The organism is Synechococcus sp. CBW1002 (genome assembly GCF_015840915.1).
Classification (GTDB): domain Bacteria; phylum Cyanobacteriota; class Cyanobacteriia; order PCC-6307; family Cyanobiaceae; genus CBW1002.
This window is the reverse complement of sequence record NZ_CP060398.1, coordinates 2,192,458-2,302,585: the sequence shown is the minus strand read 5'-3', so window position 1 is coordinate 2,302,585 and position 110,128 is coordinate 2,192,458. Positions and strand designations below refer to the sequence as shown.

Annotated in this window: 111 protein-coding genes, 3 tRNA genes and 5 pseudogenes (2 of these 119 running past the window's edge); 72 read left to right on the top strand and 47 right to left on the bottom strand. The window is 66.0% G+C overall.

Going from position 1 to position 110,128, the window contains the following annotated elements; translation table 11 throughout:
* Nucleotides 1-938, bottom strand: the 5' portion of a protein-coding gene (locus tag H8F24_RS11230) for a 2-isopropylmalate synthase (RefSeq protein ID WP_197169700.1). It extends 688 nt beyond the left edge of the window; only the first 938 of its 1,626 coding nucleotides appear in the window; its start codon is at nt 936-938; the stop codon falls past the left edge of the window.
* A gap of 37 nt (nt 939-975) precedes the next feature.
* Nucleotides 976-1,530: an NYN domain-containing protein gene (locus H8F24_RS11225; protein WP_197153946.1), complete on the bottom strand. Its 555-nt coding sequence runs from the start codon at nt 1,528-1,530 to the stop codon at nt 976-978.
* 65 nt (nt 1,531-1,595) lie between these two features.
* Here H8F24_RS11225 and H8F24_RS11220 point away from each other — a divergent pair, with 65 nt between their 5' ends.
* Nucleotides 1,596-3,161, top strand: a complete 1,566-nt coding sequence (locus H8F24_RS11220) for a glycoside hydrolase family 57 protein (RefSeq protein ID WP_197153945.1) — start codon at nt 1,596-1,598, stop codon at nt 3,159-3,161.
* 22 nt (nt 3,162-3,183) lie between these two features.
* Here the strand turns inward: H8F24_RS11220 and crtL are convergent, their stop codons facing one another.
* Nucleotides 3,184-4,413: a lycopene beta cyclase gene (crtL, locus tag H8F24_RS11215; protein ID WP_197169699.1), complete on the bottom strand. Its 1,230-nt coding sequence runs from the start codon at nt 4,411-4,413 to the stop codon at nt 3,184-3,186.
* Nucleotides 4,414-4,421: 8 nt separating this feature from the next.
* The gene (gyrA, locus tag H8F24_RS11210; protein ID WP_197169698.1) at nt 4,422-7,034 is read right to left on the bottom strand and encodes a DNA gyrase subunit A; all 2,613 of its coding nucleotides are present in this window, start codon (nt 7,032-7,034) and stop codon (nt 4,422-4,424) included.
* 40 nt (nt 7,035-7,074) lie between these two features.
* Here gyrA and H8F24_RS11205 point away from each other — a divergent pair, with 40 nt between their 5' ends.
* The 7 genes and pseudogenes from H8F24_RS11205 to H8F24_RS11175 form a co-directional block, all read left to right on the top strand.
* Nucleotides 7,075-8,205 carry a homocysteine biosynthesis protein gene (locus H8F24_RS11205; protein WP_197153942.1) on the top strand — a complete coding sequence of 377 codons (1,131 nt, stop codon included), beginning with the start codon at nt 7,075-7,077 and terminating at the stop codon, nt 8,203-8,205.
* Nucleotides 8,206-8,387: 182 nt separating this feature from the next.
* Entirely contained in the window at nt 8,388-8,876 is a 489-nt protein-coding gene (locus tag H8F24_RS11200) for a CAAD domain-containing protein (protein WP_197169697.1), read from the top strand.
* 57 nt (nt 8,877-8,933) lie between these two features.
* Nucleotides 8,934-10,097, top strand: coding sequence for a GuaB3 family IMP dehydrogenase-related protein (locus H8F24_RS11195; protein WP_197159145.1), 1,164 nt, complete (start codon nt 8,934-8,936; stop codon nt 10,095-10,097).
* 237 nt (nt 10,098-10,334) lie between these two features.
* The gene (gene trxA, locus H8F24_RS11190; RefSeq protein WP_197153940.1) at nt 10,335-10,658 is read left to right on the top strand and encodes a thioredoxin; all 324 of its coding nucleotides are present in this window, start codon (nt 10,335-10,337) and stop codon (nt 10,656-10,658) included.
* A gap of 47 nt (nt 10,659-10,705) precedes the next feature.
* A complete protein-coding gene (locus H8F24_RS11185; protein ID WP_231597763.1) occupies nt 10,706-11,731 on the top strand; it encodes a TIGR00730 family Rossman fold protein in 1,026 nt (341 codons plus the stop codon).
* Nucleotides 11,732-11,757: 26 nt separating this feature from the next.
* Nucleotides 11,758-12,357, top strand: coding sequence for an imidazole glycerol phosphate synthase subunit HisH (gene hisH, locus H8F24_RS11180; protein ID WP_370594704.1), 600 nt, complete (start codon nt 11,758-11,760; stop codon nt 12,355-12,357).
* Between the two features lie 10 nt (nt 12,358-12,367).
* Nucleotides 12,368-12,922 (top strand): annotated as a pseudogene (locus tag H8F24_RS11175) (RsmD family RNA methyltransferase); the annotation flags it as partial.
* A gap of 81 nt (nt 12,923-13,003) precedes the next feature.
* On the opposite strand, the gene petG reads toward H8F24_RS11175, so the two are convergent.
* Nucleotides 13,004-13,117: a cytochrome b6-f complex subunit V gene (gene petG / locus H8F24_RS11170; RefSeq protein ID WP_015110794.1), complete on the bottom strand. Its 114-nt coding sequence runs from the start codon at nt 13,115-13,117 to the stop codon at nt 13,004-13,006.
* A gap of 75 nt (nt 13,118-13,192) precedes the next feature.
* Here petG and H8F24_RS11165 point away from each other — a divergent pair, with 75 nt between their 5' ends.
* The 13 genes from H8F24_RS11165 to H8F24_RS11105 all read left to right on the top strand — a co-directional run bounded on the left by H8F24_RS11165 (nt 13,193) and on the right by H8F24_RS11105 (nt 25,333).
* Nucleotides 13,193-13,630: a cytochrome c gene (locus H8F24_RS11165; protein WP_231597762.1), complete on the top strand. Its 438-nt coding sequence runs from the start codon at nt 13,193-13,195 to the stop codon at nt 13,628-13,630.
* Nucleotides 13,631-13,634: 4 nt separating this feature from the next.
* Nucleotides 13,635-14,438 carry an RNA methyltransferase gene (locus H8F24_RS11160; RefSeq protein ID WP_231597761.1) on the top strand — a complete coding sequence of 268 codons (804 nt, stop codon included), beginning with the start codon at nt 13,635-13,637 and terminating at the stop codon, nt 14,436-14,438.
* 26 nt (nt 14,439-14,464) lie between these two features.
* Nucleotides 14,465-15,526 carry a serine hydrolase gene (locus H8F24_RS11155; protein ID WP_231597760.1) on the top strand — a complete coding sequence of 354 codons (1,062 nt, stop codon included), beginning with the start codon at nt 14,465-14,467 and terminating at the stop codon, nt 15,524-15,526.
* A gap of 200 nt (nt 15,527-15,726) precedes the next feature.
* The gene (locus tag H8F24_RS11150; protein ID WP_370594746.1) at nt 15,727-17,115 is read left to right on the top strand and encodes a DUF3370 domain-containing protein; all 1,389 of its coding nucleotides are present in this window, start codon (nt 15,727-15,729) and stop codon (nt 17,113-17,115) included.
* Between the two features lie 58 nt (nt 17,116-17,173).
* Nucleotides 17,174-18,262 (top strand): magnesium chelatase ATPase subunit I, encoded by a 1,089-nt coding sequence (gene bchI, locus H8F24_RS11145; RefSeq protein ID WP_197169694.1) that lies wholly within the window; start codon nt 17,174-17,176, stop codon nt 18,260-18,262.
* Nucleotides 18,263-18,274: 12 nt separating this feature from the next.
* A complete protein-coding gene (ruvC, locus tag H8F24_RS11140) occupies nt 18,275-18,739 on the top strand; it encodes a crossover junction endodeoxyribonuclease RuvC (protein WP_197153935.1) in 465 nt (154 codons plus the stop codon).
* 1 nt (nt 18,740) lies between these two features.
* On the top strand, nt 18,741-19,340 hold the full coding sequence (locus H8F24_RS11135; RefSeq protein WP_197153934.1) for a 5-formyltetrahydrofolate cyclo-ligase: 600 nt from the start codon (nt 18,741-18,743) through the stop codon (nt 19,338-19,340).
* A gap of 316 nt (nt 19,341-19,656) precedes the next feature.
* Nucleotides 19,657-20,175, top strand: coding sequence for a hypothetical protein (locus H8F24_RS11130; RefSeq protein WP_197153932.1), 519 nt, complete (start codon nt 19,657-19,659; stop codon nt 20,173-20,175).
* 4 nt (nt 20,176-20,179) lie between these two features.
* Nucleotides 20,180-20,671 (top strand): SufE family protein, encoded by a 492-nt coding sequence (locus H8F24_RS11125; RefSeq protein WP_197153931.1) that lies wholly within the window; start codon nt 20,180-20,182, stop codon nt 20,669-20,671.
* A gap of 47 nt (nt 20,672-20,718) precedes the next feature.
* Complete coding sequence (locus H8F24_RS11120; RefSeq protein ID WP_197169693.1) at nt 20,719-22,023, top strand: homoserine dehydrogenase; 1,305 nt, start codon at nt 20,719-20,721, stop codon at nt 22,021-22,023.
* A gap of 237 nt (nt 22,024-22,260) precedes the next feature.
* The gene (locus H8F24_RS11115) at nt 22,261-22,494 is read left to right on the top strand and encodes a hypothetical protein (protein WP_197153929.1); all 234 of its coding nucleotides are present in this window, start codon (nt 22,261-22,263) and stop codon (nt 22,492-22,494) included.
* A gap of 116 nt (nt 22,495-22,610) precedes the next feature.
* Nucleotides 22,611-24,317 (top strand): ABC transporter substrate-binding protein, encoded by a 1,707-nt coding sequence (locus H8F24_RS11110; RefSeq protein ID WP_370594745.1) that lies wholly within the window; start codon nt 22,611-22,613, stop codon nt 24,315-24,317.
* The gene (locus H8F24_RS11105) at nt 24,314-25,333 is read left to right on the top strand and encodes an ABC transporter permease (protein WP_197153928.1); all 1,020 of its coding nucleotides are present in this window, start codon (nt 24,314-24,316) and stop codon (nt 25,331-25,333) included. The genes H8F24_RS11110 and H8F24_RS11105 overlap by 4 nt, the downstream gene beginning before the upstream one ends.
* 7 nt (nt 25,334-25,340) lie before the next feature.
* Here H8F24_RS11105 and H8F24_RS11100 read toward each other — a convergent pair whose 3' ends face one another.
* The gene (locus tag H8F24_RS11100; RefSeq protein WP_231597759.1) at nt 25,341-26,855 is read right to left on the bottom strand and encodes an alpha/beta fold hydrolase; all 1,515 of its coding nucleotides are present in this window, start codon (nt 26,853-26,855) and stop codon (nt 25,341-25,343) included.
* Between the two features lie 137 nt (nt 26,856-26,992).
* Between H8F24_RS11100 and H8F24_RS11095 the strand changes: the two genes are divergently transcribed.
* Nucleotides 26,993-28,204: an MFS transporter gene (locus H8F24_RS11095; protein WP_231597758.1), complete on the top strand. Its 1,212-nt coding sequence runs from the start codon at nt 26,993-26,995 to the stop codon at nt 28,202-28,204.
* Here the strand turns inward: H8F24_RS11095 and H8F24_RS11090 are convergent.
* Nucleotides 28,172-28,420 (bottom strand): hypothetical protein, encoded by a 249-nt coding sequence (locus H8F24_RS11090; RefSeq protein WP_231597757.1) that lies wholly within the window; start codon nt 28,418-28,420, stop codon nt 28,172-28,174. The genes H8F24_RS11095 and H8F24_RS11090 overlap by 33 nt on opposite strands.
* A 362-nt stretch (nt 28,421-28,782) precedes the next feature.
* Between H8F24_RS11090 and H8F24_RS11085 the strand changes: the two genes are divergently transcribed.
* Nucleotides 28,783-30,036 carry an EAL domain-containing protein gene (locus tag H8F24_RS11085; RefSeq protein ID WP_197169692.1) on the top strand — a complete coding sequence of 418 codons (1,254 nt, stop codon included), beginning with the start codon at nt 28,783-28,785 and terminating at the stop codon, nt 30,034-30,036.
* A 343-nt stretch (nt 30,037-30,379) separates the two neighbouring features.
* A complete protein-coding gene (locus H8F24_RS11080) occupies nt 30,380-31,441 on the top strand; it encodes an EAL domain-containing protein (protein WP_231597756.1) in 1,062 nt (353 codons plus the stop codon).
* Here the strand turns inward: H8F24_RS11080 and H8F24_RS11075 are convergent.
* Together H8F24_RS11075 and ychF are read right to left on the bottom strand one after the other, a co-directional pair.
* Nucleotides 31,362-32,453 (bottom strand): IS630 family transposase, encoded by a 1,092-nt coding sequence (locus tag H8F24_RS11075; RefSeq protein ID WP_197169690.1) that lies wholly within the window; start codon nt 32,451-32,453, stop codon nt 31,362-31,364. The two genes, H8F24_RS11080 and H8F24_RS11075, sit on opposite strands and share 80 nt — an antisense overlap.
* A gap of 297 nt (nt 32,454-32,750) precedes the next feature.
* Nucleotides 32,751-33,842, bottom strand: a complete 1,092-nt coding sequence (ychF, locus tag H8F24_RS11070; RefSeq protein WP_197153922.1) for a redox-regulated ATPase YchF — start codon at nt 33,840-33,842, stop codon at nt 32,751-32,753.
* A gap of 193 nt (nt 33,843-34,035) precedes the next feature.
* On the opposite strand from ychF, the gene H8F24_RS11065 reads away from it, so the two are divergent.
* Complete coding sequence (locus H8F24_RS11065; protein WP_197172233.1) at nt 34,036-35,175, top strand: efflux RND transporter periplasmic adaptor subunit; 1,140 nt, start codon at nt 34,036-34,038, stop codon at nt 35,173-35,175.
* A 30-nt stretch (nt 35,176-35,205) separates the two neighbouring features.
* On the opposite strand, the gene wecB is transcribed toward H8F24_RS11065, so the two are convergent.
* On the bottom strand, nt 35,206-36,333 hold the full coding sequence (wecB, locus tag H8F24_RS11060; protein WP_197153921.1) for a non-hydrolyzing UDP-N-acetylglucosamine 2-epimerase: 1,128 nt from the start codon (nt 36,331-36,333) through the stop codon (nt 35,206-35,208).
* Nucleotides 36,334-36,428: 95 nt separating this feature from the next.
* Between wecB and H8F24_RS11055 the strand changes: the two genes are divergently transcribed.
* Nucleotides 36,429-37,697, top strand: coding sequence for a type IV pilus twitching motility protein PilT (locus H8F24_RS11055; RefSeq protein ID WP_231597755.1), 1,269 nt, complete (start codon nt 36,429-36,431; stop codon nt 37,695-37,697).
* 96 nt (nt 37,698-37,793) lie between these two features.
* On the opposite strand, the gene H8F24_RS11050 is transcribed toward H8F24_RS11055, so the two are convergent.
* Together H8F24_RS11050 and tsaD are read right to left on the bottom strand one after the other, a co-directional pair.
* Nucleotides 37,794-37,982, bottom strand: coding sequence for a chlorophyll a/b-binding protein (locus tag H8F24_RS11050; RefSeq protein WP_197159136.1), 189 nt, complete (start codon nt 37,980-37,982; stop codon nt 37,794-37,796).
* A 150-nt stretch (nt 37,983-38,132) separates the two neighbouring features.
* Nucleotides 38,133-39,188, bottom strand: a complete 1,056-nt coding sequence (gene tsaD / locus H8F24_RS11045) for a tRNA (adenosine(37)-N6)-threonylcarbamoyltransferase complex transferase subunit TsaD (protein WP_197153920.1) — start codon at nt 39,186-39,188, stop codon at nt 38,133-38,135.
* 61 nt (nt 39,189-39,249) lie between these two features.
* Here tsaD and H8F24_RS11040 point away from each other — a divergent pair, with 61 nt between their 5' ends.
* Together H8F24_RS11040 and psaJ are read left to right on the top strand one after the other, a co-directional pair.
* On the top strand, nt 39,250-39,729 hold the full coding sequence (locus H8F24_RS11040; protein WP_197169689.1) for a Photosystem I reaction center subunit III: 480 nt from the start codon (nt 39,250-39,252) through the stop codon (nt 39,727-39,729).
* Nucleotides 39,730-39,812: 83 nt separating this feature from the next.
* A complete protein-coding gene (gene psaJ / locus H8F24_RS11035; RefSeq protein ID WP_185465876.1) occupies nt 39,813-39,929 on the top strand; it encodes a photosystem I reaction center subunit IX in 117 nt (38 codons plus the stop codon).
* A gap of 387 nt (nt 39,930-40,316) precedes the next feature.
* Here psaJ and gmk read toward each other — a convergent pair whose 3' ends face one another.
* Entirely contained in the window at nt 40,317-40,895 is a 579-nt protein-coding gene (gene gmk, locus H8F24_RS11030) for a guanylate kinase (RefSeq protein ID WP_197169688.1), read from the bottom strand.
* A 61-nt stretch (nt 40,896-40,956) separates the two neighbouring features.
* Here gmk and H8F24_RS11025 point away from each other — a divergent pair, with 61 nt between their 5' ends.
* Together H8F24_RS11025 and tatC are read left to right on the top strand one after the other, a co-directional pair.
* Nucleotides 40,957-42,825 (top strand): NFACT family protein, encoded by a 1,869-nt coding sequence (locus tag H8F24_RS11025; RefSeq protein ID WP_197153917.1) that lies wholly within the window; start codon nt 40,957-40,959, stop codon nt 42,823-42,825.
* 116 nt (nt 42,826-42,941) lie between these two features.
* The gene (gene tatC, locus H8F24_RS11020; protein WP_231598273.1) at nt 42,942-43,724 is read left to right on the top strand and encodes a twin-arginine translocase subunit TatC; all 783 of its coding nucleotides are present in this window, start codon (nt 42,942-42,944) and stop codon (nt 43,722-43,724) included.
* Nucleotides 43,725-43,802: 78 nt separating this feature from the next.
* On the opposite strand, the gene H8F24_RS11015 is transcribed toward tatC, so the two are convergent.
* Nucleotides 43,803-44,150: a DUF3067 family protein gene (locus H8F24_RS11015; RefSeq protein ID WP_231597754.1), complete on the bottom strand. Its 348-nt coding sequence runs from the start codon at nt 44,148-44,150 to the stop codon at nt 43,803-43,805.
* Nucleotides 44,151-44,283: 133 nt separating this feature from the next.
* Here H8F24_RS11015 and petC point away from each other — a divergent pair, with 133 nt between their 5' ends.
* The 4 genes from petC to cobM are packed head-to-tail and all read left to right on the top strand — an operon-like array spanning nt 44,284 to nt 47,418.
* The gene (gene petC / locus H8F24_RS11010; protein WP_197153915.1) at nt 44,284-44,820 is read left to right on the top strand and encodes a cytochrome b6-f complex iron-sulfur subunit; all 537 of its coding nucleotides are present in this window, start codon (nt 44,284-44,286) and stop codon (nt 44,818-44,820) included.
* Nucleotides 44,821-44,864: 44 nt separating this feature from the next.
* Nucleotides 44,865-45,797 carry a cytochrome f gene (gene petA / locus H8F24_RS11005; protein ID WP_197153914.1) on the top strand — a complete coding sequence of 311 codons (933 nt, stop codon included), beginning with the start codon at nt 44,865-44,867 and terminating at the stop codon, nt 45,795-45,797.
* Nucleotides 45,798-45,808: 11 nt separating this feature from the next.
* Nucleotides 45,809-46,657 (top strand): prolipoprotein diacylglyceryl transferase, encoded by an 849-nt coding sequence (gene lgt, locus H8F24_RS11000; RefSeq protein WP_197159134.1) that lies wholly within the window; start codon nt 45,809-45,811, stop codon nt 46,655-46,657.
* On the top strand, nt 46,654-47,418 hold the full coding sequence (cobM, locus tag H8F24_RS10995) for a precorrin-4 C(11)-methyltransferase (RefSeq protein WP_197153913.1): 765 nt from the start codon (nt 46,654-46,656) through the stop codon (nt 47,416-47,418). Before lgt ends, cobM begins: the two co-directional genes overlap by 4 nt.
* Nucleotides 47,419-47,422: 4 nt before the next feature.
* On the opposite strand, the gene H8F24_RS10990 is transcribed toward cobM, so the two are convergent.
* A complete protein-coding gene (locus H8F24_RS10990; protein ID WP_231597753.1) occupies nt 47,423-48,949 on the bottom strand; it encodes an FAD-dependent oxidoreductase in 1,527 nt (508 codons plus the stop codon).
* A gap of 165 nt (nt 48,950-49,114) precedes the next feature.
* On the opposite strand from H8F24_RS10990, the gene H8F24_RS10985 reads away from it, so the two are divergent.
* Nucleotides 49,115-49,186, top strand: a tRNA-Val gene (locus tag H8F24_RS10985).
* A gap of 118 nt (nt 49,187-49,304) precedes the next feature.
* Here the strand turns inward: H8F24_RS10985 and hypE are convergent.
* The 8 genes from hypE to H8F24_RS10945 form a co-directional block, all read right to left on the bottom strand.
* A complete protein-coding gene (gene hypE / locus H8F24_RS10980) occupies nt 49,305-50,306 on the bottom strand; it encodes a hydrogenase expression/formation protein HypE (protein WP_197169687.1) in 1,002 nt (333 codons plus the stop codon).
* A gap of 5 nt (nt 50,307-50,311) precedes the next feature.
* Nucleotides 50,312-51,409: a hydrogenase formation protein HypD gene (hypD, locus tag H8F24_RS10975; protein WP_370594825.1), complete on the bottom strand. Its 1,098-nt coding sequence runs from the start codon at nt 51,407-51,409 to the stop codon at nt 50,312-50,314.
* 77 nt (nt 51,410-51,486) lie between these two features.
* Nucleotides 51,487-52,518 carry a dihydroorotate dehydrogenase-like protein gene (locus tag H8F24_RS10970; RefSeq protein ID WP_197169685.1) on the bottom strand — a complete coding sequence of 344 codons (1,032 nt, stop codon included), beginning with the start codon at nt 52,516-52,518 and terminating at the stop codon, nt 51,487-51,489.
* Entirely contained in the window at nt 52,515-56,315 is a 3,801-nt protein-coding gene (gene nifJ, locus H8F24_RS10965; protein WP_197169684.1) for a pyruvate:ferredoxin (flavodoxin) oxidoreductase, read from the bottom strand. Before nifJ ends, H8F24_RS10970 begins: the two co-directional genes overlap by 4 nt.
* On the bottom strand, nt 56,312-56,497 hold the full coding sequence (locus H8F24_RS10960; RefSeq protein ID WP_370594744.1) for a HypC/HybG/HupF family hydrogenase formation chaperone: 186 nt from the start codon (nt 56,495-56,497) through the stop codon (nt 56,312-56,314). The genes nifJ and H8F24_RS10960 overlap by 4 nt, the downstream gene beginning before the upstream one ends.
* The gene (locus H8F24_RS10955) at nt 56,475-59,189 is read right to left on the bottom strand and encodes a carbamoyltransferase HypF (protein ID WP_197169682.1); all 2,715 of its coding nucleotides are present in this window, start codon (nt 59,187-59,189) and stop codon (nt 56,475-56,477) included. The genes H8F24_RS10960 and H8F24_RS10955 overlap by 23 nt, the downstream gene beginning before the upstream one ends.
* Nucleotides 59,173-59,943 (bottom strand): hydrogenase nickel incorporation protein HypB, encoded by a 771-nt coding sequence (gene hypB / locus H8F24_RS10950; RefSeq protein ID WP_197153907.1) that lies wholly within the window; start codon nt 59,941-59,943, stop codon nt 59,173-59,175. The genes H8F24_RS10955 and hypB overlap by 17 nt, the downstream gene beginning before the upstream one ends.
* 136 nt (nt 59,944-60,079) lie before the next feature.
* Nucleotides 60,080-60,724: an alpha/beta hydrolase gene (locus tag H8F24_RS10945; protein WP_231597752.1), complete on the bottom strand. Its 645-nt coding sequence runs from the start codon at nt 60,722-60,724 to the stop codon at nt 60,080-60,082.
* 441 nt (nt 60,725-61,165) lie between these two features.
* Here H8F24_RS10945 and H8F24_RS10940 point away from each other — a divergent pair, with 441 nt between their 5' ends.
* Nucleotides 61,166-61,606 carry a 23S rRNA (pseudouridine(1915)-N(3))-methyltransferase RlmH gene (locus H8F24_RS10940; protein WP_197153906.1) on the top strand — a complete coding sequence of 147 codons (441 nt, stop codon included), beginning with the start codon at nt 61,166-61,168 and terminating at the stop codon, nt 61,604-61,606.
* A gap of 210 nt (nt 61,607-61,816) precedes the next feature.
* Nucleotides 61,817-62,878 carry a transglycosylase SLT domain-containing protein gene (locus tag H8F24_RS10935; protein ID WP_370594743.1) on the top strand — a complete coding sequence of 354 codons (1,062 nt, stop codon included), beginning with the start codon at nt 61,817-61,819 and terminating at the stop codon, nt 62,876-62,878.
* 18 nt (nt 62,879-62,896) lie between these two features.
* Here the strand turns inward: H8F24_RS10935 and H8F24_RS10930 are convergent, their stop codons facing one another.
* On the bottom strand, nt 62,897-63,787 hold the full coding sequence (locus H8F24_RS10930) for a GNAT family N-acetyltransferase (protein ID WP_197169681.1): 891 nt from the start codon (nt 63,785-63,787) through the stop codon (nt 62,897-62,899).
* A 109-nt stretch (nt 63,788-63,896) separates the two neighbouring features.
* Here H8F24_RS10930 and H8F24_RS10925 point away from each other — a divergent pair, with 109 nt between their 5' ends.
* The 4 genes from H8F24_RS10925 to H8F24_RS10910 all read left to right on the top strand — a co-directional run bounded on the left by H8F24_RS10925 (nt 63,897) and on the right by H8F24_RS10910 (nt 66,194).
* On the top strand, nt 63,897-64,415 hold the full coding sequence (locus H8F24_RS10925) for a DUF4334 domain-containing protein (RefSeq protein ID WP_197169680.1): 519 nt from the start codon (nt 63,897-63,899) through the stop codon (nt 64,413-64,415).
* 92 nt (nt 64,416-64,507) lie between these two features.
* A complete protein-coding gene (locus H8F24_RS10920) occupies nt 64,508-65,050 on the top strand; it encodes a response regulator (protein ID WP_197169679.1) in 543 nt (180 codons plus the stop codon).
* Nucleotides 64,938-65,501, top strand: a complete 564-nt coding sequence (locus H8F24_RS10915; protein ID WP_197169678.1) for a diguanylate cyclase — start codon at nt 64,938-64,940, stop codon at nt 65,499-65,501. Before H8F24_RS10920 ends, H8F24_RS10915 begins: the two co-directional genes overlap by 113 nt.
* 111 nt (nt 65,502-65,612) lie before the next feature.
* Nucleotides 65,613-66,194, top strand: a complete 582-nt coding sequence (locus H8F24_RS10910) for a hypothetical protein (protein ID WP_197153902.1) — start codon at nt 65,613-65,615, stop codon at nt 66,192-66,194.
* A gap of 67 nt (nt 66,195-66,261) precedes the next feature.
* On the opposite strand, the gene H8F24_RS10905 is transcribed toward H8F24_RS10910, so the two are convergent.
* Genes H8F24_RS10905 through H8F24_RS10895 form a run of 3 tightly spaced genes read right to left on the bottom strand, consistent with a single transcriptional unit; the run spans nt 66,262 to nt 69,142 of the window.
* Nucleotides 66,262-66,972 (bottom strand): DUF2993 domain-containing protein, encoded by a 711-nt coding sequence (locus H8F24_RS10905; RefSeq protein ID WP_197153901.1) that lies wholly within the window; start codon nt 66,970-66,972, stop codon nt 66,262-66,264.
* A complete protein-coding gene (locus H8F24_RS10900) occupies nt 66,972-67,964 on the bottom strand; it encodes an alpha/beta fold hydrolase (protein WP_370594613.1) in 993 nt (330 codons plus the stop codon). The genes H8F24_RS10905 and H8F24_RS10900 overlap by 1 nt, the downstream gene beginning before the upstream one ends.
* Nucleotides 67,961-69,142, bottom strand: a complete 1,182-nt coding sequence (locus tag H8F24_RS10895; RefSeq protein WP_197153900.1) for an iron-containing alcohol dehydrogenase family protein — start codon at nt 69,140-69,142, stop codon at nt 67,961-67,963. The genes H8F24_RS10900 and H8F24_RS10895 overlap by 4 nt, the downstream gene beginning before the upstream one ends.
* Before the next feature lie 168 nt (nt 69,143-69,310).
* On the opposite strand from H8F24_RS10895, the gene H8F24_RS10890 reads away from it, so the two are divergent.
* From H8F24_RS10890 to H8F24_RS10870, 5 genes are all read left to right on the top strand, one after another.
* Nucleotides 69,311-70,390 (top strand): calcium/sodium antiporter, encoded by a 1,080-nt coding sequence (locus H8F24_RS10890; RefSeq protein ID WP_197159128.1) that lies wholly within the window; start codon nt 69,311-69,313, stop codon nt 70,388-70,390.
* Nucleotides 70,391-70,441: 51 nt separating this feature from the next.
* Nucleotides 70,442-71,566: an amino acid ABC transporter substrate-binding protein gene (locus tag H8F24_RS10885; protein WP_197169677.1), complete on the top strand. Its 1,125-nt coding sequence runs from the start codon at nt 70,442-70,444 to the stop codon at nt 71,564-71,566.
* Nucleotides 71,566-72,573 carry an ABC transporter permease subunit gene (locus tag H8F24_RS10880; RefSeq protein ID WP_197153898.1) on the top strand — a complete coding sequence of 336 codons (1,008 nt, stop codon included), beginning with the start codon at nt 71,566-71,568 and terminating at the stop codon, nt 72,571-72,573. Before H8F24_RS10885 ends, H8F24_RS10880 begins: the two co-directional genes overlap by 1 nt.
* Nucleotides 72,573-73,829: an amino acid ABC transporter permease gene (locus tag H8F24_RS10875; protein WP_197153897.1), complete on the top strand. Its 1,257-nt coding sequence runs from the start codon at nt 72,573-72,575 to the stop codon at nt 73,827-73,829. Before H8F24_RS10880 ends, H8F24_RS10875 begins: the two co-directional genes overlap by 1 nt.
* A 154-nt stretch (nt 73,830-73,983) precedes the next feature.
* The gene (locus H8F24_RS10870; protein WP_304623193.1) at nt 73,984-74,718 is read left to right on the top strand and encodes an amino acid ABC transporter ATP-binding protein; all 735 of its coding nucleotides are present in this window, start codon (nt 73,984-73,986) and stop codon (nt 74,716-74,718) included.
* Nucleotides 74,719-74,758: 40 nt separating this feature from the next.
* Here the strand turns inward: H8F24_RS10870 and H8F24_RS10865 are convergent, their stop codons facing one another.
* Genes H8F24_RS10865 through H8F24_RS10855 form a run of 3 tightly spaced genes read right to left on the bottom strand, consistent with a single transcriptional unit; the run spans nt 74,759 to nt 76,551 of the window.
* Nucleotides 74,759-75,406, bottom strand: a complete 648-nt coding sequence (locus H8F24_RS10865) for a response regulator transcription factor (protein WP_197153896.1) — start codon at nt 75,404-75,406, stop codon at nt 74,759-74,761.
* Nucleotides 75,387-75,605 (bottom strand): sensor histidine kinase KdpD, encoded by a 219-nt coding sequence (locus tag H8F24_RS10860; protein ID WP_231597751.1) that lies wholly within the window; start codon nt 75,603-75,605, stop codon nt 75,387-75,389. The genes H8F24_RS10865 and H8F24_RS10860 overlap by 20 nt, the downstream gene beginning before the upstream one ends.
* Nucleotides 75,589-76,551 carry a sensor histidine kinase KdpD gene (locus tag H8F24_RS10855; RefSeq protein ID WP_197169674.1) on the bottom strand — a complete coding sequence of 321 codons (963 nt, stop codon included), beginning with the start codon at nt 76,549-76,551 and terminating at the stop codon, nt 75,589-75,591. The genes H8F24_RS10860 and H8F24_RS10855 overlap by 17 nt, the downstream gene beginning before the upstream one ends.
* Before the next feature lie 72 nt (nt 76,552-76,623).
* On the opposite strand from H8F24_RS10855, the gene H8F24_RS10850 reads away from it, so the two are divergent.
* The 10 genes and pseudogenes from H8F24_RS10850 to H8F24_RS10805 all read left to right on the top strand — a co-directional run bounded on the left by H8F24_RS10850 (nt 76,624) and on the right by H8F24_RS10805 (nt 86,311).
* Nucleotides 76,624-77,331 (top strand): DedA family protein, encoded by a 708-nt coding sequence (locus tag H8F24_RS10850; RefSeq protein WP_231597750.1) that lies wholly within the window; start codon nt 76,624-76,626, stop codon nt 77,329-77,331.
* Nucleotides 77,332-78,012: 681 nt separating this feature from the next.
* Nucleotides 78,013-79,918 (top strand): annotated as a pseudogene (locus H8F24_RS10845) (NAD(P)H-quinone oxidoreductase subunit F).
* Nucleotides 79,918-81,471 carry an NADH-quinone oxidoreductase subunit M gene (locus H8F24_RS10840; protein ID WP_197153892.1) on the top strand — a complete coding sequence of 518 codons (1,554 nt, stop codon included), beginning with the start codon at nt 79,918-79,920 and terminating at the stop codon, nt 81,469-81,471. Before H8F24_RS10845 ends, H8F24_RS10840 begins: the two are co-directional and overlap by 1 nt.
* Nucleotides 81,468-81,944: pseudogene (locus tag H8F24_RS10835) on the top strand (CO2 hydration protein); the annotation flags it as partial. The gene H8F24_RS10840 and the pseudogene H8F24_RS10835, both read left to right, overlap by 4 nt.
* 81 nt (nt 81,945-82,025) lie before the next feature.
* Nucleotides 82,026-82,655, top strand: coding sequence for an ISAs1 family transposase (locus tag H8F24_RS10830; RefSeq protein ID WP_197158706.1), 630 nt, complete (start codon nt 82,026-82,028; stop codon nt 82,653-82,655).
* Complete coding sequence (locus tag H8F24_RS10825) at nt 82,646-83,188, top strand: ISAs1 family transposase (RefSeq protein WP_197158713.1); 543 nt, start codon at nt 82,646-82,648, stop codon at nt 83,186-83,188. Before H8F24_RS10830 ends, H8F24_RS10825 begins: the two co-directional genes overlap by 10 nt.
* Nucleotides 83,189-83,208: 20 nt before the next feature.
* Nucleotides 83,209-84,054: pseudogene (locus H8F24_RS10820) on the top strand (CO2 hydration protein); the annotation flags it as partial.
* A 23-nt stretch (nt 84,055-84,077) separates the two neighbouring features.
* Complete coding sequence (locus H8F24_RS10815; protein WP_197153890.1) at nt 84,078-84,479, top strand: fasciclin domain-containing protein; 402 nt, start codon at nt 84,078-84,080, stop codon at nt 84,477-84,479.
* A 464-nt stretch (nt 84,480-84,943) separates the two neighbouring features.
* Nucleotides 84,944-85,942, top strand: a complete 999-nt coding sequence (locus H8F24_RS10810; RefSeq protein WP_197153889.1) for a sodium-dependent bicarbonate transport family permease — start codon at nt 84,944-84,946, stop codon at nt 85,940-85,942.
* 54 nt (nt 85,943-85,996) lie between these two features.
* On the top strand, nt 85,997-86,311 hold the full coding sequence (locus H8F24_RS10805; protein WP_197169673.1) for a hypothetical protein: 315 nt from the start codon (nt 85,997-85,999) through the stop codon (nt 86,309-86,311).
* A 66-nt stretch (nt 86,312-86,377) separates the two neighbouring features.
* On the opposite strand, the gene H8F24_RS10800 is transcribed toward H8F24_RS10805, so the two are convergent.
* Together H8F24_RS10800 and H8F24_RS10795 are read right to left on the bottom strand one after the other, a co-directional pair.
* Entirely contained in the window at nt 86,378-86,572 is a 195-nt protein-coding gene (locus tag H8F24_RS10800) for a hypothetical protein (RefSeq protein ID WP_197169672.1), read from the bottom strand.
* A gap of 5 nt (nt 86,573-86,577) precedes the next feature.
* The gene (locus H8F24_RS10795) at nt 86,578-86,865 is read right to left on the bottom strand and encodes a hypothetical protein (protein ID WP_197159362.1); all 288 of its coding nucleotides are present in this window, start codon (nt 86,863-86,865) and stop codon (nt 86,578-86,580) included.
* Between H8F24_RS10795 and H8F24_RS10790 the strand changes: the two are divergent.
* A pseudogene (locus H8F24_RS10790) lies at nt 86,807-87,384 on the top strand (ATP-binding cassette domain-containing protein); the annotation flags it as partial. The gene H8F24_RS10795 and the pseudogene H8F24_RS10790 overlap by 59 nt on opposite strands.
* Before the next feature lie 6 nt (nt 87,385-87,390).
* Here H8F24_RS10790 and H8F24_RS10785 read toward each other — a convergent pair.
* From H8F24_RS10785 to lepA, 5 genes are all read right to left on the bottom strand, one after another.
* The gene (locus H8F24_RS10785) at nt 87,391-87,966 is read right to left on the bottom strand and encodes a prepilin-type cleavage/methylation domain-containing protein (RefSeq protein ID WP_197153886.1); all 576 of its coding nucleotides are present in this window, start codon (nt 87,964-87,966) and stop codon (nt 87,391-87,393) included.
* A 5-nt stretch (nt 87,967-87,971) separates the two neighbouring features.
* On the bottom strand, nt 87,972-88,526 hold the full coding sequence (locus tag H8F24_RS10780) for a GspH/FimT family protein (protein WP_197169671.1): 555 nt from the start codon (nt 88,524-88,526) through the stop codon (nt 87,972-87,974).
* Nucleotides 88,513-89,178, bottom strand: coding sequence for a hypothetical protein (locus tag H8F24_RS10775; RefSeq protein WP_197169670.1), 666 nt, complete (start codon nt 89,176-89,178; stop codon nt 88,513-88,515). The genes H8F24_RS10780 and H8F24_RS10775 overlap by 14 nt, the downstream gene beginning before the upstream one ends.
* Complete coding sequence (locus tag H8F24_RS10770) at nt 89,175-89,771, bottom strand: hypothetical protein (protein WP_197169669.1); 597 nt, start codon at nt 89,769-89,771, stop codon at nt 89,175-89,177. Before H8F24_RS10770 ends, H8F24_RS10775 begins: the two co-directional genes overlap by 4 nt.
* A gap of 86 nt (nt 89,772-89,857) precedes the next feature.
* Nucleotides 89,858-91,666 carry a translation elongation factor 4 gene (gene lepA / locus H8F24_RS10765; protein ID WP_197169668.1) on the bottom strand — a complete coding sequence of 603 codons (1,809 nt, stop codon included), beginning with the start codon at nt 91,664-91,666 and terminating at the stop codon, nt 89,858-89,860.
* Between the two features lie 264 nt (nt 91,667-91,930).
* Between lepA and H8F24_RS10760 the strand changes: the two genes are divergently transcribed.
* The 8 genes from H8F24_RS10760 (at nt 91,931) to H8F24_RS10725 (ending at nt 99,523) form a co-directional block, all read left to right on the top strand.
* Nucleotides 91,931-92,521, top strand: a complete 591-nt coding sequence (locus H8F24_RS10760) for a hypothetical protein (RefSeq protein WP_197169667.1) — start codon at nt 91,931-91,933, stop codon at nt 92,519-92,521.
* Nucleotides 92,522-92,594: 73 nt separating this feature from the next.
* Entirely contained in the window at nt 92,595-92,876 is a 282-nt protein-coding gene (locus H8F24_RS10755; protein ID WP_370594612.1) for a NifU family protein, read from the top strand.
* Between the two features lie 73 nt (nt 92,877-92,949).
* Nucleotides 92,950-94,245, top strand: a complete 1,296-nt coding sequence (serS, locus tag H8F24_RS10750) for a serine--tRNA ligase (RefSeq protein WP_197153880.1) — start codon at nt 92,950-92,952, stop codon at nt 94,243-94,245.
* Nucleotides 94,246-94,265: 20 nt separating this feature from the next.
* Complete coding sequence (rseP, locus tag H8F24_RS10745; RefSeq protein WP_197153879.1) at nt 94,266-95,354, top strand: RIP metalloprotease RseP; 1,089 nt, start codon at nt 94,266-94,268, stop codon at nt 95,352-95,354.
* A gap of 82 nt (nt 95,355-95,436) precedes the next feature.
* On the top strand, nt 95,437-96,243 hold the full coding sequence (nth, locus tag H8F24_RS10740) for an endonuclease III (RefSeq protein ID WP_197153878.1): 807 nt from the start codon (nt 95,437-95,439) through the stop codon (nt 96,241-96,243).
* A 90-nt stretch (nt 96,244-96,333) separates the two neighbouring features.
* Entirely contained in the window at nt 96,334-96,636 is a 303-nt protein-coding gene (gene rpsN, locus H8F24_RS10735; protein ID WP_197153877.1) for a 30S ribosomal protein S14, read from the top strand.
* A 165-nt stretch (nt 96,637-96,801) separates the two neighbouring features.
* The gene (locus tag H8F24_RS10730) at nt 96,802-98,931 is read left to right on the top strand and encodes a polyribonucleotide nucleotidyltransferase (RefSeq protein ID WP_197153876.1); all 2,130 of its coding nucleotides are present in this window, start codon (nt 96,802-96,804) and stop codon (nt 98,929-98,931) included.
* Nucleotides 98,932-99,142: 211 nt separating this feature from the next.
* On the top strand, nt 99,143-99,523 hold the full coding sequence (locus H8F24_RS10725; protein WP_197169666.1) for a transposase: 381 nt from the start codon (nt 99,143-99,145) through the stop codon (nt 99,521-99,523).
* Here the strand turns inward: H8F24_RS10725 and H8F24_RS19940 are convergent.
* The gene (locus tag H8F24_RS19940; RefSeq protein ID WP_197158713.1) at nt 99,471-100,013 is read right to left on the bottom strand and encodes an ISAs1 family transposase; all 543 of its coding nucleotides are present in this window, start codon (nt 100,011-100,013) and stop codon (nt 99,471-99,473) included. The genes H8F24_RS10725 and H8F24_RS19940 overlap by 53 nt on opposite strands.
* A complete protein-coding gene (locus tag H8F24_RS19935; RefSeq protein WP_197158706.1) occupies nt 100,004-100,633 on the bottom strand; it encodes an ISAs1 family transposase in 630 nt (209 codons plus the stop codon). The genes H8F24_RS19940 and H8F24_RS19935 overlap by 10 nt, the downstream gene beginning before the upstream one ends.
* 112 nt (nt 100,634-100,745) lie before the next feature.
* Here H8F24_RS19935 and H8F24_RS10710 point away from each other — a divergent pair, with 112 nt between their 5' ends.
* Nucleotides 100,746-101,969, top strand: coding sequence for a transposase (locus H8F24_RS10710; RefSeq protein WP_231597749.1), 1,224 nt, complete (start codon nt 100,746-100,748; stop codon nt 101,967-101,969).
* 132 nt (nt 101,970-102,101) lie between these two features.
* Here H8F24_RS10710 and H8F24_RS10705 read toward each other — a convergent pair whose 3' ends face one another.
* Complete coding sequence (locus tag H8F24_RS10705) at nt 102,102-103,031, bottom strand: 3'(2'),5'-bisphosphate nucleotidase CysQ (protein ID WP_197153875.1); 930 nt, start codon at nt 103,029-103,031, stop codon at nt 102,102-102,104.
* Nucleotides 103,032-103,082: 51 nt separating this feature from the next.
* On the opposite strand from H8F24_RS10705, the gene rsmI reads away from it, so the two are divergent.
* The 3 genes from rsmI to H8F24_RS10690 all read left to right on the top strand — a co-directional run bounded on the left by rsmI (nt 103,083) and on the right by H8F24_RS10690 (nt 104,739).
* On the top strand, nt 103,083-103,985 hold the full coding sequence (gene rsmI / locus H8F24_RS10700; protein ID WP_197153874.1) for a 16S rRNA (cytidine(1402)-2'-O)-methyltransferase: 903 nt from the start codon (nt 103,083-103,085) through the stop codon (nt 103,983-103,985).
* 5 nt (nt 103,986-103,990) lie between these two features.
* The gene (locus tag H8F24_RS10695) at nt 103,991-104,215 is read left to right on the top strand and encodes a hypothetical protein (protein ID WP_197153873.1); all 225 of its coding nucleotides are present in this window, start codon (nt 103,991-103,993) and stop codon (nt 104,213-104,215) included.
* Between the two features lie 131 nt (nt 104,216-104,346).
* Entirely contained in the window at nt 104,347-104,739 is a 393-nt protein-coding gene (locus H8F24_RS10690) for a hypothetical protein (protein WP_197169664.1), read from the top strand.
* A 343-nt stretch (nt 104,740-105,082) separates the two neighbouring features.
* Here H8F24_RS10690 and H8F24_RS10685 read toward each other — a convergent pair whose 3' ends face one another.
* Nucleotides 105,083-105,931 (bottom strand): hypothetical protein, encoded by an 849-nt coding sequence (locus tag H8F24_RS10685; RefSeq protein ID WP_197153871.1) that lies wholly within the window; start codon nt 105,929-105,931, stop codon nt 105,083-105,085.
* A gap of 93 nt (nt 105,932-106,024) precedes the next feature.
* Here H8F24_RS10685 and H8F24_RS10680 point away from each other — a divergent pair.
* Nucleotides 106,025-106,098, top strand: a tRNA-Arg gene (locus H8F24_RS10680).
* 83 nt (nt 106,099-106,181) lie between these two features.
* On the opposite strand, the gene H8F24_RS10675 is transcribed toward H8F24_RS10680, so the two are convergent.
* Nucleotides 106,182-106,625, bottom strand: coding sequence for a DUF1499 domain-containing protein (locus tag H8F24_RS10675; protein ID WP_197153870.1), 444 nt, complete (start codon nt 106,623-106,625; stop codon nt 106,182-106,184).
* Between the two features lie 63 nt (nt 106,626-106,688).
* Between H8F24_RS10675 and H8F24_RS10670 the strand changes: the two genes are divergently transcribed.
* Nucleotides 106,689-107,042 (top strand): 4a-hydroxytetrahydrobiopterin dehydratase, encoded by a 354-nt coding sequence (locus H8F24_RS10670; RefSeq protein ID WP_197153869.1) that lies wholly within the window; start codon nt 106,689-106,691, stop codon nt 107,040-107,042.
* Nucleotides 107,043-107,204: 162 nt separating this feature from the next.
* Here the strand turns inward: H8F24_RS10670 and H8F24_RS10665 are convergent, their stop codons facing one another.
* From H8F24_RS10665 to H8F24_RS10655, 3 genes are all read right to left on the bottom strand, one after another.
* Nucleotides 107,205-107,504, bottom strand: a complete 300-nt coding sequence (locus H8F24_RS10665) for a hypothetical protein (RefSeq protein WP_197153868.1) — start codon at nt 107,502-107,504, stop codon at nt 107,205-107,207.
* A gap of 435 nt (nt 107,505-107,939) precedes the next feature.
* On the bottom strand, nt 107,940-108,164 hold the full coding sequence (locus H8F24_RS10660) for a hypothetical protein (RefSeq protein WP_197153867.1): 225 nt from the start codon (nt 108,162-108,164) through the stop codon (nt 107,940-107,942).
* A gap of 108 nt (nt 108,165-108,272) precedes the next feature.
* A complete protein-coding gene (locus tag H8F24_RS10655; protein ID WP_231597748.1) occupies nt 108,273-108,821 on the bottom strand; it encodes a L,D-transpeptidase in 549 nt (182 codons plus the stop codon).
* A 200-nt stretch (nt 108,822-109,021) separates the two neighbouring features.
* Between H8F24_RS10655 and H8F24_RS10650 the strand changes: the two genes are divergently transcribed.
* Complete coding sequence (locus tag H8F24_RS10650) at nt 109,022-109,399, top strand: YccF domain-containing protein (protein WP_231598271.1); 378 nt, start codon at nt 109,022-109,024, stop codon at nt 109,397-109,399.
* A gap of 180 nt (nt 109,400-109,579) precedes the next feature.
* On the opposite strand, the gene H8F24_RS10645 is transcribed toward H8F24_RS10650, so the two are convergent.
* Nucleotides 109,580-109,652: transfer RNA gene (locus tag H8F24_RS10645), tRNA-Ala, on the bottom strand.
* 126 nt (nt 109,653-109,778) lie between these two features.
* A protein-coding gene (gene lexA / locus H8F24_RS10640) for a transcriptional repressor LexA (RefSeq protein WP_197153865.1) crosses the window boundary here: on the bottom strand, nt 109,779-110,128 show its 3' portion. It continues 286 nt past the right edge of the window; only the last 350 of its 636 coding nucleotides appear in the window; its start codon lies off the right edge, out of view; it ends in the stop codon at nt 109,779-109,781.

Sequence of the window (110,128 nt, the reverse complement as noted above, 5' to 3'; positions counted from 1 at the left end):
TCGTGGGCGAAGGCATTGGCCCCCACAATCGCCTTGTTGGGTTGTACCGCCATACCGGTGAGATTGCTCACCAAGCGCGAGGTCTTGGTGATCTCCTCCGTGCGGACGCCCGTGAGCGGTTCAGTGCTGTCTGCCGGACGGCCCAGGAAGGGGTTGAAGTAGCTGCGCCGCACGTGCAGGGCCATCACCAGCTCCTCAAGGGAGGCATTGCCGGCCCGCTCGCCGATGCCATTGATCGTGCATTCCAGCTGGCGGGCGCCGTGCTTGACGGCCTCGAGGAAGTTGGCCACGGCCAGGCCGAGGTCGTTGTGGCCGTGCACCGAGATCACGGCCTGGTCGATGTTGGGCACGTGGGCATTGATGCCCGCGATCAGCTGACCGAATTCCGACGGCGTGGCATAACCCACCGTGTCGGGGTTGTTGATCGTGGTGGCCCCGGCCCGGATCGCCACCTCGATCACCTGGTACATGAAGTCCGGATCGGAGCGGCCGGCGTCCTCGCAGGAGAACTCGACGTCGTCGACCAGCGAGCGGGCGTACGCGACCATCTCAGCGGTGATCGCCAGCACCTCGGTGCGGGATTTGCGCAGCTTGTGCTCCAGGTGGATGTCGCTGGTGGCGATGAAGGTGTGGATGCGGCGGCGGGCCGCCGGGGCCACGGCGTCGGCACAGGCCTTGATATCGCCCTGGGCCGCGCGGGCAAGGCCGCAGATCACGGGTCCCTCGGGGGTGCCGACGCTGGCAGCGATGCGCTGCACGGCGTTGAAGTCGCCGCTGCTGGCGAAGGGAAAGCCGGCCTCAATGATGTCCACACCGAGCCGGGCCAGCTGCTGGGCGATGGCCAGCTTCTCCTCGAGGTTGAGGCTGGCACCGGGCGACTGCTCGCCGTCGCGCAGGGTGGTGTCGAAGATCAGCACCCGGCCAGGATCGCGGGCCATGGCAGTTAAGTCGGAATGAGTATGAGTTGAGTGGAGTCTAGGGGGTCGCCTGGGCCGCTCCCTGGCGCTGGAACACGGGCGCCTGCAGGGCCTCAGCCTTTTCGAGGCGCTCCCGCAGGCTGGCCAGGTCCACGAAGCGATCGGCGGCGTTGCGCAGTTCCCGGGCCACCATCCCCTCGGTGCTCATCACCACGATGCGCAGGCCCCGGGCCCGCAGCACCTCCACCAGCCGCTCCAGGTCACGACTGCCGCTCAGCAGCCAGACCTCGTCGGTGCGGCCGGCCACCGCCATCAGATCGATGGCGATCTCCACCTCGAGATTGGCCCGTCCGTAGTGACGGGTCTCGGCGTCGCCTCCGCCGAACTCCCGCAGGGGCCTGGTGCGCACGGTGAATCCCAGGCTGGTGAGGGCGTCCCGGAAGGGGCGCTGATCGGTGTGATCCTTGAGACCCGCGTACCAGAAGGCGCTGGCTGGTTCCCCACCCGCCTGCTCGCGGGCCAGCTCCAGCAGGCGGCGGGGATCGAAGAACCAACCCAGCTTCTGCTGGGCATAAAACATGCCGTGACCGTCAACCGCCAGGACCAGCTGCATGGGGTGGAGGGCGACAACGTTCAGCCTAGGGGCGAGGCCTACACTGCCCGCATCGCCGCAAGCCCATGGCCGCAGGGAATCTGGCCCTGGTGCTCCACGCCCATCTCCCCTACGTGCGCTCGGGGGATCCGGGATCCCTGGAGGAAGACTGGTACTTTCAGGCGCTGCAGGAGTGTTACCTGCCGCTGCTGGCCATGCTGGAGGCGGCCGCGGCTGACCCGCAGCAGCAGCCGCGCCTCACCCTGGGGCTCTCCCCCACCCTGCTGTCGCTGCTCTGCGACGCCGATCTGAACGCCCGCTTCCCGGCCTGGCTGGAGCAACGTCAGCAGCTCCTGGCTCTGGCGCCATCCACGCACCGGGACGCGGTTCTGGATCTGGACATGCGCCTCCAGGCCGCAGCCGACCAGTTCCGGGCCAGCGGCGGCACCCTGTTGCCCCGTTTTCGGGCCCTGCAGCAACGGGGGGTGCTGGATCTGATCACCTGCGCCGCCACCCACGGCTATCTGCCGCTGCTGCGCCACACCCCTGAGGCGGTCCGGGCCCAGCTGCTCACCGCCATCCGCGAGCACCAGCGCCTGCTGGGGGAGCGTCCCCTCGGCATCTGGCTGCCGGAATGCGCTTACTACGAAGGTCTCGATCAGGTGATGGTCAGCGCCGGCCTGCGCTACTCCCTGCTCGACGGCCACGGTCTGCTGCATGCGCTGCCCAGACCCCGGTACGGCGTCTATGCGCCGATCTGCTCGCCGGCGGGTGTGGCTTTCTTCGCACGCGACAGTGCCTCCACCCTGCCGGTTTGGAGTGCGAGCGAGGGGTATCCCGGTGATCCGGTGTACCGCGAATTCCACCGCGATCTCGGCTGGGATCTGAGCGATGAGGTGCTGGACGAGGCCGGCATCACCAGTCGCCGGCCGCTCGGTCTGAAGCTGCACTGTGTGAGTGGCCGCGACTGTCCTCTCGATCGCAAGCGTCCCTATGACCCCGCCGCGGCCCAGACTCGCCTGGCGGAGCATGCCGCCGCCTATCTGGCCGGCCGCACGGATCAGCTGCAGGCCCTGGGCTCGGCCATGGACCGGCCGCCATTGCTGGTGGCACCGTTTGACGCGGAACTGTTCGGCCACTGGTGGTTCGAGGGGCCGGGGTTCCTGGCGGAGCTGTTCCGGCAGGCGCCTGGCAGCGGTGTGCGCTTCTGCCACCTGCGCGAGGTGCTGACCGGTGGGGATCAACTGCAGGTCTGCCGCCCCTCTCCCTCCAGCTGGGGCCAGGGGGGGTATCACGACTACTGGCTGAACGACACCAACGCCTGGGTGGTTCCCCAGTGGCATCGCGCCTCCCAGGCGATGGTGCGGCGGGTGAACCGCGGCGTGGGCAGCGAACATCAGCGCGATCTGCTCACCCAGGCCGGCCGGGAGCTGCTGCTGGCCCAGAGCTCCGACTGGAGCTTCATCCTGCGGGCCGGCACCACCACCGATCTGGCCCGTGAGCGCATCCACCGCCACCTCGATCGCTTCTGGCGGTTGATGGAGGCGATCGATCAGGGCAACGAGCTGAGTGGCAGCTGGCTGGCGGCGGTGGAACGGGAAGATGGCCTTTTCCCTCTGCTCAATGCCGCCGACTGGTCCAGCATCCCCTGATCGGTTGCAGGAACCGTGAGGCTCAGAGCGTAAGCACCCGGGTGAGCAGATCCGCCTCGCGTCCGCGGGGCTCCATCAGGCCCCAGCGCACGTCCCAGGGGGCAGATCCGTACAGCTTCAGCATGGCCCCCACCAGCTCCGGCAGCGGCAGGGTGTTGGTGAGGAAGCCATACCACTGCCGATTCGGCAGGTGGAAGAAGGTCTCGAAGAAGTGGCAGATCTGCTCCTCGGGAAACCGCATCAGCTTCTCGAGGCCGAACTGATACAGGGCATGCTTGCGGCGCAGCTCCTGCGGCCAGAGGGCTCGCCAGGAGCGCCGGGCCAGCTCCGCCGTGGGGCACTGCGCATCCGCCAGAGCTTCGGCCATCGCCTCGGCCAGCACCGGCGCCCGGCGCAACAGCGCGCCCACCATGTAGCCCGAGGCGGGATGGACCATGCTGGCGGCCCCGCCAAAGCCCACCACGGGTTGATCCAGGTCAGGCAGCGGCAGATTCATCGGGAACAGGCAGAACTCCTCGTGATGGATCTCCTGCACCGCCACGCCGCGATGGCTGAGGCGGCGTTGCAGGCGCTGTTTCAGCACGGCAAAGGGAACGGCCGGAGCCAGCGCGAGGGAGGTCTCCTCCACGAAGAACACGCCATCGCCCAGATCCATCGCGTAGAGAAAGGTGGGCGGTTGCTGCCGCTCCTCCGGCGCGAGGTGGTCGGCGCGGAAATCCATCAGCACGAACTGGCTCGGATCCACCGGTGGCGCCGAAAACCGCCCCACGATTCCGTAGGCGGCCTGGCCGGCCACGGGCCCCCGATCGGGCCGCCGGACGAACACCGGCTGATGGCCGCTGGCATCCAGCACCAGTCGAGCCCGCAGCTGGCTGCCATCGGCCAGGCTCACCGTGGATTGGTGGGAGCCGTGCTCGATCCGGGTCGCCTGGCCGCACTGCCACACCACGCCGGTGGCGCGACCCTGCTCCAGCCAGTGCTGCTGCAGCCTGTGGCGATCGAACAGGCCATAGTCCCGCTCGTGGCTGAGGGGTTCGGGCCCGAACCAGCTCACCGTGTTGCTCCAGCGGTGGGCCAGCAGATGGCTCATCCCCAGGCTGTCCACCTCCTCGCCCCAGACCCCGTAGGTGTTCTCCCAGGGGGTCTCAGGGGGCTGAGGCGCCAGGGCGATCACGTTGACGCCGCACCTGCCGAGGGCGGCCGTGATCGCCAGCGCCGCCGGTCCGCTGCCGATCACCAGGACATCGACCATGACGGACCTCAGACCTCGGGATCGGGAACGGGCGGGAGTTCCTCCTCCTCCTCCTCAGGCGCCGGCGGTACCAGCACCACCTCGCTGAGGCGGTCGCCGGAATCCAGCTTCTGAAGTCGCACCCCTGTGGCGGCGCGCGATTGCTGCGGCACCGCATCGGCCTGCATCCGCACGATCACGCCGCGCTCGCTCACCAGCAGCAATTCCTCGCCGCTGCCCACGACCTTGAGGCCCACCAGCACGTCGCCATCGCGGCGGAACTTCATGGTGCGCAGGCCCATGCCGGCCCGTTTCTGGAGTCGGAACTGATCGACCGGCACCCGCTTGCCCAGCCCACTGGCTGACGCGACCAGCACCCAGGGCCCTTCGGACGGGGCGAGTTCTTGGCCATCGGCTTCGCTATCACCATCGTCCTCGCTGATGGCACTGCGGGCGACCCGATCGGCCAGCTCCACGGGCAGCACATCCATGCTCACCAACCGATCACCGGCGCGCAGATTCATGGCCCGCACACCCCTGGCCGTGCGTCCCAGCGGCCGCAGTTCCTCATCGAGGAGACGGAAGTGGATGGTCATGCCCTGGCGTGAGCCGATCAGCACACTGTCGCCGGGCAGGGCGAGCCGCACCCAGGTGAGGGCATCGCCATCTTCCAGGGAGATGGCGATCAGACCATTGGAGCGGATATTGGCGAAGGCCGACAGATTGGTGCGCTTGATGTAGCCGCCGCTGGTCAACATCAGCAGCTGCATGCTGTCGTCGAAGTCGCTCACGGCCAGCAGGGAGGTGAGGGCCTCCTCACGCGGAATCGGCAGCAACTGCACCACCGGTGTTCCCTTGGCGGCACGGCTGCAGAGCGGCACGCGGTAGGCGGGGATGGAATACACCACACCGCGATCGCTGAACAGCAGCAAGGCATCGTGATCGTTGCAGCTGATGAACAGCTTCACCGCCTCTTCGCCCTGGCTCTTGGTGCCCGCCTTGCCGCGGGTGCCGCGGCTGGTGGCCTCGAACTCACTCACCGGCATCCGCTTGAGGTAGCCGTTCTCGGTGAGCAACACCACGGAGCGCTCGTTGGCGATCAGGTCGATGTCTTCGAGGCCACCTTCGAGATCGAGGATCTCGGTGCGGCGGGGCGAGCCGTAACGGGTGCGGATCGCCTGCAGTTCCTCCTCGATCAGGCCCAGGACCCGCTCCCGCCTGGCCAGGATGTCCTTGTAGTCGGTGATCTTGGCGAGCAGATCCTCGTGCTCCAGCCTGATCTTGTCGGCCTCCAGGGCGGTGAGGCGCCGCAGCTGCATCTGCAGGATCGCGTCGGCCTGGATCTCGGTCAGGCCGAACTGCTCGGTCAGCGCGATGCGGGCGGTGGCGGTGTCGGCCGCGCTGCGGATCAGGGCGATGATCGCGTCGAGATTGTCAAGCGCGATCAGCAGGCCGAGCAGGATGTGATCGCGCTCCTCGGCCTTGCGCAGCAGGTAGCGCGTGCGTCGCTCGATCGTCTCGATGCGGAACTCAAGGAACACCTGCAGCATCTTGCGCAGGGTGAGCAGCACCGGTTCGCCCTTGACCAGCGCCAGCATATAGGCGCTGAAATTATTCTGGAGCGGTGTGAGCTTGAACAGATTATTCAGCACCACCTGAGGATAAGCATCACGCCGCAGTTCAATCACGATCCGCATACCATCGCGATCCGATTCGTCGCGGATGTCGGCGATGCCCTCCAGCTTCTTGTCGTTCACCATTTCGGCGATCCGCTCGATCAGCGCCGCCTTGTTGGTCTGATACGGAAGCTCGGTGATGATCACCGCATCGCGGTCCGGACGGCCCTTGGCCTCCACGGTCTCGATCATCGCCACACCGCGCATCGTCACCGAGCCGCGGCCGGTGGTGTACATCTCGCGGATGCCCCGGCGGCCGAGGATCTGGCCGCCGGTGGGGAAGTCCGGCCCGGGAACCAGGGCCAGCAGCTGACGATCGTCGAGCTCGGGATCGGCGATCAGGGCCAGCAGGCCATCAATCAGTTCGGTGAGGTTGTGGGGCGGAATGTTGGTGGCCATCCCCACGGCGATGCCGGTGGAGCCATTCAGCAGCAGCTGGGGGATGCGCGCCGGCATCACCGTCGGTTCCTGCTGACTGCCGTCGAAGTTGTCGACGAAATCGACCGTTTCGCTCTCGATGTCTTCGAGCAGGCTGTCGGTGGTGAGGGCCTGGAGGCGCGATTCGGTATAGCGCATCGCCGCCGGCGGATCGTTGTCCACCGACCCGAAGTTGCCATGCCCATCGATCAGGGGCATGCGCATCGAGAAGTCCTGGGCCATCCGCACCAGGGCGTCGTAGACCGCTGTGTCGCCGTGGGGGTGGTACTTACCCAGCACCTCGCCCACCACCCGGGCGCATTTGCGGTAGGGCCGGTCGCTGGTGAGACCCAGCTCGTACATCGCGTAGAGGATGCGGCGATGCACCGGCTTCAGGCCATCGCGGGCATCGGGCAGGGCCCGGCCCACGATCACGCTCATCGCATACTCCAGATAGGAGCGCGACATCTCGTTGCGAAGGTCGGCCTGGATGATCCGCCCGTCGGATTCCCCGGGGCCTGTGGGTCCGGGCCCGCTTGGATCCGCCATGCACGACCGTCTCTAGAAGACGGCAGTTTATCGAAGCCCCATGAGCCGAGCGGTTCGCACTGAGGTCGATCTGCAGCGGCGGCAGCGGCAGGGCACGTTGCGGGTCTGCACGGCCGCCGTTTTCCGGCAGCGGGTGGCGGAGCTGGGGCTGGAGCAGGCCTACGCCGCAACCGATGTGGTGGTGGCCGCCGACGCCAGCTTCATCGATCAGGGGTGCCTGTTGCTCGGCCTGGGCCCCACCGATCCCCCGATCCGGATCCGGGAGGCGCAGGTGGATGGGGTGGCGGCCCTGGCCGGAGCCGGGCCGGGCGAGCTGCTGCTGCCGATCGCCGCTGGGGGCGCCCAGGTGCTGGCGAACCTGCTGGCCGGTCAGCGGGTGAGTCTGGCGGCCACCGGCGAGGCCACGCCTCTGCAGCCCCGTCCGGAACTGCATACCAGCCTTGACCTTGATCGCATCGGCGTGGCTCGCCTCAGCCTGCATCGCGCCATCAGCGAGAACGGCGTGGTGGCCGTGAGCAGCGCCGAAGGGCTGATCCGCTCCCCCTACGGCCCCCTGCTGGGTCCCTTCGGCAACGCGTTGTTCAGCTGCGGCGGTGCCGGCAGCATCGGCCTGACGATGCCGGGCCTGGCCGGATTGGGGCCGGGGTCACCGGTACTGGTGGCTGGTGGGTTGGGCGTGGTGGTGGGGGCGGGCAGCGGCCATCAGCCCCGGCCACGACGCCAGGCCAGCGGCCATGCCCGCACGCCCGGCGCCGTGGCGGCGGTGAGCGTGGACCTGGCCGATCTTGATCTGCGCTGGCTGCGGGCCAGCCATTTCGAGGGGCAGGGCAGTGCCCTGCTGGTGGCGCTGGCGGCACCGGTCCCCCTGCTCAGCGAGGCCGTCGCCCGCCGCGCCGCCGCGCCCCATGAACAGTTGGAGGCACCGGTGCTGGACCTGTCGATCCCGCGGCGGATCAAGCCCAGCTTCGGCGGGGTGCCCTATGCCCAGCTGCTGGCGGGTCGGGTGCAGGTCAGTGGCCGATCGCTGCGCTGCGCTCCGGCCCACAGCATCCGCCTGGCGGCCGAGATCGCCGAGGAGCTGGTGCAACGCCTGCAGGAGGGACGTTTCCCCCTGAGACTGCCCCTGCAGCCCCTGACGGAGAGAGCAGCCCTGCTTCCCCTTGATCCCTGAAGGGTGTCCCATGACGCCGGGAGACCACGCCTGCCTCAAGCCAGAGGACCGCTGAAGCCTGTGGCCTGAAGGCCCTCGTGGAACGCCTGAGAGTTCATCTCCAGGGATCTCCATCTCAAGGCCTCCCGCCTGGAACGCATGGAAAGGTCGCCGTAAGCTCCGCTCCAGCCCTGCCTGGACCCATGGTCGACAGTTCCAGCCCGATGCCGTCCGCCGAGGATGCCGGCCTGCCCACCCCCCCGGCTCCTGCCGTGGAGGCTGCGCAGGCCCCGGAAGTCACCACACCGGCAACGGACAGTGACTCGCCGCTGGCCGCCACCTTGACGGTGCCTCCTCTGGAGGGTGATGCCGGGGAGGGTGGCGAATGGCAGTTGCTGGTTTCGAAGCTGCAGGACTGGTTCGCCAGTGGCGCCGTGCAGGAGCTCTGGCAGCAGCTGCGCTCCCCGCTGATCGCACTGGCGGTGCTGATCGGAGTGGTGATGCTCCTGAAGGTTTACGCCGGCGTGATCGGGGCGATGCAGAGCCTTCCCCTGCTGCCCGGGCTGCTGGAGCTGGTGGGGGTGATCTGGCTCAGCCGCTTCGCTGTGACCAAGCTGGTTTACAGCAAGGATCGTGAGGCCCTGCTGCAGGACTGGAGCAGGCGCTGGGAATCCTTTCGCGGCAGGGGCTGAGTCGGCGCCGTGATGTGACGGCTTGTTGATAGTTTGTCTCGATTGCGTCAGTCTCCGGTGAACATCCAGCTCGGTCGATCCCGCACCGTCCGCCGTGCCTACGGCATCGATGAGATCGCCCTGGTGCCCGGTGGCCGCACTGTCGATCCGGCGGTGACCGACAGCAGCTGGACCCTGGGTGGCATCGATCGGGAGATCCCGATCATCGCCAGCGCCATGGATGGGGTGGTGGACGTGGATATGGCCGTGGAGCTCACCAGGCAAGGGGCCCTGGGGGTACTGAACCTGGAGGGGGTGCAGTGCCGCTACGACGACCCCAACCCCGTGCTGGATCGCATCGCCGCCGTGGGCAAGGACGACTTCGTGCCGCTGATGCAGGAGCTCTACAGCCAGCCGGTCCGGGAGGATCTGATTCGCCAGCGGATCGCTGAGATCAAGGCCAAGGGTGGCATTGCCGCGGTGAGCGCCACCCCCGTGGCTGCCCTGAAGTTCGGCAAGGCGATCGCCGAGGCCGGTGCGGACCTGTTCTTCGTCCAGGCCACGGTGGTGAGCACCGAGCACATCGGCCCTGAAGGCCAGGAAACCCTGGATCTGGCCACCCTCTGCCGCGACTTCGGCGTGCCGGTGGTGATCGGCAACTGCGTCACCTACGAGGTGGCCCTGCAGCTGATGCGTGCCGGCGCCGCCGGCGTGATGGTGGGAATCGGCCCCGGTGCCGCCTGCACCTCGCGCGGCGTGCTGGGTATCGGCATCCCCCAGGCCACCGCAGTGGCCGACTGCGCAGCCGCCCGCGACGACTATCAGAAAGAGAGCGGCCGTTACGTACCGATCGTGGCGGATGGTGGCATCGTCACCGGCGGCGACATCTGCAAGTGTCTGGCCTGCGGCGCCGACGCCGTGATGATCGGCTCGCCGATCGCCCGTGCCGCCGAAGCCCCGGGTCGCGGCTTCCACTGGGGTATGGCCACCCCCAGCCCCGTGCTGCCCAGGGGCACCCGCATCAAGGTGGGCACCACCGGCAGCCTCGAGAAGATCCTGCGTGGCCCCGCTGGCCTCGATGACGGCACCCAGAATCTGCTGGGCTGCATCCGCACCTCCATGGGCACCCTGGGAGCCCGCACCATCCAGGACATGCAGCAGGTGGAGGTGGTGGTCGCTCCGTCGCTGCTCACCGAAGGGAAGGTGTATCAGAAGGCCCAGCAGTTGGGCATGGGCAAGTGATTCCGGGCCTGTCGCAAGCTGAGATTCAGTTCGGGCGCCGGCGAGACGGGCGTTAATCTCAAGGCGTGGGGGCTACGGCTCGCACACTCCTCACACCCCCCGGCCCGGCGCGTCCGGGCTTTTTGTCTTCCTGGCCCCTGGATCGTGTCCCATCAAGCCGTGCAACGCTTCGACGGGAGCTGTCTGGAGGATTCAGGGGCCGTTGCTAGATTCGAATCACCCTGATCCCAGTAAAGGATGTCCAGCGCTGCAGCCGTCACCGACGCCTCCTTTGAGCAAGACGTGCTCAAGAGCGACGTGCCTGTGCTGGTGGATTTCTGGGCTCCCTGGTGCGGCCCCTGCCGGATGGTGGCGCCGATCGTCGATGAAATTGCCAAGGAATTCGAGGGCAAGATCAAGGTGTTCAAGCTCAACACCGACGAGAACCCCAATGTCGCCAGTCAGTACGGCATCCGTTCCATCCCAACCCTGATGGTGTTCAAGGGCGGCAACAAGGTTGACACCGTCGTTGGAGCCGTTCCCAAGACCACCCTTTCCGGAACGATTTCCAAGTACCTCTGACTCCCTCTCTTTCCGCCCTCGACGGCTTTGGTCAGAGCCCCCTGCAGGTGCTGGGCAACCTGCTCCAGGGGCATCCACAACGCCGTCAGATCGAACGCACCATCGTCACGCTGCTGGAGATCGCCCGCAGCAGTGACGACACCAGTGAATGGCGCCTGATCAACGGCGCCATGGCGGATATCCGTGATGGACTTGCGGTGTTCCAGCCCCACCGCCAGACCCGCAAGGTGACGGTGTTCGGCTCGGCCCGCACGTCCCCCGAGGATCCCTCCTACCAGCTGGCCATGGAGCTGGCTGCGGCAGCGGTGGCCCAGGGCTTCGAGGTGATGACCGGAGCCGGTGGCGGCGTCATGGAGGCGGCCAACCAGGGAGCCGGTTGTGAGAACAGCATCGGCCTCAACGTGGATCTGCCGTTTGAACAGCACGCCAACCGCTATGTGAGTGGCTGCGACGGGCGGCTGCTTCACTTTCGCTACTTTTTCACCCGCAAACTGTTCTTCCTGCGGGAAAGTGATGCCTTGGTGGTGATGCCGGGCGGGTTCGGCACCTTCGATGAGCTGTTCGAGTCCCTGACCCTGATTCAGACCGGTCGCACTCCGCCGATCCCTCTGGTTCTGCTGGCGCCGGACGGGGACCGCTTCTGGGAGGTGTGGCAGGACGACATCCGCCGCAGCCTGGTGGATCGTGGCCTCATCTCACCGGAAGACACCTCGCTGCTGCGGGAAGCGCGCACGGCCCACGAGGCGATCGCCCAGATCTGCCGGTTTTACCGCGTTTATCACGGCACCAATCTGGGCGAAGACCGCCTCGAACTGCTGATGCACGTTCCCGTCCCGATCGCGCTGCTGGCCGAGCTCAACCGCGAGTTCGAGCAGCTGGTGAAGGAGGGCACCATCAGTGCCGGTGAAAGCTGCGATGAGAACGGCATCCTGCGGCCCTGCCTCCGCTTCCAGCTCGACAAGCGCCGCATCGGCCAGCTGTATCAGCTGATCGACCGGCTCAACGGGCTCGATCTGGCCCCCTGCCCTGCCCTGGAGCAGCCCGGTGTGCGTCTGGTGGAGGCGACCCTGTGATCCGGCTCGGCCTGCTCGACTACGGCATGGGCAACCTCCACTCGGTGCAGCGGGCCTTCGAGCGTCTCGGCGCTGCGGTGGTGCCGATCCACACCGCCGCTCAGATCGAGGGTGTGCAGGCCCTGGTGCTGCCGGGAGTGGGGGCGTTTGATCCAGCCATGGACCGCCTGGAGCAGTCGGGCTTGATCCCGGCGATTGCCGCATGGTGTGGAGCTGGTCGGCCCCTGCTCGGCATCTGCCTGGGGCTGCAGCTTCTCTTCGAGGCCAGCGACGAAGGCCAACGCCCCGGGCTGGGATTGCTGGCCGGGCGTGTCAGCGCTCTGCCTCGGCTGCCGGGTCATCCGATCCCGCACATGGGATGGGCACCGTTGCTGCCAGCCCAGGCCAGTGCGCTGCTCCCCGATGGGCTACCGCCGCAGTGGGTCTATTTCGTGCACTCCTACGCCGCCGAACCGCTGGACCCGGCCTGCATCACCGCCCAGGTGGATTTCGGTGGAGTGCCGCTCACCGCGGCGGTCTGGCAGGAGCGGATCGCGGCCTGTCAGTTCCATCCAGAAAAATCGGGCCCGGTGGGCGAGGCGATGCTGCGCCGCTGGCTGGAGTGGCTCGCCCAGCTGCCAGCCTGAGAGGAGCCTCGTGAGCCTGCGTCTCAGCGGTGGCCGCACCTTGCTCAGCCCGCCGGGCCATGGGGCCCGCCCCACCCCGGCCCGGGTGCGCGAAGCGGTCATGAACATGCTGTGCCGCGATCTGCCGGATGCGACCTGGCTGGATCTGTTCAGCGGCAGCGGTGCCATGGGCTGTGAAGCCCTGCAGCGTGGAGCCGCCGTGGTGGTGGCAGTGGACAAGGATCGCCGCCATGCCGCCATCAGCCGCAGCAACCTCGAAGCTGTGGCCGGTGTGACGGCTGCCACCCGCTGGACCCCCGAACGGACCACGGTTTCAGATCCCTGCCTGACGGAGTCTCCGTTGACGAGCCCTTCGTTGACAGTGCCGAAGCTGACGGTGATCTGCCAGGAGGTGATCGGCTGGCTCAAGCGAGAGCAGGCCGGTACTGGTTTTGATCTGATCTACGCCGATCCTCCCTACCAGGCTGGGCTTTACCCGGCGATTGCGGCGGCTCTGCTGGACGGAACGTGGCTCGCACCGGGTGGAACGCTGATCTGGGAGTGCGCCAGCAACGCCCGGCCCGAGCTGCCAGCGGGATGGCGCTGCCGCGACGAGCGGCGCTATGGCAGCACCACGATTCAGCTGCTGGAGGTCAACAGACCGGTTTCAGCCGCCGAGGGCACTGCCGCGGCGGTACTGGTTCCAGGCAGCCACGAACAGCCCCACCAGGGTCACGGGGATCAGACCCAGCACGATGCCGCAGAGCAGGGGTTCGATCATGGGGAAACGCCGTGACGGGAAGCACGGCACAATTCTTCCATGCGCCGGTCGGCACTGCGTGCCTTTTCTCCATCCGTGACAGCTCCTCCCTCCCCCGCGCTGAGCAGCCCAGACGGTCTCTCCGGGATCGCGCCGCCCGGACATGACGAGAGTTCAGGAGGACGGAGACGTGGCCTGGTCGCGGCCCTGGTGGCGGTGGCTGCCGTCGCCTGCATCCTGCTGGTGCTGGTGGTGCTGCCGGTGGCACGGATGGATCCCTACACCCGCCAGACGATCGACCTCACCGGCTCGGCCGGTAACGGCGGGCGACTGTTTCGACTCAACTGTGCTGGCTGCCACGGCCTGGCGGCCCAGGGACTGGTGGGCCCGAATCTGCATGGCGTCGATCGCCGCAAGAGCGATCGCCAGCTGATCGAGCAGGTGGTGAGTGGCCGTACCCCGCCGATGCCGCGCTTCCAGCCCGATCCCCAGGCCATGGCTGATCTGCTCGCGTTCCTCCACACCCTGCCTTGATCCCTTGAGCCCCGACCGGCCGCCCATCGTCGTGGTGCTGGTGGAGCCGGCAGGCCCTCTCAACGTCGGCAGCGTCGCCCGCCTGTGCGCCAACTTCGGGGTGGACCGCCTGCGCTTGGTGGCTCCCCGCTGCGACCCCCTCGGCGAGGAAGCGGTGCGGATGGCGGTGCATGGCCGCTCCCTGCTGGAGGGGGCCAGCCGCTACAGCTGTTTGGCCGAGGCCCTGGCCGACTGCCGGCGGGTGGTGGCCACCAGCGGCCGGCTCGACGCGCCACCCCTGCCGCTGTTGCCTCCAGGCGAGGCCCTGCGCTGGCTGCTGGGGGGCTCAGCAGCGTCGGGGCCGACCGCACCCTCCTCGGCCCAGGCGGCGATGGCGGCACCCCTGGCCCTGGTCTTCGGTCGTGAGGATCGGGGCCTCAGCAACGACGAGTTGCTGCAGGCCGGCCGGCTGCTGCAGATCGGCACGGGCGCCGCCTACGCCTCGCTCAACCTGTCCCATGCCGTGGCGGTGGTGTTGCACGAGCTGCACGGCCTGCGCAGCGCGGGGGGACCAACGTCCTCTCCTCCCGGCACCGTCGGGGCGGAGGATCCCGGTGATCCCGCCACCCGGGCAGCCCTGGAGGCCAGCCTGGAGGATGCCGAGGAGCTGCTCCTGGAGGTGGGGTTTCTCTATCCGCACACCGCCCATGCCCGCATGGCCAAAGTGCGGGCCCTGCTGCAGCGCGCCCAGATCGACGAGGGCGAGGTGGCCCTGCTGCGCGGCATGGTGCGACAGCTGCGCTGGGCGAGTCGGCGGGGAAGCCCTTAGCGTCAGCCCAGCCATTGCTGTTCTCCGTGAGTGCCGGCCGTCCGCCTCGATCCAGCACCAACCGCTGGGGGCAACCCCTGAAGCTGGTTCTGCGGCTGCTGGTGCTGGGGGTGGGCCTGGGGGTGATCACTGGCACCACCTTGAAACTGCTGGCCCCCCGCCTGGCCGATGGCGCCATCCAGAAGCCTCTGGCCGATGCGAAGGTGGCCGAGAACGGCATCAAGAGCCTGCCGCTCGGCAGCTTCGAACCGCGCCAGGAGCTCACCGCCCTCAGCCAGAAATGGAGCCAGCAGGCTGCCGTCCACAAGGACCTCAAGGTCAGCGGTTTTCTGTTGGTGCTTGACGACGGCCGCTTCGCCCAACTTCAGCCTGACCTCCCCTTGCCGGCGGCCAGCTCGATCAAGACCCCGATCCTGTTGGTGGGACTCGAGGATTACGACCACGGCAAATTCCGCTGGAACGACCCACTGCCCCTCACCAAGGAGGTGGTGGGCGGCGGAGCCGGCTGGATGGCAAGCCGGCCCGTGGGTACCCGCTTCCCCTTCTACGAGGCGGCCACCGAAATGATCCGTGTGAGCGACAACAGCGCCACCAATCTGCTGATCAAGCGGGTGGGTGGCAAAACGGTGCTCAATGCCCGCTTCCAGCAACTGGGGCTGCCGGCCACGGTGGTGAACAACTGGCTGCCGGATCTGAACGGCACCAACACCACCAGTGCCCGGGATCTGGCCAAGTCGATCGCCCTGGTGGACACAGGCCAGAAGCTGAGCCAGCGTGCCCGCGACCTCTTCCGGGAGGTGATGGGAACGTCTCGCACCAACACCCTGATCCCTCTCGGACTGCTCCAGGGGCTGGGCAAGGATGCCGCCGATCCCGACAGCGAGCTGCTGAGCTTTGGGATCACCGTCTACAACAAGACCGGCGACATCGGCATCGCCTATGCCGATGCGGCCCTGATCCAGTTGCCCACCGGACAGCGGGCGGTGGCGGCCTTCATGGTGAAAGGTCCGTTCAATGATCCCCGCTCCACTGATCTGATCCGTGCCATGGCCGGTGCTGTGGCCCAGACCCTCGTCGGTCGCCGATGAGTGGTTCCCCTCCTCCCCAGAACGCGCCCTTGGGCGCCCTGTCTTTGCTCCGACTGCCGATGCTGCGCCCGCCGATGACGCGTCCTTCCCTTGCCCGCCCGCAACCTGATTGCCATCCGCCGACCCGCCAAAAGCCGGCCTTCCTCAAGCCTGTTGTCCAGTGCCTTCGCGTCCTGAGAGCGCCTCTGCTGGGACTGCTGGTGCTGAGCGGGAGCGCAGCCCTGCCCCTGGCGGCGCAGCCCAAGGCGGAGTCCAGTGCCGATGCCAAGCCGGCGGAGCCGCCGCCGCCCCAACTACGGCGCCAGAGCGTGCGGCCCCTCCCCGGCGGGCTCGATGCCGTGCCAATGATCAACGACAACAACCCCGAACTGATCCGTGGACCGGGGATCCTGCTGTCCACCTTCGCGCCGGCAGGACGGGGCGTACCGCAGGCCCACCTCAACCTGCCCCTGAACGGCCGCTTCGACCTGTTCAGCCACCACGTCTATGCCGGCAAGCCGGAGAGCCTCGATTCCACCCTGTGGCTGGCCGTGGTGGCCGCACCCCGCGGCAACCACCCGGTGACCCTGCGGCTGCTCAGTGGCTCCACGGCCCTGTCCCAGTCGCTTGATCCGGCCCAGCCCTCCGCCCCCTTCCTGCCCCTGCCGGAGTTGTTGCAACAGGGCTCAACGCCGGTCTTCTCCGGCCCAGGCAGCCGGGTGGCCACCGAGCTTCTGCAGCGTTACCGCAGTCCCCTGTTCCCGGAGCGCTGGACCCTGGCGCCCGGCAGCCTCACCACCTTGATGGTGCTGGAGATCCCCGTGCGTGGCCTCGACCCGCTGCTGAACGGCCGCAACCTGCAGTTGCGCCTTCAGAGCGATGGACCGGTGGATGTGGCCACCCTGGCCACCTTCGGCGATCTCGACACCCCGCCAGGCAGCGAAAGCTGGCAGGCCCTGCTCGAGGGCCCACTCAGCCCTCGCGAGCACACCCCTACCCCCCGCGGCCATAAGGGCGGAATCATCTATTCGCGCGTCAGCGGCGTACAGACCGGCAGCACCTGGCGTGGCCAGATCAGTGATCCCGGCAGCCCTTATCTCTCAGTGCGTCAGGCGCCGATCTCCTGGCCAATTGCCTCCCTGGAGCGGGGCAGCCTCGGCACGGGCCAGGTGCAGACGGCGGAACTGGCGGGCTTCTACCCCGGCACCGCCTGGGCGGCCCATGGGAACTACGGGGTTGAATACGACCTCAGCCTGCCGTTACGAAACGACACGGCCAAGCCGGTCCAGTTGCAACTGGCCCTGGAATCGCCGATCAAGGCGGACCAGGCCCAGGGTGGCCTCCGCTTCAATTCAGTGCTTCCGAGGGCCGTGATGTTCCGCGGCACGGTGGAGGTGCGGGGCCTGGACGATGCGGCCGGCAAGCCCGCCGGTCGGCGAAGCTTTCATCTGGTGCAGCGGGCCGGCCAGGCCGGCCCGGCTCTCGGGCGCATCAGCCTGGCGCCTGGCCAGGTGCGGCAGCTCCAGGTGCGGCTGATCTACCCCGCCGATGCCACGCCGCCGCAGGTGCTCAGCCTGCTGCCGGTCGAGCCTGACCCCCGGAGCCTGTGAAACAATCCGCTCCAATCGGCCCTTGCGGGCCCCGTCCCTCCACCGTGCAGGCAATCTCGTGAGTCAAGTCCGGAAGCGCCGGGTCTTCCCCTTCACCGCCATCGTGGGGCAGGAGGAGATGAAGTTGGCCCTGCTGCTCAACGTGATCGATCCCCGCATCGGCGGGGTGATGATCATGGGCGACCGGGGTACGGGGAAGAGCACCACGATCCGGGCCCTGGCCGACCTGCTGCCCGAAATCGACGTGGTGGCGGGCGACCCCTACAACAGCTCTCCCTTCGACCCCGACCTGCAGAGCGCCGAAGTGCGTCAGCGGGCTGAGCAGGGCGAAACCCTCCCCACCGAAGCCCGCCAGGTGCCGATGGTGGACCTGCCCCTGGGCGCCACCGAAGACCGTCTCTGCGGCACGATCGACATCGAGAAGGCCCTCAGCGAGGGGGTGCGCGCCTTTGAGCCGGGGCTGCTGGCCAAGGCCAACCGCGGTCTGCTCTACGTGGATGAGGTGAACCTGCTCGACGACCATCTGGTCGACGTGTTGCTGGATTCGGCCGCTTCGGGCTGGAACACCGTGGAGCGGGAGGGGGTGAGCGTGCGCCACCCGGCCCGTTTCGTGCTGATCGGTTCGGGGAACCCCGAGGAGGGCGAACTGCGGCCCCAGCTGCTGGATCGCTTCGGCATGAGCGTGGAGGTGCGCACCGTGCGTGATCCCGAGCTGCGGGTGCAGGTGGTGGATCAGCGCACCGCCTTTGATGACGACCCCGATGGCTTCAACACCGCTGTGCAGACCACCCAGGAGGCCCTGCAGGCGAGGGTGGTGGAGGCCCAGCAGCGCCTCGGATCGGTGGTGATCGACGATGACCTGCGCATCCGGATTTCGGGAGTGTGCGGCGAGCTCGACGTCGACGGTCTGCGCGGCGACATCGTCACCAACCGGGCGGCCCGGGCCCTGGCCGCCTTCGAGGGGCGCACCGAGGTGAGCGAAGACGATGTGGCCAGGGTGGTGGCCTGCTGCCTGCGCCACCGCCTGCGCAAGGACCCGCTGGAGCAGATCGATTCCGGTGATCGGGTGGTGAAGGTGTTCTGCAAGGTGTTTGAACGGCCTGTGAGCACCGATCGGCGCGACTTCGAGCTGGCGCTGGCCGGCTGACGGCCTGCCGGCATGCGCATCCTTGGTATCGACCCCGGCCTGGCCCGTGTGGGCTACGGCGTGATCGACACCAGTGGCGGTCTGCAGCGCATGCTCGACTGCGGCATCATCCGCACCGATCCGGGCCGCAGCGAGGGGGATCGGATGGTGGAGATCGCCCGGGATCTCAGGCTGCTGATCCGCACCTGGCGGCCCCAGCTGGCGGCGGTGGAGAAGTTCTTCTTCTACCGCTCCAGCACCACGATCTCGGTGGTGCAGGCGCGCGGTGTGCTGATGATGACCCTGGCCCGCTTCAAGGTGCCGGTCGTGGAATTCCCTCCCATGCAGATCAAGCTCGCCCTGGCTGGCTCGGGCCATGCCGAGAAGCAGGAGGTGCTGGAGGCGGTGATGCGGGAATTGCAGCTGGAGATCCCGCCGCGGCCGGACGACGCCGCCGATGCCCTGGCTGTTGCCCTGACGGGCTGGTTCCAACGCTGAGATGGCGGACCCGCTAGACGCCTGCCCCAGCACCAAGGTGCAGCTGCGCACCCACTGGCGGACCCGACGGCGCGCCCTGCTGCCAGCTGCCGCAGCCGGCCTGGCTGCCATGGCCCGGCGCCACCTGCCGGCCCTAGTGCCGCCGCAACGGAGCGTCGGCCTCTACTGGCCCCTGGCTGGCGAGGCGGATCTGCGCGGGCTGGCCGACCTTTGGCCCGGTCGCATCGCCCTGCCCTGGGCCCCGGCGGCCACGGCCTCCGAGCGGCAAGTCCTTGATTACCGCGCCTGGCAGCCTGGGGAGCCGCTGCGGCCTGACGGCTGCGGCATCCCGGCGCCCTCGGATCCGCAGGCAACGCTGGATCCGGCGGAGCTGGCGCTGCTGCTGGTGCCGGCCCTGGCGGTGGATCGCCGCGGCCTTCGCCTCGGCTATGGCGGTGGTTGGTACGACCGCCTGCGGATCCTGCCCGCCTGGGGGGATGTGCCGGCGCTGGTGGTGCTGCCCCAGGGTTGTGTGGTGGAGGCGCTGCCGGCCGATCCCTGGGACGTGCCCTTCCAGGGCTGGCTGAGCGAAACCGGGCTGGTGCTGGTGCCCAAGCCCTGACCCTCAGGGTTCACCCCTCAGCCCCCACAATCATTGCAACCTTGTAACTCCTGGGCGCCAGGCCGCTGAGGACGCCGTGAATTTGGCAGGATCAGAATCTCGAAGTTCTGGTCGAGCCGGTTCTGATGCGTTCTCCCGCCCTCTCCGCCCTGACCGATTCCGCCCCCGAGCGTGTGCTCGCCTCAGAGCTCCAGGCCCGCGGACAGGCTGGTGGGTCATCCAGCGATGCCCTCTCGCTGATGGTGAGTTCGATGGTGAGGATGGTGCAGGCCGGAAAAAGCAGCGATAGTCGCTGGAAAGCGTCCTGAGGTTCCCCATGCGTCTCCGTGCCGTCGCGGTTCTGGTTCCGGCAGTGGCCGGAATCCTGCTCAACCCCTGTGCCGCCAGGGCCCATGCCGTGGAGAGCAGTCTGGAGCGCCTCAGCAGCCTCAACGACGACATGATGTTGCAGAGCCACTTTTCCAGTGGAGCGCCCGTCGCCGAAGCCCTGGTGCGGCTGATGCCACCCGGTGGCGGTGATCCGATTCTGGTGGGCCGTACCGACACCCAGGGCAAGCTGCGTTTCCAGCTGCCCGCGTCGATGGCCAACGCCGAAGATTGGGAAGTGCAGGTGGATGGGGGATCCGGCCATCGCGACTACATCGAACTGCCTGCCAAGGGCGACAACCAGGTTCGTCAGGTCACCAGCCCCCTCGGGATCGACGCCGCCTGGCAGCAGGAGCTCCGTTCTCCCGGCGTGCCACTGATCACCATTGGCCTCGCCTCGCTTGGAGGCCTCCTCTCGGCCGGGACCCTGGTGCGCCTTGCCCGGCTGGGCAGCCGCCGCCAGGGCTGAGCCGATGGCCAGCGGAAGTCCCTCCCTCGACCGCATCGTCGAGAAGCTCGGCAGCACCGCCGAGCCCAGACGCCGTTACGAATACGTGCTCTGGCTGGCCAAGAAGCTGGCGCCGTTGCCCGATCAGTTCCGGCAGGACGCCTACAAGGTGAAGGGCTGTGTGTCTCAGGTGTTCGTGGTGGGGGAGCTGGTCGATGGAACGCTGCACTGGCAGGGTGATTCCGACGCCCAGATCACCAAGGGCCTGCTGGCCCTGTTGATTGAGGGTCTTGAAGGGCTGACGCCGGCTGAGGCCGCTGCGGTGGATCCCGCCTTCATCGCCGCCACCGGGCTGCAGGCGAGCCTGACCCCATCTCGGGCCAACGGGTTTCTCAACATCCTGCGGATGATGCAGTCCCAGGCCGTGAGGCTGGGCCAGCCTGCTGCACAAGACGAGGCCGGTGCTCAGGGCGAAGATCCGGCGCTGGGCAACGCTCCGGCCCTGGGCAACGGTTGAATTCAGAGCGGATTTCTAGGATCAGTGGTTTGAGGGGCGTCAGCGACATGACCATCGGCATCGGCTTGCTCGGTCTGGGGACGGTGGGAGCCGGTGTCGCCGCGATTCTCAGCAGCCCCGAAGGCCGCCATCCCCTCGTGGGCCAGCTGGCCCTGCGTCGTGTGGCGGTGCGGGATCTGAGCCGGCCTCGCCCCGTGGACCTGGCCCCGGAGGTACTCACCACAAGCCCGGAAGCGGTGGTGGACGATCCGGCGGTGGACATCGTGGTGGAGGTGATGGGAGGGCTGGAGCCCGCCCGCTCCCTGATCCTGCGGGCCATCGCTGCCGGTAAGTCTGTGGTGACCGCCAACAAGGCCGTGATCGCCCGCTATGGCGAGGAGATCGCCGCTGCCGCCGCCGCACGGGGCGTCTACGTACTGATCGAGGCGGCTGTCGGAGGCGGCATTCCGATCATCGAGCCGCTGAAGCAGTCGCTGGGCGGCAACCGCCTGCAACGGGTCAGCGGCATCATCAACGGCACCACCAACTACATCCTGTCCAGGATGGCTGAGGAGGGGGCCGCCTATGACGCCGTGCTCGCCGATGCCCAGCGCCTGGGCTATGCCGAAGCTGATCCCGCCGCCGATGTGCAAGGCGGCGACGCGGCCGACAAGATCGCCATCCTCACCGGGCTCGCCTACGGCGGCAGCGTGCCCAGGGCCTCGATCCCCACGGAGGGGATTGACCGGCTCGACTCCCGCGACGTGGCCTACGCCGCCCAGCTGGGCTTCGTGGTGAAGCTGCTGGCCGTCGCCCAGCACCTCGGCACCGCAGACGATGGCACCGAGCTGCTGGACGTGCGGGTCCATCCCACCCTGCTGCCCAGACAGCACCCTCTTGCAGGCGTGCATGGCGTCAACAACGCCATTCTGGTGGAAGGCGATCCGGTGGGCCAGGTGATGTTCTATGGCCCAGGCGCCGGTGCCGGGCCCACCGCCTCGGCCGTGGTGGCCGACATCCTCAACATCGCCGGCATTCGCCAGGTAGGTGGTGCGCCGGGCCAGCTCGATCCCCTGCTGGCAGCCGGCAGCTGGCGCCGCTGCCGGTTGGTGGACGGATCCCGCACGCGGCATCGCAACTATGTGAGACTCCAGACCCGCGATCAGGCCGGTGTGATCGGCAGGATCGGCACCTGCTTCGGCGATGCGGGGGTCTCCCTGCAGTCGATCGTGCAATTCGAAGGGCAGAACGGCGCCGCTGAAATCGTGGCGATCACCCACGAAGTGCTGGAGCAGCATTTCCGTACTGCCCTCGATGCGATCGAAGCGCTGGCCGAAGTGGAGGCGGTGGCTGCCTGCCTGCGCACCCTCTGACCCCCCTGGCGAAGCACCCCGTCGATGCGGCAGAGTGACGGCCAAACACTGAAGCAATCCTGAAGAAAAGAGGCACCACCCAGCCTCAGGCAACGCCCCTCAGCCCCCGAGTCCAGGTCGCCATCCCCTCACCGACCGGCTACCCAGTAGCCGAGCGCACAACCCCGCCCCGCCGCCATCGGAAGGGTGGGGGAACCGCCGGACATCCGGGAGCGTTGTTTCTTTCCTCCCCCGACCATGACCTTCACGTCCACCCCCCCGCATCAGGGCGATTGCATCCGGATCTGCGGCGATGACCAGCAGCTGTATCAGGTGATCGGCGTTGATCAGGCCGGGAACCGCTGCTGGCTGCGCCGCTGGCCCCTGGCCCGCCATGGCTGCCCGGTTTTTGAGTTGCCTCTTCAGCAGCTCCAGCCCGGCTGCGTCACGCCAGCCCCTCATCGTCCCCAGCCTTTCGCGTCCCGTTCCTGAGACCCGCCCTGCCGGATTGTCTCTCTGCAGATGGTCAAGCCATCGTTGAAGGCGACAGAGTCCTGCCCATCACAGGCGGTCCGTTGGCCTTGAATGGCCCCACTCGAGCGGTGACCTTGTCCCCAGCTCTGTCTGATTCCGTCTTCGCCTCTGCTCTGTCGGCACCGGACCTCCCCATTTCCAGAGTCCTGGCCCCTCTCCGCTGCCTCCGCTCACGCCCGGGATCTCTGCTGCCGCCGCTGGCCCTGGCGCTGCTGTTGCCCCTGTTGGCGGCCTGCCAGCCGCAGCGTTCGCCCACCCGTCTGGTGGTGGCGACCAAGAGCCGCATCGATTCCGTTGATCCTGCCAAGGCCTCCCGGATCGGGGCGATGCAGGTGCTCAGTGCCCTGGGGGACCCCCTCTACGCCGTCACCACCGATGGCCGCCTCGAACCCCGGCTGGCCACGGCCCTGCCCACGATCAGCAGCGATGGCCTGAGGGCCCGCATCCCGTTGCGCCGGGGCGTGCTGTTCCACGACGGAACCCCGTTCGATGCCGCCGCGCTGGTGTTTTCGCTGAAGCGCTTCATGGCGATCGGCACCCTCGGCTATCAGCTGAGTGATCGGGTCAAGGAGGTGCGGACCAGCGGCAGCCACGAGGTTGAACTGGAACTGCATCAACCCTTCAGCCCCCTGCCGCGGTTGCTGTCGGCCATTGTTCTGACGCCGATCTCCCCCACCGCCTATCGCAACCATCTGGACCAGCCGCTGAACGAGCGCTTCGTCGGTACGGGGCCGTACAAGCTCACCTTCTTCGGCGGCCAGCAGGTGCGGCTCACCCCCTGGAGGCGCTACTGGGGCCCAAAACCTGCCAACGACGGCATGGATCTGGTCACCCTGAGCAATTCCACCGCCCTGTTCGGGGCGCTGCGCAGCGGCGAAGTCGACGTTCTGCTCTCCAGCGGCCTGGAGATCGACCACGAACAGGCCCTGCGGCGCGATGCCCTGGCCGGTCGGCTGCATGAGGCCCGCGGCCCGGCACTCTCGATCGGCTTCCTCTCGCTGCTCACCGACCAGCCGCCCCTGGACAATCCCACCCTGCGCCAGGCCATCGCCCACAGCCTGGACCGGCAGACGATCAGCCGCCGGGTGAGCCTGGGGATGCGTCCGCCGCTGCGCCAGTTGGTGCCCCCCAGCCTGCCGGGTTCCGATCCCAGTGCCTGGCCCGCCTACAACCCCGCCGAGGCGCGTCGCCTGTATCGCGCGGCTGGATACTGCGACGGCAAACGCTTCAGCCTGCCGCTCACCTTCCGCTCCGACATCCCCAGTGACCGACTGTTCGCCCTCACCTGGCAGGCCCAGATGCGGCGCGACCTGGGCGATTGCGTGACCCTGGAGGTGAGCGGCATGGAATCCACCACCGCCTACGACCAGCTCGCCAATGGAGCCCTGGTGCTGTTCTTCTACGACTGGATCGGCGATTATCCCGACGCCGAGAATTTTCTCGCCCCCCTGCTGAGCTGTCAGGAGCCCCAGGGCAACCGCTGCGCCAAGGGCAACAGTGCCCTGAGCGGCTCCTTCTGGACCGCCCCTGGCCTGGATCGGGAACTGGTGCTCAGCAGCCAGGTGGAAGGCCCTGAGCGGATTGGCCTGTTGCGCGCCATCCAGCGGCGCACAGCCGCCGCAGTGCCCTATCTGCCGGTGTGGCTGATGGAGGAGGGCGCCTGGAGCGGCGCCCAGGTGAGCCCACCCCTCTTTGATGGATCCGGGCGGGTGCGGCTGGAGGCGCTGCATCGACTGGGTCCCGGAACGGCATCCGGTTCTGGAGGGGAGGCCGGCCGATGAGTCGCCGCAACGAGCTGCTGCGTTATCTGGGGGCCCGCCTGGCCCTGGCGCCCCTGATGCTCTGGCTGATCGCCAGCCTGGTGTTTCTGTTGCTGCGGGTGGCGCCCGGTGATCCGATCGATGCCCTGCTGGGCCCCAAAGCACCCGCCGCGGTTCGAGAGGCCCTGCGCCAGCAGCTGGGCCTCGATCAGCCTCTGACGGTGCAATACGGCCATTTCATCGCCAATCTCCTGCACGGTGACCTGGGGGTCTCCCAGGCAAGCCAGGAGCCGGTGGCGGCGATCATTCGTCAGAGCCTGCCGGCCAGCCTTGAGCTGGGGGTCACGGCCCTGCTGCTGGCGGCGATGGTGGGTCTGGCCGTGGGCTTCAGCGGCATCGCCCGGCCGGAGGGAAAACTCGACCTGGCCGGACGCCTCTATGGCATCGGCACCTACGCCCTGCCGCCGTTCTGGGCGGCGATGCTGGTGCAACTGGTGTTTGCCGTCTGGCTGGGCTGGTTGCCGGTGGGCGGCCGTTTCCCTCCGTCCCTGCTGCCCCCCACCGGCACCGGCTTCTACCTGTTCGACAGCTTCAGGGCGGGCAACTGGAGCCAGCTGCAGGGCACGGTGCGCCATCTGGCGTTGCCTGCCGCCACCCTCGGCCTGCTGCTCAGCGGCATCTTCGACAACGCCCTGCGCCTCAACCTCCGCCGCGCCCTCGACTCCGACTACGTGGAGGCGGCCCGCAGCCGCGGCCTGGGGGAGGCGCGGGTGGTGCTGCGCCATGCCCTGCCCAATGCCCTGCTGCCGGTGCTCACCATCACCGGCATCACGGTGGCTTCCCTGATCGGCGGGGCCCTGCTGATCGAGGTCACCTTCTCCTGGCCCGGCATCGCCTTCCGGCTTCAGGAGGCGATCAGCCAGCGGGACTATCCCGTGGTTCAGGGGATCGTGGTGGTGGTGGCGGCGCTGGTGGTGATGGTCACGGTGCTGGTGGATCTGCTGGTGGCCCTGCTGGATCCCCGCATCCGCTTCTGATCCGCCATCAGCGGCTCAGATCCTTCTGCCAGCGGCGGGCCGCTGCGGCGTCGAGCACATAGGCGCCGACGCCCTCCTGCAGTCGGTGCTGGGGCGGAAGCAGGTCAGGACCCGTCAGGCCCTGGAGGAACTCGACGCTGACCCGCAGGATCAGGTTCTGCACCCGCTGCGGCTCCACCCCCACCAGCTCCTCGCCCAGCTGGAAGAGGACCTCCCCACGGCGTGAGACCCGCACAGGAGAGAAATGGCTACCCCCATCCACCACCACGAGGCGGCTGCGGGGCTGGCTGGAGGGCAGAAACAGCTCAAGCTGCTCACTCACCGGCGGCGTGATCAGGTCGAGGCTGCCGCCCACCATCAGCAGCGGCACGCTGAGGCGATCAAGTCCACGCCGAGGCCAGAGCAGGCTGCCGAAACCATTGAGCACCACCACCCCCCGCAGTGTTCCCTCCTGAAGAGAGGGCGGCGGGCGCAGCTCCAACGAGAGATCCGCCATCTGGCACTGGAGCAGCCTTGAGAGGTTGGTGATCGGCAGGCGGCGCAGGGCCTCGCGGCAGCGGCGCTCCAGCCCGGGCTCCGGCGCAGGTGCGCTGGCCAGAAGGGCGGTCATGGCGCCAAGGGAATGGCCCATCAGCACCACACCATCTCCCATCGGCGGCAGCACACCATGGGCCTCTGCCGCCAGCACGGCCTCCAGATCGGCCAGCCGATCCGGCAGGGTTTCGGCCCCGGGCGGAGGCTTTGCTCCGGCCAGCAGGGCCCGCATGGCCCCGGCATCACTGCCAGGGTGCTGCAGCACCACGGCAGGCCATCCCCGATCCGCCAGGGCAGCTGCCAGCCAGCCCAGCTGCTCGGAGTTGCCGCCCAGACCTGGCATCAGCAGAACCCAGGGGCCTGGCGCCTCCGTGCTGCGGCCACGCCAGAGTTCCAGCGGCAGGGGAGCGTCACGGTGATCCACCGGAAGCAGCAGGCGCTGCATCTGCACCTCCGGAGCCTCGCTGAAGGCCAGGGGACGCTCCTGGCGATCCGGCAGTTCCATCCGGCGCAGCCGTCGCAGGGCCCGCTGCTGCAGACGCAGCTGGTCGCGCCACTGTTCCGCCTGGGCCAGCAGGGTGTCGAGCTGCAGGTGCAGATCGTCGGCGGGCATGGCACTCAGCAGATCCAGCACGGTGACCTCGCCCCGCTCCTCCAGCAGACGCCGCAGGGTGTCCTGCAGCAGGGCGGTGGAATCGCGACCATCGGCGTCGGTGAGAAGACTGCCCACCTCCACGAGGATCCGCTGGCCGGCCCAGCTGGTGAGCAGCTGCTCGCCGAAGGTTCGGGAGCGCAGCAGTGGACCCCGCAGCAGGCGGCTCAGATTGTTGCGACTGCGCCCATCCATCAGCTCCAGCCAGACCGCCAGCTCACCTTTGCTGAAGTCATCGCCAGGTCCGAGCTGGCTGTCCTGCAGTCGGGTCCGGCGGCGGCTCCAGGCCTCCAGCTGCTCCAGGTCGATCGGAATCTCCAGACCGTCGAGGTGCACGTGCAGGCGCTCTGCCGCTGCCACGGGCTCGGCCGGCAGCCCGATCAGGCCCAGCAGCAGACTGGCCAGCGCAGACCAGAGACAGCGTGCGCGGTTTGACGGAGGAAACAGCGGAGTCAGAGACGGTTGCAGAAGAGGTGGCCCGAGCGGGCTCCTGGTTTCACCAGTTTCCCGCGCCTCTGCGTGAACTGGTCCTGATCCGGCTGATCGGGTCTCTGGGGGCTGGCGGTGTGGTCTATCTCACTCCGATGGTGTTCCACCAGGCCGACTTCAGCGCCAGCAGCGTCACCCAGGGACTGGCACTGGCGGCCCTGGCCGGCACCGGTGGGCGCCTGCTCTGTGGCCTCCTGCTGGATCGGGGCCTCAACTGCACGGTCCCCGTCCTGATGGCAGTGCTGCTTTCCCTGGCGGGTGACAGCCTGCTGGCGGGAGCCTGGGGCTGGTCAGGCTTCCTGCAGGGCCAGCTGCTGCTGGGGGCGTCCATGGGGCTCTACTGGCCGGCGATCGAGCTGGCGGTGCCCTTGAGCTGCGAGCCGGTGTCTTCGGCACGGGGCTATGCCCTGGCACGCAGCGCTGATGCGGCCGGGATCGCAGCGGGGGCGCTGCTCGGGGCCCTGCTGGCCTGGGGCGGCCGGTTGCGGGGCATCTATCTGGTGGACATTGCCTGCCTGGTTGTGATGGCCCTGCTGCTGCTGCTGCGTCCTCTGCCCGATCCGAGGCCCCGATCCCTTTCCAGGACTGGTGACACCTGGCGCAGCTGGCTGCCTCCGCTGCTGCCGTTGCTGGCACTGACGGTGCTGGCCACAGCGATGCCGGCGCTGATGCAGAGCGCCCTTCCGCTCGACTTAGTGCGCGGCGGGCTGCAGCGGCCACCCCTTCCGGATAGCCAGGGCGCCCTGATGATCGGATTGCAGCTGGCATTGCTGCTGCTGCTGCAGTGGCCCGTGGGGCAGGCCCTGGCTCGTCGACCGGTGGGCACGGGCCTCGGACTCAGCCTGGTGTGCTTCGCCTGCGGCAGCCTGCTGCTGGCAATCTCGGCCCTCCACGTGGGTGGAGCCTGGTTGATCATGCTGGCCCAGTTACCCCTGGCGCTGGGTCAGGCTGCCTTCCTGCCGATCGCCAGCGAGACGGTAGTGGAACTCACACCCCTGAAACACCAGGGGCTTGCCCTGGCACTGTTCTCCCAGTGCTTCGCCGTGAGCGCCCTGACCGCACCCCTTCTGGCCGGCCAACTGCTGGATCGCCAGGGTCATGGCGCCGGCCTTTGGCTGACCATGACTTTGCTGTACCTGGTGGGGTTGCGTCTGGTGCGCCTCCTACACCCCCGTACCGCCGGCCCCAGAATCTGAGTCCGGCACAGCCGCGGCGCCACGCTCACGCGCGGCGATCCAGGCCTCATGGGGCAAGGGTTCCGTGCCGTATTCCCAGTCGTCGTAGTCGGGATCGTTACGAATCTGTTGATGCACCTCCTTCTGCGCCTCAAAGTTGTGGGGATGCTCCGGGCTGGCGAGATTCCTCGCCGACTCGATCGGTTGGCTCGACGGGGATGGCTGGGATGACGGCATTGCATGCCTCCGCTGTTGACCTGGATTCTTGCCCAGCCGCCACCGATCCGACGACAGGCTGAGATGTGTGGGCCGGCGCGGGAGAAGTATCGTAATTCCGGCAACCTTGCATAGAGTGAAGCAGATCAGCTTCAACGGGCCGTGCAGGAGGCTTGATGACACGGCACGAGGAGCATTCTCCGCAAGACCGTCCCGACCCCGATTCTGATCGGGTGAGTGAGGAGGCACTTGGTCAGTCCTCTGCAGACATCTTGGATCCCGCCCCCCCCCGCCACCTGGATGGGCACCAGTCTGACGAGCCCCATCGGCATCTCTACCTACCCCGGAAGCCCATCCGACCATCCCCCCGGCCCTTTCTGGAGGTGCTTGAGGAAGGTGGGGTCGAGGCGTCCGGTTCACGGGTGGATGCATGGCTACCCGATCTGCACGACCTGATCGAACACGAGCGACTGGATATCCACTTTCAGCCGATCCTGTCGCTGCGTCAGAAGACCGTGGTGGGCGTCGAAGCGCTGGCGAGGCCGCACCGCATGCGCGTGGGTGAAATGTTTGCCAAGGCGGCCGCCGCTGGTCGGCTCCTGGAGCTGGATCGCCTCTGTCGCCGCAAAGCGCTGGAAGCCTACAGGCACTTGCCCACGATTGGCCGGACAAGGCCGCTGCTTTTCGTCAATATTGAGGCTTCGGTGATCGACCGAGCGGTGGTCAACTCGGGATCCATGCTGAGCACGGTGGAGTCCTACGGGATCAATCCTAACGATATCGTGATCGAGGTGAATGAAAGCAAGGTACTCGACCCCGACTCATTAAGGAAGTTTGTGGATGCGCATCGCGATCTCGGCTTCCTTATCGCCATCGACGATCTTGGCGCCGGTGACAGCAACCTCCCCCGCATTGCCCAGCTGCGGCCCCACATCATCAAGCTTGACCGCAACTTGATCGCCGGAGTGGATCATGACTTCTTCAAACAGCAAACGATCAAGTCGCTGGTCAATCTCTGCCGCAGCATTGGGAGTCTCGTCCTGGCGGAAGGCGTGGAGACCCTGGAGGAGGTGGATGCCTGCGCCTCTCTCGGCGCTGAGTTATTCCAGGGTTTTCACTTCGATCGCCCCAAGGCTCCTGTCCACCTCGACCTTCCTGCCTTGTTGCCAGCCTTGGTCTCTGCTTCGCAACGGCAGAGAGACAATGCCGTGGATACCCTCCACGCCCGGAAACAAGTTGGCAGCGTCCTACATCGACTCGCCGGAATCGCTTGCGAACGATTGCAGGACTGCACTCCCGAAAATTTTGATTTAGTTCTGAAAGAACTGGTGCAGAACAACCCTGAGATCGAGGCCATTTACCTGTTGGACAACCAGGGGATTCAGGTGAGCCACACCCACATGTCCCATCCAGTGATTGGCCTCAAAAGCCGGCTTTTCGGTCCAGCCCACCGCGGCACGGACCACTCTTACAAGGAGTATTTTTTCAGTCTCATCCATGCTGGGCTGCAGCGTTACACCACGGACAGCTATATCAGTCTTGCTACTGGGCGACCCTGTCGCACCGTAACCGTGGTGTTCGAGCATGATTCAGATCAGGCTTTCGTGCTTTGCATCGACTTCAAGGTTTCAACCTGAACCAGGCTTCCATCGCGTGACCCGCAGAACCGCAGGGATCTCGCCCGCCGGCAAGCCTCCTGAGAGGCTGAACCCGATCAGCAAGAACAGAACCAAAGCGGAGTGAAAGCTTGCAACCGTGTTGGCGAATACAAAGCCTTTCCCAGCCATGCTCTTACTATAATTAACCAGGATGCTCGCTGCGAAGCGAGGGTCTGACGTGCTTACTCCTTTCCCAAGGATGGAAGATCCAGCCCCGCGGACTCGAAGGGAGACTACGGCCACGCCACAGGCGCAGGTTTCACTCGATACCAGCTTCTCTGAAGAGATTCCACAACAGGATGACCAAACCAGTTGCGATGCCTTGGCAGAGCTGCTGACCAATCAGGATTTAGATATTGAATTCCAGCCGATTCTTTCGCTCCGCCATCAGTCTGTTGTTGGAATCGAGGCCTTGGCACGGCCGCGCACCATGGGACTGGTGCAGATGTTCCTGGAAGCGGAAACCACCGGTCGCATGCTGGAACTGGATCGGCTCTGCCGTTTGAAGGCCCTGGAGAGCTACAGCCGTCTACGGTTCGCCGAAGGCTGCCGTCCGCTGCTGTTTCTCAACTTCGAGTCTTCAGTGATCGATCGTGGGGTCCTGGGCTCCGGCTGGCTGCTGGAGAGGGTCAAGGCCTCGGGTCTTGAACCCAGCGACGTCGTGATCGAAGTCAATGAAAGCCGGGTACATGATCTCGAGTCCCTACGAGACTTCGTTGATACTTATCGCCGGCATAGCTTTCTCATTGCACTTGACGATCTTGGAGCAGGTGACAGTAATTTGCCCCGCATCGCCCAGCTGCGTCCCCACATCATCAAACTCGATCGCCATTTGGTGGCCCATGTGGATCGCGACTTCTTTAAGCAAGAAACAATAAAATCCCTGGTTAATCTTAGTCGTAGTATCGGTTGCATGGTCTTGGCCGAAGGGGTTGAAACCCATGCCGAAGTTGACACCTGTGCCTCGTTGGGAGCGGAGCTTTTGCAGGGTTTCTTCTTTGCGAGGGCCAGGAAAGCTGAACAGCTTGATCTTCCTAGCCTGTTGGAGCCCCTTACTCAGGCAACACGTCGACAGCGCATCCATGCCACTGATTCACTCAAGGCCCGCCGCCAGCAGAGTTTAGACCTGCAGCGACTTGCCCAACAAGGGTGCGCAGGCCTGCAGAAGGCGAAGCGGCAGGACTTTGATGCGGCCCTTTGGGAATTGGTGGCCAACAATACCGGCATAGAAGCCGCCTACCTTCTTGATGACCAGGGAATTCAGGTAAGCGAAACTCACATGGCCTCCGATGTCACAGTGCTGCCTAGTGTGCCGTCCCGGAGATCTGCGAGCAAAGTCGCTGGAGCTTCTCCAGGATTGAATCCGCTGTGGCCGTCCAGTTGAACGGCGCCTTGGTCTTGTTGTAGGCCGCCACGAATTGCTCGATCTTGGAGATCAACTCCTTGACGCTGGAGAAGCTGCCGCGTCGGATCGCCCGCTGGGTGATGATCCCAAACCAACGCTCCACCTGGTTGATCCAGGAGGCGTAGGTCGGTGTGTAGTGCACGTGGAAGCGGGGCCGCTGCGCCAGCCAGGCCCTCACCTTGGCGTGCTTGTGGGTGCAGTAGTTGTCGACGATCAAGTGGACATCAAGCTCCTCGGGGACCGACTTCTCGATCTGGCGCAGGAACCCCAGGAACTCCTGATGCCTATGGCGGGGCTTGCATTGGGTGATCACCTCGCCTGTTGCCACATCCAGAGCAGCGAACAGCGTGGTGGTGCCGTGGCGGATGTAGTCGTGGGTGACGCCCTCCACGTAACCCAGGCCCATGGGCAACAGCGGCTGGGTGCGGTCCAGTGCCTGGATCTGCGTCTTCTCGTCGACGCAGAGCACCATCGCCTTATCCGGAGGGTTCAGGTACAGGCCGACGATGTCGCGGACCTTCTCCACAAAGAACGGGTCGGTGGAGAGCTTGAACGACTTCTGCCGGTGGGGCTGGACCGAGAAAGTCTGCAGCCAGCGGTGAACGGTGGTTTTGGAGATGCCGGTGGCAGCCGCGAGGGAGCGCGCAGACCACTGGGTGCTGCCATCGGTGGGCTTGGTCTGCAGTGCCCGGTTGATCACCTCCGCCACCGTGTCGTCCTCGTAGGTGCGAGGCCTACCCGGCCGCAGCTCGTCATGCAGGCCCTCCAGGCCCAGCTCCCGGTACCGCTTGCGCCACTTGCCAACGGTCATCCCCGTCAGCCCCATCCGTTTGGCGATGGCGGTGTTGGTCTCGCCGGCACCGCAGGCCAGCACGATCTGAGCGCGCTGCACGATCGAATGCGGCAACGACCGGGAATTTGCAAGGGCCCGCAACTGCTGAACCTCGTCCTCGCTGAGGACCAGCGGAGGCATCGGACGACCAAGCGCCACAAGGCACCTCGGGTGACACTCTCGATTCTAGCTGTTATTTCCGGGACGGCATACTAGCCGCCTCTTTGAGCCGGCCCGCCGCGGCTCGGATCACTCCTTCAAAGAGTATTTCTTCAGCCTCATTGATACGGGCCTTTCCCGATTCACCACAAATAGCTATATCAGCCTCGCAACGGGCAACCCCTGCCGCACCGTCGCGGTACTCCTAAGGCATATGCAAACCGCATTCAATTATGTGCTTTGCATAGATTTTCGCATGCCCGCATCTTTTTCGTCGCATTTTTAACTTCGATATCGTCAGACATTGAACAAGAATTCCATGACATCACCTTCGGCGACTTCGTACTCCTTGCCTTCGCTGCGAAGCCAGCCACGATTGCGCGCCTCCACCAGGGAACCGGCCTCCAGAAGCTGGCTATAGCCGATCGTCTGGGCGCGGATGAAGCCCCGCTCAAAATCGGTGTGGATCACTCCCGCGGCCTGTGGCGCCGTCATACCGGCCGTGATCGTCCAGGCGCGGGTCTCCTTTTCACCCGTGGTGAAGTACGTGCGCAATCCGAGCAAGGAATAGGTGGCGCGGATCAGGCTTTGCAGCCCACCTTCCTCCGCCCCAAGACCGGCCAGGAACTCAGCTCGCTCCTCCTCAGGCAGCTCGATCAGCTCGGCCTCCACCTGGGCGGAAATGCGCACGGTCTCGGCGCCCTCCTGAGCAGCAACGGCCTTCACTTCGTCGACGAAGGCATTGCCGGAGGCAAGGTCGTCCTCGCTCACATTGGTGGCGTAGATGATCGGCTTGGCGGTGAGCAGGCCCAGGGGCTTGATCAGCAGGGCCTCCTCTTCGCTGATCTCCACCGTGCGGGCCGCTCCACCCTGCTCCAGCACGGCCTGGATGCGGGCAAGAGCTCCGTCCTCGAGCTGCGCTTCCTTATTGGTACGGGTCTGCTTCTTGAGCCGCTCGCGCCGCTTCTCCACCTGGGCCAGATCGGCCAGCCCCAGCTCGAGGTTGATCACCTCGGCATCACGGGCAGGACCTACCGAACCGGAGACGTGAATCACATCGTCGTTCTCGAAGCAGCGCACCACGTGGACGATCGCATCGACTTCGCGGATGTTGGCCAGGAATTTGTTGCCCAGTCCCTCCCCCTGGCTGGCCCCCTTGACCAGGCCGGCGATGTCGACGAACTCAACACGGGTCGGGATGATCTCCTTACTGCCGCTCACAGCTGACAGCTGCTCCAGTCGAGGATCCGGCACCGCAACCACGCCCGAATTGGGTTCGATCGTGCAGAAGGGGTAGTTGGCGGCCTCGGCCTTGGCGTTGGCCACGAGGGCGTTGAAGAGGGTTGACTTGCCCACGTTGGGCAGTCCCACAATTCCGGCTTTGAGCATGGTCCGAATCTAATCGCTGCCAGCCAGGCGCCAGTCGGATCCAGAGCTGCGGGGGAGATCCGTCCCGGTGAACAACCCCAATCACGCCGCGGACCCGAAAGACTGGGGCACAGTCGGAACCAGGCCCATTCCCGTCCTCGCCCCCCTGCGGCCGCGTCGCCGGCCCGAACCCGCCCCCACCGGACATCCCAACATCGACGGGCTCACCGGGAGCCCGTCAGTCAAGCCCCTCTGGCGACGGCGACGTCTCTGGGCCGGCACCCTGGCAGTGCTGGTCGGTCTGAGCGGCACGGCGGTCTGGTTGCGTCAGTCGGGCCAGAAGGGCCGCAATCTCGATCCATACACCGTGCTGGCCCGCCAGGGCTCCCTTCCCAGTGTGGTGAGCGCCAGCGGCGAACTGGATGCGGTCAGGCGGGTGAACGTGAGCCCGAAGCGGCAGGGGCTGCTGCAGGAGCTCTACGTCGAGGAGGGCGACCGGGTGCGGCAAGGCCAGGCTCTCGCCCTGATGGACTCGGGTGATCTCAATGAACGCCTGAAGGAACTGCAGGCCAATCTGAGCTCGGCCGAGGCCCAGCTGGCCCGCACCCGCAGTGAATGGGAGCGCCGCCGCCAGCTGTTCGCCAGCCAGGCGATCAGCGCTGACGACTATCAGCGGGCCCTGGGGGCCTTTCACGTGGATGAGGCCAACGTGGCGGCGGCTCGTCAGCGGCTGGAGCAGCGTCAGGTGGAACGGGATGAGCTGATCGTGCGGGCCCCCTTCGATGGGGTGATCACCCAGCGGTTCGCTGACCCTGGCGCCTTCGTGACACCCACCACCACAGCGTCGGCCACGGCCGGTGCCACCAGTTCCTCGGTGGTGGAGCTGGCCCAGGGGCTGGAGGTGCTGGCCAAGGTGCCCGAGAATGACATCGGTCGGCTACGGGTGGGCCAGATGGCCAGCGTGCGGGTGGATGCCTTCCCCGATCAGCGCTTTGCGGCCCGGGTGCGGCGCATCGCGCCGCGTGCGATCAAACTCAACAATGTCACCTCCTTTGAGGTGAAACTGCAGCTGATCGATCCGCCGCCGGAGCTGCGCATCGGCATGACCGCCGACATTGATTTTCAGGCCGGTCAGCTGCGCTCCGAGACCCTGGTGCCCACCGTGGCGGTGGTGACCGAAGCAGGCAAACCTGGTGTGCTCAGGGTCGGCCCCGAGCGCGAGCCCACCTTCCAGCCCGTGGAGCTCGGATCCAGCAGCGGCAAGGACACCCAGATCATCACAGGCCTCAAGCCTGGTGAACGGGTGTTCATCGATCTTCCTCCCTGGGCCAGCAAGCGTCCGCAGACGGACTGAGTGAGGGTGGACGGACGGACAGCAGGCCAACTAGGGACAGGCCGACTGAGCGTCCCCGCCATTGAGAAAACTGCGAGCGGCCTCCAGGATGCGTCCGCTGGCCTGCCCATCGCCGAAGGGGTTGTGGGCCTGGGCCATGACCGCGTAGGCCGCGGGATCCTCCAGCAGGCGACTGGCCTCCCGCAGGATGTCGCCCCTGTTGGTGCCGATCAGACGGGCCGTGCCGGCCTCCACCGCTTCGGGACGCTCGGTGGTGCGGCGCAGCACCAGCACCGGCTTGCCGAGGGCTGGAGCCTCCTCCTGGAGGCCGCCCGAATCGGTCAGCAGCAGCGCGCAGCCCCGCATCGCCGCCACCAACCTGTCGTAGTCGAGCGGTTCGGTGAGGAAGGCGCGGGGATGGTCGCCCAGCAGGGCCTGCAGGGGCTCCCGCACGGTGGGGTTGCGATGCAGCGGCAGCAGCAGGGCTGTGTCGGGAAAACGCTCCAGAAGATCGAGAAAACCCTGGCCGATCTGCTGCAGCCGTTCGCCCCAGTTCTCGCGACGGTGCACCGTGGCCAGGAGCACCCGCTGCCTGCTCCAGTCGAGGCCGGGCAGATCCCAGTCCGGGGCCGTCTCCGCCATCAGCAGCAGAGCATCGATCACCGTGTTGCCGGTGGTGAGAATGTCGCCCACCACGCCGGAGGCGCGCAGATTGCTGGCCGATTGCGCCGTCGGCGCGAAGTGAAGCTGGGCGAGCTGGGAGATCAGCCGGCGATTGGCCTCCTCAGGGAAGGGGTCAAGCAGGTTGTCGGTGCGCAGGCCTGCTTCCACATGCCCAACGGGGATCTGGCCATAGAAGGCCGCCAGGGCTGAGGAGAAGGCCGTGGTGGTGTCGCCCTGGACCAGCACCAGATCAGGGCGGTGCTCGGTGAATTCCTGTTCCAGGCCCTGGAGGGCGGCGCAGGTCACGTGGGTGAGGGTCTGCTTGGGAGCCATCAGTGCCAGATCGTGATCGGCCTGCAGGCCGAACAGCTCCATCACCTGGCTCACCATCTCGCGGTGCTGTCCGGTGAGCACCACGCGGGTGGTCAGGTCCGGGGCCTGCTGAAAGGCACGGATCACCGGGGCCAGTTTGATCGCCTCCGGCCTGGTGCCCAGCACGATCGTGACCAGTGGCATCCCGCCCCCCAGCAGCAATGCCCGGATCCTAGGGATGGTGGCCTCCCGGCCCGATAGGGGCGAAGCTGGTTGTACCCGACCCGTTCCGCTCCGGCATGGCCCAGGCCGACTCTCCTTTTCCGCCTTCGCCCTTCCCCCCGACCGGAACCTCGGCTCTGCCCTCCCCTTTTCCCGGTCCCGCCCAGCCACCACCCCCTGCTTCGCCTGGTCCGGGGCTGCAACCACCGCCGCCGCCACCATTCGCCCAGCCTGTCTCCACCCCTGTTGCATCGGTTGGACAGGAGGCTGGTGGGTACGGAAGCCAACCGGCCACCCTCGAGGACATCGTGCGCCTGGCCCACGAGCGGAACCATTCAGATGTCCACCTGGGCGTCGGCGAAGAACCGCGCTATCGGGCCCGCGGAGAGATGGCGCGCACCGGTTGGCCGGTCACCGACGCCGCGACGTTCCAACGATGGCTGCGCGAGATGCTGACGCCGGCTGAGATCGATTCCTTTCAGCGGGACAAGGAATTCGATGGAAGTTTTGCTTTCCCCTTTGCGCGAGTCCGCATCAACGTGCTCGATTCGTTGCGGGGGCCGGGGATGGTGTTGCGGTTGATTCCTCAGAAGATCGCGACCCTGGAGGACCTACACCTGCCCCCTGTACTCAAGAAGCTTTCTGCCCTTCCCAAGGGCATGATCCTGGTGACCGGTCCGACTGGCTCCGGTAAGAGCACCACTCTGGCGGCGATGATCGACTGGATCAACCGCAACATGACCCGCCACATCATCACGATTGAAGATCCGGTTGAATTCGTGCATGAAAGTCGAGAGTCCCTAATCCGCCACAGGGAAGTTGGCCAACACACCAAGCACTTTCACAATGCCCTGCGTGCCGCTATGCGGGAAGATCCGGACGTGATCCTGATCGGTGAAATCCGTGACCAGGAAACCCTGGCCACGGCGATCGAAGCGTCCCAGACGGGTCACCTGGTGTTTGGAACTCTGCATACCAACTCTGCTGTGAAGACCGTGGAGCGGGTGCTGGGGATGTATCCCCCTCAGGAGCAGGATGCGGTGCGGCGGGCGGTGTCCGAAACCTTGCTGGGGGTGATCGCCCAGGGCCTGATCAAGACCACGGACGGCAAGAGGGTTGCGTTTCACGATATTTTAATCAACACAGATGCTTGCAAGGATTACATTCAGCGAGGCGAACTCGGCGAGATTGAAGACATCATGAATCGCAGCAGTTTCGAGGGCATGGTAACCGCCAATCAAAGCCTGATCAAGCTGGTAGAAGATGGTCGCGTGGAGGGCGTTGATGCATTGGCCGTCAGCCTCAGGCCAAACGAGCTTGCTCAGGCCCTGCGTGGAAGGACATGATGCGCTGAAGGGATCAATCCGCCTGCCTGAATCGGTGGAAATTCAGTCAAAGTCCTGACAGGATCAGGCTCAGTTCGTTATAAGGAAAGGCACCGATCAATGCCCAGCCGCCAGGCGTGCGATCAGAAGAACCGAGAGCCCAACGGATAGTCCCAGCATCGCCAGTCGGCCGTTCCAGATTTCCGCCTGGGGCGTAAAGCCTCGTCGCCAAGCGTTGAGCTCCTCCGGTCCAACCGGCTCAATCACGGTCTCAGACTCAACCCCGCCCGGAAGGGAAGCCTCCATCGGCGTCACAGCAACCTGACCTGAATCGCCCTCCACTGAACCTGCGGGCACCTGATCCGCCTGAACAGGATCGGTCGTGCCCACAACCTGGCCCTCCTCAACCGGCGCCATGACGACCAGTCCTCAGCGAATCATTCCACCCTAGGGCGATCAGAAACAAGCTGTTGCCTCATACAGGCGCTCCGCCTGCACCAGCGGCAACCGCGGCGCCACCCCCAGATCCATGGGGCTGCGGCAGCCCTGCGAGAATCTCTGGGCCGCCGCCACCCCCACCATGGCGGCATTGTCGGTGCAGAATGCCAGCGGCGCCAGACGCCATTGCAGATCGGCCTCGGCGCAGCTCTGCTCCATCCGTTGCCGCAGGCGGCGGTTCGCCGCCACACCGCCTACCAGCACGATCGTGGCCAGGCCCTGATCGCGGGCACAGCGGCAGCTGCGGTCCACCAGCACGTCCGCCACCACCTGCTCAAAGCTCGCCGCCAGATCTGCCACGGGCAGCGGCTCACCCGAGGCCTCGAGCGACCTCACGAGGCGCAGCATGGCTGTCTTCAGGCCGCTGAAGCTGAAGTCATAGGGGTAGAAGCCTCCCTCCGGCCTCGACACCCGCCCTTTGGGCAGGGCAAAACGATGGGGATCGCCCGCTTCGGCAGCGGCCTGAATGGCGGGTCCTCCGGGGTAGGCCAATCCGAGCAGGCGAGCCACCTTGTCGAAGGCCTCGCCGGCGGCGTCGTCATGGCTGCGGCCCAGGGGTTGATAGCGCCCGGGACCCTCGACCCGGATCAGTTCGGTGTGGCCACCACTCACCAGCAGCACCAGATGGGGCCCCGGCGTCAGCGGAGATCCGAGCTGCACCGAGCAGAGGTGCGCCTCAAGGTGATGCATGCCCAGAAACGGCAATCCATGCAGGCGGGCCAGGGTGCGGCCCGTGACCGATCCCACCAGTAGGGCTCCCACCAGGCCCGGCGCCACCGTGGCGGCGACCGCATCCAGCTGAGGGAGCGCCACACTGCTCTCGGACAGCACGGTGGCGATCAGCTGGGGCAGCGCCTCCACATGCCGTCGCGAGGCGATTTCAGGCACCACGCCGCCGAAGCGCGCATGTTCCTCAACCTGAGAAGCCACGGCATGGGCCAGAACGGTGCGATCCCGCACAATCGCCGCTGCCGACTCGTCACAACTTGTTTCGAGGGCAAGAATCGTGGCCATGGACTCTGGGGGCCGCTCCTACTGTCCGGTCGTGACATCCTGCCCTGCGGCCGAACTCCCTATGCGCCGTCTATTCGCCGTCGTTCTTTCCGCCTTTCTCATCTTTGGCTTCGCTCCGTCCGCCAGGGCTGATGTAGCCGGTTTGACCCCCTGTGCCGAGAGCCCGCGGTTCCAGCAGCGGGCCGGCGCCGCCCAGACCGAGCAGGCCAAAGCTCGCTTTGCGATGTACAGCAAGGCCGTCTGCGGCACCGATGGTCTGCCCCACCTGATTGTGGATGGCCGCTGGAGCCACGCCGGAGACTTCATGATCCCTGGAATCGCCTTCCTGTATGTCGCCGGTTGCATCGGCTGGGCTGGGCGCTCCTACCTGCAGGCCATCCGTGGCACCAAGGACGCCACCACCAAGGAAATCCAGATTGATCTCTCCCTGGCCCTGAAGAGCACCCTGGCAGCCGCCAGCTGGCCGATTGCCGCTTTTGGTGAATTCACCAGCGGCAAACTGCTCGAGTCCGACAACAAGGTCACCGTGTCGCCCCGCTGAAGGCAACGGGCTGTTGATTGTCACAGCCTTTCCATCGCGGCAGGCTGATGTCCTGCTCCCTAACCGCTTCACCCTTCTCTGACATGAAGAAATTCCTGACCACCGCTCCGGTGTTCGCGGCCATCTGGTTCACGATCACCGCCGGCATCATGATTGAGTTCAATCGCTTCTTCCCTGATCTGCTGTTCCACCCCCTCTGAAAACAGATTGATTTCAGAGGTTCAGGGAAGCTGTTCCTTCAGGGCTTCATCGATATCCCTTGAACCGCCATCACTGATTCTTTGCTCAGACTTGTCTAGTCTTGGCGGCCCCTTTTGGGGCCGCTTTTTTGCTGTCATGCACGGCATTCTTGCCCCGGAGCCTGCTGGGCTGGCGAGGTTCTTTGCCTGCAGCTTGTGATACTGCCTGGCTGCCATCAGGTCCGGATAATGGGAGCAACGCTCTTATCAATGGCATGGTTTCGGCTGAGTCGATTCAGTGTTGATGCTGGGATCACCATGCTTTTTTACCCAGGGAGATCGATCAGGCAGACCGGATCAATCCGACAGATCGGGCATCGGGCCGATCAGCTCACGCCTCAGTACACGTCAGCTCTTGCTGGTGCCCAGATCCATGAGCTGTTCCAATTCCGCCAGCGCCACCTCAAGATCACCGTTCACCAGGCAGGCATCGAACTCGGCGGCGGCGGCCAGTTCCACCCTGGCGCGCTCCAGGCGCTTCGCGATGGCGGATTCGCTGTCGGTCCCGCGTCCGCGAATCCGCCGCTCCAGCTCTTCAAAAGAGGGAGGCTTGATCAACAGCTGCTGGCCGGCCGGGAAGGAGTGACGCACTTGCCGGGCCCCTTCCAGTTCGATCTCCAGCAGGACCGGCCGTCCTTCGGCGAGATGCTGCTCCACCGGCTGCCGCGGGGTGCCATAAAGGTTGCCGGCGAACTCGGCCCATTCGAGGAAGCCGCCACCGGCCACCTGCGCCTCGAAGGCCTCACGGCTGAGAAAGAAGTAGTGCACGCCGTCGACCTCACCGGCCCGGGGCTGGCGTGTGGTGGCCGAGATCGACAGCCAGATGCGTGGCTGGCGCTGCAGCAGGCGGCTCACCAGTGTGCCCTTGCCCACGCCGCTGGGACCGGTGATCACGGTGAGCCGGGCGGACGACGCGGCGCGGGCCATGGAAGTGACACTGCTGCGCAGCAGAGTAAGCAGCCTCGGCTGTGAACCTCTGCCAGCGGTGATGGTGTCAACCCAACCCCTCCAGCCTCTGGATGTGACCAGCCTGCGGGCGGTGCTGGGGGAGCTGCGGGCTGCTGTGGTGCCGAGCCGCTTTGAAAAGGCGCAGCAGAGCGCCTCCCACACGGTGCAACTGGGGCTGCGCAGCCTCGACGGCATGCGCTGGCTGGAGATCAGCTGGATGGCGGAAGCCCCTCGGCTGCTGGCGATCCCGGCACCGCGCCGTCAGGGTGATGGCAGCACCCTGGCTCAGCAGCTGCAGCATGGCCTGAAGGGGCTGGCCCTGGTGGAGCTGGCACAGGACGGCTGGGAGCGCGTCGTGCACCTGCGTTTCGCGGCCCGTCCGGGCGAGCCTCCCCAACGGCAGCTGGTGGTGGAACTGATGGGGCGCCACAGCAACATCTTTCTGCTCGACGCTGAGGAGCGGGTGATGGCCCTGGGCCATCAGGTGCGGCAGGGACAGTCGCGACTGCGGCCGATCGGCAACGGCGATCCCTACCAGCCGCCGCCGCCCCTGGGCGGCGATCGCCCCGATCCGGCCGAACCGTTCGAGAGCTGGCAGCGGCGCCTGAGTCTGCTGCCCCTGCCCCTGGAACGGGCGCTGCGGGAGAGCTATCAGGGCATCAGCCCGGCCCTGGCCCGTCAGCTGGCAGGGGAGTCCGCGGAGCAGAGCGCCGCCTGGTTGGCACGGTCTGTAGACACCCTGGATGCGGCCGGTTGGTCACGGTTGTGGCAGCGGTGGTGCGCCTGGCTGAGGGCGGTGAAGGATCAGCGCTTCTGTTTCGATACAGCTGGCCCCACGGCCTACCGCTGCTGGCGGGTTGATCCGGCTGCGGCAGATCCTGCTGGGCAGGAACCGTCCGGAGAGAATCCCGCTCTGGCGGAGCCTGGGGATGGCCCGGCGCAGGCCGGCGACAGCCTCCCCATCAACACGGCCCTGGCTGGCTACTACGGCACCCTGCTGGCGGCGCGGGAGCTGCAGCGTCGGCAGCACCAGCTCGCCCAGCAGCTGCAGGCCGCAACCGAGCGTGAACAGCGGCAGCTGCACCAGCAGGAGGCGTTGGTGGAGGCGGCTGGCGGTAGTGAAGCCCTGCAGAGCCAGGCGGACGCCTTGCTCAGTCAGTTCGCCCTGTCCCGCGAGCAGATCGACGAGGCCCAGGCGCTCTACCGGCGGGCCCGCAAGCTGCGGCGCTCGCTGGCGGCAATCACACCGCGGCTGGAGCGGCACCGCCAGCGGCTTGCCTGGCTGGAGCACAGCCGCACATTCCTCGATCAGGCCGATGGCGTCGAGCAGCTGGAGGCCCTGGCCGAGGAGCTGCGGGAAGGCCCAGGAGGACCGGAGGGAACGGACAGTCCCAGGGGCGCAGCCCTGGCGCCGCAGCCCCAGCGGCGCGCCCATCGCCGGGCGATGGCCAGGGCCATGGCCCCAGAGCCCCTGCAGGGCGCCACGGCGGCCGGCCTGATCGTGCAGGTGGGCCGCAACCATCGCCAGAACGAATGGATCAGCCTGCGCCAGGCGCGTCGCGGTGATCTCTGGTTCCACGCCCAGGAATGTCCCGGCAGCCACGTGGTTCTGAAGGCATCCCAGGCGGTCGCCGGCGACGACGACCTCCAGGCGGCGGCGGATCTGGCGGCCCATTTCAGCCGCGCCCGCGGCAACCGCCGCGTGCCGGTGGTGATGGTGCCCACCGAGGAGCTGCAGCGCATCCCCGGGGCTGGACCGGGGACGGTGCGCCATCGCGGCGGCGCACTGCTCTGGGGCGAGCCCGCCCGGGCGGCCGCCTGGCTCGCGCAGCGGGCAGCGGACAGCGACGCCCCAGAGGGCGAGCCCACGGCCGATCCCCCTAGCCTGGCTCGGGAGCCTGGACCATGAGCGACACCGACACCCCCACCACGGCACCGGAAACACCCTCCGGTTCACCCGTTGGTACAGGACCACCAGCGCCGATTCGCATCCCTGCAGCGTCGAGCGCCCTCTCCGATCAGGGGATGGCCGACAGCGGTGCTGAGACCGGGTCTGTTGACGGGGCTGATGCCTTTCCAGGGGAAGTGGAGATGACCCTGATGGAGCATCTCGACGAGCTGCGCAACCGCGTTCTGCGCAGCCTGCTGGCGGTGGCGATTGCGGCGGCGGGCTGCCTGGTGGTGGTGCGTCCGTTGGTCAGGTTGCTGGAGGTTCCGGCGCAGGGCATCCGCTTCCTGCAGCTGGCGCCGGGAGAGTTTCTGTTCGTCTCCCTGAAGGTGGCGGGCTACGCCGGCCTCAGCCTGGCCCTTCCCTATGTGCTCTACGAGATTCTCGGGTTCGTGCTGCCTGGCCTGACCCGGCGGGAACGGCAACTGGTGGCCCCGGCGGTGGCGGGATCGGCGGTCTTGTTCGTCGCCGGTCTCGCCTTTGCCTGGTGGGCCCTGGTGCCAGCCGCACTGCGCTTCCTGGTGAACTACGGCGCGGATGTGGTCGAGCCGCTCTGGTCGATCGAGCGCTATCTGGACTTTGTCCTGTTGCTGATGGTGGCCACAGCCCTGGCCTTCCAGTTGCCGGTGCTGCAGCTGCTGCTGGGCGCCCTCGGCCTGATCCGGGCCAAGGTGATGCTGGCGGGCTGGCGCTGGGTGCTGCTGGTCGCGGCCATTGCCGGAGCCGTGCTGACGCCGTCCACGGATCCGTTCACAATGCTGCTGCTCAGCGGCGCGATCACAGCCCTCTACCTGGTCGGTGTGGCCCTGGTGGCCCTGGCTGAGCGGGTGCGGCCTGCCGCTCCGGCTGCAACTGGCTGAGGCCACGGGCCAGTGCCTCTGGATCGATTCCTCTGACTGCTGCCACGTGCCGCTGCCGCTGCAGCAACGGCTCATCGCTCAGAGCAGGAATTCGCTGGCCCGTGCGGGCGGGAGTTCCAGGGCCAGATGCATCGCCTTGCCGAGGCGGGGGCGATCGCCGGTGCTGCTGAGCCAGCTGCGAACCTGCTCGGCCACTCCCATGCCGTTCAGGGCGCCCACCAGCTCCTCGATCCGATCGGCATACTCCTCGGCGCTGAGCGGAAACGACTGCTGCTCGAGATAGGCCCACATCACCTGCAGGTAGAGACGGCCGCGTCGCTGCACCAGTTGGAGGTCGTAGGAGGCTTGCCAGCGGCGCCGCAGAATCCCCACCACTTCCTCAACGGAGAGGGGGCCTTGGCGGCCGGCGGCGCCGGATTCGGACACAGGTGCAGCGCGAACTCCACGACAGCATGTTGCAGCCAGCCTGGCCTGCCCCCCCCGGTGGCGGACGTGCCGGGCTGGGCAAGGTTCATAATGGGCGCCACGTTGCCTCGGTCCCGACGACCGTCAGCCCCGCATGACCCAGATGCCTGCGAGCGATGTGCCCGGAATGGGTCGTCGGCAGTTCATGAACCTGCTCACCTTCGGTTCGCTCACCGGGGTGGCTCTCGGGGCTCTCTATCCGGTGGTGAACTATTTCATCCCTCCCCGGGCCGCTGGCAGTGGTGGCGGCACCACGGCCAAGGATGAGCTCGGCAACACCGTGACGGCCACGGGCTGGCTGGACACCCACAAGGAGGGAGATCGAAGCCTGGTGCAAGGCCTCAAGGGCGATCCCACATATCTGATCGTTGAAGGTGCCGACGCGATCGGCAGCTACGGCATCAACGCGATCTGCACCCACCTCGGCTGCGTGGTGCCCTGGAACAGCGGCGCCAATAAGTTCATGTGCCCCTGCCACGGCAGCCAGTACGACGCCACCGGCAAGGTGGTGCGCGGTCCGGCGCCCCTGTCCCTGGCCCTGGCGAACGTGTCGGTCGAGAACGACACCGTGTTCCTCAGCCAGTGGACCGACACCGATTTCCGCACGGGTGAGAAGCCCTGGTGGGTCTGAGCCGCATCCCTTTCCTCTCCGCCCGTCCAGCCGCCCTCTCTCCCATGCGCCGCCTCGTTTCTCTTCTGCTCGGCTCTGTCCTGGCCTGCGGTGTGCTCGTCAGCGCCGCAGCCCCCAGCTGGGCCTATCCCTTCTGGGCCCAGCAGAACTACGCCAGCCCCCGCGAAGCCACGGGCAAGCTGGTCTGTGCCAACTGCCATCTCGCCAAGAAGGCCACCCGGATTGAGGTGCCTCAGGCGGTGATGCCGGACACCGTCTTCAAGGCGGTGGTCGAGATCCCGTACGACACTGCAGTGCAGCAGGTCTCCGGTGATGGCAGCCCCGCCGGGCTCAACGTGGGTGCCGTGGTGATGCTGCCGGATGGTTTCACTCTGGCGCCTCAGGATCGTCTGACCGAGGAACTGAAGGAAGAAACGGCCGGCATTTACTACACCCAGTACAGCGACGACCAGCCCAACATCCTGCTGGTGGGTCCATTGCCTGGTGATCAGCATCAGGAGATCGTCTTCCCGATCCTCTCGCCCGATCCTGCTGCTGACAGCAGCATTCACTTCGGCAAGTATTCGATCCACGTGGGTGGCAATCGCGGTCGCGGCCAGGTCTATCCCACCGGTGAGAAGTCGAACAACACGGTCTATACGGCCTCCGTGGCTGGCCAGGTGAGCGCCATCACCCCGGCCGATGGTGGCGGCACTGTGGTGGAGATCACCACCGCCGATGGCACCACCGTGAGCGACACCGTGCCCGCCGGCCCCAGCCTGATCGTGGCGGTGGGTGATGCGGTCGAAGCTGGTGCCCCGATCTCCAACGACCCGAATGTGGGCGGCTTCGGTCAGATCGATACCGAGATCGTGCTGCAGGATCCCGTGCGCATCTATGGCCTGCTCGCCTTCTTCGCCTCAGTGGCCCTGGCCCAGATCATGCTGGTGCTGAAGAAGCGCCAGATTGAGAAGGTGCAGGCCGCCGAAGGCGTCTGATGCCCTTTGCCCTGTTCACGTCTCCTGGGCCCCTGGTCTTCCAGCTGGGCCCTTTTGCGCTGCGCTGGTATGGCCTGCTGATCGCCCTGGCGGTGCTGGTGGGCCTGCTGCTCTCCAGCCGGCTGGCCCGCAGACGCGGCATTGATCCCAGCCTCGTGGCCGACCTGCTGCCCCTGCTCGTGCTCGGGGCGGTGCTGGGGGCCCGCCTCTATTACGTGAGCCTGGAGTGGCGCCAGTTTCAGGACAACCCCCTGGAAGCCCTGGCGATCTGGCGTGGCGGCATCGCCATCCACGGTGCCCTGATCGGCGGTGTTCTCACCACGATCCTCTTCTGCCGCTGGCGGGCGCTGCCTTTCTGGAGCCTGCTCGATGTGCTGGTGCCTTCGGTGGCCCTGGGCCAGGCGATCGGACGCTGGGGCAACTTCTTCAATTCCGAAGCCTTCGGCCTGCCCACCGACCTTCCCTGGAAGCTCTACATCCCCCTGGCCCATCGTCCGGTGGAATTTCTGGAGCGCACCGGCTTTCATCCCACCTTTCTCTATGAATCCATCTGGAATCTGGGGGTCTGTGCGCTGCTGCTCCTGCTCTTCCGCAGCGGCAGCCGCGGTCGCATCGCCCTCCCGGCTGGCGCCCTGAGCTGCATCTACCTGATGGCCTACAGCAGCGGCCGCATCTGGATCGAAGGGCTGCGCCTCGATCCGCTCTGCCTGTTCTCTCAGCCCCCCTTCTGCAGCGGTGGTCTGCGCATGGCCCAGCTGATGAGCCTGCTGCTGATCGCTCTGGGCGGCCTCGGCCTCTGGTGGCTCTACGGTCGCCACAGATCCCTGCCCGATCCTTCCGGCGTGTCGTCCCAGCCATGAGTGAACATCCGGTGTGGATCGTCGGTGCCGGACCCGGTGCCCCTGATCTGCTCACCCTGCGGGCGGCCCGGCTGCTCGAGCAGGCCGACGTGCTGGTCTGGACCGATTCCCTGGTCAATCCCCAGATCGCGGCCCTGGCCCCCGCGACCTGCGAACGGATCCGGACCAGCACCCTCACGCTTGAAGAGGTGATGGAGGTGGTGCTCGATCGAGCCCGCCAGGGCCGACGGGTGGTTCGCCTCCACGATGGTGATCCCTGCCTCTATGGGGCCCTGGCCGAACAGATCTGTCGCCTCGCCGACGCCGACATCGGTGTGGAGGTGGTGCCTGGCCTCAGTGCCTACCAGGCCACTGCTTCGGCTCTTCAGAGCGAACTCACGATTCCGGGCCTGGTTCAGACGATCGTGCTCAGCCGCGCCGGTGGGCGCACGGGGGTGCCGGAGCGCGAGAGCCTGGAACGGCTCGCAGCACTGCGGGCCTCCCTCTGCCTTTATCTGAGTGCTCGCCATGTGGAGGAGGTGCAGGCGGAGCTGTTGCGCCACTATCCGGCCGACACCCCCGTGGCGATCGGCTATCGGGTGAGCTGGCCGGATCAGTGGCTCACGGTGGTGCCCCTGGAGCGCATGGCGGCCGTGAGCCGGGAGAAGGAGCTGATCCGCACCACCCTCTATGTGGTGAGTCCGGCCCTCAAGGCACCGGCCGAAGCGCGTTCGAAGCTCTATTCCGCCAGCCACAACCACCTGTTCCGCGGCGGCGCCTGAATCGTCAGCTGGCGATCGGCTGCTGGGGGGCGAGCTCGGCAACTCCTGCGGTGGCTTCGCCATACAACTCCTGGGCCAGTTGGTTGCGGACACAGCCGCAACCCAGCCGCGCCACGATCGCTTCGAGGTCGATGGCGGCATTGCCGAGGCAGCAGGTGCCACCCGGTGAGGGCGTCACGTTGAACACAAGCCCGGGGATCGGTTCGAGCCGCGCCTCACCGAGCATCAGGCGGCGCTCCTGCTTGTTGATCAGCTGGGGTCTGACGCCGCCGTAGCCCTCGGCGAAGCTGAGATCCTGCAGCTGCATGCCCGGCACGATCTTGCGGGCATCGGCCAGGAACAGGCGCCGCCGCAGCCAGGGCACTTCGAAGAGCAGGTTCTTGAGGATGTAGTTGCGGATATCGGTGATCTTCAGCAGCTGCCAGAACACGGCCAGCACCGCCCAGTCGAGCCGCAGCACCTGCAGGAACTCCCAGAAGGAGGCGGGCTTGTAGCGCTCCAGCAGGGGCAGCAGCAGGGCCGTGGGGCCGAACCGGGTCTTGCCGGGTGCCCGCACGTCCGGGTCGCCGTGGATGGCGGCGAAGGGCAGTTTGTCGTTCTGCACGGTGTAGACCTTGCCGCGCAACAGATCCGGCGTGAAGTAAAAGCTGCCGGCCACCGGCAGACAGGAGTACTCGAGCCCGTAGCCCATGCGTTGCGCCATCAGCAGGCTGTGGGCCCCGGCATTCACCACCACATGCCGGGCCACGATCTCCTGCACCACCTCTGGATCCGCCACCTGGCGTGCCGATGCTGAGGCTGCTCCGGCCCCAGGCGTGACCCGCAGCCGAACCCGGAAGCCCTCCCCCTCCGGCTCGATCGCCTCCACCGTGGTGCCCAGGCGGAGATCGAGGCGGCGGTCGCTGCCGCTGACCGCCTGCTGAGCCTGCTGCACAAACGACTCGGAGAGCGCCTCGTAATCCACCGCCGTGTAGGTGCGGCGAATGCCGATCGCCCCCAGGGGCTCAGGCCTGAGCTGGCCGTTCACCCGGGCCACCTGGGGCTCCCATTCAGCGATCTGCTCCTTCTCCAGCCATTCCATGGCCGGGAAATGGGGCGCAAAACGCTCGAACCGCTCCCTCAGAAAAGAGCATTCCTGCTCCCCCACGCCAAGCACCATCTTCGGGGTGCGGAAGACGCAGCGCTCGCGCGTGGCCGGATCCAGCAGGTCGGCGTAGTGAACGATCATCTCGGCCGTGCGCTTCACCCGCACAGCCTTCTCGAGGGTGTAGTTGGTCTCGATGTCACCGCAGTGGATGGTCTGGCTGTTGTTGGTGGCGCGCGAATTCACCTGGGCCAGGCGGCCATAGCGCTCCACCAGGGTCACGTGGTTGAGATCGGTGTAGCGGGCCAGCTCGAACAGCAGCGCCGTGCCGCACACACCACCGCCCACGATCAGCACATCCGTGTGCGCTGCCCCCTGCTGACCCGTTCCCACCATTGCTGCCGGTTGTTCGATCAGTGCCTGGCCTCCATGGTCGCCGATCACCACGCAGGGGTGGGGCTTGCCCGGAACCGAAGCCTGGCCGGGTTGTTCGGCCGCCGTGGCAGGACGGGTGATGGTTTAAGCTCCGATCAAGGCAGCGGTTTCCGCAGCCGCCGGGATGATGGACCATCACTCGGTTGGCCTGAGTTCAGACTCAGAACCAGACAAAAAGGGCGATTAGCACAGCGGTAGCGCACTTCCTTCACACGGAAGGGGTCACTGGTTCGAATCCAGTATCGCCCATTTTATTGATTCGCTCAGCATCCTTTGGCTGGTTGATTTCAGAATCAGCTGGCAGATTTTCATGTCATTGGGCGACACTTTGTCAAGCCATTGTGCGGCACTATCTCCGGCCGGGCGATCAGCAGATTCTGGGTAGCAGTTCTCCGCTCAGCGGTCTGAGCACGCGGCTGCTGCCGTAGGCGGTACGCAGCAGCACCGGGGCCTCCCCCCGCTCGGGCAGTACCGAGCCGATCCAGCCGCCGCCCCAGGCCTCCAGCAGGGGTACCACCCGATCCATGTGCTCAGCTGGCACCACGGCCAGGAAGCGTCCCTCATTGGCCAGGTGCAGGGGCTCGAAGCCCAGCAGGTCGCAGCAGCGGGCCACCGGCTCGATCACCGGGAGCCGCTCCTCCTCGATCTGCAGCGTCAGCCCGGCCGCCAGCGCCAGCTCCTGCAGGGCGCTGGCCAGACCACCGCGGGTGAGATCCCGCAGGCAGTGGATCCCCACACCCCGCTGCAGCAGCTGCTGCACCAACGGCCAGAGGGGAGCGCAGTCGCTCAGCACCGGAGGATCGAGCTGCAGCCCATGGCGGGCGGCGAGGATCGCCACCCCGTGCCGGCCCAGATCCCCACTGACCAGCAGCTGATCCCCGGCGGCAATCCGGGAGGGATGGATTGCCTGCGGCGCCTCCACCACGCCGATGCCGCTGGTGTTGATGAACAGGCCGTCCGCCTTACCCCGCTCCACCACCTTGGTGTCGCCGGTCACGATCGTGAGGCCGCAGGCGCGGGAGGCGGCCACCATCGAGCCCACGACACGGCGCAACAGGCTCAGTGGCAGCCCCTCTTCCAGAATCAACGCCACGCTCAGGTGCAGCGGACGGGCCCCCGCCATGGCGAGGTCGTTGGCGGTGCCGGTGATCGCCAGGGAGCCGATGTCGCCGCCGGGAAACTCCAGCGGCTGCACCACGTAGCTGTCGGTGGTGAAGGCGAGCTGCCCCGGGGGAAGGGTCAGGCTGGCGGCGTCGTGCAGCAGCTGCTGCGGATCAGCGTAGAGGCGCCGCAGCTCCTGGTCGATCAGCTGCTGCATCAGGGTGCCGCCACCCCCATGGGCCAGCCGGATCCGGGCGTTCTCCTCCATCCGGCTCAGTTGGGGCGGTAGCGGTGGTAGGCGGCGCAGGCCCCTTCACTCGACACCATCGGGGCACCCAGGGGATGTTCCGGGGTGCAGCTGCTGCCGAAGGCAGGGCAGTCGCAGGGGCGCCGCACCCCGCGCAGGATCTGGCCGGCGATGCAGACCGGTGGGTGCTGCGGCTCCTGCGACTCCTGCGGCTGCTGCGCCGCCGAAGGCTGGGGCTGCTCGAGCAGCTGCGGCCGGTGATGGCCCACCTCCAGGGCGGCATAGGCCGGGCGCAGGGCCAGTCCGCCGGCCGGGATCACCCCCAGGCCGCGCCAGGGCTGATCCACCACCTCAAACACCGCCTCGATCAGCTGCTGGGCCTCGGGATTGCCCCCCTCCAGCACCACTCGCCCGTAGGCGTTGGCCACGGCGCTCTCGCCGGCCTCCAGCAGCTGGACGCAGCGCAGGATGCCGGCCATCAGCTCTACGGGTTCAAAACCGCTGATCACCACCGACACTCCCTGTCGCTGCACCAGCCCCTGCAGCTCCGCCGTGCCCATCACCGCCCCCACGTGGCCCGCCGCCAGAAAGCCCTGCACCTGGTTGTCGGGGCCGTTCAGGATCGCCTCCATGGCCGGAACCACACGCACATGGGCCGGCAGCAGGGCCAGATTGGCCAGCTTCAGGGCCGTGGCCTGGCGCGCCAGCAGGGCCGTGGCCGGGGCGGTGGTCTCGAACCCCACCGCCAGAAACACCACCAGTCGATCGGGATGGGACTGGGCCAGAGCGATGGCCTGCAGGGGGCTGGTGAGCAGGCGCACGTCACCGCCGGCGGCCCGCACACCCAGCAGATCATCACCACTGCGGCTGCCGGGAACGCGCAGCATGTCTCCGTAGGAGCAGAGGATCACCTCCGGCTGGCGCGCCAGATCCAGGGCCGCATCCAGGGTGGCCGCGGGGGTGACACAGACCGGGCAGCCCGGACCGTGGATCAGGCGGATCCCTTCGGGCAGCAACTGATCCAGGCCCCAGCGCACGATGGCGTGGGTCTGGCCGCCGCACACTTCCATCAGGGTCCAGGGCCGGGTCGCTGTGGCCGCCAGTTGCGCGGCCAGGCGCTCCACCGCAGCCGCGGAGCGGGCGCGGTGGTGGCCGTCTGCAGAACGGGCGTACCGCCTGTCGGCTGCCGGAACGGTCGTGCTCACCAGGGCCCCGGTGCCGCAGCGGCCGCGGCCGGGCGGAAGGTCTGCACCGCCAGCATGTAGTGAGCTCGCTCGAATTCGCTGGGGTTGGGGCAACGGCTCTGGCTCATGCAACCGATCAGCTCGCGCACGGAGCCATGGTCGTGCTCCGCCAGCCACTGGCGCAGCTCCTCCTCCAACCCGGACAGGCGCTGGGGGCCATGGCGCAGCAGCGCCCCCACCACCTGGGTGACGCAGGCGCCCGCCATCAGCAGGCGCACCGCATCGGTGCCGCGGTGTACCCCGCCGCTGCCGGCCAGATCGAGCGGTTCATGGCCGTGCAGCAGGGCGATCCAGCGCATCGGCAGGCGGAGATCGTGGGGGGTGGAGAGCAGCAGGTTGGGGCGCACCTCCAGGGTCTCGATGTCGATGTCGGGCTGATAGAAGCGGTTGAACAGCACCAGGCCATCGGCGCCGGCCTCGCGCAGGCGCCGCACCATCGCGGCCAGATTGGTGAAGAAGGGGCTCAGCTTCACGGCCAGCGGCAGGCCCACCTCGGCGCGCACTTCCCGCACGATTTCCTCCACTTCGGCTTCGATGGCGGCGCTGGAGAGGAGCGGATCGGTGGGCAGTGCATAGATGTTCAGCTCGATCGCCGCCGCCCCCGCCGCCTCCATCCGCCGGGCAGTCTCCACCCAGCGGCCGGGGTGGGTGCCATTGAGGCTGGCGATCACCGGAATCGACAGATGCTGACGGGCCCAGTCGAGATGACGCAGATAGAGAGCATCACCGTCATGGCTGATCGCCACTTCCGGCACATAGCTCAGTGCTTCGCCGTAGCTGTCGCTGCCCAGCAGCAGGTGGCGGTGCAGATCGAGCTGCTGCTGTTCGATCTCCTCCTGGAAGAGGGAGTGCAACACGATCGCGCCGGCTCCGGCCCGTTCCAGGGCCAGCAACACGTCCGGATCCTCGCTGAGGGGGCGGGCCGCCCCCACCACCAGGGGGCTGCGCAGCTCCAGGCCGAGATAGGTGGTGGACAGGTCGGGGCTCATGGCTGCACCTCCGGCTCAGTTGTGGCCACGCCGGCCAGGCTTCGATAGAGCGCCCAGCGCTGATCGACATGGGCCTGGGCCTGCCGTGCCAGTTGCCGTGCCCGCTCCGGCTGGCTGTAGCTGAGCATGCGGAAGCGGTTTTCCGAGGCCATCACCTCAGCCAGGGGCCGCCGGGGGCTGGGGCTGTCGAGCTGAAGGGGCGTCTCACCCCGCTCGCTGCGGCGGGGGTCGTAGCGGTAGAGCAGCCAGCGCCCCGCCTCCACCAAGGCCCGCTGGTGCGCCATGCCCTGGGCCATGTCGATGCCGTGGGCGATGCAGTGGGAATAGGCGATCAGCAGTGAGGGACCGGGATAGCTCTCGGCCTCGAGGAAGGCCCGGATCGTGTGCTCATCGCGGGCCCCCATCGCCACGCTGGCCACGTAGACGTTGCCGTAGGTCATCGCCATCAAGCCCAGATCCTTCTTGGGGGAGGCCTTGCCACCGGCGGCGAACTTGGCCACGGCACCGGTGGGGGTGGCCTTCGACATCTGTCCACCGGTGTTCGAGTACACCTCCGTGTCCAGCACGAGCACGTTCACGTCGCGGCCGCTGGCCAGCACGTGATCCAGACCGCCGAAGCCGATGTCGTAGGCCCAGCCGTCGCCCCCCACCAGCCAGACGCTGCGCTTCACCAGGGCATCGGCCAGATCGAGCAGGCGACGGGCGCGCTCCTCACCGGGGAGGCGCTCGAGGCGGTGCTGCAGATGGCGCCGCAACTCCTGCACCCGTTGGCGCTGGGCCTCGATGCCGGCCTCATCGCTCTGGTCGGCCTCGCGCAGGGATTCGGCCAGCGCTGGCGGCACCTGCCCCTCCAGGAGGTCCAGGGCCATGCGGCGTTGCTGGTCGATCGCCACCCGCATGCCGAAGCCGAATTCTGCGTTGTCTTCGAACAGGGAGTTGCTCCAGGCCGGACCACGCCCGGCGGCATTGGCGCTCCAGGGGGTCGTGGGCAGGTTGCCGCCATAGATCGAGGAGCAGCCCGTGGCGTTGGCCACCACCATGCGATCGCCGAACAGCTGGGTGGCGAGCTTGAGGTAGGGGGTCTCGCCGCAGCCGGCGCAGGCCCCGGAGAATTCGAACAGGGGCTGCTGCAGCTGCTGCTGGCCGATCTTGTGGAGGTTGAGCCCCTGCCGCGGCACCTCGGGCAGGGAGAGGAAGAAGTCCCAGTGCTGGCGCGCCTGCTGCCGCAGGGGCCGCTGCGGCGCCATGTTGATCGCCTTGCGCCTGGGCTCGCTGCGGTCGCGAGCCGGGCACACCGCCACGCAGAGGGCGCAGCCGGTGCAGTCTTCCGCGCCCACCTGGATCGTGAAGGCCTGCTCAGCGAAGGCATGGTCGCGGGCCGGGGCCTGGCGGAAGCCTGCCGGAGCCGCGGCCAGGGCCTCGGGCACCACCACCTTGGCGCGGATCACCGCATGGGGACACACCATCACGCACTTGCCGCACTGCACACAGAGATCGCTCTCCCAGACCGGCACCTCGGCGGCGATGTTGCGCTTCTCCCAGCGGGCCGTGCCCACGGGCCAGGTGCCGTCGCAGGGGAGGGCGCTCACGGGCAGGGTGTCCCCCTGGCGCTCCAGCATCGGCGCGATCACCTGCCGCACGAACGCGGGTGCTGCTGTCAGGCGCTCCACCAGGGACGGGGTGTCCGCCATGGCCTGGCCCGCCGCCCCGACGGCTAGGGCGGCGTCGAGTTGCGCATCACTGGCTTCGGCGTCAAAGCCTTGCCAGTCGAGCGGCAGCAGGTGATCGAGCGCCGCGTCCAGGGCGCGCAGGTTCATGGCCACCACCGCCTCCCCCTTGCGGCCATAGGACTTGTGGATGGCGGTGCGGATCCGTTCGATCGCGGCCTCCCTGGGCAGCACTCCGCTCAGGGCGAAGAAGCAGGCCTGCATCACGGTGTTGATGTGGCCGCCCATGCCCGCCTCCTGCGCCACCCGATCGGCTGCGATCACCCAGACCCGCAACCCCTGCCGCCGGATCGGCCGCCGCAGGGAGTCCGGCAGGCGCCGCCAGGTCTCCTGCGGATCGAATGGACTGTTCAGCAGGACGGTGCCGCCAGCCTCGATGCCCTCCAGCAGGGCGAAGCGACCGACGAAATCCCATTGGTGACAGGCCACCAGGGTGGGGCGCTGGATCAGGTAGGTGGAGCGGATCGGCCGCGGCCCGAAGCGCAGGTGCGAGACCGTGACGGAGCCGGATTTCTTGGAGTCGTAGACGAAATAGCCCTGGGCGAAGAGATCGGTGCTCTCGCCGATGATCTTGATCGTGCTCTTGTTGGCGCCCACCGTTCCATCGGAGCCGAGGCCGTAGAACACGGCCCGCACCTCCCGGCTCGCTGTGCCGCGATCAGCTGTCTCGCTGCTGGCCCTGTCGCTGGTGCCTTCGCAGACGAACTCCGGATCGATCGGCAGGGAGCGGTGGGTCAGGTCATCGGTGATGCCCACCGTGAAATGGTTCAGGACAGCTGCGGTTCGATCAACGGTCGTTGGATCAACGGTCGGCGCAGCCGCTCCCCCGGCCGCAGAGACGCCTGGAGTGGTCGCCAGCCCTGTGCCTCCTGGCAGCAACAGGGCCAGATGGTCAACCACGGCCTTCACCATCGCTGGGGTGAACTCCTTGGAGGAGAGCCCGTAGCGGCCGCCCAGCACCCGTGGCGCCGGCCGATCGGGATGGAGCAGTGGCCAGGCTTCGGCCAGGGCGGCCAGCACATCGAGGTAGAGCGGCTCGCCGCTGGCGCCCGGATCCTTGCAGCGATCCAGCACCGCCACGGCCTTCACCGTGGCCGGCAGCGCGGCCACGAAGGTGTCCGCCGCGAAGGGTCGGAACAGGCGCACCTTGACCAGCCCCACCCCGCCGGCCGCAGGGTCTGAGCGGTTGAGCCACTCCAGCGTTTCGTGGGCCGTTTCGCAGCCCGATCCCATCAGCACCAGGACGCGCTTCGCATCGGCAGGCCCCACATACTCAAAGGGCGCATACCGGCGTCCAGTGAGGGCCGCGAACCGGTCCATCGCCTCGGCCACCAGCTGCGGGGCGGCGTCGTAGAAGCGGTTCACCGATTCGCGTGCCTGGAAATACACGTCCGGGTTCTGGCTGGTGCCGCGGATCACCGGATGGTCGGGGCTGAGGGCCCGGGCCCGGTGCTCGGCGATGGCGTCGTCGGGAATCAGCTGCCGCAGCAGGGCATCGTCGATCGGGGCGATCTTCTGAATCTCATGGGAGGTGCGGAAGCCGTCGAACACATGCAGGAACGGCAGGCGGCTGCGCAGGCTGGCGCGGGCGGCGATGGCGGCGAAGTCGCCGGCTTCCTGCACCGAGGCGGAGCAGAGGATGGCGCAGCCGCTGCCGCGGGTGGCCATCACATCGCTGTGGTCGCCGAAGATCGACAGGCCCTGCGCCGCCAGGGAGCGGGCGGCAACGTGCAGCACCACCGGCGTCAGCTCCCCCGCCAGCTTGTAGAGGTTGGGGATCATCAGCAACAGCCCCTGCGACGCCGTGAACGTGGTGGTGAGCGCGCCGGCCTGCAGGGCCCCATGCACCGCCCCGGCCGCTCCCGCCTCGCTCTGCAGCTCCACCACCGTGGGCACCGCCCCCCAGAGGTTGGGACGCTCCTCATTCGCCCAGGTGTCGGCCCATTCGCCCATCGGTGAGGCCGGCGTGATCGGATAAATGGCGATCACCTCGTTGAGCCGGTAGGCCACCCGTGCCACCGCCTCGTTGCCATCCACCGTGATCCTGGTGGCGACTGGGGTCTGGGTCATGGCTCGTCCTCCGCAACGATGCTCAGGGCCAGCCCCACATGCACCAGCACCTGATCGCCGACCCGGGCCTGGGGCAGGCAGGCCAGGCTCACGGCCTGACGCACCCCGCCGAAATCCACCTCCGCCACCCGCCAGAGCGGATCGCCGCCGCCGGAGAGATCAGGGGGCGCCGCCGGCTCCACCGCAGGCGGCCGGTGGGTGATCGAGAGGATGCGACCAGGCAGGGCCAGGCACATGGGCGTGCTGCACGCGGTGGGTCGGCTTCGATTCCGTTGTAGCCATGGCGCTGGAAAGGGCCCAGAGCTGCCCCAGGGCAAGGCCGCCGTCGTTGCAGGGCACGGATTCAGGGCTGAAGGGTTCCAGGCCTGCGGCCCGTAGGCCGGTGCGGCAGCCCTCCAGCAGCAGGCGGTTCTGGAAGCATCCACCCGCCAGCACGACCCGCTGGCAGCCCCAGCCGGGTGCGGCCGCCTCCGCCATCGCCACCAACCCCGCGATCACGGCCCGATGGAATCGGGCGGCCTGGACGGCGCCTGCCCCAGGGCAGGCCTGGAGCGGCAGCTCCTTCAGCAGGGCCTCGAGCAGCGGCTGCCAGTCGAGCCAGCCGAGCGGCAGGCCCGCCGCCTGCGGGGCCGGTCGCAGCGGCAGGGGATAGGCCGGCTGTACGGCGCCGGGGTCTTCCTCCCGTAGTTCCGAGGCCCGGCCCTGCAGCTGCAGGCCGCCCTGCCCCTCGTAGCTGAGCACCTGGCAGAGGTCGAGCAGGGAGGCCACCGCATCGAAGAGGCGGCCGAGGCTGGAGCAGCGCGGGCTGTTGCAGCCGCCGGCGATCGCCTGCACCAACAGGTGCCAGTCCGCCGCCGTGAAGGCCGCCCGGCAGGCCGCGCCGCCGCTGTGCGCCAACGCGGCCGGACCCGCTGCGGCCAGCAGGCCAAGTGCCGCCCGGCGCGGCTCGGCGCTGGCCCGATCTCCACCGGGCAGGGGGAACGGCCGCAGGCTGGCCAGTCGCCGCCAGCGCAGCAGCGGTTCCGCTGGATTCCGGGCCGGTTTCCCTGCAGGATGCAGCCCAGGCTTTGCGGCCGGATCGATCGCAGGTCCACCGGCTTCGAGCAGCAGCAGTTCGCAGCCCCAGAGGGGCGCTGCAGGCGCACTGCCGGATGCGGGCTCGGAGCCTGATCCAACCCCGAGGCCGAGGCCGTCGCAGACCAGCAGCAGCAGCGGCGCCTGCTCCAGGCAGGCCGCCAGGCCGTGTTCGGCCACCACCGCCAGGCCATGGGCCAGATGGTGCGGCACCGGGCACAGCCGCACGCTCTCTGCCAAGCCCTGGTCCGGTGAGGCCGTAGCCACCAGATCAGCGGCGATCTGGTGGCTGCGGTAATCCGGATGGCTGTCGCAGAGGAGCGTGAGCGGCGGCCCCTTCGACGCCGGCCGGACGCTCACCATCTCCGCCGCCGCCTGCCGCAGACGCCGGCTCTGGCGAGGATTGTCGAGATCGCCCAGATGGGGTGCCAGCCACACCTGCCCGTCCCTGGCGAGGGCCGGCGCACATTTGAGATCGCCGCCCAGGGCCAACCGCACCTCCCCTATGGCCATGGGTGGCGTTGCCGTGATCGGCAGGGCTTCGGGGGCGTAGCCACGGCCGCGACGCAGCAGCACCGGTCGGCCCTCGATCAGCTGCAGCACCGAATCGTCCAGGGGCCGGACGATCGGCCGGTTGTGCACCAGGAAGGCATCGGCGATGCCGGCCAGCCGGTCCACCGCCTCAGGAGGCGCGATACAGAGTGGCTCGCCACTGCGGTTGCCGCTGGTGGCCACCAAGGGTTTACCGAAGGCCGCGGCAAGCAGGTGGTGCAGCGGTGAAGCCGGCAGCATCACCCCCAGGCACGGACTGCCCGGCGCCACCGCCTCGGGCAGCGCTGGTTCCTGGCGGCCACTGGCGTGGGCCCGGCGGCCCCCGTGGCGCCGCAGCAAGACGATCGGGGCCGCCGCACTCTCCAGCACCGCCCGCTCCGCTGGTGTCAGCTGAACCAGGGGCTCGATCCAGCTGGCGGAGTCCACCAGCAGGGCAAAGGGCTTATGGGGCCGCTGTTTGCGTTGCCGCAGCCGCTGCAGCGCCGCTGGATCAGTGGCGTCCACCAGCAACTGGAAGCCCCCCACCCCTTGCAGGGCCAGGATGCCGCCGCGGCGCAGCACCGCCACGGCAGCGGCGATCGCACCGCTGGTTCCCTGACATCCACGACCTGAATCCTCCGTGGGTTGGCTGCCATCGGCAGGCCAGAAGGCCAGCCGGGGCCCGCAGGTCGGGCAGCCGGTCGTTTCGGCATGGAAGCGGCGGTCGCTGGGGTCGTCAAACTCCCGCTGGCACGCCTGGCAGAGCGGAAAGCCGGCCAGGGTGGTGTGGGCACGGGCGTAGGGCTCGGCGGTGGCGATGCTGTAGCGCGGCCCGCAGGCGCTGCAGCTGATGAAGGGATAGCCGTGGCGGCGGTTGGCGGGTTCGTTCAGCTCCGCCAGGCAGGCGCGACAGGGGGCCTGGTCGGCGGCCAGGGCCGGCGCGAACAGGCTCTCCTTCAGCCAGTGCGGCGGCTGATGCCCGAGCCGGATTCCCCTGGGGTCGCAGCCTGGTGCGGGGGGCGGGCCCCAGTGGGGTTGAAGCGACTCCAGGCGAGCCGGCGCGGGTAACTCCCTGGGCAAGATTTCCAGAAAGCGCTCCAGCGCCGAGCGACAGCCACTGAGCTGCACCACCACCGCGCCGCTGTGGTTGTCCACCACGCCACAGAGATCCAGGGCGGTGGCGAGGCGGTGCACGCAGGGCCGGAAGCCCACCCCCTGCACCACCCCGTGGCAGTGGAGGGTGAGCGTGGCCTCAGGGGCGGGCGCCATGGAGCCGGGCTGGGGCCGTGCCGGCAGACAGGTCAGCGCCCCATGGCACAGAAGAACCGCGCAGGGCGGCCAGCAGAGCGTCGACTCCGGCGCCCGTCCGCGCCGAGACCTCGAGCACGGTTGCCGCCGGTGCCACCTGGCGGATGTGGCGATGCAGCAACGGCAGGTTCACCCCCACTGCTTCCGCCAGATCGATCTTGCTGATCAGCACCAGATCGGCAGCCACGAAGGTGGCGGGGTACTTGAGCGGCTTGTCCTCCCCCTCGGTCACCGAGACCAGCACCACCCTTAGCTGCTCGCCCAGGTCGTAGGCGGCGGGGCAGACCAGATTGCCGACATTCTCGATCAGCAGCAGCTCAAGCGTCTCCAGCGCCAGGCCATGGAGGGCGCGGTGCACCATGGAGGCGTCGAGATGACAGGCCTGCCCGGTGGTGATCTGCACGGCGTCGAGGCCGACGGCACGGAGGCGCGTGGCGTCGTTGTCGGTAGCGAGATCGCCCACCACCACGGCCATGGGCACGGCGCTGCCCCAGTCACGACCGAGCCGCTCGAGCAGGGCCGTCTTGCCGGCGCCAGGGGAAGACAGCAGGTTCACCGCCCGCACACCGGCTTGAGCGAACCATTTGCGGTTGGCAGAGGCCTGGGCATCGTTACGGCCCAGCAGCCGAGCAGTTAGCGGCAGGGTGACCACCGAAGGAGCAATCAGCGCCTGGGTGCCGGTGCCGATCTGGTTGCAATGACAGTCAAGGCACATGACTCAAGACTCCGCACTCCATCACCGGAAGCTAGGCAGGATGGAAGGGAACGACAGCCCATCTCATCGTGGAGGGAGGCGTCTCGGCGACAGCTTCGACACCATTGACCAGCCGCGACCAGCTGGATGTTGGCAGTCAGCGAGGGCGACGGTTGCGGTTGGGTTCCAGTGGGCTGAAGTCAATTTCATCGACTGCCGTCGCCATGGCATTGGCCTCAAGACACGCCGGCAGGAACATATACCAAGAGAGCAGAGAGGTGCACTGCTCACTCCCCTCGCACCGCAACTCGGCGCAGACATTCTGAACACCGTCGTAACCACCAAGCCGGGCGAGCCGGAAGTCCGTGGGGAGAGTGGCCAGGATTCCAGCGGCAGAGATCTCGCCATCAGCGGCATCAGCGAGAATCGCGGAACGCAGGGCTTCAACGCGATGTTCGCTCAGGCTGGCGTAAGGGATGTAGCTACGAGTCTGATTCTTGAGAAAGATCACACCGGGCTCGGAGTTGAGGAACCGGGCAAGGCCTGCGACATCGACCGAATAGAGACGAAGGAAACCGGCACGAACCTCGTCCGCCGTCCATCCAGACTTGCGCACAAGGGAGGCAATGCCGCGATCCGAAGTCCGGCCATCCTTGAGAAAAGTCTCAAAGTCTTCGCGGTCACTGCTCCATACCCCAGAGCCAGTACTCAGGCGAACAGGCACGCCAGAAAGGGCCGGACTTGCAGGAAAGTAACTGGCAACGACGAGTAGAGTTGCAATCCAGAATCGCGAGCCGATCACAGAGGAGAGTCAAGAGCGCTGGTCTACCTTTGCACAAAATTAGCCAAGGGCAACCCCGTCCCTGGAGCGCCGCAGCGATTCTTGTGACTTGGCAAGCCCGAGATCTGGGCCGTCGCGAACGGGTCGGTCAACGATCTGAATCGTTGTTGAATATGGGCATTGACTCAGAGGATTCAATGCTCTTCACGGAGCCTGATTGATTCGCCCTTTTGATCATCGGAACAAATCTGGCTGGCATCTGACTCTTCTGCTCTCTCGATGTTGCCATACTGATGCTGTGGTCTCCGGCACAGCGGCCTGCTTCGTCTGTATCAGTGGGCATGTTTATCGTTGCCAACATGTGACTTCCTCTCAAGGCACGGCTGTGTTCAGAGAACGTCCGCGTCCGCGAAATCGCTGGCTGGCAGTAACGTCTAGGTTGATGATCTATCCCTTGGCGCCATGGTGCTCAACCCCTCCCGATTGCGGGTGATCGCCGTGGGCAAGATCCGTAAGCCCTGGATTCGCGAAGGATTAGAGACCTATCGCAAACGGCTGCCCGGATTGGTGATCCATGAAGTGAAGGATTCGATCCCCGCCCGTGAGCGGGATCAGATCCTCGCGATCCTGCAACCGGAGGAAATCATGGTGGCTCTCAGTGAAGAGGGCAGCGCGCTGGATTCCATCGCCTGGGCCCATGGTCTCGATGCCATGGCCTCGGGCCGGATCGCTTTCGTGATCGGCGGAGCCTTTGGACTGGATGCTGACCTGAAGGCAAGGGCGCACAGGATTCTCAGCCTCTCGCCGATGACGTTTCCCCACGAGCTGGCACGACTTATTCTGATCGAGCAGATTTATCGTGCCCAGAGCATTCTCCAGGGCAGTCCATATCACAAGGCCTAGCGTCCAAGCTTCTGGACGTTGACCTTCACGACAGCCGGAAGTCATCCACTGCGAAAGCCTGGGGGTCGATCCCCGCCCGTCCCATCACCCTCAGGCCTGGCCGACCCAGAGGGAGTCGAAGAAGAGTGGACGACATTCCGGCCATCAAGGACGTGGGGGTGGGGGTGCTGCTGCCGATAGGGTCGCCATGGTGCAATCGCCCCATCCTCCATGCGGCAGCCTCTGCGTCGGTTCCTGTTTCTGTTGCTGGGCGGACTGGCGTTGCTCGGTGGTGTTCAGCTCCAGCGACGGTTTCCTCACCACCTGGCGGCCATGGTTCCCGAACCAATGACGGACGTGACAACAGAGGATGCCCCCCCGGCTGTTGCACTGCCGATCGATCCTGCCCTGCCCCGGGCGGCGGATGGCCGCCACTACCCCCTGGTTCCGGAGACCCCCCAGGCGCTGGCCGACCTGTTGATGGCAGTGGAGGTGGCCCTTCGTTCGGACCACACCGATGCCTCTGATCTCCCGGCACTGGGCCATCAACAACAGGTCATCTACCGCACCCTGTCTCACCAGCCGCAACGGGCCGAGGCGGTGCGGAATCGACTCAGCGCCGATTGGCGAGGTGTGTTCGATCACCACCTGGCGGCGCGGCGCGAGTTTCTGGCCATGCACAGCGGGGGCCGCGGCTCGGCCACCTTGCCGGCCTGGCGGATCATTGCTCCGGAGCCGGCGGAGGCGCTCTTGCGCTACTACCGCGAGGCGGAAGCCGCCACGGGCATTGAGTGGGAGGTGCTGGCGGCTGTGAACCTGGTGGAAACGGGAATGGGCCGGATCGATGGGATCTCCGTGGCCGACGCGCGGGGCCCGATGCAGTTCCTGCCCACCACCTGGGCCGAACCCGGGATCGGCAAGGGTGACATCCGCAATCCCCACGATGCCATCGGAGCGGCGGCCCGCTATCTGGTGCGCCGCGGTGGCCTCAAGGACATTCGTCGGGGGCTTTGGGGGTACAACAACAGCGACAACTACGGGCGCGCCGTTCTCCACTACGCCGCCCTGCTGCGCGACGATCCGCGCGCCTTCACCGGTCTGTATCACTGGGAGATCCACTTCAATTCCGCGCTTGGAGATCTGTGGCTTCCCGTGGGCTACAACCAGACCCAACGGCTGCCGGTGGCCGCCTATCTGCGCCAGATGCCAGCCAGTGCCCCGCCCTTGGGCAGTCAAACCCATGGGCAGGGAGTTCCCCCAGCAGCGAGGCAGCCGTGTTGCGGACAACCGTGATCCATCCTGCCGAGCCGATCAGCCGAGCTCCAGGCAGGCCAGCCCGAAGACTTCCTCAAGCGGGAGCTGCGGACGTGGTCCGCGATACATGCGCAGGGTCTGTCCCACCCTGTCGAAACCGAGTCCCGCCAACAACTGCGCTGCAGCGGCATTGACCTGGGGGGCATCGATCAGCACCTGCCCCGGGTGTTCCAGGAGCAAGCCACGGAGCAACCCCTCTGCCAGTGCGGGCGTGTCCGCGATCAACGGACCCACGCGCCAGCCTTCTGAGGTGGGCAACAGGCAGGGCCTGATCCGCCCGAAGCCATGGCAGCAGCCCTGCCCATCGATGAGGGCCCGCACTGTTCCGGCTGGATGGTGCAGCCAGTCGCGCAGGAAGTGAGGGCGGGGGCTGGGGGCGTGGCGCGCGTCGTAGGCCACCACGGCTGCGTCGTGAACAGCGTCAGCGCCCACCAGCGCAAGCGCCGCCCCAGTCCCTTGCCGCCACCGTGCGGAAGGTTTCGGTTGTCCTGCCGACAGGAGGCTCCAGCGACTGGTCGGAGAGGCGGCATGGAACCCCCAGCCGGCGTAATCAGCAATGCGATCGGTGGCGGCCTCCAGGCCGATGCAGGGCACGTCGGCCAGATGGTGCATGGCATGGCGCCAGAGCTGCAGTCCATAGCCCTGGCCACGCCAGGCTGGTCGGACCAGGAACAGACCGATGAATCCGTAGGCGCAGTTGTAGCGCACCCCCGCGATGCAGCCGATCGGCTCTTCTCCCAGCCAACCCAGCCACAATCCCTGCCGGTCGGTGTGGCGGTAGATCGCCACATCTCCCTGACCAGGTGCAAAGCCTTCGGCGCGAGCCCAGGCCGTCACATGGGCGATGTCGACCGGCCGCAAAGGGCGGATATCCAATCGCTGCTTCATCCACCTACCCTCCTCTTGACCGGACGGCCATGCTGCATCTCTGTCATTTCCTTGACGTTCTTCCGGCCCAGCGCCTGAACATCGACTCCCCCAACCTCTGAACACCGTTGTGACCGCAACCGCCAGCGCGCCAAGCGCGATTCTCGAGAGCCGCCAGGCCAGCACGGAAGACGCTCTGAACTGGTTCGATTCTCTGGCGCCGGTCGACGCTGCCGCCCTGATCGGCCTCTGGCGCGGAGCCGAGATTCGCACGGGTCATCCGATGGACGGCTGGCTCGAGGCCTCCGGTTGGTATGGCAAGGAGTTCGTGGATGCGGAAACGGTGCATCCGCTGCTGTTCCGGGGCGCTCGCGGTGGCATCGTGCGGGTAGTGCCCAACCCTTTGGCGATGCGCAGCCTTCGCCGGATGCCCTTTCTCAAGGCACCATTCTGGAGGCCGGCCCTGCAGATGACCACAGCCCTGCTGGCCACTCAGCACAGCTGTGCACGGCTGCGGATGGTGGAGTGCCGTGGGCAGGTGAGTGCCGCCATGGTCTACGACTCCCTCCCAATCATTGACTGCTTCCGCCGCATCGACAACGACCGCATCCTTGGGATCATGGACGAAAAGGGTGTGGCTCAGCCCTAATGTGTTTTTACTCGAACGCGACGTCTGTCCGTCCCGGTATCCGCAGCAACCCAGGCCCTAGAGACCGATCCGACCTGTAGGCATCTGATGTGATGTGCGACCCGCTAAACAGTCCGCAGCTGCCACCGCGGATTCTGATCGTCGACGATGAGCGGTTCAATCGTCAGCTTCTGACAACGGTGCTCCAGGACGAAGGCATCATCAGCACGGCTGGAGGCAGCGCTGAGGCGTTGGAGGCTGTCCGGATGAATCCACCCGATCTGATCCTTCTGGATGTCCGTCTGCCGGATATGGACGGCTTTGAGGTATGCCGCCGGCTGAAGAGCAATCAGGCCACCCAGGACATTCCAGTGATCTTCATCACGGCGATGAACAATCCGGAAGAGGAGGCCCGCGGCCTGCATCTTGGCGCTGTGGATTACATTACGAAACCCTTTAATCATACCGTAGTGAAAGCTCGGGTACGCACCCAGCTTCGACTGAAGCAGCAGGCCAACCTCCTATCACGCTATGCCTTCCACGATGCCCTCACTGGCCTGGCGAATCGACGAGCCTTCGACAGACTTGGGGAGCACGAATGGAACAGCTGCCAACGTCAATCCTTGCCCCTGGCGGCTGATCCTGCTGGATGTTGATCACTTTAAAAACTACAACGACCATTACGGCCACGGGGCCGGAGACGATTGTCTGATCGCGATCGCTCGGTCCATGGCCTCGGCGGTGAATCGCTCCAGCGATCTGATTGCCCGTTATGGCGGCGAGGAATTTGCCATCGTGCTGCCGGAAACCGCACTTGCGCCCGCTTGCGCACTGGCGGAACGGGTTCGCCATAGCGTGGAGGAGCAACATCTGCCCCATGCGGCGTCCCCCACGGCCCCCCATGTGACCGTGAGCCTTGGCGTGGCCAGTCTGGTGCCCTCCGGCGGCAGCCGAATTCGAGACCTGATCCTCCAGGCTGACGATTGCCTGTACCGGGCCAAGCGGCAGGGCCGTAATCGTGTCTGCTCCAGGGCCGGTGGTTCCAACTCAGAAGCCACAGCCGATGCCAAGGCCGAGAGCCTCCCAGCGATCGACACTCAGCCATGAGTTCAGAGCTGGCTGATCGGTTCGGGGCTTGGGGGTTCCCCGCCCTGGTCATCCTTCGGCGAAACCGGTCAGATTGGAACCATCCAGAAGCTCCATCGCCAAAGACGTCAGATGCCCTCCGCCATCCGGAACCCCATTCCCGGTCCGCTGCGTGGACTACGCCGCCGCCTTGGCCGGGTGCTGCTCGCCTGGGGAGAAGCCCTCGATCCGCCTCCACCCCCGACGGGTCCGGCGTCGTTGCCAGTGGGCTCCCTGACCAAGGCCATCTCGCCTGCCGCCGCCCAATGCCCTGCCCTGCGGGAACCGCTTTCGGTGGAGAACGCCGTTCTCAACAGGGAAATGACCGTACTCAAAAGGGAAGTGAGCGATGCCCTGGCCGCCCTCGCCGCAGCCCATGCGCTGGTCACATCGGCGCGCTTGGCTCAGGTGCAGGCCATGCGGGCTGAAGTCGACGATGGGGCTGCCTCAGCGGATGCTCTGATGGCCCTTGCCGCTGACTACCAGGGCTGGCAGAGCGACCAGGTCCGACTGTTTGATGCGCTGGGATTGGTGCTGCGCATGAAGGTGCCACCGGGCAATGTGCTTGATCAGGTGGATCCACGCCTGCACGAGCAGGCCCGTTCCCATCTCGAGGGCCTGTCTCTGGAATATCAGCGAGGCCTGTTGATGCAGCAGTTTCATCCGCCGGGTTGAGCCAGCGTGGGTTAGGCATCAGCCTGCCGGTTGTCGGTGCGTGGATGGGCCAGTCGTGTGGAACCGCTCAGGGTGAGACCTGCGCCCGGCCGTGGAGCTGCACCATGCCCCCCTCGAGGTTGGCGCGCTCGATCGTGATGTTGGGGTCCATCGGCAGGCGTGCCCGGATGCCACTGTCCACGGCACGGATCTCCACGGTGCCCCCTACAGCCTGCAGGTCAGTCTCCAGCTCGAGCAGCCCGGACTGACCCACCGCCTGGGCGGCCAGCACCAGCCGGTCCTGCTGGATCCGCAGCCGCACCAGCGGCACCAGGCCGAGCAGCTGCTCGCTAAGCCAGTCGCCGAGGGAGCGCCACTGGGGCCGGCTGAGGGAACGGGAGAGCCCTTCAGCGGTGAAGGCCACCTGGCCACGAATTCCGAACGGATCCTCCAGCTGGACTGATTGCCCCTTCAGCACATTGCCGACGGCCACCCGGATCGGGTCGGCACGAAGCTCCACCAGTTCGATTTCGAGATCCTGGTAGCGCACCCGCCGCGCCATCAGCCGCACACCGCTGAGGCGGCCGCGCAGCAGCTGCAGGGCCGAGCCCTCCAGTTGAAGATCGAGGCTCTCGATCGACTCGCACTGCTGCCGGATCCAGAGCTGCAGACCGGTGGCGATCAGTTGCATGACAGGACCGGACTCCTTCTCGGTTGGAGCGTTGGCCGCCCCTGCGGAAGGGGGAGCAGGAGTAGGGGGATCCTGGGGGGATTCGGGCAGGGGAGACGTGCTGCTCATCAAGGGTCACCCACGGGCTGCTTTTCTGAACTGGATTGCATGGGCTGCTCTGGATCCCTGCGCAGCGATGGGGTCTCGACCATGGACCACCAGGTGTCCGCCACCTGCAGGGGTTGATCGATGTGGGGAAGATGGCCACAGGCCTCCAGCTCCACAATCCGATCGCCAAGAAGAGCCAGGGCAGCCCGTTTCTGCGGTGACCTCAGGATGCGGTCGTCGGCGCCCCAGAGCACCCGGATGGGCTGATGCGGCAGGGGTTGGCCGCAGCCGGCGAAGCCGCCGGAGCGCGCGAAGCGACGCAGCGACTCTGCCCAGCCAGGAGTGCGCAGATGCAGGGAGGCGATTTCCAGCTCCGGTTCTCCCACATCTCGGTCCGGCTGGGCGAATGCACTGCGGCAGAGCCCACGGCGCACCTCTGGGAGGGAAAGAAAGCGCACCCCCAGGCCATCGAGCAGGGGCGGCAGGGGCATCGGTCTTCCCGTCAGCCCGGCTGGAGCCAGAAGCAGCAGGCGATCGATCCGAGCCGGGTGGCGCCGCGCCAGCTCCACCGCCACCGATCCACCCATGGAGGCCCCGATCAGGCTGATCGACGCATCAGAACCTGCTGCACTGGATGAAGCGATGCGCTCCAGCAGCGCCTCAAGATGGAGAAGCACACCGCGGGGGGAATAATCCCCCTTGGATGGGCGGGGGCTGAAACCGAAGCCGAACAGATCGGGGATATAGAGACGGTGCCGCCTGGCCAGCAACGGCGCCAATCGCCGGAACTCCAGAAAGGAGCTGTCGAAGCCGTGGAGAGCAAGCAGGGGCGGCCCCTGCCCCAGCACCGCCACGGGCCAGGCCATGCCGTCATCCCCCAGACCAGGCAGCGACCACCACTGCACTGAAGAGGCCAGGGAACGCCCCTCGGGATCCAGAAGGTTGAGCGCCGCCTGCTGCAGCAGCGCTTCCCCCCCGACGGCACCAGCCGCTGGCTTCAGCAGCTGGGTCACATTGACGGCCGCTCAGCTGACAGCCGATCTGTTGCCAGCGCCCGGCACACCGTGGTGCTCACCAAGGCTGCGAGGAGTTCCTCCTCGCCAACGGGGAAGGGCAGATGGTGCAGATCCGAACCCTCCTGGCAGGCGAAGGCGCAGACCGACTGCAGATCGACCAGGCTGGCTCCGGCCAGGCCCAGATCCTCCAGGGTCACCGGCAGGCCGAGGGCGCGGAAGAACGGCAGCAACTGGCGGCGCGCCTGGGCGGCGAGCTGGCTGCCGCCCACCACCTCCTCAAGCCGCAGCTGCACCAGAATCCCGAACCCAACCTTCTCGCCATGGAGGGCGCCGTGGCTGGCCCGGAGCTGGGTGAGTCCGTTGTGAACGGCATGGGCCACCACTGTCCGGCAGCGGGCACCGCCGATGCCACCGATCAGGCCAGCGGTGAGGCCGCAGGCCTCGGCGACACGGTCCCAGGCGGCACCGCCCGGCTGGGCCAGGGCCTCCACACCCTCCAGCAGCAGCTGATCACGCAGTACCCGCGCCATCTGCACGGCCTGCTGGGTCACACCGTCCTGGCTGGCACCGCTGCTCACCGAAGCCTCGTACCACTTGGCCACCGCATCGGCGATGCCGCTGGCGAGGGTACGCAGCGGCGCCTGCCGCACCAGCCGATGGTCGAACACCAGCAGATCGGGGCAACGCTGCAGCGCTACGTCACCCTGGAAGGCTCCAGTGGGGGAGTAGAGATTGGCCAGGGCTGTCCAGCCCGCGCAGGTGGCGGCGCTGGTGGGAACGGTGACGCAGCTCAGACCGAGACGATCGGCCAGCAACTTGCCGGCGTCGAGAACCTTGCCGCCTCCAGCGGCGATGACGCCGTCACAGCGGGCGGCCTGGGCCTGGAGCGCAATCGTTTCGAGATCCTCTTCGCAGCAGTCGTGCTGCAGCTCCGCAGAGGTGGGGGCACAACCATGACCCTGAAGATCCACCAGCAGGGAGGCGCGTAGGGACTGGGTGGCGTTGCTGCGGCCCAGCAGCAGGGGCCGGCGCGTCAGGGTCGCCACAGCGTCGAGGGAGTCCAGCCACGCCCCTGGACCGCGCAGAACCCTTGCCGGTGCGATGACGTGGGCAATGGAGCAGGGCCTGCCCCCCTCGGGTTCTGCCTGGGCCACGGGTTCGATCGACTGCTCCATCGGCTGCTGGATCTTGAGGGTTGTCCTCGTGGTCGGGACTGCCCGGCCGAAGACTTTGCACAATCCATAATCTAGAAGCGGCTCTGGGTGCATGAGAGCTGCTGATGGAATCGAGGAGCGACGCCCTTCAGAATCGCCGCACTGCATGGCCCCATGGCCGCGGCTGCTATGCCCTTCCTGATCAGTTCCCTGCAGATCGTCGGCGGCATCCTTCTGCTCTTCGGCGGCGGTGAATTGTTTGTGGCTGGTTCGGTGGCAGTGGCCCTGCTCCTGGGCATTCCCCAGCTGGTGATTGGCCTCACCGTGGTGTCGCTCGGCACCAGCGCCCCGGAGCTGTTCGTGAGTTTGCTCTCGACCCTGCAGGGAGGTGCCGGCGGTGATGCCCTGGCCGTGAGCAACGTGGTGGGCAGCAACATCTTCAACGTGCTGGTGGTGCTCGGCTGCAGTGCCCTGGTGATGCCACTGCGCGTCCAGAGTCGGCTGGTGCGCCGCGATGTGCCTCTGCTGCTGGGGGTGTCGATGGCCGTGTGGGGGATGGCCTCCGGCGGTCGCCTCACCTGGCAGGCCGGCGTCGCCCTGCTGGTGGGCACCGTGATCAATCTGGTCTGGGAAAGTCGCACGGCCAGCGAACACCCGGAGGAGTCGGCCGATGGGATGGAGGAGAACGAGGCCAGCTCCACACCTGTGGCCATCGCCCGGCTCGCTGCGGGACTGCTGCTGCTGGTGGGGGGATCCAAGCTGCTGGTGGATGGAGCCACCGCCGCCGCTGTGGGCCTCGGGGTGAGCAATACCGTGATCGGCCTGACGATCGTGTCGGCGGGCACCTCGATGCCGGAGCTGGTCACCTCGGTGGTGGCGGCTTACCGCGGCAAGACCGATCTGGCCATCGGCAATGTGGTGGGCAGCAACCTGCTCAACCAGTTCCTGATCCTCGGGATCTGCGCCACGGTGTCCGGCGGCCGCGGCCTGGGGGTGGATCCGGTGATGATCAGCCGCGATCTGCCGATCATGGTGCTCACCACCCTGGCCTGCCTGCCGATCTTCTGGACCCAGGGGGTGATCACGCGGCTGGAGGGCGGCATCCTTGTGCTGCTCTACGGCCTCTACCTCACTGAACAGATCCTCAGCAACAGCGCCCCCGCCATGGCGGATCCGTTCCGCTTCGTGGTGGTGGCAGCCGTGCTGCCGTTGGTGCTGGTCTTTCTCGTCTGGCAGATGCTGCGCTGGCGAGAGCAACGCAGCGGCTGAACCTGCTGTAGGGGGAATGCGTGAGAAGATCCGGAGAGTTTCCGGCCCCTGATGCGCTCCATCACCGTTGCCAAGGCGGTCCGACCCCTGTTTGGGAAGGCTCCCGGCCTGGGCTCTAGGCGCCTGGGTCTGGCCGTGACGGCCCTGCTGGCGGGCCTTCCTCTGCTCACGGCCTGCGCTCCGGAGGGCGCCACCGGTCTGGAAAGCCCGAAGATGTCTCAGATCAAGGCGCGCGGGCGGCTGATCTGCGGGGTCGAGGGCAAGCTGCCCGGCTTCAGCTTCGTCGAGTCCAGCGGTGCCTACAGCGGCCTCGATGTGGACGTCTGCAAGGCGGTGGCAGCCTCCCTGCTGGGTGATCCCTCCAAGGTGGAATACCGCGATCTCAATTCCACCGAACGCTTTGCGGCCCTGGCAAGCGGTGAGGTGGATCTGCTGTCGCGCAACACCACCATGACCCTGAGTCGCGACTCGGCTGGTGGCAATGGGCTCAGCTTCGGCCCCACCACCTTCTATGACGGCCAGGGGGTGATGGCGCCGACGGGCAGTGGCATCAACAGTCTCAAAGATCTGGCTGGCAAGCCGATCTGCGTGGAGAGCGGCACCACCACCGAGCTCAACCTGGCCGACCGGATGCGCGAGCTGAAGGTGCCCTACACGCCGCTCAAGTTCCAGACCAGTGACCAGACCTACGCCGCCTATCTGGGTAAGCGCTGCGTGGCGGTGACCTCCGATCGCTCGCAGCTGGCGGGCAAGCGCACCAGCTTCCCCGATCCCAGCGCCCATACCCTGCTGCCGGAGGTGCTGAGCAAGGAGCCCCTCACCCCCGCCACCACCAATGGCGATCCGGTCTGGGCCGATGCCGTGCGCTGGACGGTCTACGGCCTGATGCAGGCGGAGGAACTGGGGATCACCCAGGCCAACGTGGACGCCAAGCTCGCCGAGGCCAAGGCCAGTGCGAACCTGGCGGACCTGCGCCGCTTCCTGGGTGTGGAAGGGGATTTCGGCCGCCAGCTGGGTCTGCCGGCTGATTTCGTGGTGAAGTCGATCAAGGCGAGCGGCAACTACGGCGAGATCTTTGATCGCAATGTCGGTCCTGGCTCCAGGCTGAAGCTGGATCGCGGCCTCAATCGCCAGTGGAAGGATGGCGGCCTGATCTACTCGCCCCCCTTCCGCTGATGCCGGCGGCCGAGCCCCCACCGCGCCAGCCGGTGACGATCGCCTGGTGGCGCAACCGCCGGGTGTTGCCCTGGGTGATCCAGATCTTGGTCGCCCTGCTGGTGTTGCTGCTGATCGCCTTTCTGCTGGGCAATCTGATCCGCAACCTCACGGCGGCGGGGATGCTGCTGAGCTGGCGCTGGCTCGGGCAGCCCGCCAGCTTTGACATTGCCGAATCGCTGCTGCCCTTTGATGCGGCCATGCCCTACTGGCGGGGCCTGCTGGCAGGGCTGGTGAACACCCTGCGCGCCGTGCTCACCGGCCTGGTGGGGGCCACCCTGCTGGGGACAGCGGCGGGGATGGCGGCCTTCAGCAGTAACGGCCTCTTGCGGGCCCTGGTGCGGACCTACGTGGAAGTGGTGCGCAACATCCCGCTGCTGCTGCAGCTGGTGTTCTGGTATTTCGTGGTGTTCCTGACCCTGCCGAACGGCACGGCTGCCCTGCAGATTCCGGGTGTGGTGCTGGCCAAGTCGGGGCTCTATGTGGCCGGTTTCGCTGAGGGTCTGCGCTGGGCCGGGCCCCAGCTGGTCAATGGCGTCTGGCAGGCCCCCCTGCGGCTGTCGGTGGAGTTCTCCGCCCTGATCACGGGTCTGGTGATCTATTCGGGGGCCTTCATTGCCGAGGTGGTGCGCGGTGGCATCGCCGCCGTGCCCAGGGGTCAGTGGGAGGCGGCGGCCTCCCTGGGGCTGCGCTGGTTCACCACCCTGCGCCGCATCGTGCTGCCCCAGGCGCTGCGGGTGATCATTCCCGGCCTCAACACCCAGTACATCTCCCTGGCCAAGAATTCGTCGCTGGCGGTGGCCGTGGGCTACGCCGATCTCTATTCCGTGGCCGAAACGACCCTCAACCAGACGGGTCGTGCCGTGGAGGTGGTGGTGCTGCTGATGGGGGCGTATCTGATCCTGGATCTGCTGATTTCGGCGCTGATGAACGGGCTCAATCACCTCGTTCAGATCAAGGAGCGCTGATGACTCACTCCCCCGCCCATCCGGCGCGCTCCGCCGCCAATCCGTCCCGCTCCGCATTGCTGTGGCTGCGGCGCGAGCTGTTTTCCAGCCCCGCCGACGGAGCCCTCAGCATCGGCCTGATCACCCTGCTGCTGCTGGCAGGGGCGGGCTTCCTGCGTTGGGCCTTCAGCCAGGCCGAGTGGGCGGTGATCCGGCTGAACAGCACCCTGTTCGCCGTGGGGCGCTACCCGGAGGCCGAGCAGTGGCGGCTCTGGCTGATCACGACCCTGTTCTCGGCCGCCGCCGGCCTCAGCTGGGGGCTGCTGCGCGCCTACCCCCGCGCCGATCGAAGGGGCGAGCTCTGGCCCCGTAACGACCGCATTGCCGCAGCCTTGCTGACCTTCCTGGCCCTTTGGACACCCTGGTTCCTGGAGCTGTCGGCGTCGATCGCCGGCCGTTGGTGGGGCCTGGCAGCCCTGTTGCTGGCCCTGCGTTGGCTGGCGGGCCGCTGGGGACGGCGACTGCCTCCACCGGTGCTGCGCCTGGTGCCCTTGCTCTGGCCCGTGCTCTATCTGGTGGGGCTTGGCCTGATCAACGGCGGCATCGGCCTGATCGATGTGCATCCCACCGCCTGGGGTGGCCTGCTGCTCACCCTGGTGGAAGCCAGCCTGGCGATCCTGCTCTGTTTCCCCCTGGGGGTGCTCCTGGCCCTGGGGCGCCGCAGCGAGCTGCCGCTGTTGCGCTGGGGATCGGTGCTCTACATCGAGTTCATCCGCGGGGCGCCACTGATCACCCTGCTGTTCCTGGGCCAGAACATCCTCGGATTCCTGCTCCCCGGGGGGCTCACTGCCGATCGGGTCTGGCGGGCCGCCTGGGTGCTCACCCTCTTTGCCGCGGCCTACCTGGCGGAAGCTGTGCGGGCCGGTCTGGCAGCGGTGCCTGGCGGACAGCTTGAGGCGGCCCGCAGCCTGGGGCTCTCCTACTGGCTGGCGATGCAGCGGGTTGTGCTGCCGCAGGCCCTGCGGGTGGCCCTGCCGGCAATGGTTGGGCAGTTCATCTCTCTGTTGCAGGACACCACACTGCTTTCGCTGATCGGCCTGATGGAACTGCTCGGCATCGCCCGCACGGTGATGGCCAACCCCGCCTTCCTGGGCCGCAACGGTGAGGTCTATCTCACGCTGGCGGTGCTGTTCTGGATCTGCTGCGCAGCTCTGGGCCTGGGCAGCCGGGCCTTGGAACGTCGCCTGGATCCCCACATCACCGGCAGCTCCCGCTGACGCATTTCCAGCATTCGCTGATGCACCCTGAGCCAGCAGCCCAGATCAGCCTCTCGGCTCTCCCCCCATCCTTCACCGCTTCGGTGCCTTTCCGATGACTCCACCGCTGCCGCAATCTCTGGACACCCCGAATCCTCAGGGCGACGGCCGGTCCATGCCCCTGATGATCGAGGCCAGGGGAGTGCAGAAGTGGTACCCGAATGGCTTTCACGCCCTGCGCGGCGTTGATCTCTCAGTGCGGCGGGGGGAGGTGGTGGTGATCATGGGGCCATCGGGGTCGGGCAAGAGCACCTTTCTGCGCACCTTCAACGCCCTGGAAACCTTCCAGAAGGGCACGATCGAGGTGGATGGCATCGCCCTCACGGACGATCTGCAGCAGATCGATACGGTCCGGCGTGAGGTGGGCATGGTGTTTCAGCAATTCAATCTCTTTCCCCATCTCACGGTGCTCGACAATCTGATGCTGGCGCCGGTGCTGGTGCGCCGTCGTTCCCGCGAACAGGTGCGTCGTCAGGCCCTGCAACTCCTGGAGCGGGTCGGTATCGCCGAACAGGCCCAGAAGTATCCCGGTCAACTTTCGGGCGGCCAGCAGCAACGGGTGGCAATCGCCCGCTCCCTCTGCATGGAACCGCGGATCATGCTGTTCGATGAACCCACCAGTTCCCTTGATCCCGAGATGGTGCGGGAGGTGCTGGATGTGATGCAGAACCTTGCCAGCGAAGGGATGACCATGGTGGTGGTGACCCACGAGGTGCGCTTCGCCCGGCAGGTGGCCAGTCGGGTGGTGCTGATGGCGGAAGGGAGGGTGGTGGAGGAAGCCGAGCCTGAAGACTTCTTCACAGCCCCCAGCCATGAGCGCTCGCGCCGCTTCCTCGACCAGATCCTCTGAGCCGGGGATCATGGAGCCTTGAACCTTTGCAGCGCTGGGTTCAGACCCTGACGCCCTCCTCAGAGCGACCGAGATAGCGGAGCACAGCCTGGGTGCGGTTTGTCACCCCAAGCTTCTGAAAGATCGTCTGCAGATAGATGCGCACCGTTCCAGATGTGATCCCCAGATGGGCAGCGATCTCATTGTTGGTGAGGCCATCAGCGAGGCAGACGAGCACATCCCCCTCCCGGCGGGTGAGCGGCGGCAAGGCTGTGACGTTGGCTTTCAGCTGCTGCAGACCCTGATTGCGTTCGCGCAGGGCGCTTGTGGCGGTGGTATCCCACCAGCTTGCGCCTTGGCTGAGGCTGCGTAGGGCCACCTCCAGATGGTCCAGGGCCACGGCCTTATGGAGATAGCCCGAAGCCCCCATCTCCCACAGCCGCCCCACCCAGCTGACATCGTCCTGGCTGGTGAGAATCAGCACCGGCAGCCCGAAACCTGACACGATCCGCCGACAGACCTCCATGCCACCCAGGCCCGGAAGGCCGATATCCAGGATCACCACATCCACGGGCGCTTCGGCCAGCAGCTCCAGAGCCCGTTCTCCATCGGCCGTGGTGCGCACGTCCTCCACAAAGGCCTGGCGATGCAGGAATGTCTCGATCCCGAGGCTGTAGGCCTGGTCGTCTTCAATCAGCAGGAGCTTCAAGAGACTTGGTGTCAACCTCACGCCACGATGGCACCTCTGCCGGCAGAACGACCTCGAACAGGGCTCCACCTTCGGGGCGATTGGTGGCGGTGATCCGGCCATGGTGAGCCTCCACGATCTGGCGGCACAGGTAGAGCCCCAGGCCACTGCCGCGTCGATCGGGATCAGCGCGGTAGAAACGATCAAATAGTTGGGCCAAGGACTCTGCAGGAAACCCGGGACCACGATCCAGCACCTGAAGGCGTAAGTTCACTGTCCACAGCGACGAGAACCAGGGCAATCACATCGCGGCGGAGGGAGTGGCCGATCGCATTGAGAAGAAGGTTTTCCATTAACCGACGCACCATGGCGGCATCGCACAGCCAGGTCAGGGTGTCCTGCCCAGCCGGGAGGCGCAGCTCCAGCACAATCGACCGTTCCTCTGCCAGGGGGCGTACGGCTTCGATGGCGTCCTGTGCCAGGCCGATCACGTTCAGGGGCTCTCGATGGAGAGGCAGGCCGTCGATATCGGCGCGGAAGATCTGCAGCAGGTCCTCGATCAGCCGAAGGCAGCGCTCCTGGCTGCTCAGGATCGCGACAAGGCCGCGCAGCTGCAGGTCGTTCAGCCCATCAGGATCAAGCTCCTGGCGCATCAGTCGGGCGGTGGCCAGAGTTCCGAGCACCGGGGTCTTGAGATCGTGGGCCAGGGTGTCGATCAGATCGTGCCGAAGATCGGCCTGGGCCAGACGCACCTCCATGGCCAGCTGGCGGGTGTGCAGGCGTCGATTACGGAGACATAATTCCGTGGTAACCCCCAGTGCCAGGCAGGCCAGAAGGCGGGAGGCCAGCGGCCGCCAGGCCAGGGACGCCGGCCAGGCTGCGGTGTGCAGCCCCAGCTTCAGAGGGATCAGCGTCAGCAGGCAACAGAGCAGGAAATAGCGCATCGCTTCGGCCCGTCCGCGACGCTCCGCTCCCAGCAGAAGGGGAACGACAAAGAGATAACCCACTACCACCTGCGTCGAAGAAAGCCAGTCGGCCAGCTGAATCAGCAGGGTGAGAAAGATGATGAAGCCGCGGGACTGCAGAACCCGCACACCACCTGCCCCAGGCCTCCGGGCCGATGATCGCGCCTCCAGGGACGTGGGAGGGCGGGAGTCTGCGGTCATGCGGAGGTTGTGAAGAGCTGAATTCTGGGATCGCTCCTCAGCGCTGGGGCGCCAAACTCCAGGCACGGGGCATTGGCTCCCGAACCCAAGGCTCCTCCCCGGGAACACGCCGTGCAGGCTCTGATCGAAACGCTCCCGGATCTGATCAGCGCAGCGGTGGAGGCCAACCAGCTCTGGGGCTATCTGGTGATCGGCATGCTGATGTTCTTTGAGAACGTCGTTCCACCGATTCCGTCCGAACTGATCATGCCGCTCGCCGGTTTTCTCGTAGCCCAGGGGAAGCTGGCGCTGCTGCCGGTGGTGGTGGCCGGCCTGAGCGGCACCCTGCTCGGCGCCTGGCTCTGGTACGGGGTCGGTCGCCTGATCAGTGAAGAGCGGCTGGCACGCCTGCTGGCTCGCCATGGGCGCTGGATCGGCCTCCATCCGAACGATCTGGCCCGCAGTCGCCGCTGGTTTCAGCGCCACGGCCATGCGGTGGTGTTCTGGGGCCGGATCCTGCCGGGGGTGCGCACTCTGGTATCGGTTCCAGCCGGTCTGGAGCTGATGCCTCAGCTGCCCTTCCTGCTCTGGAGCGGGGCCGGCAGTCTGATCTGGATCCTCTTTCTCAGCCTGGCCGGCATGACCCTGGGCGAGCACTACGAGCAGGCCGCGGCCCGGATCGACCCCTTCGCCCACGTGATCCAGGTTGTGCTGGTGCTGGCCGTGCTCGTCGTGGTGGCCCGGGTGGCTTTGGTGCTGCTGAGAACCTGGCGGGATCGCCGTGGTCGAGGCCTCGATTAGCGGAACGCGGGTTCCTCGGTGGTGGGCTGTCCCATCCCCGCGGGATCCAGGCGTTCGAGCGTGGTGATCAAGGTGATCGATACCACGACCACCACAACCGCGAATGCCGCCATGAGGCCATCGTTCCACCGCAAACCCCGGGGCGGTCTCTCCCCCATCCCTTCAAGCGGCCGACCGCAATCGGCACAGATCAGGCTGTCCCGGCCACCACCCACCCCCTGTCTGGAGCGGGCCGCCACACGACAACCGCAGGAAGGGCAAGGCAAGGGTGGAGCGCGGAACCAACCCCTATCGTCCCACCGCTCAGCGCAGGCGGTGATCAGGACACCTGATCACAAATCTTCTGATCACGAATCCTTGATGCAGACATAGGATTTTCTCGCTGCCAATCCACCCATGATCAAGCGGCACCCCTTTAGTATCAGCGGCCAATCATTGCCGTTGTCCAACCGATGCCAAAGGCCTGAACAAGCTGTCTCCCTTTTTCCTCGCCTGGCCCCGATCACCTTGCTGGGGTGAAGTGTTGTCGATAACTCCCGCATGGCACCTCATTCAGGCTTGAATGTGTCATCCACCCGATCACTCCAGGCGGCTTCCAGAGTGGCCAGGGCCTTGGCCAATGTCTGACCACTTCTGGATGTCCATGGCTGCCTTGCTTTTCCTTCCCCCTACTCCCCTGCGATGAGCGTCTTCCTGGCTCAGACGGCCTGGCTCATTCCTCTCTACCCCCTTCTCGCCGCCCTGGCCTCGCTGGCCCGGTTCGGGCGGGATCGCCCGAACCGGGCCAAGGCCGTGCGGTTACCTCAACCTGTTGATGGTGAGCGTGTCGTTCGTCCACAGCGTGCTCGCCCTGATCGCCCTGCATTCCAATGCCGCGGCTGGCGCCGCCGCCCTCTATCGACCTCTGACGATCAGCTGGACCTGGCTGTCGACCGCCGGACTGCGTATCGGCTTTGATGGGATCATCAGCGAACCGTCGCTGATTGCGATGACGGTGATCACAGGCCTGCATGTTCTCGTGCAGATCTACACGATTGCCTATCTGGAAATGGACTGGGGCTGGCCCCGCTTTTTCGGTTGTCTGAGTTTCTTCGAGGCCGGCCTCTGCGGGCTTGTTCTCACCGATTCGCTGTTCTTCAGCTATGTGATCCTTGAATTGCTCACCCTCGGTACCTATCTGATTGTTGGTACCTGGTACAACCAATCTCTGGTGGTGAAGGGAGCCCGCGATGCCTTCCTCACCAAGCGGGTGGGGGACCTGATCCTGCTGGCCGGGGTGATCGCGCTGCTACCGATGACCGGCACCTGGAATTTCCATGGCCTCCAGGCCTGGGCGGCGGCCCAGGCCGCCTCTGGTGATGGCTTGCCGGCGGCCTTCACCCTGATCCTTCTGGCCCTGATTGCAGGCCCGATGGGAAAGTGTGCTCAGATCCCGCTCCATCTCTGGCTGGATGAGGCGATGGAGAGTCCGATTCCCTCCACCGTGCTGCGCAATTCGGTGGTCGTGGTCGGTGGTGCCTGGGTGTTGCTGCGCCTGGAACCACTGATCGAACTCAGCCCGCTCGTCCAGGCCGTGCTGGTGGTCGTCGGGGGAACCACCGCTTTGGTGGCCTCCCTGATCGCCCTGGCCCAGGTGGATGTGAAGCGCGCCCTGTCGTTCCTGGTGAGCAGTTGGCTGGGTTTGCTGTTTGTGGCTGTGGGACTGAGTGGCATCACTGTTGCCGACCATCTTCTGCTGGTCTATCCCCTGCCGATGGCCCTGATGCTGATGTCGATCGGCACCATCGTGATCAGCAACGTCACCCAGGACCTCACCCAGCTGGGTGGGCTGTGGAGCCGCAGGCCCCTGATGGGCATCGCTTTCCTCGTTGGTGCCTTCGGCCTGATCGGTCTGCCTCCGTTCGGCGGCTTTGCCGCGCTGCGGGAATTGTTGGCCCTCACGGCCGCCAGTACCCATCCCCTGCTGCTCAGCGGCCTGGTGCTACTCACCAATGCATTGATCAGCGCGGGGCTGATCAGGGTCTTCGGCCAGATCTGGGGAGGCCGCACCACCCCCTTCACAGTCCGCTCTCCGGAAGGGCTCTGGTTGATGGTGCTGCCCACGCTGTTCCTCACCGGTCTGGTGCTGCACATGCCCCAGTTGCTGGTGCGGAACGGCATCTTTGCCCTCACGCCCCTGCCTGGCTGGGGTCCGTTGGCGGTTCCCTTGCTGCTCTCCACCCTGCTGGGGGGTGGACTCTCGGCCCTCTTCTATCTGCGGCCCCATCCCCTGGCCCATCTGCCGGCAGCCCTTGGGGGCCTGCAGGACTGGCTCGCCCACGACATGCAGACCGAGCGCTTCTATCACCGCACCGTGGTGGGGCTGGTGCTGACCCTGGCCCGCCTCAGCGCCTGGTCGGATCAGCGTCTGGTGGATGGGTTCAGCGAGGGTACCGGTGAAGCCACCCTCGAAGGCGCCCGGCGCCTCAGTCTCACCACCTCCGGCCGGTCCCAGGCCTATGCCCTGTCGCTGCTGCTGGGGGTTCTGTTGATGTCCGCCTGGTTGCTGGCCAGCCAGCCCCTCGTGCCCTTCGTTTCTCTCCGCTGATGGCACCCTCCGTTCTCCTGCTGCTGCTGGCTTTCCCCCTGGCCGCCGGCCTGCTGCTGCCGCTGCTTCCCGAGGGGCAGCCCGTACGGGTGCGCAGCCTTGCGGCTGCGGCCACGGCCGCCCAGCTGCTGGTGGGTCTGCTGTGCTGGCGCCTGCCCCCTGCTGATCTCCATCAAGACTGGGTGCCCCAGCTGGGTCTTCAGCTCGATCTCGGGCTGGATGGTCTGTCGTTGCCGCTGATCCTGCTCACCAGCCTGCTCTCCACGGCCGCCATCCTCTCGGCACCGGCTGATCAGCTGCGGCCCCGGCTGTTCTTTCCGTTGTTGCTGGCCACCAACCTGGGGGTCATGGGCGCCTTCCTGGCCCGCAACGCCCTGCTGTTCGTGCTCGCCTTCGAGCTGGTGCTGATCCCCACCACGCTGCTGGTGGCGATCTGGGGAGGTGAGCGGCGCGCCGGCGCTGCGATCCGTTTCCTCCTCTATGGCGCCGTTTCCGGCCTCGCCCTCCTGGCGGGCGTGCTCGCCTTCGGCTGGTTCAACGCCAACGGTTTCAGCTTCGGCTACGACGACCTCAGCAACGCTGATCTCTCCCCCACCGCCCAGCGCTGGATCCTGGCCCTGCTGCTGCTCGGTTTCGGCCTGAAACTGCCGGTGGTGCCGCTGCACGGCTGGCAGCCGCTCACCTACAGCCAGGCCCCCACTCCGGTTGTGATGGTGGTGGGCGGTGCGGTTTCGAAGCTGGGCGCCTACGGGCTACTCCGTTTCGCGGTGGGTGATCTGCCCGATCTCTGGGTGAGCTGGTCGCCCTGGATCGCCGCTGCGGGCGCCATCAGTGCCGTGTATGGCGCCCTCAACGCCATCGCCCAGAGCGACATGCGCCGCCTGATGGCCTACAGCTCGCTTGGCCATATGGGTCTGCTGGTCCTGGCCCTGGCGGCGGCAACGCCCCTCAGCCTGCAGGGAGCCGTGGCCCAGATCCTGGCGCACGGTCTGATTCTGGCTCTGTTGTTTGCCTGTGTGGGGCTGATCGAGCGCAAGACCGGCACCTCCTCCATACCCGAACTTTCCGGTCTGCTCAATCCCCTGCGGGGCCTGCCGTTCACCCTGGGGATGTTGCTGGTTGCCCTGATGGCAGCCGCCGGCATTCCGGGTCTGGCCAGTTTCCCTGCCGAGCTGCTGGTGTTCGAAGGCAGTTGGACCGCCTTCCCCCGCGCCACCCTGGTGTGTCTGGTGGCCTCAGGCTTCACGGCCGTCTATGCCGTGCGTCTGTTCAACCGGGTGGGCTTCGGCCGTCTGGATAACGAGCGCGCCGACTGGCAGTCGACCTGCTGGAGCGAAAGGGCCCCGGCCCTGGCGCTCACCCTGCTGGTGATCGCTGTCGGGATCTGGCCTACGGCCCTGGTGGGCTGGAGCGAGGCCGATACCGCCGCCCTGGCGGTCCGCCCCCTGATCATCCCGAACTCAATCGCCCCCGCCTCGCTGGCCATGGTGCCCTCCGGCCTCGTCTCAGCGGCCGCCCCCTCCGCTACCCCCTCGGTCGTTCTGCCGTCATGAGCACGTCTCCCGTTCAGGCCGGCGCCCCGGCCACCACCCCCCTGATCCCCCCTTCCAACCATCCCTACGCGGAGGTGATTCACCGGCTTGAGGCCGGCAGCTCAATGCTGCCGGACACGCCGGAGAACCTGATGCAGATCATCGGCATCTACAAGGCCTATGCCGTGCCGATGGATTTTTACTGGCGCGATCTGCTCTACATCGCTGAGCAGGTGTTCCTCCAGCCCCTGCCCGCCTTCAAATACCTGATCTCACAGGAGTATCTGGATCGACCCAATTCCTATGCGGGTGATCAGTCGTCTCTGAGGATCTGGCGGGGTGGAGAGAAGGCGCATCCGGAACTGCTGGCCTTCATGGAGAAGGGCGAAACCTTCCGCATGCCCAAGCTACTCCATCACCTCTGGCACGACCGGGTGAATATGGAGTTCGCCGAGGCCTGCATGCGGGCCATGCTCTGGCACCAGGGTATGGGCAGGGTCGCCTAAAAGTCTGTCCTGGTAGCTCTTGGCAGGTCTGCCAGCATTGGGTTTGGTCGGCGGGTCTCAGTGCCCCCAATGCCCGAAACCCGCTCCACCGGAGTCGATCAGCCCGCACCGGATGACCTGATCAGCTTCCTCAAGGCCATCCCGGATGGGCGTTACCGCCGCGGGGTGCGTTACCCGCAGTGGTTCCTGCTGCTGGTGGCTGTGCTCGGGATCCTGAGCGGCTGCCGCAGCTCCCGTGATCTGGAGGCCTTTGCCCGGCGGCACCGTGAGGCACTCAACCAGGCGCTGGGCCTGAATTTCAAGCGCTGGCCCTCCGATGCCACCTTCCTCTACCTGTTCAACAAGGCCCACCTGCAGGAGTTTGGCCAGGTGCTGCAGGCCTGGATGATCAGCCAGGTCCCAAGCGGGGCAACGGGTCTGGATCAGCTGGTGTGTGATGGCAAGACCCTGCGCGGCTCTGCCGTGGAGACAGAAGACGGCAGTCACCGGTTTGTCGCCCAGGTCACGGTGTACGCCCGGGCCCTTGGCGTCGCCCTGGCCCAGACGACCTATGACACCCACGAATCCAGTGAGCGTGCGGCGCTGAAAGAGCTGCTCAGCAGCCTGGATCTCGATGGCGTGTTGATCCAGGCGGATGCCCTGCACACGACGCAGGCGTTTTTCGCTGGTGCCTCTCCCAGGGGGCCGACGTGCTCCTGACCGTCAAATCGAACCAGAAGACCCTCTACCGCCAGATCGGCTGCCAGTTCCAGGGAAAGCGTCACATCCCTTTCACTGCAACAGATCACGAGAAGCGCCACGGGCGCGACACCGTCTGGGAACTGCGAGCCAGAGAGGCACCGGAGCACATCAAAGCCAACTGGCCCGGCAGCGCCTGGATCGTTGAGGTGATCACAGGCACCCTCACCCGCAAGGGCAAGCGCAAGATCAGGCACCACCTGTTCCTCACCAGCGTGCGCACCACGCCACAAGCCCTGCTGCGCCTGATCCGTCAGCGCTGGAGCATTGAGAACGAATGGCACTGGGCCCGTGACGTCCAGCTGGGTGAGGACGCTCATCGCTACGCCAACCGGATCGGGGCCCCGGTGTTCGCCTTCCTGCGAACCATCGTGATGAACTTGCTGCGGCGGGGCGGCTACCGCTCGATCCGCCAAGGCCTGCGGGAGTTGGCCTACGACATCAAGGGAATGCTGGCACTTGGCGGCGTGGCCAGCCGAGGGAGCTTGGGCTGATCACACTTTTAGGCAGCCCTGAGGGTATGGGGGGGCGTTTCAACGACTATCTCGAATCGGAGGCCTACCGTGCCAATGCTGACCGAGCAATCCATGCTTACTTCAAGCGCAACCCCGTGATGCTGGGCTTGTACAAGTTGTTCCCAGAGATGTTTCTGGAGCAATGCAAGCAGGCCAGCTACACCGCCAATCTCGGCCTGTTCTGGGAGGTGATGGCGCCGGTCTTTTTCGAAATGAGCGACATCTACGATGAAGGTGGCTTCCAGGGCGTTCCCGATGCCATGGACTTTTTGGTGAATGGCATCTTTGCGGTGGCAGGAAGGCCGATCTACCACCACGTCTATGTGGATGGGGAGTGCATTGAAGTCATCCCCAAAAGCGAAGGATTCACCTGGCTCTACGAAGCTGCTCTCCCGTATGTGGAAGCAGTGTTCTACCGCACATCACCCTTCCGAGGCACCAAGAGCTACAACGCCCAGGCTGGACAGGTGCCGAGCGATCAGGCTGATTTCCACTACGGAATTCTCTATGCTGACGTGTTTCCGGTGGGTTCGGCGGGCATCCCCCCCACCCTGCTGATGCAGGACATGCTGCATTTCCTGCCCCCCTACCTGCAGGAGCTCTACCGCAAGCACCGCCGCAGTGAAGAAGACCAGTTGGTTCAGCTGGGCATCACCTTTCAGCGCTCGATGTACAACGTCACCTCGGCGGTGATCCAGGCCTTGCGCTGTGCCCTGCTCTATCCGCTCGACGACACCAATCCGGAGCACCTGCTGGCCAACCGACGCTTCTTCGAGGCGCAGATGGACCGTTTCCTCAGGCCGGAGGCGCGCCTGCCCCAGGTCCAGACCCAGGACTATCGCTGAATCCGTTACCTCCTCTTACACCTATGGCCTCCATCATCGAGACTGCGCGCAGCGCGGGCTGCTTCGCCACTCTCCTCACCGCGGTGGAGGTGGCTGGCCTCACCGCTGCGTTGGAGAGTCCGGGGCCCTTCACGGTGTTCGCACCGGTGGACGATGCCTTCGCAGCCCTCCCGCCCGGCTGCGTGCAGACGCTGGTGGACAATCCGCCCCAGCTGGCCCGCATCCTGAAATACCACGTGCTGGGCGGCAACTTTTGCCGTGCCGATCTGGTCGATCAACCGGAGTGGCAGAGCCTCGAAGGGGCCCCGGTACCAATTCGCAGCGTCGAACCCTTTGAAGTGAAGAACGCCACGGTCGTCTCGGCGGACATCGTCTGCGATAACGGCATCGTGCACGTGATCGACCGCGTCATCCTGCCGGGCTGATCAGCTGCGACAGGCAGCTCGCCAGGGTCGGGCGATCCCCAGGTGATGGTGATCCATGACTGGGATCGTCAAGGCTGATGCTCCCCACCTGTACTCATGGAAGCTGGATCCCTGATTGGGGTCGCGTCACTACCAGATTCAGACAAGGGTGGCCGATCCAGATCGGGTGCTTGTGGCTCAAGAGCCAGGATTGACTGGATTGATTGTCTGACCTTATCAATGGCATCCGCAATCCTGCGGAACACAACCACCCAGTGGTCGTCCCCGGGTATTAACGTCTCCCGACCGCCGCAACGGTGACCCATGCTTGATTCCTAAGGGAGCCTGATTCGGGCTTTGGATGTCCTCATCCACCCGTCAATCCGATAGCAACACCGAGGCCTGGCCTGGCAGTGGCTGGCTCGTCTTGCTCGACAACCTACACATTCCGCAGTCCTAGTCGTCAACACATCAAGAGGATTCAATTGGCCGAATTTCTTACACTCTTCATCAAGCAGCTTCAGTCTCCAACACTTGGCTTCTTGATTGGTGGCATGGTCGTCGCCTCATTCGGCAGCCAGCTGGCCATTCCAGATTCGATCTACAGGTTCATCACCTTCTTCCTGCTGCTGAAGATCGGATTGAGCGGAGGCATCGCCATTCGCAATTCCAACCCCACCGAGATCTTCCTCCCGGCACTCGCTGCTGTGGCGCTTGGTATCGTGATCGTGTTCATCGGTCGTTACACCTTGGGGAAAATGCCAGGCATCAAGGTGCCTGACGCCGTGGCCACCGGTGGCCTGTTCGGCGCGGTCAGTGGCTCCACTCTTGCGGCGGTGCTGCCCCAGTTGGATTCCGCCAAGATCCCCTATGAAGCATGGACGGCGGCCCTCTATCCCTTCATGGACATCCCGGCCCTGGTGACGGCGATCGTGGTGGCCAGCGTTTACCTCAGCAAGAAGACCGGCAACGCTTCCGAGAAAGTCGAGATCTGGCCGATCATCAAGGAAAGCGTGCAGAGTTCTGCCGTCACATCGCTGCTTCTGGGTGTGGCCCTTGGCATTCTCACCAAGCCTGAGCCCGTTTATGAGAGCTTCTTCAACCCTCTGTTCCGCGGCTTCCTTGCGATCCTGATGATCATCATGGGGATGGAGGCCGCCCAGCGCATGAATGAGCTGCGCAAGGTTGCCCAGTGGTTTGCCATCTACGCTTTCATCGCACCCATCCTGCACGGTTTTCTGGCCTTCGGTCTTGGTCTTGTCATTCACAAGATCACGGGCTTCAGCATCGGTGGCGCTGTTGTGCTGGCGGTGATCGCCGCGTCGAGCTCGGATATCTCGGGCCCGCCAACGCTGCGCGCTGGCATTCCCTCGGCGAACCCCTCCGCCTACATCGGCGCCTCCACGGCCATCGGCACGCCGGTGGCGATCGCCATCTGCATCCCACTCTTCATTGGGATTGCCGAGATGATGCTCGGTCTTTAAGATAGTTCTCAGTCTTAAACCCTTCACAACTACAACCGCTCGGAGGTCAAAGTCATGAGTCAACAAGTCTGGAAGCTGGTGATCGTTGCGGAGGAAATCCTCTCCAAGAAACTCATCAAGCTCATCAAGGCGGCAGGTGCCACCGGCTATACCGTAAATTCAGCTGGTGGGGAAGGTAGTCGCAATGTGCGCTCCACGGGAGATCCAGTCGTCTCGCACACTCTCTCCAATGTAAAAATCGAGGTGCTCACTGGCACCCGCGAGCTGGCCGACAAGATCACCCATGAGATCGAAGCCAAGTTTTACGCTGACTACTCGATCATCACCTATATCTACCAGGTGGAAGCCCTGCGCGATCACAAGTTCTGATCTGATCTGATCTGGTCCGTTTTCTATCCCGGCTGTGTACCTGCACATGGCCGGGATTCCGACGTATCAGATCGTCCTGACGGCGGCGCGGGTTCCACGCACGCAGCGGGGACGTTCCGCGGTGTGGGAGCAGCTGACACAGCCGAATCGCTCGGCGCGGGCCAGGGAGGTGGGCCATCCGCACCAGCCGCAGGGAAGTCCCTGGTTCATCTCCAGCCGCTCCCAGATCTCCAGATCGTGGTCCTGATCCAGGAACACCATCAGCTTCAGGCCGGCCCCAGGATGGGCAGAGCCGGGTGTGAGCTGAAGCTGCCCTCGCTGGCGAGGCCCAGCGGCAGGCCGAGGATGTCCATGCCCAACTGGGCCTTGCGGCGGCAGGCGTCCTCCGCTCCCCCTGGCCGTGGCCGCCGCCCATCGAAGCTGCCGAGCTGATCGGTGTCGAGCCCCACGGGCCGCTCCAGATCCAGCTGCAGCAGGGTGCGAAACGGGCGGGCGATCGCCCGCGCCGGTTGCGGCAACTCCAACCTGCTGAACATGGCCTCGGGCTTCTCCACTCCCAGTGATGGCCAGGTGGTGCTGCACGGCAACCGGATCACCAGGTCCGGCCCCGATCGAATGGTGGTGTTCCAGGGCTATGCGTTGCTGCCCTGGTTCACCGCCTACGAGAACGTCTACCTGGCGATCGATTCGGTCAAGCCAGATCTGTCGGCGCGTGAGAAGAAGGAGATCAACCGGGAGCACCTCGCCATGGTGGGGCTTACCGAAGCGGCCGAGACAAAGATCCCGCAGCTCTCCGGTGGGATGAAGCAACGGGTGGCGATCGCCCGGGCCCTGGCGATCCGGCCGGAGGTGCTGATGATCACCCATGACATCGACGAGGCGCTGTTCCTGGCTGATCGGATGGGGGTGATGACCAACGGCCCCTCGGCGAAGATCGGTGAGATTCTTGAGATCACCTTCCCGCGGCCCAGGAACCGCGAGGAATCATGGAGGATCGGATCGATTACGGCCTGCGCAACCAGGCACTCGATTTCCTCGACAGCCGCTTCGCCCACGACGACAGCGCAGCCTGAGGGGCCTCAGGGCGCCGCCACCGTGAGCTTCGATTCCAGGTCCTGGGTGCGGCCCTCCGCCAGATCGAAGGCCTGGCGCAGGGTGAGCTCCAGGCCGCCACGGCCATCGAGGCGCGCGGTGAACCCCGCACCGTCCCGGGGCAGCCCATCGATCACCACGCGGCTCTGGGCATCACCGCTGCTGAGTTCGCCGTATAACCCGAAGGCGGGACCGCATCGCATCAGCACCCGGCCGCGCCAGATCGCACTCGGCGCGGCCCCGACGGAATAGGTGATCCGGCCCTGGGCCGCCTGCAGCTGCAGAACCGCCGTGCGGCCGGCCAGTCCGCAGGTGGCGGTGGCGTCGCCGGGCCCTGCTTCTGCAGCGGTGGACTGCCGCACGTCGTGGCGCACCAGTTCGAGGGAGCGCCACTGCGACTGGCGCTCCCGGAGATGACGGCCAAAGCGCTGGCTGTTGCGCCCTTCAGCCAGCAGACCCTGCACGATCACGCCACACAGGAGCAGGCCCAGGCTGAGCGCCAGCAGCAGCTCCAGCAGGGTGAAGGCGGTGGCTGGAGATGGCTGGCATCGGAGGCGTTGCATGGTGGTCACAGGGTGGGATCCGGTCGGCACTGGTCGCTGATCGGCGTGGCTCCGGGATCGCCGCCGTAGCGGCCGAGGCGCACGACCCCCAGAGGCAGCGCCATCACCAGGCAGCGGCGTAGCTCCGTGCCATCGGCGGAGAGCACCACGGTGCCGCCGTCGAGCACCAGGCCATTGCTGCTGAATCGCACCAGCTCCGGCAGGTTGTCGACCAGGCGGATGGCCCCGCCATCGATGGCCTCGGTCAGATCGATGCGCCCCTCCCGGCAGGCCGGCAGGCTGCCCGTCGCAGGCTCCTGCCAGCCATCGGCCGTGAGGCTCAGGGCGCAGGGTTCACCACGTCGCTCAGCGCAGGCGCGCCCTTCACTGAGCCCGAGCAGCACCCGCCGCGCCGCGCTCTCCACCCGCAAGGTGGCCAGCGAGCCCTGGGCCCCTCCGATCGCCATAGCTGCGAGCAGCAACAGCACCGCCACCGTGACCAGCAGCTCCGCGAGGCTGAAGCCTGCTGCCGGAGCGCTCCAATCCGGTTCTGGCCAGAAGCGGCGCCTAGGGAGTGCCATCGTTCCCTCCCGCTGTCGTCTGACTCAAGGCGACGGTGCCCCTGGCCAGGTCGGTGCTCGAGGTGGCGCTCAAGTCAGTGCCAGATCCTGCTGAGCCTGGATCCTTGGCGGCTGCATCAGGCGCTGATGGATTGCTGGTCGCTGGATCGGTGGTGGCTGGGTCTGTGGGTGTTGGATCTGTCACTGCTGGATCTGTGGTGGCTGGATCGACATCCACCGGTGGGTCCAAGGGAGGGTCCGGCGGGGGGGCCGGCAAGGCTTGCCGTGGCTGGCTCCTGCAAAGCCCCAGGGCGATCGGATGGAGCAGTCGCTGACGCTTCAGGGGCGGCTCGGTACTGCTCAGCTGCAGCAGCAGAGCTACGCCTCGCTGTTGCACGGTCCGCTGCACTCCCTCCTCCGTCACCGGGGTCTGGGTCAGCAGAGCCAGGGCCCGCTCCGCAGCCTCCGGGCAAGGGAGTGCGGGATCCATCTGCCCGGCAGCGTTGTGGAGCCGGGCCAGGCTGGCAACCAGTTCGCTCTCCAGACGGGTGGAACCCAGGCGCTGCTGATCCATCCGCTGGCTCCAGGTGGTGCCCAGGCCCCAGAGGTGCAGGGAGCAGCTCGCGGCGCCGGACACAATCACGGCGGCCACGGTGGTCTCGAGCAGGCTCATCGCTGCGTCCCCCGCAGACCCAGCTCGTGCAGTCGCTGCACCCGCCAGGCTTCAGTGGCGGTGTCCTGAGCCAGCGTCACCACGAACTGGGCCCTTGGGGAGGTCCCGCCGGCTCCGGTCCCGGCCAGCTCCAGCTCCAGGGTCTGGACCAGCTGCCTTTCGCCCGACCCTGGCGCTTCGGCTGCCAGGTCAGCGCTGGGCTGCCAGTGCAGCAGGCGATAGCCCATGGCCGGCTGATCCGGAAGATCGATGGTCGCGGCGATCAAGTGCTCCCTACTGGCCGGATCCGTGCAGCTGAGCCCGCTCTCGGACCAGTCCGCCAGGGACAGAGGCAGCAGGCAGGGATGCTGCTGCACCAGGGTGGCCACCAGCTGCTCCGCCGCCGAGGCCAGGTCATCCTCCGCCTGCCGCGATCGGCTGGCCGCCACCAGGACGGCCTGCCCCTGCAGGGCAGTGGTCTGGATCGACAGTCCACTCAGCAGCAGCACCAGGGCTGTGCCCATGGCCAGGGGCAGGGCAAAGCCACCGGATGGCTCGATTCCGGCACGTCTTCGCACTCCCCATGGTGTCCTCCACGGTGCCTGCTGTTCCATCCCGATGCATCAGCAACGACGCCATCAGGGTTCCCCACCGCGGACAGGGGATTGCCAACAGGGGGCGATCCGGTGGGAGCGCAGTCCTACTGGTTGAGTTTGAGTACGGCCATGAAGGCTTCCTGAGGAACATCAACCTTGCCCATCGCCTTCATCCGTTTCTTGCCCTTGGCCTGCTTCTGCAGCAGCTTCTTCTTGCGGGAAATGTCACCGCCGTAGCACTTGGCGAGCACGTCCTTGCGGATGGCACTGATGCTTTCCGAGGCAATGATGCGGCTTCCGATCGAGGCCTGGATCGGGATCTTGAACTGCTGGCGCGGGATCAACTCCTTCAGTTTTTCCACCAGTCCCTTCCCTACATTGTAGGCCTTGTCGCGGTGCACAATCGTTGTGAGCGGATCGGCCTTTTCGGAATTGATTAACACATCAAGGCGTACCAGCTCATTTTTGCGATAGCCAATCAACTGGTACTCCATCGAGGCGTAGCCCTTGGTGCGACTCTTCATCTGATCAAAGAAATCAGTCACCACTTCTGCCAGCGGCATCTCGTAGTGGAGGGTCACACGGTCGGTGGTGATGTACTTCATGTCGATGAACTCGCCACGGCGCTCCTGGCAGAGTTCCATCAGGGTGCCGTTGTAGGTGTTGGGGGTGTAGATCTCCAGCTTCACATAGGGCTCTTCGATAGACTCACGCTTCTGAGGATCGGGCAGGGTGGCTGGATTGTCCACCATCATCATCGAGCCATCCAGCATGTTCACCTGGTAGATCACCGATGGCGCGGTGACGATCAGATCCAGGTTGTACTCCCGCTCCAGCCGCTCCTGCACGATTTCCATGTGCAGCAGGCCGAGGAAGCCGCAGCGGAAGCCGAAGCCCATGGCGCTGCTGGTTTCCGGCTCGTATTTCAGGGCGGCGTCGGAGAGCTGCAGCTTGTCCAATGCCTCGCGCAGATCTGGGTACTGATCCGCGTCGGTGGGGAACAGGCCGCAGAACACCATCGGCTTGGCCTCGGTATAACCGGGCAGGGGCTCGCTGGCCGGGTTGTTCACCAGAGTGATGGTGTCGCCGACGCGGGCATCAGCCACGGCCTTGATCGAAGCGGCGAGATAGCCCACCTCCCCGGCATGCAGGCTATCCACCTGGCGCTGATCGGGGGCCATCACGCCCACTTCATCCAGCTCATAGGTTTTCTTCGACGCCATCAGCAAGACCTTGTCTTTTTTGCTGAGGGAGCCGGAGATGACGCGGAAATAGACGATCACACCCCGGTAGGGGTCGTAATACGAATCGAAGATTAGGGCCCGCAGTGGATCATCCACACGATCCTCGGGCGGCGGGACCCGGTCGACCACGGCCTGCAGGATGTCTGGCACCCCGAGGCCGGTCTTGGCCGAGCAATGGATGGCGTTGGAGGTATCCAACCCGATGATTGCCTCGATCTCTTCGCTGATGCGCTGAGGATCGGCACCGGGAAGATCGATCTTGTTGAGAACGGGAATGATCTCGAGATTGTTCTCCAGCGCCAGATAGACGTTGGCCAGGGTCTGGGCCTCCACGCCTTGGCTGGCATCCACCACCAGCAGGGCTCCCTCGCAGGCCTGCAGGGAGCGGCTCACCTCATAGGAGAAATCAACGTGGCCGGGGGTATCGATCAGGTTGAGGATGTAATGCTCACCATCGGCTGCTTTGTACTCCATCCGCGCGGCCTGGAGCTTGATCGTGATGCCCCGCTCCCGCTCCAGCTCCATGTTGTCAAGAAACTGCTCCTGCATGTCGCGGGCCGCGACAGTGCCGGTTTCCTGCAGCAGTCGGTCGGCCAGGGTGGATTTTCCGTGGTCGATGTGGGCGATGATGCAGAAATTGCGGATCCGCTGAACGGGAACATCGGTCATCGCGCGGGCAGATCCCTTCGGGGCACCGGAAGAGTCTCGATCCTAGAAGGGCTGTTGTGCCCGGCTGGAGTCCCCACCCTGGCCATGGGAAGTGGAGCTGCCTAACCTCCTGCCCAGGTGCGGCTTCAGCTGGAGGCCTGAAGGATCTGCCAGCGGGGTTCTCCAGGCTCTGCACGGTTCTTCCGCTGCCTAGCCCCGGGGCACCACCGGGCCTGCCCTGACTGGTCTGGGCTTCTTCGTTCGCCTGCCATTCCGAAGCGATCCATGACACAGCGCGTCGGCCATGAGGCAGCCCTGTTCGCAGCCGCCCAGGACGTGGCCCGTCGCCGCGGCAAAGTCGATCCCGGACGGCAGGCCTCCCTGGAACGATCCCGGCACACGCAGATCGGCTACGCCCTCAGCGATGCGGATGGCGAATTGATTGCCAGGCTGCCGATGTGGGCCGTGCAGCGTGCGGTCAGTCAGCGGGCCCGGTTGCTTTCGAAACTTGCGGAAGGCCGAACGCGCTGGAGCGGCATGGCTCTGGGCGACCAGAAGGTGCAGTTCCGTACCAAACCCTTCGAGATCCGAGCCCTTGCCTGGGCACTCTCCACCGGACGGCGTGTTCCTCCCGGCCAGTTCGACCGGACCACGGCCCTCTACGCCGTCGTGCTGCTGCTGCTGGCCGTGCTTGCTGGACTCATCTCCCCGCCACTGCTGCTGCTTGGGCTCCCCTCCTTTGCGGCCTATCTGGTGGTGAGCCTGCGACGGCACGCCGATTACCGCAAAAATATTCAGGCCCTTGTGATCCGCTGGAAGGCAGCAGGGAAACAGGATCCCAGCGACAGTCTCTTCTCCGAGCTGGATCACTCCTGAGCGAACAGCTCCGCGGCAACCAGCCCGGCGGCGGTCTTTCTAAGGTGAATCTGACGACCGACGCATGGAAGCCATGAGCACCGACACCCCCACCTCCGAATCCAGCGCGCTGACCGCCGATCCACGCGCGCTCACCATCGAGAATGTGGAGAGGGTGCTCGATGAGCTGCGTCCCTACCTGATGGCGGACGGCGGCAACGTGGAAGTGGTGGAGATCGATGGCCCGATCGTCAAAGTGCGTCTGCAGGGGGCCTGCGGTTCCTGCCCCAGCAGCACCATGACCCTCAAGATGGGCATCGAGCGCAAGCTGCGTGAATCGATTCCTGAAGTGAGCGAAGTGGTGCAGGTGCTCTGAAGCCGGCCTGGCAGAACAGGGCCGGAAGTCCTGATCCCCGGCCCTTAGGCTGCGGGCAACTGCCCCTCTGACTGTGCTGGATCAGCGCCTGCTGCGCGATAACCCCGAGTGGATCAGCCAGCAACTCGGGCGGCGCGGCATGGTGCTCGATCTCGGCGATCTGCAGCAGACCGCCCAGCAACAACGCGATCTGGAAGAACAGCGCAGCGACCTGCAGGCCGAGGGAAACCGGGTTGGCAAGGAGGTCGGCCAGCGCATCAAGGCAGGCGCAGACCCCCGCGGCGAGGCTGTCCAGGAGCTGCGCGACGCCGGCAACCGCCTCAAGGGGCAGGTGGCGGAGCTGGATGAACGGGAGAAGCAGCTCTCGGCCCAGCTGCGTGACCGGCTGCTCACCCTTCCCAACCTGCCGGCGGCTGAAACGCCGGATGGTCGCAGCGAAGCTGACAACGTGGAGGTGAAGCGCTGGGGAACCCCGCGCGAAGCCTCCGGCCTCCAGGAGCACTGGCAGATCGCCGAGCGGTTGGGGCTGTTCGAGACCGAGAGGAGCGTGCGCATCGCCCAGAGCCGTTTCGTGACCTTGCTGGGCCAGGGCGCACGGCTGGAGCGGGCCCTGATCAACTTCATGATCGATCTCCACGCCAGCAAGGGGTACCGCGAGGTGCTGCCGCCGATCCTGGTGAACAGCGCCAGCCTCACCGGCTCGGGCCAGCTGCCCAAGTTCGCCGAGGAAAGCTTCCGCTGCGCCGACGACGACCTCTGGCTCACCCCCACCGCCGAGGTGCCGGTCACCTCACTGCATCGCGATGAGGTCATTCCGGCCGACCAGTTGCCGCTCCGCTACGTGGCCTTCACCCCCTGTTTCCGCCGCGAGGCCGGCTCCTACGGGCGCGACACCCGGGGGCTGATCCGGTTGCACCAGTTCCACAAGGTCGAGTTGTACTGGTTCTGCCACCCCGATCACTCCGAGGCGGCCCATGCCCAGCTCACGGCCGATGCGGAGGCCGTGCTCGAGGCCCTGGATCTCCCCTACCGCACGATCGAGCTCTGCACCGGCGATCTGGGCTTCTCGGCGGCCCGCACCTATGACCTGGAGGTCTGGCTGCCGGGCGCCGGTGCCTATCGCGAGATCTCGAGCTGCAGCACCTGCGGCGACTTCCAGGCCCGCCGCTCCGCGATTCGCATGAAGGAAGGCAAGGGCACCCGCTTGGTCCACACCCTCAACGGCAGTGGTCTGGCGGTGGGGCGCACCATGGCCGCCCTGCTCGAGAACGGGCAACAGAGCGATGGCAGTGTGCGGCTGCCGGCGGCGCTGGTCCCCTACTTCGGCAGCGACCACATCGCCAGCACCTCACCCACCACAATGGGTTGAACTGCGTGGACTGAGCCTGCATGGGTGTTCTCACCGCACTGGCGATCCTGGCTGGTCTGATCGTGGTGCACGAAGCGGGTCATTTCTTTGCCGCCACCTGGCAGGGCATCCGGGTCAGCAGCTTCTCGATCGGTTTCGGCCCGGTGCTGCTGGAACGCCGCCGCCGGGGCGTGCAGTTCGCCCTGCGGGCCATCCCCCTGGGGGGCTTCGTCGCCTTCCCCGACGATGAGGACGACTGCGCCTTTCCCGCCGATGATCCGGATCTGCTGCGCAATCGGCCGCTGCCCCAGCGGGCCCTGGTGATTGCCGCCGGCGTGATGGCCAACCTGCTCCTGGCCTGGCTGGTGCTGGTGGCCCAGGGCGTGGTGGTGGGCATTCCAGCCGGCTTCAGTGCCACTCCCGGGGTGCTGGTGGCGGCGGTCCAGCCCGGTCAGCCTGCTGCGGCCGCCGGCCTGCTGCCGGGGGATCGGATCGTGCGGTTGGAGGGCGTGGAACTCCAGGGAGGCCAGCAGGCCGTGGCCGATCTGGTGGACGAGATCAAGGCGGCGCCGCAACGGAGCCTGCGCCTCGAGGCGGCGCGCGGTGACGGCCGGGTCACTCTGGAGCTCACCCCTGACGATCAGGGCGGCATCGGCCGCATCGGCGCCCAGCTCCAACCCAACGGCAGCGAGGTGTTCCGGGCCCCCACAGGCCCGCTCGAACCGATGCTCCAGGCCAATCGCCAGTTTGCGGTGCTGACCCGCCGCACGGTCGACGGGTTTGTCACCCTGGCCACCCACTTCGGTGAAACCGCCGGCCAGGTGTCCGGTCCGGTCAAGATTGTCGAGATGGGTGCCTCCCTGGCGAAGCAGGGCGGCGACAGCCTGTTTCTGTTCACAGCGCTGATCTCGATCAACCTGGCGGTGCTCAACGCCCTGCCGCTCCCCCTGTTGGACGGTGGTCAGTTCGTGCTGCTGCTGCTGGAAGGTCTGCGGGGGAGACCCCTGCCGGACCGCCTCCAGATGGCGTTCCTCCAATCCGGTTTCGTGTTCCTGGTGGGGCTGAGCGTGGTGCTGATCGTCAAGGACACCAGCCAGTTGCCCGCCATCCAGCAGCTGATGAGCCGCTGAGGGATGTGCTGCTGAGTCCTGGCCCCCGCTGGGGCCGAAGCCAATCCTCCGAGCCAACCAGTCACTTCAGAGCGCCGCGTCGATGAGTACGCCACTGGTCATTCCCCACGATGCGACCAGCGATCCACCGGGCAGCCCCCATCGTTCCCCGGGACCTGAACTTCAGGAGCACACCTCCGCAGCCACCGCGCCAACCACCTCTGCGGGCCTTGCCGCTGCCGGCCGTCGGTCCCGTTTCCCCACACCACGGCAGCGGGCACCGTTGCTTCTGGAGCGACTGGGGCAGCTCTATCCCCACGCCACCTGCTCGCTTGACTGGCGGACGCCCTACGAACTCCTGGTGGCCACGATGCTCTCGGCGCAGTGCACCGATGAGCGCGTCAACCAGGTGACCCCAGCCCTGTTCGCGCGCTTCCCCGATGCCGCCGCCGCCGCTGCCGTGGAGGGCGAGGACGTCGAGCCCTACGTGCACGCGACGGGGTTCTTCCGGAACAAGGCACGCAACATCGTCTCCAGTTCACGGTTGCTGATCGAACGCCACGCTGGTGAGGTTCCCCAGACGATGGAGGAGCTGCTTGAGCTGCCGGGCGTGGCCCGCAAGACAGCCACGGTGGTGCTGGCCCATGCCTTCGGCATCAACGCCGGTGTCACGGTGGACACCCACGTGCGCCGGCTCAGCCAGCGGCTGGGGCTGAGCAAGCAGCGGGAGCCGCAGCGGATCGAGCCCGATCTGATGAAGCTGGTGCCGCAGCCCGACTGGCAGAACCTCTCGATTCGGCTGATCTTTCACGGCCGGGCGGTGTGCACGGCCCGCAATCCCCTCTGCCAGACCTGTCCGATCGCCGATCTCTGCCCCAGCCATCCCGAACGGCGCCTGGGCCGCCGATGAGGGGGCGTCCAGCTGATGGCTGTCCAGCTGATGGCTGTCCAGCTGACCAGTAAGCTGATCCATTACCCGTTCCGTACCAGCTCAGAGCGCATGGCGAAGAAGTCGATGATTGCGCGCGATGTGAAGCGCAAGAAGATGGTGGAACGCTTCGCCGCCAAGCGCGCTGCGCTCAAAGCTGCTTTCGAGGCTGCTGCCGATCCGATGGAGCGCCTGGAGATCCATCGCAAGATCCAGGATCTGCCCCGCAACAGCGCTCCCTCCCGCATGCGGAACCGCTGCTGGGCCACCGGCAAGCCCCGCGGCGTGTATCGCGATTTCGGACTATGCCGCAACCAGCTGCGTGCCCGTGCCCACAAAGGTGAACTGCCCGGAGTGGTGAAGTCGAGCTGGTGATTCGCTTCAGCCCCTGAGGCCCGTTGGCAGCTGTTCAACCCGGCGCCCCAGCAGGGGCGCTTTTTGTTGGCTGGACTGGGCTGGCCAATAAAATCCATCAGCATCGCCGGGGTCCGTCAGGTCCGGATGCGAGAATGGACATTGACAAAAAGGACATAAGCGCAAGTGCAAGGACAAACTCAGTCGATCTCCTTCGATGGTCGGGAGATCCGGCTGACCACCGGTCGGTTCGCTCCCCAGGCGGGGGGTTCGGTGATGGTCGAGTGCGGCGATACGGCGGTTCTGGTCACCGCCACCCGCTCCGGTGGTCGTGAAGGCATCGATTTTCTGCCCCTGATCTGCGACTACGAGGAACGGCTCTACGCCGCCGGTCGCATCCCGGGCAGCTTCATGCGGCGCGAGAGCCGTCCCCCCGAGCGGGCCACCCTGATCGCACGGCTGATCGATCGGCCGATGCGGCCGCTCTTCCCCAGCTGGATGCGCGACGATCTGCAGATCGTTGCCACCTGCATGTCGCTCGATGAACGGGTTCCGCCCGATGTGCTGGCGGTGACCGGCGCTTCGATGGCCACCCTGCTGGCCAAGATTCCCTTCCATGGCCCGATGGCGGCGGTACGCGTGGGCCTGCTGGGCGACGACTTCGTGCTCAACCCCAGCTATCGCGAAATCGAACGCAGCGAACTCGATCTCGTGGTGGCAGGAACCCCTGCCGGCGTGGTGATGGTGGAGGCGGGCGCCAACCAGCTGCCCGAGCAGGATGTGATCGAAGCCATCGACTTCGGCTACGAAGCCGTGAGCGAACTGATCAAGGCCCAGCTGACCCTGCTCAAGGATCTCGGCATCGAGCAGGTGCTGCCTGAACCCCGCAAGGACGACATCACCCTGCCGGCGTTTCTGGAAAAGGAATGCGCCAAGGCCATCGGTGAAGTGCTCAAGCAGTTCTCCCAGACCAAGGCCGAGCGCGACGAAAAACTTGATGCGATCAAGACGGAAGTGACTGAAAAGATCGCTTGCCTGAATGACGATGATGCCGTGAAGGTGGCGGTGAGCAGCAATGGCAAGGCGCTGGGAAATACCTACAAGAGCCTCACGAAGAAGCTGATGCGCGCTCAGATCCTCACCGAGGGCAAGCGTGTCGATGGCCGCAACCTCGATGAAGTGCGCCCGATCAGCGCCGCCGCGGGCGTGCTGCCCAAGCGCGTGCATGGCTCGGGCCTGTTTCAGCGCGGCCTGACCCAGGTGCTCTCCTGCGCCACCCTCGGCACACCGAGCGATGCGCAGGAGATGGACGATCTCAATCCGTCCAATGAAAAGACCTACCTGCACCACTACAACTTCCCCCCCTATTCGGTGGGTGAAACCAGGCCGATGCGGTCGCCCGGTCGCCGCGAGATCGGTCATGGTGCCCTGGCTGAGCGGGCCCTGATCCCCGTGCTGCCCAGCAAGGAGAGCTTCCCCTACGTGCTGCGGGTGGTGTCGGAGTGCCTCAGCTCCAACGGCTCCACCTCGATGGGATCGGTCTGCGGCAGCACCCTGGCCCTGATGGATGCCGGCGTGCCTCTCAAGGCCCCCGTGAGCGGCGCCGCCATGGGTCTGATCAAGGAAGGCGATGAAGTCCGTATCCTCACCGACATCCAGGGGATCGAGGATTTCCTCGGAGACATGGACTTCAAGGTGGCTGGCACTGAGAAGGGCATCACCGCCCTGCAGATGGACATGAAGATCACCGGCCTGGCCGTCACCTGCGTGGCCGAGGCGATCAACCAGGCCCGTCCAGCCCGCCTCCACATCCTCGAGAAGATGCTCGAGGCCATCGACAAGCCGCGTGACATCCTCAGCCCCCACGCGCCGCGCCTGCTCAGCTTCCGCATTGATCCCGAGCTGATCGGCACCGTGATCGGCCCCGGCGGCCGCACGATCAAGGGCATCACTGAGCGCACCAACACCAAGATCGACATCGAGGATGGCGGCATCGTCACGATCGCCAGCCACGATGGGGCTGCCGCTGAGGAAGCGCAGCGCATCATCGAAGGCCTCACCCGCCGCGTCAGCGAGGGCGAAGTGTTCAGCGGTGGCGTCACCCGGGTGATCCCGATCGGTGCCTTCGTGGAAATCCTGCCTGGCAAGGAAGGCATGATCCACATTTCTCAGCTCTCGGAAGCACGGGTCGAGAAGGTGGAAGATGTGGTGAAGGTGGGTGATCAGGTCACCGTTCGCGTCCGCGAGATCGACAACCGCGGCCGGATCAACCTGACGCTGCGGGGCGTTCCCCAGCAGGAGCCTGTCGGCGTCTGATCAGGTCGGCTCTGCCACCTGGGCCGGCCCTGAGGGGCCGGCTTTTTGATGCTTTTTTGCCTTCACGCCCTGTTGAGCTCACGCGTCCACTCGATGGGGTCTCCTGAAAAATCCAGATCCATTGCGCCGCAGCTGGTCTCAAGCATGAGAAACCGCTAAAGTAGCCGTGAATCAGGCAATCCGTGATTGCCTTTACTCCTGATCGCTCAATATGTACCGGAGGCACAATAACGGTCAGATCTCAATCAAGGAGTTCCACCTGCCATTTGGCGGCACACTTGATCCCGAGAATCGCTGGGTTCAACTGGAGGGGCTGATCCCATGGGATGAGCTGGAAGAAACCTATGCCCCTCAATTCAGCGCCACAATTGGCGCTCCAGCCAAATCAGTGAGAATGGCCTTTGGTGCTCTCTACATCAAACAGAAGTTAGGGCTTACCGACGAAGAGACAGTCCATCAGATCAGAGAGAACGCCTATATTCAGTTCTTTCTCGGCTTTGCGGGCTACACAGCTAAGGCAGGGCTGCCTAAAAGTGTGATCAGCCCAAGCTCCCTCGGCTGGCCACGCCGCCAAGTGCCAGCATTCCCTTGATGTCGTAGGCCAACTCCCGCAGGCCTTGGCGGATCGAGCGGTAGCCGCCCCGCCGCAGCAAGTTCATCACGATGGTTCGCAGGAAGGCGAACACCGGGGCCCCGATCCGGTTGGCGTAGCGATGAGCGTCCTCACCCAGCTGGACGTCACGGGCCCAGTGCCATTCGTTCTCAATGCTCCAGCGCTGACGGATCAGGCGCAGCAGGGCTTGTGGCGTGGTGCGCACGCTGGTGAGGAACAGGTGGTGCCTGATCTTGCGCTTGCCCTTGCGGGTGAGGGTGCCTGTGATCACCTCAACGATCCAGGCGCTGCCGGGCCAGTTGGCTTTGATGTGCTCCGGTGCCTCTCTGGCTCGCAGTTCCCAGACGGTGTCGCGCCCGTGGCGCTTCTCGTGATCTGTTGCAGTGAAAGGGATGTGACGCTTTCCCTGGAACTGGCAGCCGATCTGGCGGTAGAGGGTCTTCTGGTTCGATTTGACGGTCAGGAGCACGTCGGCCCCCTGGGAGAGGCACCAGCGAAAAACGCCTGCGTCGTGTGCAGGGCATCCGCCTGGATCAACACGCCATCGAGATCCAGGCTGCTGAGCAGCTCTTTCAGCGCCGCACGCTCACTGGATTCGTGGGTGTCATAGGTCGTCTGGGCCAGGGCGACGCCAAGGGCCCGGGCGTACACCGTGACCTGGGCGACAAACCGGTGACTGCCGTCTTCTGTCTCCACGGCAGAGCCGCGCAGGGTCTTGCCATCACACACCAGCTGATCCAGACCCGTTGCCCCGCTTGGGACCTGGCTGATCATCCAGGCCTGCAGCACCTGGCCAAACTCCTGCAGGTGGGCCTTGTTGAACAGGTAGAGGAAGGTGGCATCGGAGGGCCAGCGCTTGAAATTCAGGCCCAGCGCCTGGTTGAGTGCCTCACGGTGCCGCCGGGCAAAGGCCTCCAGATCACGGGAGCTGCGGCAGCCGCTCAGGATCCCGAGCACAGCCACCAGCAGCAGGAACCACTGCGGGTAACGCACCCCGCGGCGGTAACGCCCATCCGGGATGGCCTTGAGGAAGCTGATCAGGTCATCCGGTGCGGGCTGATCGACTCCGGTGGAGCGGGTTTCGGGCATTGGGGGCACTGAGACCCGCCGACCAAACCCAATGCTGGCAGACCTGCCAAGAGCTACCAGGACAGACTTTTAGGCGACCCTGACAGCTAAGGCACCGTTTGATGCCTCGATGATGGTGCACTTTCGCAAGCGTTTTTCTGACGAGGATCTGCGCCGTATCAACGAGCTGGTGGTGCAGCGCGGCAAAGAGATCCTTCTGGAAGCACTTGCTCAGGCAGCAGACGATGACGACCATGATGATCGTGATTCCAGTGGAGGAGGCGCTCAGCTAGAACTTGATGCGTTGATCAAGCCTGCTGACTGGCCAGAAGGAAAGAATTGGGGCACTCTCACGATTGATGCCAGTTGCACTCCAGCCGACATCACCTATCCCAGAGACCTCAAGCTCCTCAACGAGGCTCGCACAACGACCGAGCGAGTCATTGATGATCTGTGCAGTCAGTCATCGGGATTCAGGAGACATCGACCTCGCTACGACCGTGGCCTTGCTCGTGCTCATTTCCTGAGAGTGGCGAAGCAAAAACGACCACGTCGCCGCAAAGTGAAGGCTGCCATTAAACATCAGCTTGGCTATGTGCGGCAGAATCTCAAGGCCATTGATGCTCTGATCGGCTGCGGGGCAAGGCTTTCCGAGCTTAAGAGGCATTGGTGGCAGAAGTTGTTGGCCTGCAGCGAGTTGGAGCGGCAACAGGGCCTTCTGCTCGCCTCTCAGACCAACAGCATTCCAGACCGCCTGGTGAATCTTGTGCAGACCCATATCCGCCCAATGGTGCGAGGCAAAGCACGTGCTGCGGTGGAGTTTGGAGCCAAAATCAGTGTTTCGGTTCAAAACGGCTTTCCGTTCTTGCACCGCATAAGCTGGAACCCCTACAACGAAGGAGAAGACCTTATCGCTCAGGCGGAAAAATACAAGCTGGATACAGGATCTTACCCAGAGCGAATCTGCGCCGACCGGATTTATATCACGGCCAAGAATAGGCATTTCTGCACGAGGAACGGTATTCGCCTCTCCGGCAAGCGATTGGGTCGCCCGCCCAAGGATCCTGATGTCACCACTGCACACAAGCACCAGCTCCGATCTGATCAAGCTCGACGCAATGAAGTGGAAGGCGTCTTTGGCTCTGGAAAGCGCAAGTATTCCCTGGATCTGATCATGGCTCGTCTACCAGCTGGTGCCGAATCCTCCATCTCGATGGCCTTTGTCGTGATGTGCGCGGAAAAGGTCTTGAGGCTGCTGCGCCTCTTTTTTGTCCTTCTTTTTGGGTGGATCTACAGCTTTTTTATGGCCTGGTCAGCGATCAGAGCGCCTGAGGGCATCTGCAAGCCATGCTTTTGAGATCTGGCTGACTTGATGTCACCGCGCTTGCCAGCCTGATTAACGCGAAGCAAACGGACGAATCCGGCGCCGATGGGCCGAGAATCTTTTTCAGGAGTCCCTCGATGGCCAGGCTTGTCGCGCGATCAGGACTCAGACCGCGAATCCAGGGTCGATCACGGCCATCGCTGCTGAGGCCCGCTCGCAGAGCGCCGCATGGCTGGGGCCATGGCTGGCGATCAGGCAGCCAGCCTGGCGCACGTCGCCATCGTTGTAGGAGAGGGGACGGCCATCGGCATGGGTGAAGGCCCCACCCGCGGCCATCAGCACCGCTTCAGGAGCCGCCATGTCCCAGTCCTTGGGGGCACTCTTGCCAGACAGTGAGATGTAGAGATCGGTTTCGCCGCGCAGAATCGTGGCGACCTTGCCGCCGACGCTGCCGATTGCCTTGGTGTCGCCCAGGGCCAGGGCCTCCAGAAGATGCTCCAGTCGCTGGTCTCGGTGATTGCGGCTGGCCACCAACACCAGGTCGCCGAGGTCGCAGCGGTTGCTGAGGGCTGCTGGAAACTGCTCGCTGGCCCGGTTCTCACGCCAGGCTCGTCCCCCGCCATCGGCCCCGACCCAGCCGAACCAGAGCTCCTCCATCTCCGGGAGCAGCACCACCCCCAGCACGGGGCGATGGTCTTTCACCAGGGCCAGATGCACGGCGTACTCACCGGTGCCCTGGAGGAAGTCCTTGGTGCCATCCAGTGGGTCAAGGATCCAGAGCCACTCGGCGGCCAGGGACTCGCCGTCCCGCAGCTGCTCGCGAGCGGTCTCTTCGCTCAACAGGGTCCAGCCGGCCTTGGGGTAGGCGGCGGCAAGACCGTCGAGCAACCAGCTATTCACAGCCAGATCAGCTGCAGAGACAGGCCCTTCGCCGCCTTCGTCCACACTCAGGGCTCTGGGGAAGCCGTAGGGGGGCTGCTCGCCCCGGGCATAGGCCCGCAGAATGTCTGCCGCACCCCAGCTCAGCCGACGCAACTCCTGGAACAGCTGCTCGGGTTCAACGCCGGATGGCAGGGGTAGGGAAGCCGGCATCATGGACAGACGGAAAGGGGCACCGGGACGACCGAGCGCCCCGCGAGGTGCATTGTGCAGGAACCTGAACCCGCTGCCGGCGTGCTCTATCTGGTGGGAACTCCCATCGGAAATCTCGGTGATCTTTCCCCCCGGGCCCGCCAGGTGCTCTCGGGCGTCGACCGTATCGCCTGCGAGGACACGCGCCGCAGCGGCCTGCTGCTGCAGACCCTGGGCCAGAAGAAACGCCTGGTGAGCTTTCACCAGCACAACCAGGCGACACGGATTCCCGAACTGGTGGCGGCATTGCAGGCCGGCGAACGACTGGCTGTGGTCAGCGACGCCGGTCTGCCGGGCATTTCCGATCCTGGTGAAGAACTGGTGGCGGCAGCGCGGCAGGCGGGGCTGGAGGTGATCTGCGTGCCAGGTCCGAGCGCGGTGACCACGGCCCTGGTGAGCAGCGGCCTTCCCAGCGGCCGCTTCTGCTTCGAAGGGTTTCTGCCCACTCGGCCCAGCCAGCGGCGGGCCCGTCTGGAGCAGCTGAAGAAAGAGGAACGGACCCTGGTGTTCTACGAGGCTCCCCACCGGCTGGTGGATCTGCTGGAGGATCTGCTCGCCGTCTGCGGCGATCGAGCTCTGCGGGTGGCCAGGGAGCTGACCAAGCGGCATGAGCAACAGGTGGGCCCCACGGTGAGCGCCGCCCTCGCCCACTTCCGCCAGGTGCCCCCCCAGGGGGAGTGCACCCTGGTGCTGGGCGGAGCCGTCCCAGCGCAGCCACGCCTCTGGAGCGAAGTGGAGTTGAGGAGCCAGCTACAGGAGCTGGTGGCCGATGGGCGCAGCAGCAAGGAGGCCGCTCGTGAGGTGGCTGAGCGCAGCGGCCACAACCGCCGCGATCTCTATGCCTTGCTGCACCGCCGCGAACCGGAGCTGGACGCCCCGCATGATTCAGACTGCCCCTCACCACCTGGCGGGTCCTGATCCCGATGCTGCTGCGCCTGCGCCTGCTGTGCTCCACGGTGATCGGCAGCGGCCTGTTGCTGTTGGTGCTCTGCCTGGGGGCCCAGAACCTAGAGGATCGACCCAGCCTGCAGCTGGGCTTTGGTCGCACGGCACCGCTGCCGAGCGGTTTTCTGGTGGGCATGGCTCTGGTGCTGGGCATGGTCAGTGGCGGCACCAGCGCGGCGATCCTGCTCCCCCGCCGCCCTTGAGGCTTCCCAGAGGGGCAGCGTGATCTCAGCCGGCGCGGCCGGGACCCGCTTCGTGAAGAAGCTCCGTTTTTCCTGCCTTGGGCCAGTCCATCAGGTGCACTCTGGAGAGGTGGTTGGTTCCGCTTCTTCCCATGCAGACCCTCCTGCGCGTGGTTCCCTCAGCGACGATCCAGGCGCACGTCGGGCAAGATCCCGGTCTTTCGGCCCTGCTCGAGTCTCTGGAGCCAAGCACAGAAGACTTCGAACCCGATCTGGATCTGGACTGGGATCTGGATCTGGATCTGGATCTGGATCTGGATCTGGATCTGGATCTGGACTGGGAGGAGTCGCCACCGCCTCGCAATCCTTTCCTTGTGGCCCTGGAGGTGCGGGCAGCCATGCTGCGGGAAGCTCTGCTTCAGCAGGCTTGCCTGCCTCGGGGCCAGGTCACGTCGCCAGAGATTGTTTCCATGGACGATGTTCGCGAGGAACTGAGCAGCATCGGAGTGCTTCTCGCGCATTTCCAGACCATGGATCCGGCCTGATTGCGCGGATCAGACCGCACGGACCTGACAGGGTTCCGGTTGCTGGGCTGGCTTATGGGTTGATTGCGCCAGAGACCCTTGCTGGAGTCGCCTGCGAGCTTTGATGGCTTGTCGTCTTGGCAACACTGCCTTCACCAAGTCTGCGGCATCCTCCGATTGAACGGATCCAGGATCGCCAGAGACCCAGACCCATGACCAGTAATCGGGCAGACCATCCACCCTCCCCTTCACGACATGCCAGCGTTGCCAACCCTGGCCGGGTCCTCTGGCCCCTGGCCCTGGAAGATCTGATCAGTGCCCAGGCTCGGCGCGCCCATGATCCCAGCGAAGGCGGGCTCTCCCTTCAGGAGCCTGGCAGGGCATAGAGGGCACCTTCGACCACCAGACGCGTGATGCCCTGCTTCAACAGGTAGGGAGCCGTGAGCTGAAACACCGCCACATCCGGTACTTTGATCACCCGTTGAGTGCGGCCGCACTGGCGTTTTGCGTGGCGTGGATTGGCGAACACGTGCAGGGCCTGGCGATCCTGCTCCTCGTCAGCGAGGGGTTGCAGATCGCTGAACTCCCGCAGCGGTCGGGCCTGTAGCTCCACCGTCTTGTCAACCAGCATGTAGACGCTGCTGGGCAACGTCGCTTCTTCCAGTGGCTGGGCTTCGATCGACGGGCGTGTGTCATCGACGACGGTGGTCGTCAGTGGAATCACCAGGAACACATCGGCGTCGTCGTCCTCCCCACCATCCATGCTGTCCTCGTCATCGCTGGTATCCCCGTCGTCCCCGAAGTCATCGGCATCGTCGATGGCAAGGCCGGTGGCGGCTTCGTCGTCCTCGCTGCTCTCGCCGCCATCGTCGCTCTCGCTTTCGATGGTGCTGTTGGCTTCCTGGGGCGCCACGGGCACTGCAGCGTCGAGGACCTGTGCGCTGGGGATGGGGAGGTCTGGTCCAGGCTCCTCTGGGATCAACGTCGGCACCGCGACATCCGCAGTGGCCTCCGCGGCGACCGCACTGCCGCGGCGACCTCGCCTCTGCTTGAGCCCCTCGTATTCGGCTGGATCGAGAGACGCCTTCACCACCCGGCTCACGGTGATGGCACTGCAGCCATAGATCCCCGCCAGCTCCTGGCTGGTGTCTCCGTTACGAAAACGGGCCACCAGCTCTGTTTTCTGCGCTTCGCTGAGCCGGGTCGCCGCCATGGCGCGAAAATCGCAGGGTTGACCAATCTACGTCCCACCAGCACGGGCACCTGCCCACAAGGCATCATTGGAAGACCTGGCCCAGGCCAGTGAGCTCCCTTAGCTCAGCCGGATAGAGCAGCTGCCTTCTAAGCAGCCGGTCGATGGTTCGAATCCATCAGGGGGCGTTGGGGCGAGACTCCTGTCACCTGCTTCTTGAGCCTGGGTCGAGAAGCGGTTGCCGAGGCCAGCCCCGTGCCCTGACAAGAGTTCAGTCACGCTCCAGAGCTGTGCTGAGCCACTCCAGGCGACGGGCGTTGACCCCGAGATCGGAATCCCCGAGCCGCGATACGGAGCGGGCCTGCACCTGCTGGTGGACAGGATCCGCCAGGAGCTCGAGATCGTCCACGAAGCCGAATAGGCTGCTGGTGGCGGTGGCATGCAGGTAGTTGGACTGACGCTCCACGATGCGGATCGCTTCGGTGGCCTCAAGCCGGGATGCCAGGAACTCCACGGCAGCATCGGGATCGGCAACCGACCAGTTCTGACGCGCGCAGTGCGCTGAGCTGGCACAGGGTGACAGCGAGCCTCCGTGGATGCCGAGATCAGCCGGCAACGGTCCTTCCAGGTGAAACATCGAGGCCAGGGCCGCGGACGGTGCGCCCCAGCCCACCAGGAGCACAATCAACAGGGGCAGAAGCAGGCGCAGAAGCATGGTCAGGAGCGGCGGCGCGATGGGAATTCTGCCCATACTTGCGGCAGCAACGCGCGACACCCCATGGCCCTCGGAGATGAGACCTGCGTTCCCTGCCGGGACGGGGCGCCCACCCTCACCCCAGAGGAATGCGACGCCGTGCTGCAGGAACTGCCGGGCTGGGAGGTGGTGGACGCCCACCACCTGCGCAAGGCCTGGACCTTCCCGGACTTTGTCTCCGCCCTGGCGTGGGTGAATCAGGCTGGTGAGATCTGTGAACGCCAGGGCCATCACGCCGAGTTTCAGCTCGGTTGGGGCCATGTCGAGGCCGAGATCTTCACACATAAAGTGGATGGCCTCACCAGAGCTGATGCCGTTCTGGCGGCACATTTCGACGCGGCCAAAGAGGCTGCCGACGCCAGCATGCCGCAGGCATAGATCTGCAGCTGAAGGATCGCTACTTCGAGTATCCCGTCAACACGCTCCTGGCTGGACCCAGACCTTTTAGTGGTTCGTTTTGCTCTGATGATGTCATCTCGTTTGATTGGAACGGCTTGATTTCGATCAGCCTCTTTGGGGCTGTCTTGCCAGCGGCTCAACTCAGGACTGACGCACCAGAAGATGACGGCGGAAGCCATCGAGCATCCGCAGCCGTGCCGGAGAGGAGGTGCAGCGCCGCGACGTGAGCAGATCCGAGGTGGTGGCAGCGATTTCGGCCACGGGCATGCAGCGCGACAGCTCCCGTTCAAGACGCTCGAACACCCCGTTGGTCTCGGCCTCATTGCCCTGGTCTGCCGCCTGGAGGGTGGACCCGTGGGCGGGCGTGGCGGCGTTGCTGGCCATCAGCCCGTCCAGGGTGGATAGCAGGACGGTCCGCCGCCAGGTGAGGTAAGACGTCATCAGCTGTGGATCGATTCAGCGCAACACCAGTGTGATCACCTCGCCGGAAGCTGCGCCAATCTGACGTGATCTTTCTTGATGCCCAGTGCTGATCACGATGGCATCGTGATCAGGTTTTCAACACGTCAAATCGGCATGAACATGCCCTCTCGCGTGTGTCTTTAAGCACATCTCTGTCCGATGATGGCTAATCCGCTGGTTCACGCATGAGCCCCGTGAGGTCGCTGCCACGGGCTCGGCCGCTTCCCCTGGTGCTGTGGAGCGCGGTCGTACGGCTGTCTGGCGATGCGTCTGGGGTGGTCCCGGCGGGTTCAACGGGATCGCGACCGGATGCCTTGGTCAGCGGACACCCATCCAATGCCGCTCTGGCTGATCAGCGAACCAGCACCGGTCACGCCTCTGCCAGGCAGCGACCAAGCCTCTGCCAGGCATCACTCAATCCGACGACGAGGGCGTTGCGGTGAGCCGCTCGTAGAGCCACCAGCCCAATCCTCCCCACACCACTGTCCAGCCCACGAAGGTGGCGAGGGTGCCCAGCTGACCGGTCTCGAGCGAGTAGACACCGACGTGGAGCAGTGCGGCGTCGATCAGGGAGCCGCCGATGCCCCAGCCCAGCACCCAGGTGAACAGAAAGCCGATGGCGGCGAGGTTGCCGGTCATGCCTTGCCCAGTTCCAGAGATGGAAGAGGGACAATCTGCCGTGGTCTTGTCCGCGGTGTTGGATGTCTTGGCCTGGAGGTGCGACCTGCCTCGGGCTCACAGGAGCCCTCAGGGCAGCACTTCAAGTTCGCTCACCCCGTGCTGCTGCAGCAACGCCGTCAGCGTCAGCAGATCATCTGCATGGATCATGCCGATGCAGCCATCGGTGCCGCTCTCGCTGCCATGCCCCGCGCTTGGATCGAGATGGATGCCGAGGGCACGGCGATCGGTGGGGAACTGCGGCTCCAGGCCGATCCAGCTGATGCGGCCCAGCTCAACCGGCAGATCATCGGACCCTGCCAGGGAGACGATCTCGGAGACGCGGTAGTGCCCGGGGGGCAGGGGTGAGCGGCTGCCGAGGCGATGGCGATCTGCCTGCTGCCGATCCGCCCGTCCCGCAAGGGCCGCATAGGACCGCAGGGGTTCTCCCGGCAGCTCCAGCTGCAGTGCCCAGACAGGATCGCCACTGCCCGGCAGGACGCGATCCGTGCGCCGCAGCCGCATCAGGCCTGCCGCCTCCGCCGCTGGGGCCAGGGCTGCCAGGCCCAGACAGGCCAGCCCAAGGGCCACCCGAACCGCGGTGATGCCAGGAAGTAACGGGCGCGTCGTCGACACCATGACGGCCAGGGAAGGGGAGCCGGTCGTAGCGCCGCCCTGACGGCCCCACCAGGGGGTGTGGGGTCAGCACGGGAACTGCCCGTGCGCTGGTCATCGCCTTGGATGGAGGTCATCGTGTGGCTACCGATCAGCAGCAACCTGCCTGTTCCAGCGTGAGCCTCCTTCTCAACATCCTCTGGTTTGTCCTCGGCGGCTTTGTGATGGGGGTGGGATGGTGGCTGGCAGGCCTCGTCGCCGCCCTCACGATCGTGGGGATTCCCTGGGCGCGCGCCTGCTTCGTGATCGGCAACTTCGCGTTCTGGCCGTTCGGCTATGAGGCCGTCAGTCGTCGGGAGCTCACCGGCCAGGGCGACTTCGGAACGGGGCCGCTGGGGTTGGTGGGGAACCTGATCTGGTTCCTGCTGGCCGGCTGGTGGCTGGCGATCGGCCACCTCAGCTCCGCCTTGGCCTGCTTTGTGACCATCGTGGGAATTCCCTTCGGCATCCAGCACATCAAGCTGGCTTTGATCGCCCTGGCACCGATCGGGATGAAGGTGGTGCCGGTCACAACCCCAGCAGGGGCCGGGCGTTATCCGTGAGTTGCCAGGCCACAGATGGTCAACGAAGTCAGGCTTGAGGGCACCCAGAGAGGCCCCATAAAAATTCTCCAATGAATTGGAGAGAGAGCCGAGTACGAAAAATTGAATTAAAATATAAAGTTGAAACCAAATTCAACCAAATATCTTGTTGAAACAAGCCCAAACAAAAACAGTGATTAATGGAGCCAAGCGGATTCGAACCGCTGACCCCCTGCATGCCATGCAGGTGCTCTACCAGCTGAGCTATGGCCCCATGCTTGCAAGAAACGAACGAAGTTCTGGTGACTTCGCTTGGCCCGGAGAGCCCCGTCGCTCGCCAGGAGACTTTACACCGCGGCCTGTCCTGGCTTGATGGGTTCCGTCGAGCTGTTGTGCAGACTCAAAGCTGGCGCCACACGGCCACGAGGCGACCCTGGATCAGCACCTGGTCGGCGGGCAGCACGATCGGTTCGTAGGCGGGATTGGCGGCCTCCAAGCGGATCTGGGTTCCATCGGGATGGAAGTGCTTGAGTGTGGTCCCGCTGCCGGGCACCTGGGCGCTGACGATGGTGCCGGGCCGAATTCGGCTGGCATCGCTGACCGGTTCCATCAGCACCATGTCACCGTCAGCGATGTGGGCGCCCACCATCGAGTCTCCATTCACGGTGAGGGCAAACAGGCCACGACTTTCCAGCAGCGGCGCGATGTCGAGCCGGTCCTGGACATCGTCGAAGGTTTCCACCAGGCCTC

Excerpts from the sequence above, each read along its gene's own strand:
- H8F24_RS11050 (WP_197159136.1), bottom strand. The coding sequence starts at position 37,982 with ATGGAGGCTTCCCTTCCGGGCGGGGTTGAGTCTGAGACCGTGATTGAG.
- ruvC (WP_197153935.1), top strand. The coding sequence starts at position 18,275 with ATGCGCATCCTTGGTATCGACCCCGGCCTGGCCCGTGTGGGCTACGGC.
- H8F24_RS10775 (WP_197169670.1), bottom strand. The coding sequence starts at position 89,178 with ATGAGCCTGCTCGAGACCACCGTGGCCGCCGTGATTGTGTCCGGCGCC.
- H8F24_RS11055 (WP_231597755.1), top strand. The coding sequence starts at position 36,429 with ATGGCCCAGGCCGACTCTCCTTTTCCGCCTTCGCCCTTCCCCCCGACC.
- H8F24_RS11125 (WP_197153931.1), top strand. The coding sequence starts at position 20,180 with ATGGCCAGCGGAAGTCCCTCCCTCGACCGCATCGTCGAGAAGCTCGGC.
- H8F24_RS10655 (WP_231597748.1), bottom strand. The coding sequence starts at position 108,821 with ATGGTGTCGACGACGCGCCCGTTACTTCCTGGCATCACCGCGGTTCGG.
- H8F24_RS10660 (WP_197153867.1), bottom strand. The coding sequence starts at position 108,164 with ATGACCGGCAACCTCGCCGCCATCGGCTTTCTGTTCACCTGGGTGCTG.
- H8F24_RS10675 (WP_197153870.1), bottom strand. The coding sequence starts at position 106,625 with ATGCTTCTGCGCCTGCTTCTGCCCCTGTTGATTGTGCTCCTGGTGGGC.
- H8F24_RS10870 (WP_304623193.1), top strand. The coding sequence starts at position 73,984 with ATGCCCCTGATGATCGAGGCCAGGGGAGTGCAGAAGTGGTACCCGAAT.
- H8F24_RS10650 (WP_231598271.1), top strand. The coding sequence starts at position 109,022 with ATGGGGGTGGGATGGTGGCTGGCAGGCCTCGTCGCCGCCCTCACGATC.
- H8F24_RS10910 (WP_197153902.1), top strand. The coding sequence starts at position 65,613 with ATGCCCTCCGCCATCCGGAACCCCATTCCCGGTCCGCTGCGTGGACTA.
- H8F24_RS10840 (WP_197153892.1), top strand. The coding sequence starts at position 79,918 with ATGGCACCCTCCGTTCTCCTGCTGCTGCTGGCTTTCCCCCTGGCCGCC.
- H8F24_RS10815 (WP_197153890.1), top strand. The coding sequence starts at position 84,078 with ATGGCCTCCATCATCGAGACTGCGCGCAGCGCGGGCTGCTTCGCCACT.
- H8F24_RS11025 (WP_197153917.1), top strand. The coding sequence starts at position 40,957 with ATGGTGTCAACCCAACCCCTCCAGCCTCTGGATGTGACCAGCCTGCGG.
- H8F24_RS11130 (WP_197153932.1), top strand. The coding sequence starts at position 19,657 with ATGCGTCTCCGTGCCGTCGCGGTTCTGGTTCCGGCAGTGGCCGGAATC.
- H8F24_RS10695 (WP_197153873.1), top strand. The coding sequence starts at position 103,991 with ATGCTGCTGCGCCTGCGCCTGCTGTGCTCCACGGTGATCGGCAGCGGC.
- ychF (WP_197153922.1), bottom strand. The coding sequence starts at position 33,842 with ATGCTCAAAGCCGGAATTGTGGGACTGCCCAACGTGGGCAAGTCAACC.
- tsaD (WP_197153920.1), bottom strand. The coding sequence starts at position 39,188 with ATGGCCACGATTCTTGCCCTCGAAACAAGTTGTGACGAGTCGGCAGCG.
- petA (WP_197153914.1), top strand. The coding sequence starts at position 44,865 with ATGCGCCGCCTCGTTTCTCTTCTGCTCGGCTCTGTCCTGGCCTGCGGT.
- H8F24_RS11090 (WP_231597757.1), bottom strand. The coding sequence starts at position 28,420 with ATGCCGTCATCCCAGCCATCCCCGTCGAGCCAACCGATCGAGTCGGCG.
- H8F24_RS10895 (WP_197153900.1), bottom strand. The coding sequence starts at position 69,142 with ATGGAGCAGTCGATCGAACCCGTGGCCCAGGCAGAACCCGAGGGGGGC.
- H8F24_RS10710 (WP_231597749.1), top strand. The coding sequence starts at position 100,746 with ATGGTGCACTTTCGCAAGCGTTTTTCTGACGAGGATCTGCGCCGTATC.
- H8F24_RS11040 (WP_197169689.1), top strand. The coding sequence starts at position 39,250 with ATGCGCCGTCTATTCGCCGTCGTTCTTTCCGCCTTTCTCATCTTTGGC.
- H8F24_RS11200 (WP_197169697.1), top strand. The coding sequence starts at position 8,388 with ATGGTCGACAGTTCCAGCCCGATGCCGTCCGCCGAGGATGCCGGCCTG.
- H8F24_RS19935 (WP_197158706.1), bottom strand. The coding sequence starts at position 100,633 with ATGCCCGAAACCCGCTCCACCGGAGTCGATCAGCCCGCACCGGATGAC.
- H8F24_RS10705 (WP_197153875.1), bottom strand. The coding sequence starts at position 103,031 with ATGATGCCGGCTTCCCTACCCCTGCCATCCGGCGTTGAACCCGAGCAG.
- H8F24_RS10670 (WP_197153869.1), top strand. The coding sequence starts at position 106,689 with ATGGCCCTCGGAGATGAGACCTGCGTTCCCTGCCGGGACGGGGCGCCC.
- rseP (WP_197153879.1), top strand. The coding sequence starts at position 94,266 with ATGGGTGTTCTCACCGCACTGGCGATCCTGGCTGGTCTGATCGTGGTG.
- H8F24_RS10830 (WP_197158706.1), top strand. The coding sequence starts at position 82,026 with ATGCCCGAAACCCGCTCCACCGGAGTCGATCAGCCCGCACCGGATGAC.
- H8F24_RS10785 (WP_197153886.1), bottom strand. The coding sequence starts at position 87,966 with ATGCAACGCCTCCGATGCCAGCCATCTCCAGCCACCGCCTTCACCCTG.
- H8F24_RS10665 (WP_197153868.1), bottom strand. The coding sequence starts at position 107,504 with ATGACGTCTTACCTCACCTGGCGGCGGACCGTCCTGCTATCCACCCTG.
- psaJ (WP_185465876.1), top strand. The coding sequence starts at position 39,813 with ATGAAGAAATTCCTGACCACCGCTCCGGTGTTCGCGGCCATCTGGTTC.
- H8F24_RS11205 (WP_197153942.1), top strand. The coding sequence starts at position 7,075 with ATGAGCCGAGCGGTTCGCACTGAGGTCGATCTGCAGCGGCGGCAGCGG.
- nth (WP_197153878.1), top strand. The coding sequence starts at position 95,437 with ATGAGTACGCCACTGGTCATTCCCCACGATGCGACCAGCGATCCACCG.
- H8F24_RS10690 (WP_197169664.1), top strand. The coding sequence starts at position 104,347 with ATGCAGACCCTCCTGCGCGTGGTTCCCTCAGCGACGATCCAGGCGCAC.
- cobM (WP_197153913.1), top strand. The coding sequence starts at position 46,654 with ATGAGTGAACATCCGGTGTGGATCGTCGGTGCCGGACCCGGTGCCCCT.
- gmk (WP_197169688.1), bottom strand. The coding sequence starts at position 40,895 with ATGGCCCGCGCCGCGTCGTCCGCCCGGCTCACCGTGATCACCGGTCCC.
- H8F24_RS11120 (WP_197169693.1), top strand. The coding sequence starts at position 20,719 with ATGACCATCGGCATCGGCTTGCTCGGTCTGGGGACGGTGGGAGCCGGT.
- H8F24_RS10685 (WP_197153871.1), bottom strand. The coding sequence starts at position 105,931 with ATGGCGGCGACCCGGCTCAGCGAAGCGCAGAAAACAGAGCTGGTGGCC.
- trxA (WP_197153940.1), top strand. The coding sequence starts at position 10,335 with ATGTCCAGCGCTGCAGCCGTCACCGACGCCTCCTTTGAGCAAGACGTG.
- H8F24_RS10915 (WP_197169678.1), top strand. The coding sequence starts at position 64,938 with ATGCCCTCACTGGCCTGGCGAATCGACGAGCCTTCGACAGACTTGGGG.
- H8F24_RS10905 (WP_197153901.1), bottom strand. The coding sequence starts at position 66,972 with ATGAGCAGCACGTCTCCCCTGCCCGAATCCCCCCAGGATCCCCCTACT.
- H8F24_RS10920 (WP_197169679.1), top strand. The coding sequence starts at position 64,508 with ATGTGCGACCCGCTAAACAGTCCGCAGCTGCCACCGCGGATTCTGATC.
- H8F24_RS11220 (WP_197153945.1), top strand. The coding sequence starts at position 1,596 with ATGGCCGCAGGGAATCTGGCCCTGGTGCTCCACGCCCATCTCCCCTAC.
- crtL (WP_197169699.1), bottom strand. The coding sequence starts at position 4,413 with ATGGTCGATGTCCTGGTGATCGGCAGCGGACCGGCGGCGCTGGCGATC.
- hypB (WP_197153907.1), bottom strand. The coding sequence starts at position 59,943 with ATGTGCCTTGACTGTCATTGCAACCAGATCGGCACCGGCACCCAGGCG.
- H8F24_RS11105 (WP_197153928.1), top strand. The coding sequence starts at position 24,314 with ATGAGTCGCCGCAACGAGCTGCTGCGTTATCTGGGGGCCCGCCTGGCC.
- petG (WP_015110794.1), bottom strand. The coding sequence starts at position 13,117 with ATGATCGAACCCCTGCTCTGCGGCATCGTGCTGGGTCTGATCCCCGTG.
- nifJ (WP_197169684.1), bottom strand. The coding sequence starts at position 56,315 with ATGACCCAGACCCCAGTCGCCACCAGGATCACGGTGGATGGCAACGAG.
- H8F24_RS11225 (WP_197153946.1), bottom strand. The coding sequence starts at position 1,530 with ATGCAGCTGGTCCTGGCGGTTGACGGTCACGGCATGTTTTATGCCCAG.
- H8F24_RS10940 (WP_197153906.1), top strand. The coding sequence starts at position 61,166 with ATGGTGCTCAACCCCTCCCGATTGCGGGTGATCGCCGTGGGCAAGATC.
- H8F24_RS10770 (WP_197169669.1), bottom strand. The coding sequence starts at position 89,771 with ATGGAACAGCAGGCACCGTGGAGGACACCATGGGGAGTGCGAAGACGT.
- H8F24_RS10970 (WP_197169685.1), bottom strand. The coding sequence starts at position 52,518 with ATGAGCCCCGACCTGTCCACCACCTATCTCGGCCTGGAGCTGCGCAGC.
- H8F24_RS10725 (WP_197169666.1), top strand. The coding sequence starts at position 99,143 with ATGTACCGGAGGCACAATAACGGTCAGATCTCAATCAAGGAGTTCCAC.
- H8F24_RS10760 (WP_197169667.1), top strand. The coding sequence starts at position 91,931 with ATGACACAGCGCGTCGGCCATGAGGCAGCCCTGTTCGCAGCCGCCCAG.
- H8F24_RS10890 (WP_197159128.1), top strand. The coding sequence starts at position 69,311 with ATGCCCTTCCTGATCAGTTCCCTGCAGATCGTCGGCGGCATCCTTCTG.
- H8F24_RS10855 (WP_197169674.1), bottom strand. The coding sequence starts at position 76,551 with ATGACCGCAGACTCCCGCCCTCCCACGTCCCTGGAGGCGCGATCATCG.
- H8F24_RS10755 (WP_370594612.1), top strand. The coding sequence starts at position 92,595 with ATGAGCACCGACACCCCCACCTCCGAATCCAGCGCGCTGACCGCCGAT.
- rpsN (WP_197153877.1), top strand. The coding sequence starts at position 96,334 with ATGGCGAAGAAGTCGATGATTGCGCGCGATGTGAAGCGCAAGAAGATG.
- wecB (WP_197153921.1), bottom strand. The coding sequence starts at position 36,333 with ATGCCACTGGTCACGATCGTGCTGGGCACCAGGCCGGAGGCGATCAAA.
- gyrA (WP_197169698.1), bottom strand. The coding sequence starts at position 7,034 with ATGGCGGATCCAAGCGGGCCCGGACCCACAGGCCCCGGGGAATCCGAC.
- petC (WP_197153915.1), top strand. The coding sequence starts at position 44,284 with ATGACCCAGATGCCTGCGAGCGATGTGCCCGGAATGGGTCGTCGGCAG.
- tatC (WP_231598273.1), top strand. The coding sequence starts at position 42,942 with ATGGCCGACAGCGGTGCTGAGACCGGGTCTGTTGACGGGGCTGATGCC.
- H8F24_RS10800 (WP_197169672.1), bottom strand. The coding sequence starts at position 86,572 with ATGGTGTTCCTGGATCAGGACCACGATCTGGAGATCTGGGAGCGGCTG.
- H8F24_RS10935 (WP_370594743.1), top strand. The coding sequence starts at position 61,817 with ATGCGGCAGCCTCTGCGTCGGTTCCTGTTTCTGTTGCTGGGCGGACTG.
- H8F24_RS10805 (WP_197169673.1), top strand. The coding sequence starts at position 85,997 with ATGAGTCAACAAGTCTGGAAGCTGGTGATCGTTGCGGAGGAAATCCTC.
- H8F24_RS10875 (WP_197153897.1), top strand. The coding sequence starts at position 72,573 with ATGACTCACTCCCCCGCCCATCCGGCGCGCTCCGCCGCCAATCCGTCC.
- H8F24_RS10780 (WP_197169671.1), bottom strand. The coding sequence starts at position 88,526 with ATGGCACTCCCTAGGCGCCGCTTCTGGCCAGAACCGGATTGGAGCGCT.
- H8F24_RS11115 (WP_197153929.1), top strand. The coding sequence starts at position 22,261 with ATGACCTTCACGTCCACCCCCCCGCATCAGGGCGATTGCATCCGGATC.
- hisH (WP_370594704.1), top strand. The coding sequence starts at position 11,758 with ATGGGCAACCTCCACTCGGTGCAGCGGGCCTTCGAGCGTCTCGGCGCT.
- hypE (WP_197169687.1), bottom strand. The coding sequence starts at position 50,306 with ATGGAGGAGAACGCCCGGATCCGGCTGGCCCATGGGGGTGGCGGCACC.
- H8F24_RS10955 (WP_197169682.1), bottom strand. The coding sequence starts at position 59,189 with ATGGCGCCCGCCCCTGAGGCCACGCTCACCCTCCACTGCCACGGGGTG.
- H8F24_RS10885 (WP_197169677.1), top strand. The coding sequence starts at position 70,442 with ATGCGCTCCATCACCGTTGCCAAGGCGGTCCGACCCCTGTTTGGGAAG.
- H8F24_RS10930 (WP_197169681.1), bottom strand. The coding sequence starts at position 63,787 with ATGAAGCAGCGATTGGATATCCGCCCTTTGCGGCCGGTCGACATCGCC.
- lepA (WP_197169668.1), bottom strand. The coding sequence starts at position 91,666 with ATGACCGATGTTCCCGTTCAGCGGATCCGCAATTTCTGCATCATCGCC.
- H8F24_RS11135 (WP_197153934.1), top strand. The coding sequence starts at position 18,741 with ATGGCGGACCCGCTAGACGCCTGCCCCAGCACCAAGGTGCAGCTGCGC.
- H8F24_RS10880 (WP_197153898.1), top strand. The coding sequence starts at position 71,566 with ATGCCGGCGGCCGAGCCCCCACCGCGCCAGCCGGTGACGATCGCCTGG.